We start from the raw sequence: 115,343 nt of genomic DNA, 5'->3' as shown, positions 1-115,343 counted from the left end.
TAATCGTAACATGGTTGATAATGTCTGTTTGTTATAATTAATTCAGCTGCTGTTCGACCCCTTCAGGGCCGCTCGTCCTTCGGTTATTCCGCATACCTCGGGTTGCACCCGGGGCTACTAACAGTTGACCCCTCCGGGGTCATTTTTTGCCGGGACGACTATTCGTTATTTCACCACTCATTACTCACTACTCACTTTTTTCAAAAACACCCAACCTTCACCCGGCGCTGTGCCTTCAATTCCTTCCTGGTATTTTTTCATCAGGTTGTTCCACTGGACCACTTTTGGGTTGTTCTCCGTTGTTTTGGGGTTCAATTGGTCGAGGCTTGCGCCTTTAGGTATGCTGATCACCAGCATCAACTGACGTCCATTTTTGTACACCAGCAATTGCTGAAAATCGGCGTTGCAAAAGCCCTTTGACAACTCGGGCCACTGCTCGAATTGCGTCGCATGGTAATCGAGATATTCCTTTTGCATTTTGGGATCGGCAACCAGGTTGGCGGTCAGCAAAACATGGCCCCACTCCCTCGCCGTACCGGTGTCACTGCAGCGCTGTCGGTTGAACTCATAAAAAGCATTGTCGTAAAGCTTTACCTGTGCGCCGGGAAAGGCTTTTGCCAGCCGCCCCTGCAACACGGCCGCGTCACTGACCTTGTTGAACAGCACCACGTGATGTTTCCATTGGTACAGGGCCGGTGATGCGATGCCATTTTCGGCAAGTACGCGTTTCAGGGTGTCAAGGTTTACCGGTTGCCCGGGCTTGTTGATCACCTCGACGATCACCGGTAATTCATGGTTGATGGCCTGCTTATTGTTGACGGCAACTTTCTCCTGCAGCAAGGAACGAAACGGCTCCTGTACACCGGCCTTTTGCCGGATGCTGTCGGCAACGGCGGGTCCGTTGTTCTCCCACACATTGCCCGGGCCGTTGGCATTCTGTAAAAACTTTTCTGATGGTGTCCAATTGTTTTTTACGGTGATGCCGGAAGAACCCTCATCGGTATAGAGATAAAACCAATGATGCGGCAGGTGGGCATACGGCGCTTTGTAGATGCTGTCGATATAATTTTCGGCGATCAGCGAGGCCGGTTGTGCACTCAGCGTGTATATGCCGGCCACATCGTACATCTGCCGTCCGTACCGGACGATCCGATTGCCAATGATCTTGTTGTTCTGCATGGCGTTGGCCGCATTTGTCCAGCCCCAGCCCAGTGAAATACCCGTATAGGGAAGTTCGGACAGATCGTTGTGTGCGATAGTGGTCTCTTTGACAAAGCCGGCGGCAATGCCCACACAGCCCCAGTCTTCATTGGCGGCATTGGTGATGACGTTGTTGCTAATGGTGATGCCTTCGGTGACCTCCCTTTTATCGGCCGGACTGTAAGGCAGGTGCGTTTCCATGGCTTCATCGGAGAACACACCGGCAACAAAAGCCGAACCCCCAATATCCTTGAAAACATTACCCCGAAAAAGAGCGTTCCTTACACCTTTTTCCGCATCAAGTGCCGTCGAGGCCAGGTGTTCAAAACGGCAGTTTTCAAACTGGATATTGGTTGCGTAACGCAGGTTCACGGCCGCTGCCGGACGTCCCACCCAGGCCTGGTTTTCCAGCGTTTTCTTTTCCGGTGTTCCCGGTACTTTCAATTTGTAGGCATCGAGCAGATACATGCCGGCCTGTAGCGCCACGTGTCCCTGTTGCGAAGGACGCATCCAGGTTGTATGTTGAAACGAGATGCCTTTAAAGTGGATGGAGGAAAGATTTCGTTCAGGTGTTCCTTCGGCCTTCACCAGGGTTTCCAATACCGGTGCCACCACGGTTGCGGTGTTCAGGTTTTCTCCGGCCCGCGGCCAGTAGTAAAGCCTGTGGGCTGTTTTGTCGAGGTACCACTCTCCCGGCTCGTCCAGGAACTCGAGGATATTACTGAGGTAAAAAGCGGAGTTCCCGGTTTCGGAAGAAATCCAGGGTGACGGCCAGGGATGCTCCGATTGGATACGACTTTCAGGCTGGTAAAAACTGAGGAGCGCACTGTCGCCTTTTACGTCAACAGACTTAACCCGCAACACGGCGATTGCCCACCACTGGTGAATAAAAAACTCCAGCCCGTTGATGCCGGAAAGAGGAACAGCCGGCTTGGGAATCCAGCACTGCCCTGTTTTTTTGTTCCAGGAAAGAATGCGGTGGAGGTGAGCCTCGTCCCTGTCCCTGGCCCTGACGGCTTTTGCATCGTTTACCCACAACTGCCGAAAGTCGAGCCATTGCCCGCTAACGGTTGGTGCATCGGTTACCCATACCTGTTGCTGCGCTTTTTTGGACAGTGCTTTTACAGGTGTGGTTAGTTTCTTCCATCCGCCGACATTGATGCCGCCGCTCAGCACAGGTTTAGCACCCGGCAGGGCTTCGATCGTGGTGACACCCGTTTCCGTTCCGGCATCTTCCGGCCGGATGAACAGCGGTTCGCTCAGGTGGTAAATGCCATTGGCAACGTAGATGTGAAGGCCGTTGGCCGCCGCAGGATCATGCAGCCGGCGCCACTCCCTTGCTTTGCGCAAAGCCATGGCAACAGATGCCACCGGGCTGGCCTGTGTGCCGGCATTGCTGTCCGCGCCGTTGGGTGCCACGTAGATTTGCGACCACGAAACGAATGGAAAAAAAAGCAGGAAGAGGATGCTCGACGGTTGCTTCATTACTTTATTGCCGGTTGCTGAAAAATAGATTTGACATAGGCGGCATTTGCACTAAAGTTCTTTTTTACGTTGAGCGGATCGTTGGCATCCCTTGACCGCTCAATCACCAGCCAGCCCCGCCAGCCCATTTTATCCAATGTCTTTTTTACCCCGCGCATCATCAGCCTTGTGTTGTTTTGCAGCCAAACGCCATCGTCGTCCGTGCAATGAATTTGTACGATCATGTCGCGGCCCAGTATCTCCAGTTCCTTGTTGAGGTCACGGCCGTTCTTTAATGCATTTGAAAAGTTGAAATAACTCCTGACCGCCGGCGAGCCAATCTCCTTCAGCAACTTCTTTTCACCTGCAGCATCCAGCGCCGTTTCAATGCCGATGACAACACCCGCCTGCTCCGCCATTGAGCCGGCCAGTCTCAGGCGGCGAACGACAGAATCACGCAGTTCGGGTCTCTGCACCAGGTCGCACTGAATACCCAGCGGGAGAAACGCAATTTTTACGTTCATGGCCTTCATGGTGCTGATGCAATCCTTTATCGACTGAACAAACTGTTCCCGCTGGCAAAACGACTGCGCATAATAACCGGTCATGCCCAGAGAAGGAATCTGCAGGTCGAGTTCAACCGCTTTCGACAAAAATTGATGCCTTACGGAGTCAACCAGTAACTTGTTGTCAAACGTCGGTCGGTTGCCCAGGCCACCCATGTCAACCTCCACACCATCGGCCCCAATTTCTTTGGTGAGCGGAAAGGCGCCCAGCTTCTGTCGTTTGAGGATCATGAGGTCCACCACAGCGACCTTGTACCGCTGCGATGAAAAATCATACGCGTCAGCGTTGGCGGTAGCCGCAACGGCATCAGTAAAAACTTTTGTTACGGCATCAAACCCTTTCACCGCAGTAGATGGCAGGTTCTCTCCTTTGTCACCAAACACTTTCAACGCATTTTCGTTTTCAATCGTAACACCTGATTCATCAAACTCACCTTGTGCATTTTTGATTTTACCGGCATTCAAACCAAATTGCTTGGCCAGGAATGCATACATCGCTTTGCGTTTGTTGATGCCGTAATCATGTTTGTCGGTAGCAAAGTGTGCATTTTGCACGGCCCCGGTTTTACCATAGAAACCGTAGATCCTTTGCAAAAAAGGAAATTCATTTTCGGGCACGTGTTGTGTCCAGTCGCCGCCATCCGACACGACCAGTTGCGGACGCGGTGCTGCCATAGAGGCGATTTCAGCGTTGTTGGTACCGCCACCGCACAAGTGAATACCCATGCCGCTTTCGCAGGGACAACCGCCACTGTGATAGGACGAAAGCATTGCCGCGGGCACACTCAGTGTGATCCTATCGTCCAGAGCGGTCATCAGCATCGTTTGACTGCCGCCGCCCGAAGCACCGGTAATGGCTACACGGGCCGGATCGGCCTCTTTCAGCGAAAGCAGGTAATCCAAAATGCGTTCGGCGCTCAGCACCTGGATACTCTGCACAAGGCTCCTCCTGTGGTCTTTCGGGTCGATCTGTAAAATGGATTCACCTTCCCAGCCAAAAAGATCATAGCTAAAAGCAAGTGCGCCCATCTTTGCCTGCATGGCACAACGGTACTGGCAGTCCTCCCGGTAACGACCCTTTGAAAAATGGCCATCAGGATTTAACACGACCGGTAACTTTCCTTTTTCGTTCAGTGGACGATAGAGCGACCCGCAGACATACACACCGGGAAGGGTTTCCAGCGCAATGTTTTGCACCGTGTAACCGGCAAATTTTCGTACAGCCGTAACGATCGGCTTCGATGCGGGCTTTTGTGGCAGATGCGTCAGCCGGAGTGCCGACCAAAAGCAACGACGCAGCGAATCCTTGCGGCGTTGCCAACTCTGCACGTCGTTGTATAATGAAGAGAGGAATGCCATTTGTGCCTTCCCTTCTTCCACTGTTTTTAAATGATATTGATAGGCCTGGAGCTTGTATTTTTTTTCGCCTTCTTTGGCGAAAGTGAGGTCTTGCGATGTCAGCACATTGAAAAGTGTTTGCTCAAGGTCGGGACGGTAGCGCCATTCGGCAAACGTGACCCATTTGTCCTTCACCAGGTCTTCGGGGTAGCGGATGGCCACACCGTACCTGTTGCTGATTTCCGTGATCACGGTTTTCAGCGGAAGCCGGAACTGATCATCCGATGTTTGCGCAAACGAATGGCTGACGCAGGCAAAAAGACAAAGCCATAACAAGACCTTTTTTGGGGAAAGAAAACTAATACGCAAGTGGAACAACAGCACTCTTTTCATGGCTACTCATTTGTGACAACGGCTCCTGATGGCGTTTGATACCCCTTCAGCGCAGGCCATTGCCCGTTTTCAATTTTGATACCCTTCAATTTCGCCGGGTCAATCTTCACGTACTTGATTTTTTTGCGGCGCCAGGTGTACACCACGTGCACCATCCCGTCCTTGCTTTGAATAATTGACGGATACGAATACTGGCTAATGGGTGAATCTTCCAGGATCAACGCAGCGTACCAGGTTGTTCCGTCTTTTGAATAGGCAATGTTCAACGGCGTTCGTGCGCCTTTGCCATTTTTGGCATCAGCAGGCGGCAGCACGTGGTTATAAACAATTAACTGCCGTCCGTCTTTTAATGTCACGGCGTCGGTTCCCGAATTGTTGTTGGGAAGGCACGTCGGTGTCAGGTCCGACCAGGTTTTGCCGTTGTCGGTACTCCAGGCCTGCACCACGGCCCTGTCCTTGCTTCTCGCCAGGATTTGCAGTTTCCCTTTTGGATAAAGTAGAACGGAAGGCTGAATGGCGTTGGTGGTTTTACCGTCGTTGATAGGACCGATCATCTGCCATGTCCTTCCCGAATCCGGCGATGCTTCAAAATGCACGGTCCAGCCTTTTCCTTCCTTGCTCGAGGGAGAGAGCAACACGCCGTTTGAGAGCATCACCGGTTTGTTTTTTACCGGGCCGATAAAGCCTTCGGGTAAGGCTTTGGCAGTGGACCAGGTGACGCCATTGTCTTTCGATGTTTTCATCCAGCCCTTCCAGGTGCCGGGGCTCGGACCAATCTTGTAAAACAAAAGCAGGTTTCCGTTTGGCACCTGGTACAAAACGGGGTTCCAGGTGGGATAGCGCAGCGAGTCTTTGACAATGCCGTTCGCCACAGAGATAGGTTTTGTCCAGTGATTGCCTTCTCTCCTGCTGATCCAAATTTCCACGTCGGGGTTCCGTTCTTTCGTACCGCCAAACCAGGCTGCAATCAAACCCTTTGGTGTCTCCGCAATGGTTGCAGCATGCGATTCGGGAAAGGAAGCGGTATCGAATATGAATTCATCGACCAGAATGCCCTTTTGCCATTTGCTCAGCTGCGCCTCCGACTGACTGCAAACAAACAGCAGAAAGAAGGCGATGATTGTAATTACTTTGTTCATTTTAGACTTGCTGCGTTGATTAGTTCGACTGCTTTTGTGCTTTCTCTTTTTTGACTTTGTCTACATAAGCCTTGAACAATGCATGCCAGTTGCGGCCGTTGCCGTTGAGGTATTGTTCGCATTTGGTTTTGTAGATCTCAAATATGGCGGAGATCTCTTTCATGCTTTTGTAGTCGATGGCCTGCTCCCGTGCCTGTTTCAGGTTGCCGAGAATCTTTGCTTCTTCTTCGGCAGTCAAATCAGGTACGATGGCTTTGTAACCTTTCAGCGTAAAGGCCACCTTGCCGATGGTGTATTTGTCGAGAATGGCGTCCACCTGCTCCGGCGATAACTCCGCTTTTAAAACCGTCATCAGCTCTTCGTGCACCATGTTGGGAATAGCTGAACTGGCAATAACCTGCCGGTCCAGTTCCGATAATTTGTTGCCGGTTGCCGGGTTGATGCCGGCAGGAACCGTAACCGCCGGGTGCTCGTTGTGCCAGTCGCGAACAGCTTTCAGATGCCTGGCAATAGCGGAAACAACCCGCTGTTCTTTGGCCGCGTCATTCAGGGTTAAACCAACAACCCATTCCGTTGCTTTTTTGTCTATCTCCGCATCAGACTTTGCCCTGGCATCTTCTGTCGTTTGTTTCACCGGAATGACTGCACCATTTCCGGTTTGTGCGTGAACTGTGGCCACACTCATAAAGAATGCCGCACCGAGAATGTACATGTATGGTTTCTTTCTCATCTAAAAAGGGTTTTTTGCTTGGGTTGTAAATGAATAATGACCGCTGCCGACTTGGAGCACGGCACATCCTTTTTCCATGCGCAAAAACTGAACACCGGCGGCTTTGGCCACTGCCTGGCCTCTTTCCTTCACATCGTCTGTAGATGTTGCCGGCACATAGACAATCGCCGTTGCATTTCCCGGAACGCTGATCTGCCATGACAGGTTTTCACCATCCCGCTTCCAATTGATTTTGATGGTGCCATAAGGCGATTGATACGAGGCATTGACAAAACTTAAATCAGCCACAAACGAAGGCTTCATGATGATCTTTTTGAAACCCACCTCTGTGGTGTCCGATTGGATGCCGCCAAGATTTTCATAAAGCCAGATCAGCAAGTCGCCGAGCAGCATCACGTGGTTTTGCGAGTTCATGGCCGGGTTGGCAGTGTTGCCGTTCCAGAGTTCCCAAATGGTTGTCGCGCCATTTTTTACCATGTAACCCCAACTCGGATAGGTTGTATTGCTGGCCAGTTGATAGGCGATGTCTGAACGACCAAACATTGTCAGCCAGCGCATGAGCCACTGCGTGCCAATGACGCCGGTGCTGATGTGTCCCCCGTTCTCCCGCATGATCTTATCAACGATATTCTGAAATACCTTCTGTGTGTCGCTGGCAGGTACCAAGCCAAATGCCAGCGGCAGCAAATTAGCCGTTACAGTATTGTTGCTGTAACGGGCCATGCTTTGCCGGTAAAACTTTTTATTGAAGGCTTCTTTTACCCGTTGCGCATCCGTCTCAAACAGTGTGATATCCTGCGTATTCCCTGTCAGCTTTGCAAAGCGTTGCATCACTCCGCAGAAATAGGAATAATAGGCTGTTGCGATCAGTTGCGGGTCGGTGTTGCGGGTGGAGTCCTTGCTGTGAATCAGTTCCGGCGCTTCCGGCGGCACACACCAGTCGCCGTAGCTGTCCTTGGTGACGATGCCTTCTTTCGTCATGTATTTCCCCTTCATGTACATCATCCATTTTTTCATGGCCGGATAATGTTTTTGTATGGGTTTTACATCGCCGTACTGCCGGTAGAGCATGTCGGAAATGGTCAGGAAGGCACCGGGCCAGGTCATGTTGTCTTTGTAATAGTACCAGAAGCTGGGCGCCACATCGGGAATGCTTCCTTCCAGTGTTTGCGCATCGGCAATGTCATCGAGCCACTTTGCATAGAGCCTGCCGTTGTCGAACAAAAAGCTTTCACCATAAGCGCCCATGGTCCGGTCGCCGAGCCAGGGCTGGCGTTCGTTGCGCTGGGGGCAGTCGATGGGCATGCCTTTATAATTGCTGCGAACGCCCCAAAATGCATTCCGGTGAATCTGGTTAATGATCTCGCTGGATGTTTCCAGTGTTCCGGTTGTTTTCAGGTCATCATACACGACTTCGCCAACAAAATCATTCGTCGTTGGAACACCCGGATAACCGGTGATCTCAGCATAACGGAAACCGTGAAAAACAAAGGTCGGACACCAGGTTTCCTCTCCGTCACCTTTTCGCGTGTACACATCGGTTACGATGGCGTCACGCAGATTGGCGGTATACAGTTCACCATTGGGCTGCAGGCTTTCGGCAAAGCGCAGGATGATCCTGTCGCCGCGTTTTCCCTTCGTCTTCAGTTTCAGCCATCCCGCCATATTCTGTCCCATGTCCAGGATGTATTTGTTATTCGAAAGCTGCTTGATGGAAACGGGTTTTATTGTCTCCATCACTTTCATCGGTGTATTCATTTGCGCCACCAACATTCCACCGGGTGCTTTGACAATTTCTGCTTTCAACCAATTGTGATCATCGTACCCAATTTTGTCCCATCCAGTCAATTCCTTCGTGGCATCGTATTCCTCGCCGTCGTATTCATTGTTGGTGCGGATCGGCCCGTCTGCTGTCGCTTTCCAGGTCCCATCGCTCATGACCACTTGCCTGGTGCCATCGCTGAATTCAACCTCCAGTTGCAACAGCAGTTTCGGGAAGCCGAAGGTGTGCCATTTCTTGGGCTTGTAATTCTGGCGCATGGTGAAAAAACGGCCGTTGCCCAACACTGTCGCCAGTGCGTTTTGGCCTTGTTTCAGTTGTGACGTCACATCAAAGGTGTTGTACAAAACCCGTTTGCCGTAATCGGTTGGCGGCGGAGCCAGCACCTGGTCGCCGATCTTTTGCCCATTGACGTAGAACTCATAAAGACCTAAACCCGCTATATAAACCGTTGCTTTTTTTACGATCTTGCTCAACTGCACTTCTTTCCGGAAATAGCGTGCCGACAGCCGCGCAAACTTGCTCATGCTGTCCCAGGGAAAGGCACGATCCAAACCGATCCATTTTGCATTCCAGTCGGAAGGCTTCAACAGGCCGATGCTGAATGAAGCGGGCTGGCTCCATCCCACTTCACCATCGTTTGTCCACACCTGCACTTTCCAGAAACAGTTCTGCCGGCTTTGCAGCGGCTTGCCAGCGTAGGCGACGAGGATGGACTGATCGGACGCCACTTTACCGGAATTCCACAAGTCGCCTTCGTTGCTCGCCAGTTTGCGCAACGAAGACGCAACAATGACCTGGTAAGCGGTCTGCTTCATGCCGCGGTCTTCGACGGATGCCTGCCAGCTAAATCGCGGTTGGGTTGCGTCAATACCTTTCGGGTTGTCCAGCATTTCGCACCGGAGATTTCCGACCCACAACCCATCGAAAGCAAATGCCTGTCCACAGCAAACGAACAGCAGCACAAACAAAACAATATGGCAAGCCCCTTTTTTCATGGTCTATGGCTGCTTTGCTTTTTCGGTTCTGAAATCAAAATATAGGGTGAGTTGCAGGGCCCGGGAAGGCTCCTTTTCGTAATCGTAAAAAATATTTTTCATCCCCATCGGCCCGGTCGTTTCGGCCCGCTGGGTTTTGGAACCGATGCTGGGAATGCCCTGCATGAACGAAATATCACCGGAAGGAAACAGCGGCTCATAGTTGTGCCATTGGTCTGTTTTATACGCCGGCGTGAACAGGCGCAGGAAAAGATCTTCGTTTTCGGTGTAAACCGTAAACGGCTGTGACGTGGTGATGAATTTGCACCAGTAGATCTTGGAATGATAACCTTTGAACTCCGGGTAGTTCCAGCTTTCGCCGGTCTCTGTATTGTTGTACTCTTTTTTCCAAACACCGAAGGTGGTCCCCTTCATCCGGTTCTTCCAAACACGATAAGGACCGCTGCCCATGTACTCAACAGCTTTGATCTCTTTTTCCGGAAATGAAAAATTCACCCCGTCAAACCAGGTGAAATATTCCGAAGGAAAATAGCGTACCTGCGTTTTGATAAGGCCGGACGGATAAATCTTCCATTGCAGCGTATTGTAGCTTTTTTTCCGGTCAAAGGCTGATTCGACAAGAAGCGTATCGCCGTCATAACGATGTGTGAAGCCGGCAAAATTGTTGGCGCCTTCCTGCACGACAGGGCCGTTCGTCAACGGGAAAGCACCCTGTTCGTTTCTTGCTTCGAGCAAGGTACCGGTGCGTTTGTTCAGCCGGATGCTGATACCGTTTACCGTAATAAAGTAGACCGAGTCCTGTTCCGCAATCGACACTTTGCCGGCTGCTTTTGTTTTTAAAACTGCCGCAGCGATTTCTGCCGGTTTCGTTAGGGGAAAACTCCACTTGTAAATCAACCTGCCATCCGGACCAAAGGCTGAAACATGCAACACATCGTACTCCCGCCATGTTTTGGGCAACACAACTTTCAGCACGCCTTTTTGTAAAGGCTTGATGTTGGGTGAAGGAATAACGCCTTTGGAATTATGCGCCGAAAGATCCTGCAGCTTCTTCAGTTGCCATTCAAAGCGGCACTGGGAAAGGTTGGTAAAATGGTAACGGTTTTCAACGGTGAAGGAGCCGTCAAACGCAGGTGTGATCTCCCGCTTTTCGAAATACACGGGGCTCCAGATTTCTTTGATGGCATAATAGCTGCCTTCCTTTTCGTGGAAGGGACCGACAATGCCGTCGGCACCGCGAAACTTGTCGGTATCAATGGAGTCATGCTTGTCTTTTCGAACAACGCCTTCGTCGGCAAAGTCCCACAGAAAGCCGCCGGCGCTGAGCGGGTTTTGCCACATCTTTTCCCAGTAATCTTCAAGCCCTGCACCGTGCCCGCCATCAAACTGTCCGTGCAAAAACTCGGTCGGCATTACGATCGCATGACCCGCTTCGTAGTTGCCGATGCCGTAGTTGTATTCGCGGTAGTGCTGCGTATCAAAGCCGCCAAACAGTTCCCAGGGATGAACAACGGGACGCTTTTGAAGATCGTCGGTTGTAAACAACGTATCCAGTTCCCGGTTATGACCACCTTCGTTGCCGTTTGACCAAATCACGATGGACGGATGATTGCCATCGTGTGCAATCATTTCCTTCAAGAGCTTTGTGCCGGTGGGTGTGTCGTAGTGCCCATGCCAACCGGCCAGTTCGTCCATCACGAAAAGTCCCAGCGAATCACAAACATCAAGAAAATGATCGTCGGGCGGATAGTGCGACATGCGAACGGCATTCATGTTCATGTCCTTCATCAGCTGCACGTCTTCGATGCTCAGCGCTTTGCTGATGGTTCGTCCGCTGGTAGGCCAGAACGAATGACGATTGACACCTTTCATTTTCACTTTCACGCCGTTAACGTAGAACCCGTCACGTTGCTTTACCTCAACGGTGCGAAAGCCAATCTTTTTGCTAACCGTATGAACGGGCTTGCCTTTTTTGTAAAGTGTAAAAACGGCTTTGTACAGGTTGGGAAATTCCGGCGACCACAATTTGGGCGAAAAAAACGTTGAGGTCAATAAAGCCTTGTTGGATGATACAGCCGTTGAAACCTTTTTGCCTAGCGCTTTTCCATTTGCGTTAAAAAGCTGGAGGGACAACCGGTCGCCTCCTTTGGTGGAAACCTCAGTGGTGAGCTTACCGTTTGCTTTTGCATCAACGGCTACCTGGGCAATGTGTTCCTGTGGCAAGGCTTCGAGGAAAACAGGACGAAATATGCCGCCAAAAATCCAGAAGTCAGCCCTGCGTTCCGCTTCATTCACCGAGGGATTGGCGGAGTGTTTGGCAACGGTGACCTCCAGCAGATTTGCTGCGTCGTATTTCAGCAATGAAGACACATCATATTTGAAGGCATAGAAAGCGCCCTGGTGAATGGCGCCTGCGGGCCGTCCGTTCACCTTTACCGCTGCATCGGTCATCACCCCTTCAAAACAAAGATTGATAACCTTGTTTTTCCATGCAGCCGGAACCGAGAAGCTGTATTTGTACAGGCCTTTTTCTTTCCCGCGAATGCTGTCTTTGGCAAAGCCGTAGTCGTATTTGCCAAAACCCTGGAGTTCCCAGCAGGAAGGCACAGGGATGGTTGTCCATTGGCCGGCGTTCATGCCACCGGTGCAATAGAATTGCCAGCTAACTGTGTGGTCGTTGCCGGTGCCGGAGAGGTATTTGATCTCTGTTGACTGCCCGAATGCCCGGTTGCAAAAAAGACCGATCAGGAACAAAACTCCATATCGTAAAAAGGCCCTCATTCTTGGTTATTCTTAACGGCCACAAGCAATGTGCTGATAAACTGAAGCGGATGATCGGTACGGAAGGGAACAGCCGGCAGTCCATCCTTGTTGAACAAATTCGCCTGGCCGGTTTCATTCCATTCAAACCGCACGGAAAGGGGATGTGGAACGTCTTTCGACGAGACAACGATTTTGTTTCCTTTGATCACTGCTTCCGCTGGCAAAAACTTTCCATCACTGCCAGCCACTTCAAAACCATTCAACGGCTTGCCATCTTTGCTTTGCAGCCCGCTGGCTGCATGCGAGAAAGACAACTCAATTTTGTGGCCTTCTGCTTTCATCCGCTGATACACCGGTCCGGAATATTCCAGAGCTTTACCGTAGGTCTTTGCCAGGGCCAGCAAGGCGAGCCGGCGACCGATCTCCCATTTGAATGGTGGGTGAAGTTGCGTGGCGGTATCAATCAGGTCTGTGGTGGTGATCATGCCGGTATGCGGAAGGTTCAGTGCCAGTCGTTGTGCCTCCCAGAATTTGGGCAGCGTCTCCTTCGTCAGCGGGTATTTGCCGACGCTTTGTGAATAGTAAAACGGGGCAATCTGCACATAGAAGAACGGAAGATTCTGTTCCTTCCACAACCGCCGCCAGCCTTCAATCAGGGCATGCATCTTGTACGTGTACTCAATGCTTTCGTTTTGGAAACAATTTGTTTCGCCCTGGTACCAAAGAAATCCTTTGATGGCATAGGGCGACAGCGGTGCAATCATGTCTGGATAAAACTTGCCGGGATGTTGCTCGTCCAGTTTTACCGGCGGATGATTTTCTGCCAGTTCTTTTTCGTTGGTGACGGCGCCAGGCAGCCAGGGCTCGATGGCACTGCCCGGTACTGCCGACGAAATAACACCGACTGGTACGTGTAATTGGCGGTTCAGCTCTTTGGCAAAAAAATAGGCGGCGGCAGAAAACGATCGAAGGGCAGAATCTTTGGCAATGCTCCAGCGGATGTGCAGGGTGTCGGGCTTGGGAAGTTGCTTCCTGTCTACCAAAAACAGGCGGATGTCCGGGTTGTTGGCAAAATCCAGTTCATCAACAGGGCCAAGGCCTTCTCCAACTCCTTTTCCCACCTTGCTGTTTTTACGCATGGTGTATTCCATGTTCGATTGCCCGGAGCAAAGCCAAACCTCACCGATCAGGATGTTCTTCAGTGTAATAAACGTGTTGCCTGTTATGGTCATTGTTTGCGGGGTTGCGGAAGCCGGAAGCGGATCCAGCACCACCTGCCAGTGGCCGTTTGCGGCCGTGATGGCCTGTTTTATTTGCCCGCTAAAACTGACCGTAACCTTCTCTCCCGGTGAGGCATAGCCCCAGATGGGCACCACTTTGTTTCGTTGCAAAACCATGTTGTTGCCGATGATCTGCGGCAGGACCATTTGCGCCGCCAGTTTCCCGGCTGCAAGCCATGCAAAAAAGAGCAAGATCAATTTGTATCGGTTCAACATAGCTTCCGGGTCCGTGCTTATTTGTTTTCGGTTTTAAATGCCGTGATGTAATACGTTGCTTTTTTGTCCTGCGAACCGGCGTTTGGCAAATCGAAATCCTGGTCAGTTGGCGTGTCGGCGTCAGGAAAGCGGCGCAAATGCCCGGTCCGAAATGCCACACGGTCGATGCTGGCCAACGGCGCAAAGAACAGTTGGGGTGACAGGGCTTTGCCGTTCACCATTACGTTGTAAAAACGGGTTGCCGTGTTGAGTTCAACCCTGATTTTATAGGTTTCGCCAGCGGCGTAGCTGAATAATTTCCGGTTGCGGTAACCGGCCTTGGTAATGACGTTACCCGTTGAATCAAAGGAAAGCCGTACACCCGGTGTGCCCTTGCTGTCCAGGAATTCAATGTCCAGCCAGCCGTTGTTTGATTGTCGCGGGATGATGGTAAATTCCGTCACGATCCGCTTTGATGAAGGCACCACTCGTTCAGCTTTGGCAAAATCGAAGGGGTCCCAATCCTGCAGAGTCAATGCCTTTGCACCGCTGCCTGTTTTTTCAATGGAAACCGGTGTCCAAAGGCCGCTGTTGTAATTCCATTGCGCCAGTTCTTTACCATCTGGCATGTCGTTGAAAACTTCATTGGCGTGTGCCGTCACGTTGTCCTGCACAGGGACGGGAATGGTCGCCACCCAAATGTCTTCCTTGTTCATGCTATACGTAACCCAAATGTTGCCGTCGGGCGGTGTGCCGTTGCCTTCTACGATGCCACGCACATATTGCGGGCCGTAGGATTTGTAGGCACCTCCATAACGCATGGAGGTGATCTCGCCGTTTACCAAAAGCAGGTTGTTGTAATGCAGGCCGTCGTTGCTTACAGAAAGTGCAAGCGGCCAGCGAAACTCGGAAGGATTGTAAATCGTCACGTATTTGCTGTCGCTGGTTCTTTGTCCCCAGATCTTGGCGTTGCTGTTGACAAACTGCGGGGCACGAAGCGGGTTGTAAAGCCAGGTTTTGCCTTCGTCTTTGCTGACGGAGGTTAGTGCATTTTTCCATAATCCCACCACTCTTCCATCCGGCAGGTGATAATAACTGAACGCTTTGTAATCCTTCTTCAACGGGATCAACGGATCGTCCCTGTCGGCTTCTTCCACCCATTGTTGCATCAGGAGCGGCGTGGCCAGCAGTTCATTGCAGGCATCCACAAAACCTTTGTCTTTGCTTTTCGTGTAAAAGGGATAGGCTGTGTTTTTTTCGTTCCAGCCTTTGTTATAGCGGATGAAATAAATGGGTCCAAAACTGCCATTTTTGTAAATCTCCCGCACAGAACGGCCCATGCCGCGACCGTCATTGGGATCATCGCCGGGACCAAGCACCACGCCGTAATAAGCCAGCGTCAGCAAACGATTTGTCTTTTTCGAAACATAAAACCCCATGCGCTGGTGATTCACCGAAAGCAAATCTTTGGCAACCTCGGTGCGCCCTTCTTTGGTGGTGCCATCGGGAATTTTCACCGGCGGAAAGACCACCACCGGCTTGCTCCACTGGTAACCGTCTTTCGAGGTGAGCAAAAACGTTTGTCCCGGCGGCACGTGTTCACCCACAGGATCGCTCAGGAAATGCAGGAAAAACTGATTGTTCCAATACACCAGCATAGGCTGATGATTGTACGTCCAGTTGATGCCGCCAGCCCACTCGGGATGCTCCCGGTTGGCCCGGAAGACCTGGATGTTGTGCACACCCACAGCCGGCGACAATTGCCCATGGTGATAATCGATATTGACCAGTGTATGGCCCATGTAGCGAACCGTGTCCTGCGCACAGACAGAAAAGGAACTGATCAAAAATGCTATGCTGAAAAATTTGTTCATACCTCACCCCCGTCCTTTCTCCTTTTGGAAGATGGGCCGGGTTGTTTATTATTTGGTTATTTTATATTTCTGTGTGCAACTCACCATTCACCATTCACCACCCATCACTCATCCCTTCACCGCTTCCAGCCAAGCATGGGCCATCAGGCGGGCCCCGGCCAGTGAAGGATGCACACCATCGTGTGTCCAGTAACCGCCGGGTGCCGATTGCTGCGCTTTATCGAACACAGCCTGGTAAGGAATAAAGACGGCGTCAAACGACTGCGCTATTTCGCGGGCCGCTGTGCGGTAGTCATTGAAAGCGGGATACCATTTTTCATCCACCGCTTTGATGGCTGTAACCGCAAAGGGTTCACCGATGATCAGTTTTACATCCGGCAAGGTTTGCTTTGTTCGGTTCAGCAGTGCCGTCAGGTCGTTGCGGTAGGTGTCAATCGTGCCCTTGTAATTGTTGACCAGCGTGTGCCAGAAATCGTTCACACCAATGAGGATGCTGAGCACATTGGGCTTCAGGTCCAGGCAGTCTTTCTGCCAGCGTTCTGCGAGCTGGTACACTTTGTTCCCGCTGATGCCGCGGTTGTAGACCTTCAGGTTTTTATCGGCATACCTGTACAGCAGCTCGGATGCCGCCGTCATGGCATAGCCACTGCCGAGCGCTGAAGCGGCGTTCGCATTGGCATCGTCTTTTTTGCGGCCGGCATCGGTGATCGAGTCGCCCTGGAAAAGAATAATATCTTCTTTCTGAAGTGAAATTCGTTTGCGTGCCGGCTCGGCTGCAAAAGCGGATGTCACCAGCGAGGGCAGGGAAAGGGCAGCCGTGGTGGCCAATGTCGTATTCCGGATAAAATGGCGGCGCGAAGCCTGGTTCTTTTCATTCATGGTTAAATCAGTTTTTACTCAGCAAAGGAACGCTCTTCTCCTTTTGCGTTTGCCGTAACAAGGATGTCAATACGTTTTTCTTCACCATGAAAATGGTTCCGTGCTTGTGGCCTTTGGGCAAACTGACTTCCTTCGTCACATCGGTGAACGTTTTAAAGTCTTTTGTTTTCATGGCACCGAAAATCTTTTCGCGGTACTGGTCGTAATAAATCAGGTAATCCTCTCCCACTTTCGCCACCGTTGGTCCTTCGGTAAACGAAGGCGAAAACGCTTCGGACGCTTTGGTATAGGGACCTAACGGACTGGTCGCAAACGCCACCTTGATGTTTCGTGCAGGTCTCGTGTTATCTTTCAACACCAGCACATAATCATTCTTCCCCCGCCTGACGATCTCGCAGTCGATCACGCTAAAGCCGGGATCGAGAAAGAGTTTTGTTGGCGAGAAGGTTTGAAAATCCTTCGTGGTGGTGTAATACATGCGGTGGTTGTTGGCCTCGTCTTCCTGTCCTTTGGGAAAACGGAAGGGGATCGTGGAAGCCCAGATGATGATGAACTGGTTTTGTTCGTCGTCGTAAAACAGTTCGGGTGCCCACACATTCACAGTGGTGGGCTCGTTCTGCATCACGGGAATGGTCCGTTGTGCACTCCAGTGGACGAGGTCTTTCGACCTGGCGTAGCCAAAGGTTTTGGTGCCTTTCCATGCGGAGGTGAACACCAGGTGATAGGTGCCATCCGGCCCTTGCGCAATGGACGGGTCACGCATCACGTTGCTGTCGACAGCTGGTTTTAGAAACGTTGTATCAAGATCAGTCCAGTGGTAGCCATCCCGGCTGTAGGCCAGCCGCAGGCCATCCGTTGCCGGTTCGTGGAAGGTGGAGAAAAGGTAGACCTTCCGGTTACAGGCCGTCAGCAAAATCAGTGCAAGGCACCAGCCGTATGCAGAAAAGGATCTCACGTTGTTTTGAATTTTCAGTTTAAACTTTCCAGGATCAGTACCCAGTCATTGCCTTCTTTTTCCCCGCCCGGCGGATCAAAGGACCGGATGCCTTTGTTGGCGAAACGGCCAATGCTTTTTTTGTTGCCGTTTGTAGGATTGTACCAGCTCGCCAGGACGTTTGCCCCTTCAATTTTTCCCATGACGACTTCAAACTTTCTCCCGGTGTAATCGTAAAGAAAAGCGTAACGCTTTCCCCTGGTGGCAGCGATGTAGTTGTACTTGTCGCCTTGCCCGCCGGCCACCAGCGATTGATCGGGAACCCGTTCAAAAAAGGGCTTGGAAAGGACCAAGTTTTTCAAGTAAATCATTTGCCGTGCACCACTGTCGTTGAGTGCATCGTACCAATATTTTTTTGAGCCGTAGGCAGTTTCTTTGTCCGATGGCTTGTGCATTTGCATCACGCTGTTGTGCCCATAGGTGTGACCGGCCCCACCGGCAAACACGGACCACCAGGCATAGCGACGCACATCGGCCGCCTGCCAGTAGGGTTTTGTGGTATCGTGCAAGCCATGAGGAATGAGCTCGTACGAAGGTTCGCCATCAAACGATGGCTTCGTGGGTGCCAGGTTGTAATCAACCTGTAAAAACCGGTAATTGTCCGGGCCGTAGCGATGCTCTTTCGCAGATGTATCCAGGTCGTAACTGCGGTGTCCCGATTGAAACATGTTGAAATCCATCCAGGGCTCCTGCGGAAAATATTCACTCGAAGAAGTGCGGCCAAAGGGATGAAAACTTACCAGGTGCGCCGGGTCGGCTGCTTTCAACGTGCTGCCCAACACCTTCCAGGTTGCCGCCGAATCGGTCCCACGAATATCGCCGCCGTTCAGCCAGACAATGTTCCAGCGGCTTTTGTACCTGTTCGCCAGCCATTTTGCATAAATGCCTGCCTGTTCGGTGGAAACAAAGCCTGCCTTTACATTGCTTCCCCACACCGGCACCAGGGCCATGTACATCCCTTTTTTTGCCGCCAGGTCAATGATGTAATCCACATGGTCCCAGTAGTCGTATTGCATTGCATTTGCGGAAGCCTTTCCGGCCGTAGTCAGCGGCGTGGCGACATTTTTATTGACGAGTGCAGAATCGCCGTACACGTTCACGGCCGCTACGGTGTGCAGCACCATTGCCTGGATCACGTTGAAACCTTTTTTCCGGCGGTCTTCCAAATAGGTTTCTGCCTCATCTCTTGTCAGCTTTGAAAACAAGAGCCAGCCGGTGTCGCCCAGCCAAAAAAACGGAGCGCCTTTTTCGTCAGTGAAAAAACGGTGGTTGGGTGAGATCAGCAACCGCTTCCCTCCCTGCGCCGATGCACACAAGCCAAAGGCAAGGAAGAAAAACAGGAAGAGAAAAAATTTATTTCTGAATACTTGTTGCATGTTGTACCGTTTTTTGATTCGCACTCACCCACAGGACCACTGCACCGGGCTGCGGGCTTTTCAACTCGACGGATTGACCACCGCTTATACTTGATTCGTCCGCCGTCACTGCACCACTTTTCGGATTGATGTAGCGAACCGCATAACTGCCGGATGGCAGGTTCAACTGGACAGGCGAGGTACCATCAGAATACACCACCCAGCTATTGTGACCGTTCAGCACCCACTGACCATTCGATACAGTAGTTGTAACTGGCTTCATAGCTGATACCTCGGTCAAAAAACGTTTGTCCAGCTCCGGAAGCACCGGCAGGGACCCGCCGGCCATCAGCACCGCCCAGCCAAACTGGTCGTAGCTGTCACCGGAATACACCACGGCCTTTGCCGGGAACTTCTTCCTGTATTCACTTACGGCACGGTACACCTGTTCAAACGAGGTGCGCTTTGGCTTCAGCAGACGTGCATGTTGCCGTGGCGCCAGGTTTTGCCCGCCTTTTGGTTCATACGCTTTTCCGTCCTGCTGGTAGTGCCAGTAACGGATATCGATCAGGTCTACGACCGCCGCCCGTGCAGGATCGGCAAGGATGGCGTCCTGTACGTCTTTGGTCGTGCTTAAACCAATGATCTCTTTTTTGCCGGTCTCTTTTTCCCATTGCCTGATCGCATCCAGCCAGAACTGTACGAAATGCAGGGGACCTGTGAATTCGGCGCCGATCAGCTGAATAACACCGCTGTTGTTTTTAAAATTGTCGAGGCACTGGCGGATATAGGCCGTGTGCAGTTTGCGGCGGGCCGCATCCGTCACATCGTAAAACTGCTCCGCCATGAAAATGCGCTTGTCACCAGCGTAGGGCACCGGCTCGGGAAAGCCTGTGTGGTTGATGTTGTTGGCCGTGCGCCAGGGAAAATCGGCGTAGTGGGCACCGGCTTCAATGATGTTGTGCTGGAAATAATTCTGGTGAACGAGCACCAGTGATTTCTGGTCGGCCAAGTCGGCAAACTTTTTCAACCGGCTCCAGTACCAGTTGTTGTATTTGGTGAGATCGTATTTGCTCAACCCGTCCCAGGCCGAATCTTTGCCACTGCGGGCAAAGGGCAACTCGTAAAACGGCGGCCACACCTCACCGTCCATGCGGCGGATGCGTTCGTGGTCATCTCGGCGACGCTCATACCACAAGCCATAATTGTGCTCGATGGCCACTGTTCCGGATCGCTGCATCCAGTCTGTTAAACTATCCAGGTCATCTGTTAGTCCCGTACCAGTTCTGCCCGGAACAAAACGGGTGATGTGGGGCTTCATTTTCGGGAGGTCTTTCGGTTGAACGCTGCCGTTCCACCAGGGCACTTCACTCCTTTTGCCGGTCACGATCGCGTCACCTCTCACCAGCCATCCGTTGCTAACGTGCATAGCAGGAGCCGATTTAATAACGACTGCTTTCCTGATGCCAATTTGATCAATTGATTTTGCGCCGTTCGAAAGGAGTGAAATGGGATTTTGCTTTGCAACCGAATCGATCCAGTCGAACAGACGCGGCGCCGGCGTAAACGCCTTTTTTGTCAGTGCTATCGCCACATCGGCGGGCGGACTGCTGGATGCTTCCGTTTCCAACGGAAGAATAAAGGCTCTTTTGCTGGCATCAGCACCCAGCCGCTGCGCCAGTTGCGCATAATACAAACTGCGGGGCTGAATTTGCTCGTTGGAACTTTCCCAGTAGCCATCGCCGTGAAACTGTGCCCAGGAGCCAAAGGAATAGTTGTTGGCGGTTGGCGGCTTTTCACAATCGATGCGTGAAGCAGAACACTGCCAGAAGACAGAATTGGCCGCACTCCAGCCGGCGCCCTGCCCGTCCTGTCCACGATTGCCAAAACGGAGCGCATTTCCATCGACGTTCACGATGTCGAATAAAACACCGGAGGCCCAGCTGTCTATGGTGCCGCTGAAACTGTAAGGACGATCGGACTGGCATTGCACAAAGGCATTGGGACCCGGCGCACAAAAGCCAACCGCAAAATCATGATAGCCGTTCTCAGCATAGCACCGTTGAACCAGTGTTTGCTGCCCGGCGGTAAAATAAGTATAGCGGCGCTGTCCGCCGATTTCCGAAACGGGCGCCAATGATTTACAGTCTTCCACGGTCACCTTTTTTGCTGACGCCAAAACAGCCACCGCAGAACCGGCGAAATGCTGAAAGATCACCCGGCGCACCCAGGCATCGGCAACGTTTTCCATCGTGATAGCTATCCAGCGGTGTGCTTCGTCCTTGGGATTGCTCTTATCATATTCCGACTGTAGCCATAAATTTTCAACACCTACATTTTCGATGCGACCCGGCCAGGAAAATTTCGCCACCGTTCCACCACCATAGGTTGTATCGATGGCTGTGGTCAAGGGTACATCCAACGTTAGTGTGTTCCTGTCGATGCCAACGATCTTCCGTTCAAAGAAAATGTCTCTTTCACCGGGCTTCCATCCCAGCGCGGAAATACCGCCGCCAAAGGTTGCAGTGCCCAGCGTTGCGATCCAGTTTGCGGTAGACGGACGCTGCACAATGATGTTGTCGCCAACGTGAAAAGAAGAAGCGTCTGCGACAGTGAATTTTGTTGCATTCACCGGAACGTATGCATCGGTGATCCCCACCTCACTGCCGGTTTTCTTATCGTCCTTGCCAAAAATGCGGATCAATGTTTCGCGGTCCTTGCCGGCACCGATCAGCAATGTTCCGTTGGTGCCCATGCCGCTTCCGCGCAGCACGACACCTGATGTCGTCATCTTCAGCTGTCCGGCTACGGTATACGAACCTTTCTGTAGCAGCACCGCACCGCGAAAACCATTTTTGTCTAACGGCAGCAAAGCCACGTAATCCAGCGCTGATTGTATGCGCAGTGTCGCATCCCCTTTTGCCACCGGCACCACCACTTTTACCGGAACATCCGGAATGACTTCGTTAGAGGCTGCATAACCGCAATACGAAAAATCAGGAATGCGATTTCCCTGCGAATCAGGAGCATACGTAAGGCCGCCTTTTCCTGCTTCCAACGGGCTCCACGCTTTTTTTCCTTTTTGCGCAAGGCAAATCAAAGGAGAAAAAAACAACATGAGTGATCCCATCAGGAGCAGGAAAGGACGCAGATGCGTCCCCATTCCTTTTCGATTACTGCTATGTATGAATAAGTAAGATAAATTCACGTCCGGAAAAATTGGATTCGCACTGTTGATTACTTGCGGGCTGTCTCACTCGTTCCGTGAATGGTCGTTGCCACCGGCACGACATTTTTCACGTTGACAAGGCTGTTCAGGTAGTCTTCAATATTGGTATACCCGTCTTTGTTTTTATCCTTCGCTGCATCAGATGCATCTTTTGGATTGAGACCATTCTTTGTTTCCCAGGCGTCGGGCATACCATCATTATCCAAGTCTTTGTAGGGCGTGCCTTTGTACTCCGGGTAGCCACCCACCTGCGAAGGGTCGGTGATAATACCGATCTTGTAGGAGTCAATTGGCAGGCGGCGGTGCTTGAACTGCGTTTCGGGGAGCTTTACATTGGCTGCATAACTGATCTTGCCCGTACGCACCTGCTCGGTAATGCGCTGGTCCACGGCATCACGTTTCGGCAAGGTAGCACCCACATTAGCCAATACGTAATCGTACGCTTCTTTTGCGGGGAGAATGGTCATCTGCGGCATGGGAAGGGGCTTGTTTACTTTCATGTAGTCGGTGTACTTGTCGGTGTTTGGAAATTCTTCCACCTGCACGCCGCCAGCCCAGTTGTCTTTGGTGATTTCAGGGTAGCCTTCCATGATGTTGCCGTTCACATAACAACGGCCGAAGACCAGGTATTTCAGCTTGCTTCTGCCGGCCTCTGGTTTTAGGATACGGTGACCCACCGGTGAATTTTTCGGTGTGGCCGGCCCCGGCTTGAAGTAGTTGTTGATGATATTGAACTGCGCCCTGTAGTCGCCGCCGTCCATGGAACGGTGCACCCAGTTGAACACAACGTTGTTGGCAAAATTAAAGATGCCGTTCCAGCCGACGGATGGGTTACGGCCCGTGTTGTCAGCCCAGAGGTTGCGCATGAACGAGCAGTTTTCGCCACCCAAAGTAGAACCAAAGGCATGGTTCCAGGTATCGAGTGACTCGGAGAAGATGGAATTCTGAATGGTGATGTTGACTGTTCCGAATTTGTCTTCGATCTTGCCGGTGCTGTCGTTGTACATATGCCGGTACATGCTCATGTTCTCGTCCAGTCCCCAGCTTGCCGACACATGGTCGATGATGATGTTGCCGATTGGATTTCCACCGATGGCATCATCCCTCCTTCCCACATTGGTCTCGCCCCTGCGGAAACGCATGTAGCGGATCACGACGTCATGCGTATTGACCCAAACCGTTTCACCGGCCACGCAGACGCCGTCGCCGGGTGCCGACTGACCGGCAATCGTAATGTACGGCGCACGGATGATCAGCGGTGATTTCAGGCGGATGATGCCGGCCACGTTGAACACAACCGTCCGGGCACCTCCCTGCTCGCAGGCCCAGCGAAGACTGCCGGGACCATCATCGTTCAGATTGGTAACGACGATCACACGGCCACCACGACCGCCAAAACTGTACTTGCCGCCGCCTTCCGCGCCGGGAAAGGCGGCAATGTCGGCCTGCGGCAGATCCGTTGGACGGGAGGCCCAGGGAATAAAGGGCTTGCCGGCTTTTGCATCGGCATCAATGATGGGCCAGGCTTTGTCCCAGGCTTCATCGGAATGTTTTTGCGCCGCTTTCATAATCGAGTCGGCCCAGGCTTTATTGGCGGCGGGCACATCCGGGTATTGCGCCGCTGCTTTTTCTGCTGTTCCCAGGATGGTTGCGATGGCGGTGATGATCAAGGCATTCTTCATACGTGAAATAAGATTAGGACGATGATGTAAAAAGTAAGCGGAGACAGGCTCCGCTCGTGTTATTTAAGCGGATCGAAAGAACCTCCCCAGTTGTTGTTCTGCTGCAGGTTCGGATTGTTGGTGATCGCTGCATACGGAATGGGGAAGAAATAATAGGTCGACAAAAAGTTGATCGGGTTCGTATCCAGTTTTGTCGTGGAATTGCTGGCATCGTGATTATTGTTCCGGATCACGGTAAAATATTTGGTCATCATTGTATCCAGGTTTTGCACGTCGCGGAAACTCGGGTTGGTCGGGTCTTTCAACGCTGCCGCCGAGGGAATGCCGGAACCTGTTTTCAACAAAATGCGCAAACGGTTTCTTGTCCAGCCCTGCAGATCAGACATTCTTTTCCAGCGATACAAATCCCAGAACCGCTTTCCTTCGAAGGCAAACTCGATCTTCCTTTCAAAGAGAATGGCGTTGAACAATTCCGAGCGACTCATGCCGGCAGTTAAGCCATAGAGGTTGTTGCTGCCTGCGGTGATACCGGCCCGTTGCCGTATAGCGATCAAACCTTTGTATCCTTCTTCGCCGGAACCTGTTTTGCCAATACCCACGGCACTTTCAGCCAGGTTCAGCAAAACTTCAGCATAACGGATTTCCATCCAATCGGTGCCGCTGTACTGTGGGTCGCCAAATGTAAAGGTACCTTCGGCCACTGCCTTCCGGCAATAAAAACCGGTATTGGAGGCATTGGCCTCGGTTGACTTGGTTGACGTTTCATAATAGGTCCACAACCGGTAGGCCGCATTTCCGTCCAACGGCCATACGCAACCGTTATAAGCGATAGTGGCATCAAAACGGGGATCCCTGTTTTTGTAATAAAGCGTGTCGGAGTAAGGAAATGTGCTGGAGGCGTCGCCGGGCATTTTCCCGTCTTTCATCGGGTAAGAGCGAACAAATTCCCAGGTTGGCGTGTTCGACCCGCTGCCGTTCAGGTACTGCGGCCGGCAGGATTTATCCCAGCCGTTGTTCTTTTTCTGCTGGTCACCCGTAGCTGTATTGTAGCTGGTTACCATCACGGCTTCCGGGTTGTTGACTTCACTAAACCACATATTCTTATAACTGGCGTTGAGCCCAAATCCATTTGCATCCAGGATGGTTTTTGCCTGCAGGTTGGCATCGTAAGCCGCCTGCCACCTGGCCACATCGTCATTTGGATTGAACAACGGGCTTGCCCAGTACAACAATACCCTTCCTTTCATGGCAGCAGCAGCGCCGCTGGTAATCCGGCCCCAGTTGGACGAGCCGGACCATTTGCCGGGCAGGTTAGCAGCAGCATAATCCAGGTCTTCTACAATTTGCTTGATGCACTCGGAGGTGGAATTTCTCGGCAGCAGGGCGGCGTCTCTTGCTTCGTTGCCCACGCCATCCAGCGGGGTTAACACGAGGGGCACACCGCCGTAGATCCGCACCAGGTCCCAGTAACGAAAGGCCCTGAAGAATTTTGCCTGCGCAATAAACTTACGCTTGGTGTAATCGGGCAAGGGGCTTTGGTTCATCGATACGATAAAGGTATTCAGCTGTCGTATTTTACCCCAATTGGTATTGGGTTGCGTATTGTTGGTGTTCAGCGAGGTACCGTAATCCTTCGGTTCGTCGGTACCGTAGCTCATGCTCCCTTCCATAAACTTGTTGCCGGAGGCCTGTCCTTCGTCGGACAACTGCGGCTGAACCCCGCTCAGTACACTGCTGGTGTTCTGTCCGCCCCACAACGGGAGATTGACATCATAGATATTATCCATGTTCAACTGCACCAGCGTGGAGTCGTTAAAGACCAGTTCGGGAGTCAGTTTTGAAAGATCGGTTTTATCGAGAACCTTGGTGCAGGCAGTTAATCCCAAAAGTCCGGCACAGAATGTATAGAGCTTGAAATTTTTCATTGTTCGAATGTTTGAATTAGAGGTTCACATTTAATCCGAAGTTGAAGGTTCTCAGTTGCGGGAACACATCGTACGATCCGTTGATATTGTCCTTGTAGTCGTAGGGATTGAAGAAGTTGACCGGGTTGGTGCCGTTCAGGAACAGGCGCACATTGTTCAATCCGGCCCTTCTTGTCAAATCGCGGGGCAATGTATACGAAAGGTTAAACGTGGTTACTCTGAATGTAAAAGAACTTCTCCACCAGAAATCAGAAGCAACATCATAGGTGCTGGTATAATAAGGCGAAGGATAGGCTGCATTGATATTATCAGGAGTCCAGTGGTCGGACCAGAAGGAAGGACGGTTGGAATAAGCCGTTCCGACTTTCCGTGCAGCCGATTCAACAGAGCTAATGCCGCCCCAGCTCATGCCCATCACCACGTTCAGACTTACCGTTTTGTACGAAACACCCCAGTTGATGCCAAGGCCGTAGTGATTGTCCTGTTTTGCTTTCAGAAAGTCCTGGTCGTTAACGTCAATTACACCGTCCGGACCATCATATTTGCCGGTGGTGGCATTTTGTTTTCCCCTGACGTCGGCAAAAGCCAGCATGCCCGGCCTGATCGGGTTATTGGTACCCGGTTTATAACCCAACATGTCTGTGATATTGTATTGTGCAACGTAGGCGTCCACTTCTGCCTGTGTTCTGAGAATACCCAGTGAATGATAGCCATAAAAGCCCATGTCGTTCGATTTGCCGTTCTGGTCCTTGAAGGTTCCGATGTCACCTTTCGGCACATCTGCAACAAGAACCCGGTTATCATTCCAGTTAAAGTTGGTGGTCACGTTGTAGCTCCAGTTCTTTCCAATGTTGTCTCTCCAGTTTGCCGACAGCTCGTAGCCAAACACGTTGGCCTTTCCAAAGTTTTCTGTTGGCAGGGCCGTTCCGATCAGGATCGATGGTGAAGAAGTGAGGCTGGACAGCATGTTGTACGACTTGTTGATGTACCAGTCTGTTGAAATCGATAAGCGGTTGCGCAGGAAGCGGGCATCCAAACCAATGTCGTACTTGTCTTGGTTGTCCCAATGCACAGCCCTGTTGGCTAAGTCAATGTTCATGACAGTTGCAAGACCGCGGTCGCTGTTGCCGCCAAACACGGCAGCCTTGCCGGTTTGAATGGCGTAGCTCCGCAGCCACTGGTAAGATTTGGTATTGTCGATTCCCATGAAACCAACCGAACCTCTGATCTTTAAATAATTCACTGTTTTTGTCAGATTGTCGAAGAAGTTTTCATCAGATACGACCCAGCCGGCGGAAAGAGAAGGAAAATAACCCCACCTGTTCTCAGGAGCAAAGTTCTGGCTGGCATCAGCCCGCAGGTTGGCTTCAAAGAGGTATTTGTTCGCGAAGCTATAGTTGAGGCGACCGATGTAGGCCATGCGACCGGCTTCGGAGATCGTTTCGTTTGACGATCCATCGGGGTTTGTTGACGTACCAACCGCAAAATTCTGGTTGTCCAAACCGCCAACAACCACACCATCCACCTGGCCGGCTACGCCGTCGGAAAACGCTTCAGCTTGTTCATACACAAACAGGGCCCCGATCTGGTGTTTGCCAAATGTCCTGTCGTAATTCACGGTTGTGTTCAACTGGTAAGTCTTCGTGATGGTCGGGTTGAGACGCACCCGGTCACCGTTCGACCATGTGTAGGTCTTGATCACTGAATCGCCAAGGATGTGACCATTTGATCCCAGCTTGTTGAAGTCATATACCGTGTATTTTGTACCGTATTGTTTGCCCCAGGAGTTGGCGATGTTCTTGTTGTAGTTGACAGCCGCTTTTAAGCCTTTGATAAAGGGAATTTCGTATGACAACTGGCCCTGGAAGTTCAGTCCTGTATTATAAGAGCTTGTGTAGTTGTTCAGTTCGTGAACTGCAAAGTAGTGGTAGGTATTGATGTTGGAGCTTGTGCCTGCACCCGGAATTAAAATCGGCAGGCCATTGATGTAGGGTGTATAGCCCTGGTTTTCGCCGATCAGTGTTTTCCAGTCGTTGTCGAGGCTTTCATTTCCCTGCTTGTTGAACGTGTTTTTCCTGTCCGACAAATTACCGCTCAATGCCAGGCCAAGTTTTAAGCCCGCGGCGAGTTTGATATCGCTGCTCGAGCGGAAGGAATAACGTTTGTAGCCCAACCCGTCGAAATTGCTGTTTTCGGAGCTGTAGGTAAAGCCGGCAAAATAGGTGGCCCTGTCCGAACCGCCGGACACGTTCAGTGCATGACGCGTATTGTACGCTTTCTGCCAGGCGTTTTTCAGCCAGTCGTAGTTGTGCGTTTTGAAATAGTCCACCTCGTCCTGTGTGTAGATGCCCGAAAGCTGCGCAACTGCCGCCTGGTCCCAGTTTTTGGAACCATTCAGGTAATCGTTCATATAAAGAGCTTGCTGGTAGCCGGTCATCATCTTTGGCATTGACGTGGCGTCGGATATCCCGGCGGAAGCCGTATAACTAATGACGGGAGCCCCGGCCCTACCCCGCTTTGTCCTCACGACGATCACACCATTGGAACCCATGATTCCGTAAATGGCGGCCGATGCATCTTTCAGCACGGAAATGTTCTCGATCTCCGTGGCGTCGAGAAGATCAAAATCAGCCTTGGTCCTGATAATGTCGTCGATCACGTACAAAGGGTCTTTCGGTGCATCCTTCGAAAAAGAAATTGGATTGCGGATGCTGATGGTGGCAGCTTCACCGGGACGGGAATAACCACCCGATACACTCACACCAACCACCTGTCCCTTCAGTGCCTGGGAAAGGTTGCCCCCGGGGAAATCTTCGATCCGCTTTACATCAACCGTTCCGACCGATCCTGTCAGGTGCGTTTTTCGTTGTGTGCCGTAGCCGATCACGACCACTTCGTCCATTTGCTTGACATCCTTGGCCAGTGAAATGGAAACCGAATTTTGCCCACCGACGGTGATTTCTTTGTAGAGATAACCGACACTGGAAATTTTCAGTACCGACTCATTGCCGGACACCAGGATGGAAAACTGGCCCTTTTCGTTCGTTGACGTCACGCGGTCTGTACCCTTTACGGAAATCGAAACGCCGGAAAGCGGTTCTTTTGATTCGTCGTTGGTGACCACACCCGTGATCGTGCGTTGCTGCGCAAACACTACGGAACATGCCAGTAACATGCCGAGAAGAAAAATAAAGCGCTGTAGATCTTTTTGCATATAGCAGTTTTAAATAAATAACGGAGATGGTTCTCTATCCTTTGTTGACACGTTTGTGTAAATGCTTACGTCTGAAAGAAAATGAATCGTTAGTGTGTTCCCTTTTGCTTTTCTTCTGCCAATCGTTTCTGCCACGCCTCGCCTTCTTTTTTCATGTCATAGCCTGCAGCCGATAAATAATTGTTGATGCGGCCCTTGTACTTTCCAAACCAGCCATGCTTTTTCTCCGATGATTCAGCATCCATCGCATTTTCCCGGGCTTCCACGAGCCACTGCCAGATCTGTTCTTTCTGTGCAGCGGTAAGATTGGGCAGCATGCTCAGGTAACCATCATAAGTTACATGAAGCACATTGTAGGTCATGCCATCCTTAATTGCATCAACCTGGTCGGGATTTAGTTCTTTTGCAAGGTCTTGCAGGTATTTTGCGTGCAGGGCTCTCGTGGCTTTTGTGGTTTCTTCGTCGATGGACTTTAACCGGGCTGCCAATGCTTCTTTGTCACTGCCCAGGTCTTGCTTTGCTTTCTTTACCTGTTCGTCGCGAAATGTATAAACGGTATTCAGGTTGCGGTACTGGCCGGCGACCAACCCTGTCAACTTCGCTGTTTTTTTGGTATCGGTTAGCTGCAAGGCAGCAACAATTTTTTCGGCTCTTGTGGTAATGGTTCGGGTATAGGCCGCCTCTTTCTCTGCCGGGGTGGCATTGTCCTGGGCCTGTAGTGCGGATGAAGATAACAGCACAGAAAAAAGAAAAAAGGCAAATTTCATATAGCAAGTATTAATGCTGTGGTCAATGAAAGAATGGTAGCAACCCCGATCTCCTCCTGTACTATTCTTTTAAATTCTACTCCATGCTAAAACCGCTACTTCCTTAATGATCCTAAAGGTAGATTGACAGAGAAGGGAGAACAATGGCATCTTTTTTTAAAATGATGGACAATTTTACTATTTTCTCCTTATTTCAGACCGCATAAAAAACGCAATCGATTGCGGAACTTTCCGCTGTTGTGCTAACGGGAAATTGCCTGCCTAAATTCGCAGGAAAAACAGTCCAAAAATTGAACCCAAGAATTTGTTGGCTAAAAGACCTGCAATTGAATTGAAGAGGAAACAAGTCCATCAGCCTTTGCCTGCAGCATAATTGTTCCCTTTTTTCCGTTGGTACCGACAATGGCCAGGCAAAGCCCGTTGTAGGCTTTGCGGAAAGGTGTTTTAAATGATTCGGTGCCTGTTTGCAGTCCGTTGTCAACACCGGCAAGGTAACCGGGTCCTGTTAGTGTAAATTGAATGAGGTTCGCTGCATCTGGCACCAGGTTTCCCTCCGCATCCACCACTTTTACCGTGACGAATGAAAGGTCATCTGCCGCCCTGAGCTTGCTGCGGTCGGCCAGCAATTGAATCCTGGCGGGCCTGCCGGCTGTTTTTATTTCTTTGGTGAGAACGACTTTGCCGTTTTTTCTTGATACGGCTTTCAGCGTTCCGGGCTGGTAGGGCACCCGCCATTGCACGTGCAGCCGGCCACTGCTTTTCTTTTGCACGCCAAGCGACCGCCCATTAAGGAACAATTCCACTTCATCGGCGGCATTATAATAAGCCCACACATCAACCTCCTCTCCAACCTTCCAGTTCCAGTGCGGAAACAGGTGCAGCACCGGCTTTTGGGTCCACTCACTCTGGTACAGGTAGTAAACATCTTTGGGGAAACCAGCCAGGTCAACAACGCCGTAATACGAGCTCCGCGCCGGCCACTGGTAAGGCACCGGCTCACCAAGGAAATCAAAGCCCGACCACACAAAAAGCCCGGACATGAATTGCCGCTGCTTCACAGCCTTCCAGCTTTCTTCATGCGTGGCGCCCCAATAGGCAAACGTGTTGTCGTATGCGGAAACCGTGTGATCCTGATTTCCATGATTTTTGGATTTGGAATCCGGCGGCCAGATGCGGCTGCTGTCGGCAGGCTGGTCGTAGTACCCCCTCGTAGACAGTGCCGACGCTGTTTCCGTGGCAATAAATTTTTGGCCGGGAAAGCGGTGCGGCAGCGAATCGTAATCCGCATGCTTGTAATTAAAGCCCAGCACATCCAATGCACCGGACCGGTAAATGAAATTCTTCCCGGGCAGGTTCTCTGTCAGCGCCGACGTGACCGGTCGTGTGGAGTCCAGGTTTTTCACGATTGACGCCAATTCTGTTGCAAGGATTGTCCCGGAGCTGTCGAACTGCTCCCTGATCTCGTTTCCAATGCTCCAGACAAATACGGAGGGATGATTGCGGTCGCGTTTCACCTGGTCTTCCAAATCAACTTTGTGCCAGTCAGCAAATTCAACATGATAGTCAAATTTGTTCTTGCGCTTTTTCCACATATCAAACGCTTCGTCCATGACAAGAAAACCCATGCGGTCGCAGAGGTCGAGTAGCTCAGGCGCCGGCGGGTTGTGGGCGGTGCGGATGGCGTTGCAACCCATCGCCTTCAAAATTTCCAGTTGGCGTTCGATGGCTCTTTTGTTCACGGCGGCACCCAGGGCACCAAGGTCATGGTGATTGCAAACGCCCAGAATTTTCAGTGGCTTTCCGTTGAGAAAAAAACCTTTCCGCGCATCGAAGTTGAACGACCGGATGCCAAAGCCTGTTTCATACCGGTCGATCACTCTCCCCTCTTTCATCACTTTTGTAACAGCCTTGTACAGGTATGGCCTGTCGACCGACCACAATGCAGGATTTTTGACAGTCATCGCTAGTGTATGGGAAGTCCCGGTTTTGCCAACCAGGTATTTACCGGTGAGGTTGTCCGATGTCACGAGGCGACCTCTTTCATCAAAAATTTCGTACAGCAGTTCTATCCACTGTGGCTTACCCGATGTGTTGGTAAAGGTTGTCTTGATCTGGACCAATGCTTCGGATGGGTTTACCTGCGGTGTGGTCACAAAACTTCCCCACTGATCAACCGCAACGGCATTCGTCGCTTCCAGCCACACCTTGCGGTAAATGCCGGACCCGGTGTACCACCGCGAACTGGGTTGCGCCTCATTGTCGACCCGCACGGCCACGACATCTTTTGCTTTGCCGAAATGCAGAAAAGGTGTCAGGTCGTAGCGAAAGGAGATGTAGCCATTGGGACGCTTTCCCAGAAAATGGCCATTGATCCACACTTCGCTGTTGCGATAAACGCCGTCGAAATTGATGTACACCCGTTTTGCCTTCAGGTTCTCCGGCAGGCTGAATGTTTTCCTGTACCAGCCAATGCCGGCCGGCAGGGCACCCTGGTTGAACGTGGTCGGGTGCTTTTCACTGAACTCACCTTCAATACTCCAGTCGTGCGGCAGGTCCAGGGTTCGCCATTGGCTGTCATCAAACACTGCCTGCTTCGCCTTTTCATCATCGCCCAAAGAAAACTTCCAGTCTTTGTTGAAGCCGATCACCTGCCGTGGCTGGGCAGGCAGCGCGGCGGAAACAAGTGAAAAAAGAAAAAGAAAAATGAGTTTGTTCACGGTAAACGTTCTTGTCGTAATGATTCGATTAGGGTATTTCGACAGCGGCCTGTTTTACTGGCACAAAACTGAGCCTGCTTTTGCCCAGGTCTTTCGAGGTGGCCACTGCAATTCCGCGCTGCTCTTTTTTGTTGACGGCATTGTAGAAATGATACACTACACCCTTCTGTTTTACCACGCAGGATTTGTGTGCATAGAGGTCATCAAACGGCTCGGAAGACTCGATAAGATTCTCACCCGTCCAGTCCGTCCAGTTGACCAAATCGTAGGAACAGGCAAAACGGTTGAAAGCGCCTTTCCTGTCCTGCCAGAACGCACCGAAATAAAACATTACCCACAGGTCGCCGATTTTCTGCAGGTAAGGATCACCTGTAATGCCCACTGGGTGGTGCACGACCGGGCTGGTTTGGAAACGCTTCCAGCTGACCATGTCGTTGGAGACAGCCATGCCGATCCGCTCGAACCACCTTGTTTTCTTGTTGTCCTTTGCCGTATCGCCGTTGGCATTGTAGTACATCACAAACGGGTAACCGGTCAATTTAGCCTTGTCCCTGATTACGGTGCTCTTGAATTCTTTTTTATTCTCCCACCAGCGGACATCCGCATCGTGCGAAGTCAGAACGGGGTGGTCGAGCCGCAGCCAGCCATGGGCGGTGGTGGCGTCTTTGCCTGTATAAGCCATCCCGATGGAGAGCAGCCCGGTTTCATAGCCTCTTTCCTTACCGCCGATATAGCTTACCCAATAGTTTTTATTGAACTTCTGCAGGGAATAATCGCCGCCCCATTTCGTATTCACGAGGGAGAGGTAACCCGCCTTTTGCGAGGCGTCCCATTGCGTGGTATCGCTGCTGTGAGCCAGGATGCGTCCCAGGGTTTGCCAGTTCAGCAGGTCCCTGCTTTTCGCCAGCCAGGTTTCGTAGCCGCGTCCGTCAAAAACAATGTACGACATGTACCACATCTTTCCCTTGCGAAAGACCGTTGGGCAATCCACTTTTTGCGAATCATTTTTAGGCACCACCACCAATCCATATTTGAAAGGTGTTTTGATTTCCTGGTAGATCGCCTGCATCTGCTGATCCGGAACGGTGCTTTTGCCTGTCTGTGAAAAACAGGTTGTCGCAAAAAAGAACAGGAGAACATGCACAATGATGAACCTACGTTTCATAGCTTTATTTTGACAGCACCAATTCTTTGGCGTCTTTTTCCAGTACAGTAAATTGATAACGGCCCGATCCTACTTTGATCTTTGCCTTGCCGTTGGCAAATCCCAAAAACCGCACATCTTTCCGGCCTTTCAGTTCACGGTCACCTTCACGGATTTTTGATGCGGCAGTTGCCGGCAACAGGATGGTGGCCGTCGTGTTGACCGGGATTTGCACGTCCAGTGTAAAACCGTTTTGTGCTTTTTTCCACCCGGACCGGATCAACCCGTAGGGGCATTCATAGGACGTGCTGACAAAGCGCAGATCACCTACCGGCTGCGGATTGATCTCAATGGACTTGTATCCCACCGAGCCGGCCGCCTGGCCAATGCCACCCAGGCCGCTGTAAAACCACTCCATCAAATGCCCCAGCATCAGGTGATTGTTGGACACAACCGGCGACGCCACCCAGGATTCCGTCAGCGCCGTCGCGCCTTTGGCCAACTGGTAGCCATAACCGGGAACGTCGGACCTACAATTGATGTCGTAGATCACGTCCGAGCGGCCTTCGTTCTGAAGCGCCTGCAGCAGGTAGCGAAAACCAATATCCCCGGACGTAATGCTGTTGTTCCGGCTCCTGATGTCCTTTACCAGGTTGTCGAGAATGCGGGATTTGTATTGTTCCGGCACAAGGCCTATGTACAGAGCCATTGCGTTGGCCGTTTGGCTGCCTGTGCCGTATTGTACCGCCTTCGCGTCAAAGAATTTTTTATTGAAGGCCAGCTTAATTTTTTCCGCCAAAGCCCGGTAGGTCGTCGCGTCGTTTGTTTTACCCAGCAGCGCAGCAACTTTGCTTAAGATCTTCGCATCGTAAAAATAAGTGGCCGTGGCGGTAAGTCCCATTGGCGTTAGCTGGGCAAGGCCCTGCCGCTCAGGACCCAGGTCATACCAGTCGCTCAAACCATGCGAAAGAATATTGTCTTTTGCCCTATTCCCGAGGTAAGCGAAATACCGCTGCATCACCGAAAAATTCTCCTCCAGCACCTCCCGGTTGCCGTACCACTGGTAGAGGTACCAGGGCAGGATGATGCTGGCGCTTCCCCATTCGGGTGATTCCAGGAAGATGCCGTCCATGAACGACATCTTCACGTATTCCGGCGCATATTCGGGAAGGGAGCCGCTGTCGGATTGCGCCGTGCGCATATCGGCCAGCACTTTCTGAAACAGCCGCTCCATATCGTAGTTGTAATGAATGGAATTGCCCATCAGGTGCAGTTGCTCCAGCCAGCCCAGTTTTTCACGGTGCGGACAATCGGTAAGGATGCTCTGCATGTTGCTGCGCACCGCCCAGTCGATCAGGTCTTTTGTCTGGTTGAATAAGGGGCTCGACGAAGAAAAACTCCCGACTGTTCTAGCGGCATTTCGTGTGTGCAAACTTTTCACGGCAACGATTTCGGGGAAGAGCGTCGTGTCTTTGCTTTCTTTCGACAGTTTTTTTTCGACCTGCAGATACCGAAAACCGGTGTATGAAAACCGGGGCTGCCAGTTCTCTTTGCCCTTACCGTTTAAGATATACGTAAAGTAAACAGGACTCCCCGTGGCTTTCTGCGAAACAGAGCCATCGTCTTTCAACAATTCCCCCGGAATCAAACGAACGGAATCACCCTTTTGTCCACGCACGGAAAGAAATGGAATGCCCGAAGCGTTTTGCCCCATGTCGTAGACAATCACATTGTCCCTGATCACGGTGATTTTCGTTGGCAAAAGCGTATCCATGATTTTCACCGGATCTTGTTTTTGCGACTGCAAGACAGGCGGCCCGTCAACAAGAACGGCCTGCTTCCAGGAAGCGTCATTGAAGGCATTTGTGTTCCAGCCTTTCTGTTCCAGTGTGGCGTCGTAGTCTTCTCCGCCGTATATGCTTGAAAACGTCACCGGGCTTGCCGACGTCTTCCAGGACTGATCACTAACCACATCATCGGCAGAACCGTCCCTGTATTGCAGGTGAATGCGGCAAATGAGTTTGGGAAAGCCAAAGGCGCCGGTGTGCTTGCGGTAGCGCTGGCGGGGCATGAAATAAAAACCGTTCCCCAATTGCACACCCACCGAATTGTTTCCCTGCTGCAGGTTTTTTGTGATGTCGAAGGTGACATACTGGGCTTCTTTGTCATACATCGTCCAGCCGGGATCCAAAAAATGATCACCGATCTTCCTGCCGTTCACACTCATTTCAAAATGCCCCAGGCCGGAAATGAAAACCGTTGCTTTTTCCAGTGGCTTTTGCAACGGAAGGGTTTTCCGGAAAAGCGGTAAAACCTCCTTAACGTTGGCGCCTTTGCCGCTGCCTTTTCCATGTTCGGCCGGTATCGTCAACAGTGAATCGGGCATTTTTTCATAAGCGATCCATTGCGCTCCCTTCCAGTCTTCTTTTACAGGCAGTCCCATTTGCCAGGAGGAAACAGCGCTCCAGGCAGACGGTCTTTTTTGCTGGTCCCACACCTGTACTTTCCAGTAGTAGGTTTTTGCCGGCACCAGCTTTTTACCGGCATACGAAACATGCAGCGACTGGCCCGAAACCACCCGGTGCGAATCCCAAATGTTGCCTTCGTTCTTCTTCAGCAGCGCAGGGTCTTCCGCCACCAGGATGCGGTAAGCGGATTGCAACACGCCCCTGCCTGGTGAGCTAAGTTGCCAGCCCAGCGATGGCGTTGGTTTCTCCACACCCAATGGCGCTTCTGCGCTTTCACAGAAAAGCTTTGTAACAGCAATGGTCTGCGAAAAGGCAGTTTGCGAAAAAAAGAACAGAAGTACCAGCCAGTGTCGTTTCATTTTTCCTGCGGTTTACAGTTCTACAGTGGCCTTGATGACTCCTGTTTCGGGTTTGAGCCAGCTTTCAAATTGCTCTTTTACCTTGTCGAACGGTACGCGGTGTGTGATATAGGTTGCCGGTTTCACCCGGCCTTTTTTCATGCTTTCCATCACGTGTTCAAAATCCTGCCGCGTGGCATTGCGGCTGCTCATGAGCGTTGCCTCCCGCTTGTGAAATTCGGGATGCGAAAAGCAGATCTCTCCTTTTTGCAAACCCACCAAAACATACCGGGCACCGTGCGCCATGTAGTGAAAGGCGTTGTTGATCGCTTTTAAATTGCCGGTCGCATCGATCACCACCGTTGGCATGTCGCCGTTGGTGATTTGCTTCAGCCGTTCCAACGCATCTTCCCGCAGCGGGTTGATGGTTTCGTGAACAGCCAGCTTTTCTTTGCAAAAGGCGAGGCGGTTGTCGTTGATGTCCGTGACAATCACATTGCCGCCGGCAATCCTCGCAAATTCAGCCACGCCCATGCCAATGGGTCCGGCACCCACCACCAGTACAAATTCTCCTTCCCTTACACCGGCCCGGCGCACACCGTGTGCACCAATTGCCAGCGGCTCTACCAGGCTCAACTCATCGTAGCTCAGACCCTCGCCGTGCAGGAGTGAAGACGACGGAACGGAGAGGTATTCGACAAAGCCGCCGTTTACATGCACGCCACAGACCTTGATGTTGACGCAACAGTTTGGCAATCCCGAACGGCAAGCGATACAGGTCCCGCAATTGAAATAGGGAATGAACGAAACACGTTCACCAACCTGGAATCCCGGTGCGTCGTCAAACGCCACCAGTTCTCCCGCCAGTTCGTGCCCCAGGATCCGCGGGTATTCAAAGAAAGGCTGCGTGCCTTCAAACGCATGCAGGTCGGTGCCGCAAATGCCGATGCGTTTTATTTTGATGATGGCCTGCCCTTTTTGCAGAACAGGCTTCTCCCGTTCCTCGTAGGCAAATTCTCCCGGTTTGGTGCATACCAATGTTTTCATTTGTTTCTTCTTTTATTGCACATCAAGCGCATTTATGGACAATCCCTTTGCGTCACCGGCCGTGAACACAACTTTGTACTTGCCGGCGTTGATCATGCTGCCTGTGGTGGTATTGATGTAATTCGATTTTCCCTGTCTTGTTGGTGTCAATTCAACGGCTTCTTGTTTCATTTGCGTACCGTCGGCGGCAACCAGTTGCAATTGTCCCCGGAGCGTTTGCGACGTTGGGTTGTTATACGAGATCGTGAGGGAATAGGTGTCCCCCACCCCAACAGCGATCTGCCATTCCACGCTGTTCTGCGGTGACGCCGCTTCGAAAATAACGCGGTCCTTTCCATCGACTTTTCCCTTGCTCAGACCGGGACCGTTCAACACGGCGTTAACGGCTTTATAGCTTGCCACCGGCTTCAGGTCGTAGGCCGGTTCCATGGAGGTAGCCGGCAACGCCATGACGAAATAATTCCCTTCGTCCAGTACCAGACGTTCACCTTTTGCCATCCTTTTTTTGTAGACCCAATAGGTCGAGCCGTCGTCAAGTTGCATCAGTGCCTTTGTTGCGTTGAACGATTGCAGCCACGCCGGTGTGCTTTTCCCTGTTGTATCTTTCACGATCAGCACATCGGCAGTGTCGGTTACCAACAGGCTTTTGCCCGCCAGGTTTTCAGCCCTCCTTTTCTTCAGCCATTGGGCTCCGTACAATTCTGGCGCAAGATTGCTGAAACGGACACTGTCTGCCACAAACGCAGCATCACCCGTCGTCAGCCAGTCACGGATTTCAAGCGGCTGTTTTGTTGTTCCGCCTTCCATTGCCAACAGCGACGGTGGTGGCGGAGCGGGTCTTGCTTTTTGATTTTTTGTCGCGATGGCGATCGCAGAGATCACCGCCTGGCCCGAAGCCACATGCGGAAACGTAATGGACAGCAGCCCGCCTTTTACCGTCACCTGCACTGTTTTTTTCAGCGCAGCGGCCTGCCCGCTTTCGTGCCAAATGTCGATATCTTTTAAAACCGTCTTTCCGTTCACGGCCACATCAAACAAGCGCCAGCCGGTTGCATCCAGACCACCACCTGTCCCCCACCAGGGTTCTGTAAAATAAAATTCCACGCGGTAGTCGCCGTCCTGTACCGGGAAGTCGTAACGCAGTTTCTCGCGGCCATAGCGAAAGCTTTGAAACAGCTGGTCATCTTTTGTGCCGCTCACCGGATCGGCCGTGGTGCGCTGGCTGGCAAAGTAGGGCGCCAATCCTTCAAAGGCGGCCGTCCACGAGACGGATCCCCAGGTGCCCTTGCTTTTTCGCTCCCTGTCGGCCAGCCACGTGTTGCCGTTGCCATCGACATAATCCGGTCCGCCACAATTAACGCGGTAGAGATAGTTGTAACCGCCTTGCGGAGCGGTACTATTTTTTGCATCGTTATCAAAGGCTCCGGCATGCGGCGCCTGCGGCAGGTGATGAAGCATGATGTAATCCTTTGCCACTTCTTTGCCGTTGACATAGCCAACCGCGTAAAGCACGTTGTACCGAATGTCGACACTGTCCCACTGGAAATGTGTTCCAACACCTCTCCTTTTTTTTCGTCCCAACGATTGCGACCGTAGGTCATTGAAAAGCTCTACTTCATCGCAATTGGAATAAACCACGATGCCGTCTTTTTTCCCGGGCTTTGTCCATCGGTCGGGCCAGGTGTGAGAAACGATGTAAACCATCGGCTCCGTTTCTTTCGGTGCGTAATTGGATCGGAACATATAAAACACATCCAGCGGTTCTTCCCAGGGTGTGAGCAATCCTTTGTAATTCACAGGACCAATGCGATCGAGTTCGCGATAGCCTTCGCCGCCCTGCACCCGGCCCGGGTTGTCGTGCGACGTGAGCAGCCACATAAAATGCCCGGCTGCACTGTCTTTGGCCGCTTCGGCAAGACGCAGTTTCTGCTCCATCAACTGTGTCATGCGGTCTTCGCTGTATGAACCATTTTGCACAAAAGCGCCTTCGGTGTGCAGGTCCAGCGTGCGCCAGGCACCGTATTCGCCAACGAGGACCTGCCGCTTCAGATCGTCGCCGTAGGTTGCCGGGTTGCCGCCGTAGGTGCCCGTCCAGTTTTGCGGCACATCCCAATCGGTGCCTTCGCCGCCGTTGCAGGTCGTGACCAGCCGCTGCGACGACGTGGTCGGGTCCAGCTGGCGGATGATGGCGGCGCACTCTTCGGCAAAGTCTTTGGGCAGCTTGCTTTCATTTTGCAATCCCCACAACACCAGCGATGGCGAGTTGCGCCGTTCCTTCACCCATTCCTTCAACAGGGTTTTGAAATTGTCGCGGAAGGCTTTGGTGTCGTACCAGTCGTGGGCACTGAGCTGCGTCCACCACAGGAGACCAAGGCTGTCCCAGTAGTTTTGATAGCGAAGATTGTGCGGCTGGTGCGCATCGCGAAACGCATTGAAGCCGGCTGCTTTTACCTGCATCACCCGTGTGCGGATCTGCTCCGCACTGAAGGCATGACTGCCACCGAGCAGGTGTTCATACTCGGCGATGCCGTTGATGAAAACAGGTTTGCCGTTCAAAAAAAATTGCCCTGACGAATTCTTGCCGATCGGCCACCTGATGGTTCGGATACCGTAAGGTGTAAGAAGGTTGTCGAGCTGTTTTCCTTCGTCAACGATCGTTGTGCTGACCTGGTATAAATAAGGATTCTCCAATGACCAAAGTGTTGGATTGGATACAAACGGCAATTGCTGCCGGATGATAGCCGATGAGCCTTTTGCCAATTTCCTTAGTGATGTAACCGACGTTATCGTTGCGCCGCCCTTGCTGAGCAACTGTGTAAGGACTGTCAATTTCCGCGTCCTGTTGCTGTAGTTCCTGATTTCGGTTTCCGTGAACAGTTGTGCACCCTTCTCTGATGTTGTGCTGTCGTTCCAAACGTGGACACCGAACGGTTCTACCCGAACATCATTGGTGATCACCAGGTGCACCGGACGGAAAATTCCCATCGGCTGCGAGCCTTCCGAAAAGCCCCGGTCGTCGGAACAACCGCCGCACACCCAGGGCAGGTCCTGGATGTTGGCCGGGTGATCGGCGCGAACAGCCAGCAAATTGCCTGCGTTGTATTTTACCGCGTTGGTAATGTCAATCGTAAACGTTGTTCGTCCCCCTGCGTGGTAACCCACCTGTTGGCCGTTCAGCCACACGGTGGCATACGAACCCACGCCTTCAAAAAACAGGAAAATGCGCTTGCCTTTTGGCTGCTGTTTTAGCGTAAATGTTTTCCGGTACCAGGCATAGCCGTGGCGGTTGCCGTGGCGAAGGCGACGGTACCCTTCATACTGGTCCCAGTTGTGCGGAACAGCAACAATTTTCCATTTTGCATCATTGAAGGAAGCCGTTTTGAAATCATCAAACGCATGCTTGTCGCTGTCGTCAGCGACCGTCTTCCAGCTCTTGTCCAATAAAACATCAGTGCGGAGATTTTGTGCGGAAACATTGAACCACAGGGACACAAAGGCACAGAGCAACACAGAGGCTCTCCGTGTCCCTGTGTCTCCGTGGTTCAAAAACCTGCTGCATAGACTTACCGAACGCACAAGCGTGCGACGCAACAGGCGCCTTATCGAAGTCCAAAAGCCGGCCCCATGAAATATATTTTTTTGATTTTGTTTTTTCATTTCATCGCCAGCAACTCGCTGTTAAACCTGTACGTTTTTCCCTTTACTGTTTTGAAAGAAATGGTTTTCCCGTTGCACCGCAGCAAACAATTGTTGCCCGCCAGGGACAGCACCTCCACCGACTGCAATCGGCCATTGCGCCACCTCATATTCAGCTCAAAACCGCCCCTGGCACGAATGCCTTTGACCTCGCCATCTGCAAGGGCGTCGGGCAGGGCCGGCAAAAGATCAATGTATAGCGTGTGGCTTTGCACCAACAGCTCGCCGATGCCGGCGGCACCGCCAAAGTTGCCATCGATCTGGAAGGGCGGATGCGCATCGAACAGATTGTGATACGAACCGGCACCACCTTTTTCCGCAGGGCTAATCAGCATCTGCAACAGCTTCCAGGCATGGTTGCCCTCCTTGAAACGGGCCCACAGGTTCAGTTTCCATCCCAGGCTCCAGCCTGTGGCCGCGTCGCCGCGGTAGAGCAGCGACTGGCGTGCTGCTTTCATCAGGCTGGCCGTGCTGTCCCAGTTGATCTCGTTGCCGGGATAAACGGCCCACAGGTGCGACACGTGCCGGTGCTTGTTGGCCGTATCGTTCACGTCCTGCATCCACTCCTGCAACTGGCCGTATTTTCCGACCTGGTTGGGAGCAATCCTTGGCAGCTTTTGTTGCAGGCTGTCGCGGAAAGCCTGGTCGGTATTCAAAATTTTACCGGCTGCAACAACATCGCGAAACAGTGCCCGAATGATTTGATGATCCATGGATGGACCGGCCACCAACCCGCCCTGCTCGGGTGAGTTGGACGGTGTGCTGACCTGCCAGCCTGTCTGAGGATCGCTGATCAAAAAATGGTTGTAGAAGCGGGCCGCCTCTTTCATGATGGGATACGCTTTGTTGCGTAAAAACTCCTTGTCCTGCGTGAACAGGTAATGCTCCCACAAATGCGTGCATAACCACCCGCTTCCACTGACCCAAATGCCGTGATTGGACGCGTTGATCGGGGCCGTTCCCCGCCAGAGGTCCGTGTTGTGGTGCAGCACCCAGCCCGGTGCATTGTAATATTCTTTTGCTGTTTCGGCGCCGGTTTTCGACAGCTCTTCAATCATCGAAAACAGCGGCTGATGCAGCGGCGAAAGGTTCAGGCTTTCGGCCGGCCAGTAGTTCATCTCCAAGTTGATATTGGTGGTGTACTTGCTGCCCCAGGGCGGGGATAACAGGTCGTTCCAGATGCCCTGCAGATTGGCCGGCTGTGTGCCCGGCCGCGAACTCGAGATCAGCAGGTAGCGGCCATACTGTGCGTAGAGCGCCACGAAGGAAGGGTCGTTGGAGGTGGCAAATTTTTCAATGCGTTCGTCCGTGGGCAGCTTTTCATTGGCGTCGTTTCCAAAACGGAGCGAGAAGGTTTTGAAATAACGTTGGTATTCGGCAATATGGGCGGTCCTAACCTGGCTGTAGGTCTTTCCTTTCAGGTTTTGCATGACACGATTGCAACGTTCAGCAGCATTGGCAGAAATATCATTGTAGCTTTTGAAGTTGGTGGCAGCGGTTAAATAAAGCGTTGCTTCATCTGCACCTTTCACCACGATCTTATCATCCTCGATACTGACCGAACCCTTTTGGATTTGTACCTGCAGGTGGCTTTCACCGGCCAGTGCGCCGTTTCGAACTCGCACCGAAAGACCGAGTGTTTTGTCATTGATCTTTTTGATGACATAGGCTTTGTGCGGACTGCTCAACGCTGCGGCAAAGCTGATGCTCCCGGGCTTTGTTGCCGTTAAGTGAACTACGATCGCCTGCGCTGGCTGGGATGAAAAATAATCTCTTGTATACGTAACGTCTTTAAGTGTATAGGTGGTTCGGGCAATGGCGGTATTCAGATCCAGTTCCCGCCTGTAGTTCGTTGCACTCGTCGCATTGGCAAATTGCAGCCACAGGTCACCAAAGGGTTGGTAGTCGGCCTGGTAATGCGGCACGGCCGGCGGGTTGTCGTTCTGGATGAAAAACTTCCATTTCTTGTTGAGCGACAGTTTGCTTTTTTCTTCAGCCTCCGGGTAAACGCCAATGTGCCGCGTGGTGTCTTTGTACCCGGCAATGCCGCCCTTGTCGGAAAAATTTAGCACCTGGATGGCAATGGTATTTTTTCCCTTTACCAGCGCTTCTTTCGGAACAATGTATTTGCGTGGCTCGTTGCTTTCGGTACGGCCAACCAGCTTGCCGTTCACATAGGTAAAATCAGCGTCGCGAATACGGTTCAGGTCCAGCACGAGGTTTTTGGCTTCCCAATCTGGTGGCAATTCAAAGCTGGTGCGGAACCAAACAGCACCATCCAGCCCTTCGTAGCCCACCGCCTCCCAGCCGTCGAAAGAAGGCACAACCATTTCTTTCCACTGGCCGTCATCATAACCTGCCGAAGAAGGATCGCCCTTCACGCCTTTCAGTGATCGCATATCCGCTACCCAATCGCTTCTTTTTCCTTCGTTGCTTTTCAAACCCATGAATTGCGCTTCGGCCAGCGCCTCTGCTTCTTTCTGTTTGCCGTCGAACAACAGTTGCCTGATCTGTGAAAGATATTGATAGGCGCCTTTCCTGTTGTAGTCTCTTGGCTCGCCGGTCCACAGGGTTTCCTCGTTGAATTGCAGCCGGTCGTTTTCGATACCACCAAAAAGCATGGCGCCCAACCGGCCGTTGCCGATGGGCAGCGCATCGGTCCATTTGGCTGCCGGCTGCCGGTACCAGAGTTTCAGGTCCTGTGCCGGGGCGGCAAGCACCAGAAGAAAACAAAAAATGAAAAGACTGCTTTTTTTCACATGAATATTTTTATGTACCAAGCGATAGTACTATTATTTGGCTGCCGTTGCGTCGCACTCTTGGACGTTCGGTAAGTCTATGCAGCAGGTTTTTGAACCACGGAGACACAGGGACACGGAGGAACACCGTGTTACTCTGTGTCCCTGTGGTTCTCCTGTATTCCAATTTGTGCTGCATACAACTACGTTGTTGATTAATTCACTGCGATGGTTTCCGCCACGCTGCCTTCCTGCACCACCGGTTTTACCGCACCGGCAAAATTGTTGCCTTTCAGCACAATGCCCTTCGACCGCTCTCCCCTCACCTGCAAAAACACGGGAGTTTCCTTTACCGGGTTGCAGTTGTAGAGAAACACGTTCTGCACATTGTTCAGGTCAATGGTTGGCTTGCCGGCAAGCGGCTGCAGGGTTTTCACGCCATCGATGGTCAGGTCACTTACATTTTCTGCCGCCAGCGAAGCGCCTTCGTTGGTCGTGATGCGCACATTGTGAAACTCGATGTTCGTTGCTTCCTTGATGACAACGCCGGTTTGTGCCTCAAACTGGATATCGCTGAAGCTGATGTCCTCCACCGGCATTTCTGCCAGCCCGTTGATGTAAATGGCCTGTGCCGTCTTCGCCGTGATGCCGCTCAGGTGGATGTTGCGAAACCGAGGCGTCCGCTCCGATACGGGCTCCGGTGCCGTTTTGGCGTATTGCATGTCCAGCACAATGGCCTGTTGCCGGATGTTTTTCATCACGATATTGCTCACTCGGATGTCTTCCACCACACCGCCTCGGCCCCTTGCCGTTTTGATGCGGATCCCCCTGTCGGTGCCGTCAAACACACAGTTGGAGATGGTGATCTTTTTCACATCGCCGCTCATTTCGCTGCCGATCACCACGCCGCCGTGCCCCGACAGCATCGTGCAGTTGGTGATGGTGTAATTCTCGGCCGGCGCCGCCTTTGTCCGACCCGGAAGATCCTTGCCCGACTTGATCGTAATGCAATCATCGCCCACGCTGATGTGACAGTTGGTAATGTGCACATACTTGCAGCTTTCCGGGTTGATCCCATCCGTGTTCGGCGAATGCGGGTTGTTGATGGTAACGCCTTCCACCGTGACATTTTCACAGAACTCGGGGTTCACGGTCCAGAACGGCGAGTTGACAATCGTGATGCCCTGCACCAGGACGTTTTTGCAAAACATCGGTTGAATGAAGGGCGGCCGAAGAAATCCTTTTTTGATCTGTCCCAGGTCATCGGGCTGGATCATGTCCTTGTTGGCCGCTTCAAAGGCAAGCTGCCATTTTGTTTTAGGCTGGTCTTCCTTGTAGCCTTCCGCTACATCCCACCATTTTTTACCGTGGCCATTGATCAGTCCACGGCCAATGATGGAAATGTTTTCGGCCTTGTACGCATAAAAAAGCGGTGAAAAACTTTTGACATCCACCCCTTCAAACCGGCTTTCCACAAAGGGCATGTAGTGATCAAAATTGTCGCTGAAGTGCAGTTCCGCACCGGCGTCGATATAAATGGTGATGTTGCTTTTCAGGTGAATGGGGCCCGTGAGATATTTTCCCGCGGGAAAATAAACCGTGCCGCCGCCTTTTTTTGCCGCGGCATTGATAGCGGCCGCAATGGCGGTGGTGGACAGTTTGCTGCTGTCATTTTTGGCGCCGTAGGAAAGCACGTTGTACCATGACTGCGCCTCCAGGGAGTGAAAGAACAAGCACAAAAAAAAGATGATGACTGATCGTTTCATAACTCTTGATTGCTTTAAAAAAGCGCCAGCTACATTTTTATTTTTACCGGCTTCAGCTCCTTTCCCCTGTACAACAGCTTCCCATCTGCCAGGACAGCCAGCCCGCTTCCCTTGCCGTACTTCCGGCCATTTTTATCCCAGCGTATCGTCAGCATTTTGTGGTGATAAAAAACGTTCTCCAGGCAAAACCAGTCCCACTTGCCTTTTGGAATCAGCGGTTCAAGTTCGAGCACATTGTCTTCCCGGGGTTTTAGTCCCATAAGATCGTTTATGATCAGGTCAGCAAAAGTGGAATGATTGTAATAACTGCTGCGGGGGTTGTCGCCTTTCAGCCACTCACCGTTTTTTTCGTCCTGGTATTCACCCAGGTAAGGCAGCCCTCTTTTCTGGTGCGACCAGGCATATTTGTGCAGCTCGTTGTAAAAAACGGATGCGTTCATCTTTGCGTGGTGCGGATAGTTCGTTAACAAATGAGACAATCCTTTCAGCGTTTGCGCTGTAGCATAGGGCCAAACTGCCCCATCCCATTCGCAGCCATGACCCGAGCCATGCGTCCGGAAAAGCGGGTGGCGCCGTTCGGCCGTGGTAATGCCCCAGGGCGCCTGGAAACCGGCTTTGTCCAGCAATTCATTCCACTGCGCCGCATACTTTTCGTTTTTGTAAGGCAGGTTAAAATACCAAGGAATGTATCCCAGTTCTTCACGGGCATCGTCCAGCTGGCCGGTTGGATGCAGCACTTTGAAAAACTGTTCCCGGTTGTCCCAAAGGCTGTCGTGCACCAGTTTCCGGAGCGTCTCCGCTTTTACCGCATATTTTTTTTGCAGGCTGTCGATGCGCAGCAGTTTTGCCATGGCAGACAGCGCCACGGCATTGCCGTACATGTAGCTGTTGATCGTTGGCCGGCGGTTTTGTTCTTTGCGGCCACCGCTGATCGATTCTTCCATTGCATCCCGCACATCGAACTGCCAGTACAAACCTGAAGGCAACAACTTTTCAGCCTCCCATGCTTTGTAATCCGAATCCATCGCCCTGATGTTCTTCTTCAAAAAATCTTTGTCCAGGTTGACGAGATAGCGATTGTACACGGCATTCTGCAGCCAGCTGCTGAAAGCGTGCAGGTGCGGCTTGGGTGTTTGCGGATCGACATGCAGCCAGAAGTTGATGTAGTCATCCAGGTATTGCTGATCGTGCAGCCAGCGAAGCTCGTAGATGTGATGTCCCAGAGCGCTGCTGATGGTGTTGTGCTTCCCGGCATGTTTCATGGGTGTGATGAATTCGGTAAACACAAACCCGTCGGGAGTTTGCTTTAAATGCTTGCGAACCGCCCACCACCGGTAATAGTAAATTTTTTCCAGCGTGGTATCGGGGCATTCAAAGAGTGGAATGTTCTTCGACAGCCAGTCGACGGCCTTGTCGTTGGGAACATAATTAACGGCGTATTCCGAATCAATTGCATCAAAATAATTTACATACAGCCTGAGCTTATCCGTTAGGTGCGAATTGACTTTGTTCTGCGCAGAGCAAACTGTCGCGGCGGCGAGCATCGCCACCAGCAAACAAAGCGTTCTATAAAACAAATCATTTTTCATGTCTGATCATTCAAATAACCAATCGAGTTCTTTTTTCACGCCACCCGAAATGAGTCCCGCATCCCGCACCGGGAAGGGCTGCGCATCGTCCACAAAACCCAGCACCAGCGCCATTCCTTTTGCCAGCCGCAGGGTATTTTCTCCCGCCTTGAAGGAATAAGTATGAACATTGACAGGTGGCAAGCCGGAGATGATCACCGCGTTGCGGAGCTTTGCTTCCGCCTGGCCGTAATCGTTGGCACTGGCATCTGTTTCCAGCTGCGGCGGTTGCAGGTAACGACTGTCTTTCGAATTGAAATAACCCACGAGGACCTTCACCGGTTTTGCATTGGAAAATCGAATCGTGGTGCCCTCCTTTACCTGTTGCGTGGTGGAAAGCTTCAGGCCTTGCAGCTTCGCCAGTTCTTCCGCAAAATCCTTGATGTAGGTGGCCGTATCGGCAAACAATTCCTTGCCGGTCGCTATTTCATACGTAGAAATTGGTTGCGTGAGCAGGGTGACAGCGGCCGGTTGAAACCGGATTTTTTCCACCGCACGGGCAGTCTTCACGGGAGATTTCAGCGAGTCAATGTTCCGCAGAAGATTAGCCAGTTCCTGTTGGTAAAACGGCAGCAACTCTTCCCATGTTTTGTTCCTGCCATCGTTGCCGCCAATCGGAATTTTCCGTTGCTGCGTTTGCATGCTGTTGGCATACAGGTAAGAATTCTTTGTCAGGCTCACCAGCGTTTCAAATGACCGCAGGCTTTTTTCGAGGTGCGCCCTACCTTTTTCGAGGTCATTGATGTCGTTCGAATACTTGTAGCGTAAAACCGCCAGCGCTGCTTCCGCTTTTTCAGCGAAATTGTTGGCCAGTGCTTCGTAGATGTGCATATCATTGCGCAGGCGATCAAATTCTTCCTGGTTGGCCTTTACGCCTGCTGAAGCGTTTTCGATGGCCTGCACCGCTTTCTTCCCGTGGGCTTTTACTTCATTGATGATTTGAACAGGCGTTTCACCAACATGCTTTTCACCTTTCCATTCCTTCTCCGCATAATCAGTCAGCATCTCTCCTTCCGGTCCTTCCGAATTGTACAGCAGTGTAAACAGTCCGTAGCGGTACGGATTGATCAATTGCGTCATGAACATGCCGAGCGTCAGCGTTTGGCGGTTGCCGTCGGTGATGCCAAAACGGCGCAGGAGCTTGGGCGCAATTTCACCGGCTTCTTCGTAAGCGGTGCGAATGTTTTTTGCCGCCGTTTGCGTGGCGCCGAATTTTTGAGCAAGTAGATTATCCCAGTAAGCCGTTTCCGTTTCCCTGCTGTGGTTCGCTTTCCAGGCATAGCGGCTCCAGGCTTTGTACCAGATCCAATCCCGGTCAATTTGCAGCAAGCGTTTCGGCGCTTTATCGGCCGTGTAGGGCCAATCCCAGTACGACGCCTGCGGGTACAAATGCAGCCCGTTGCCATGGTGTACCGTATGCATGGCCTGTACGGACTTTTGAATAAAATCGGGTGAGCCATACCGGAAGGGTTCCAGGTTGGCAAGGATGTGTACGTTCTCGATCTGCACCGAACCCAGGCTGCTCAGTTTGCGGTGCAAATCAGCCCAGGGACCGCGGGGGGTGTACGTCGTAAGTGCTTCGCCGTTGTATTTTGCTTCGGTGTATAAATTTTTATATAGTGGCAGCGCCGCTTCCATCACGCCGGGTGCATCCGTGTCGTGGGCCCGCAAAACAATCGGCGGCTCTTCTGTTTTTCCCATGGCCTTCAACCCGTCTTTCACACCGGGAATGATGGTTTTGGTAAACCAGTCGATGTCGTCCTGCCCCACGCCTTCCATGGCTTCGCCCAGCGCCACCATCAGCCCGACATTCGGGTATTTTTCCACGAAAGCGGCAATGGACTTGCGGGTGTAATCGGCGATCAGCGGAATGATGGGCCGGTTGCGATCCTGCGTGGCGATGCCGTGCTTTTCCGCAAAGGGTTTGGAGACGATGATGTTGTAAAACATCTGGATGACCCAGATCCCTCTTTTGTCCGCCTCTTTTGTGAGGAAGCTGAACACCTCTTCGTTTTTTTTGAAGGTGGCGTCGTCCACTTCCACCGCGTAAGGATACTCTTTCAGTCGCACCAGCGAAGCAAAAGGATGACCGTTCCAGAGGTACAGGGAGTTCATGCGGTTCTGCACCATCGAATCCAGCACCCGGAGCCACAGGGCCTTATCGTAAAACCAGGGAAAGGTTTCCGGCGTGTAGGGATATTCATAAACATGCCGGCCGGGCAGGTAGGCGGGCTTTTGCAGGCCGATGCATTCGCCGCGAAGCACCATTTCCGGCGCATCGGAATAGGTCAGGTTTGCCGGCAGCTTTTTTTGCGCTTCCACTCTTTCGGCCAGTTCCAAACAGCCGTACAGCGCACCAGAGGCGTCGTTGCCGGCAACCAGTATCGCGTTGTTTTTTGTTGAGATCAAAAAGCCTTCTTTTGCACTCCTGCCTGCCGTATCCGGTTGAAATTGTGACTGCGCCCTTGCCAGCAGCGGATCGTTCTTTACAGCGACAATAAGAAGGGGCTTACTATTCTTTTTCAACTCGTCACCCGTTTCCGTTTTAACCAGATAACCGGCTTTTTTCAGGGCTGCCGTTAACCTGTCCGCACCAAATAAGACTCTCGCCGGCGCCTGCCGTGAGACAAGAAGCGTCACTTGTTTTTGTGTTGATTTCTGTGCTTCCACGGTTGTAAAGCCATAAACGGAAACCAGAAGGAAAAAGAGATATAGCGTCAATCGTTTCATGTATAGCTATTCATATACTGCAATTAAGAAATCGTTCCTGCCCCTACTGCCTCGCCACAAAGTGGATGGCAACCATTTCCATCACGGGCAAGGGACTTTCATATGAATAAAGATGATTGTCCCCACCTTTCCCAAACAAGTCTAAACAGATATTCAGGGATAACATGAGGATTGAAGCGCTTTTTTTATGCAATCGTTACCGATATCGTTTGCAGGTGTACTGAAGACATACTAAAAAAGACGGTTTGAAAAAGAAATGCTGTTCGGAATTGGTGATTGAAAGAAGCCGGCATTTGCACGTTTTGCGCCTGCGCATCAGGAATGACTTTCATTTATTCCACCCGTTCATATGCATACTAAATTGTCGAATGACAGGTGTTTTTGCGGCTTTTATTTTTCCAGCCCGATTTTCCTCAGCAGTGCATTGAACCGCGGATCAGGCCGCAGGGAATCCCATTTGCTGTCGATCCTGATACTGCACAGGGACTCCTCGTGATTGGTAAAGCTTTCTTCCAGCCACCGAAACGCTTGTTCTGAATCCTCTAAGGCTGCATAGACCAGTGCCATACCCCGGCAGTCGTTTGCACTTAACGCCTTTCCCGCTTCTACGTCGTCCAGGATTTGTTTTGCTTCTTCTTGACGGCCCGACATCGCGTAAATTTCGGCCAGCGCAATCGCCGTTTTCACAGCATTACCGGTGCGTTCACCCCAGTGCTCATTTTGCGCAATGGCTTCGTCAAACATTTGCATGCCTGCATAGGCAAGCGATAAAAGGCGGTAGGCAGGCACAAAACCGGCATCCAGTTCCAGTGCCATCATCCCCATTTGTAGGGCCTGGTCGTACCGGCCGAGGTAATAATAAAAAATGCCTTTGTCCTTTACAATTCCCGGGGAAGCCGGCTCCAGTTCCAGCGCCATGCCTATTTCGCGAAAGGCGCCTTCCGAGTCACCGGTAAACAACAGCCATTCGCCGTACCAATGATGTCCCGTCGCATAGTTTGGATTGAGTTCCAAGCCAAGCTGGAATTCTTTCTGCGAAGCCTTCCAGTCCCACTCATTAAGCATCAGCGAGATCGCCAGGGAGATATGGGCTTCGCCAAGACGGTTATCGAGATCCAGCGCCTTGTTGACGGCGGCCATCTGTTTTGGAAACAATACCCGGCGTGAAATGTTGGTGTACTCGCCAATAAGGCTGTAGGTATCAGCGAGACCGGCCCACGCCAATGCATAACCGGGATCTTTTTCCAGTGCCTTTTCAAAATGGACAATTGCGGCGTTCAGGCTTTCCTCGTTTCTTTTTTTCCAGAAAGAACGTCCCTTCAGGTACAGTTCATAAGCCGCCGTGTTTTCGGTGTAACGTTTTTCCAGCACCAACTGCTCTTCCCTTGTAAGCTGTATCCGCAACGCTTCAACAATTTTTTCCGACACCTGCTCCTGGATATTGAAAATGTCTTCCATCGTGCCGCGGTAATTTTCGGCCCACAGGTGAATATCCTCCCGGGCATCGATGAATTGTGCCGTAATCCGGAGGTTGTTGCTGAACTTCCTGACACTTCCTTCCAGGATGTAACTCACACCGGTTTCGCGGCCGATGGTTTTGCTGTCTTTGTTGGTGTTCTTGTATTGCATGGAAGTGGTCCGGGAAATCACCCGTAGGTTTTTGAGCCGCGACAAGCCGGAGATGATTTCCTCCGTGAGCCCGTCGCTGAAGTACTCCTGTTCCTGGTCGTTGCTCATGTTGACAAAGGGCAACACGATGACCGATCTTTCCAGGCGTTTTTTTGACGGCAGTTTTTCGCCCTTTCCTTCCAGCGAATTTTTATCCGGCAGGATCACACCCGGATTGCTGACAGCGAATATCTCGACGGCGTCTTTTACATTCTTGAGCAGGAATTTTCCAAGCGAGATGGCCTGGATGTCCTTCTGGTTTTTGATGTCATCATAAACTTTGCCGGAAAGGAGAATGCTGCCCGGAATGGCAAAGGTCTCGAGGCGGGAAGCCAGGTTGACACCGTCGCCGTAAACGGTGTTGCCGTCCGCCACCACGTCGCCGGCATGCAGGCCGATGCGCAGCGGCACCCTGGGATCGGACAGCATTGCCAGTTGCAGGGAAAGGGCCGCTCTTACGGCCTCGATGGTGCTCCAAAAACTGCACATGGCGCCATCACCCCTGAAATCCAGCAGGCGGCCGTTGTGCAGGGATACTTCTTCTTCCAGCCGTTGTTGAAATTTGTTTCGCAGTTGCAGCGTCTGCGCCTCATCTTCCTGCATCATGGCAGTGTAGCCGGCAATGTCGGCAAACAGAATCGCTGCAAGTTGACGCACGGCCATAGACAAAAATGTATATGAACTGAAGATAATAAAAAAGAGAAGGCTGGATTTTCATCATCCTCCACTCACGTCTGGTCTCTACTCTTGCATGCATGCTAATCCTGTCCACTTGGCGTCTTCACCGGTAGCCTTGCGCCCTACCTTTATGGTGAGACCCCGGCAACGTTCATTCGTCATTTTTTCAACTGCGCAATGATCTCCTGGAAACTGCCCAATGCACGCTCCAGGTTCTTTGCTATTTTTTCGGCCGGCACATCCGGGTCGGGTAAATTATCCAGGTCAGCAAGGCTCTTGTCCTTCAGCCAGGTAATATCCAGCGAAGTCCTGTCTCTTGGTATGATCTCTTCCTTACTGAACTTCCGCCAGCGTCCTTCGGATTTGTCCCTTGCATGATACGTGTCTATCCGTTTGTGCCGGTTGGCGGGGGCCTGTAATTTGTTCTGGCTCCTGGTAAAAATCCGGCCCAGGATGCTTTTGCTCCTGCACAGCATTCGCAGCATACTGGAATAGTGGCCTTTTAGCTCCGCATCCCGGATGGCCGTAAGGCTTTGCCAGTTGTATCCGGCCGGGATAGGCAGCTTACGGTTGTACGGTGTCCGGGTTGAGGTATACCGATTTTTTTTTACAGGAGAAGCTGTACGTAGTTGAAAAGAGAGGTAGTGTGTTCTATCTTTCCGAAGAAGATCACCATTTCAGAATCAAAAAGTCGAACACCACGGATCGGCATGGCCTGTCTGCCGGTAGCCGCTGACAAGGGTTTGGGGAAAATAAAAAAGGACAACTCCCCAAAAATGTGGTGTTGTCCAAGCAGGCGGACTTAACCAGCAAAAAGTCGAACCAGATATGGAATTTATTAAGCAGAATCGTTTCTTTAAAGCCCATTATTGGGTAAAAATTATCTTCACAGCCAATCCCTAGAAGAAAGACTGATCTGGTGAAGATTAAAAGATAGCTATCTAAAAAGTAAAGTTCAAGTAAAGTTGTGGCGCAAAGCACCCATCAACTAGTCGGGAAAACAGGTCAATTTTCGAACTTGATAATCAATGATTTAGAGGCAATAAAGAATTTTTTGGAAAAAAAACAGGAATTTATTGGAACTTATTGAAGAACTATTTTAACCGGTTGATATTTAAATAAGTCCTCCTTATGTGGATTTAACCGACAAAGAGTAGAACCAGATTTGAGAGTTATTTAAAATAATCTACACTTTAAGCGGTTTTTTCCAAATACGGGAATACTCTAGAAATTAATTCAGCGAACCTCGATATTCATTCGGTGTACTGCCAAACTGCTGTTTGAAGAAACGAGTGAAATGTTGCGGATATTTAAAGCCCAGTTCGTACGCCACTTCACTAACTGACTTGGTTGGGTTGAATATCTTTTCCTTTGCTACGTCAACCAACTTTGCATGAATGTATTCCTGTGCTGTTTTGCCGGTTTCTTTTTTCACCAAGTCACCGAAGTAGTTGGAGGAAAGGTGAAGCTGGGCGGCAAAATATGCAACCGTAGGAATGCCGGTTTCTTGCGGCTTATCAGAACGGAAATATTCATTCAATAAACTTTCGAAGCTCTCAATCACACCAGCATTGGCATGGTCACGGGTAATAAACTGCCGGTCGTAAAAACGAACACAGTAGTTTAAAAACAATTCAAGGTTGGAAACAATCAACTTCTTGCTGTGCTTGTCAATGGAATGGTTTAGTTCAAACGCTATCTTCCGAAAACACTCCAATACTACTTCCCGTTCCTGTTCGGAAACATGCAAGGCTTCGTTCACATCGTAAGAGAAGAATGAATACTCGTGGATATGCCTTCCCAATGAATTGCCTTTAATCAAATCAGGATGAAACAGCAAGGCCCACCCTTTGGCTTCAAAGGTGGTCACCTTTGGCTGCACACCCAGCACTTGTCCAGGCGCAATAAAGACCAATGTGCCTTCCTGGTAATCGTATTGAGCCCGCCCATACTTCAGTTCGCCACATTTCAGTTCTTTCAGGTACACCGCATACAGCCCAAAATTGAACGTTTTGGCAGGCATCGGCTTTGCTTTGGAAAGGTCAATAATCGTAATCAGCGGGTGCAGGGTAGAAACACCACGCATGTTATTGTATTCCGTCACACTGTCGAGTTTTACAATCTCTTCCATTACTTATTGTATTTATTCGTCAAAATTAGACAATCCCTTACCTTGATTATAACCTTGCCATTCAAATCAGTAAAACTGGTAAGTAAATCCGTAATTAGGGTAGTGGCTAGCCAAATAGCCCTGGGTAGCTTTGTGTTCTTAAAAACAATGGGCGCGGAAAATCGAAGATCGGTTTGCTTCCCATGTCTGACTAAGAACACAAAGTAAAAATGAAACCTATTCTGACTATCGCCCTGTCAATGTAAAACCTTGCTTCTTACGCTCAAAACAATCAGAAAAATACGAGTGACATGGTAAATAAGGACGAGACACAAATTCTATCGGTCATCCGGCAGCTGGCGAAAGGAATGATTGAAAGAGATATTACAGGCATGAACCGCATTCTTGATAAGGAGTATACGCTTACACACATGACAGGCTATGTGCAGCCGAAAGCAGAATGGTTCAATGAAGTCATCAAGGAGAGCATGAAATATTACTCGGCAAGCGAAGTGTTCCATACTGTAACAGTCAATGGCAATAAAGCAACCGCAACGATGCAAAATTTAGTGGATGCCCGAATTTGGGGTAGCCGGAACACCTGGCGTTTGCAGCAAGTCATGCGATTGGAAAAACGAGACGGGCAATGGATTATTCTCAACTCTGTTGCTTCAGTTTTTTAATAATCAAGAAAAATCTAGAGCAGAAAAATAAAATGAAAAATTATGAGTGCGCTTAAAAAGGATGTTGTTGTGCTGACCGGAGCCGGTCAATTGGGAATGGCCATCGTACGTAGAATGAGTTACGGAAACAAGATTTTCGTTGCCGATTGGAGACTTGAAAACGCCGAAGCCATCACCAAAACACTGAAAGAAGCAGGTTTTGATGCTGTGCCAGTTAGAGTGGATATTTCTGACAAAACCTCGGTTCTTCGGCTCATTGAAGCGGCACAAAATGAAGGCGAAATCTCCATGTTTATAAATGCGGCAGGCGTGTCGCCCAGCCAGGCACCGATTGAACAAATTTTGAAGGTTGATTTGTATGGAACTGCCTTATTGCTGGAAGAATTTGGTAGAGTAATTAAACAGGGCGGAACCGGTATTGCCATCTCCAGCCAGTCAGGGCATCGAATGCCGGCCCTTACAGCGGAAGAAGACCGGCTACTGGCAACTACTCCAACAGAAGAATTGCTGGGGCTGGAAATGCTGAAGCCTGAAAACATCAAAGACACCCTACATGCTTACCAAATGGCAAAACGTTGCAACGTGAAGCGGGTAATGGCCGAAGCGGTGAAATGGGGCGAAAGAGGAGCCCGAATAAATTCAATTTCTCCTGGCATTATTATCACGCCTTTGGCACTTGATGAAATTTACGGGCCGAGGGGAGACTTCTACAAAAACATGTTTGCCAAATCACCCGCTGGTCGTCCGGGTACGGCCGACGAAGTAGCAAACGTTGCAGAATTGCTCCTATCGGAGAGAGGAGCTTTCATAACCGGTGCTGACTTTTTAATAGATGGCGGCGCTACGGCATCTTATTTCTACGGTCCGCTTCAACCAACTGCTTGAGCAATAAACAATGATTTCACAACACAAAAAGATAAATAATGGAAAAGAGAACATTAGGTAAAAGTGGTTTGGAAGTTTCCGCACTTGGTTTGGGTTGTATGGGCTTAACCTTTGGTTATGGGCCTGCGACGAACGAAGGTGACGCCATTGCACTTATTCAAAAAGCGGTAGAATTAGGCGTTACTTTTTTTGATACAGCAGAAGCCTATACGCAGGGTGCTAACGAAGAATTGGTAGGCAAAGCATTAAAACCCTACAAAAACAAAGTCGTCATTGCCACCAAGTTTGGTTTCCAAAACGGCAATTCACATGAGGGTCTTGACAGCAGTCCCAAAAGAATAAGAGCTGTCGCAGAAAGGTCGTTGAAACTGCTGCAAGTAGATGCGATTGATTTATTTTATCAGCACCGGGTTGACCCCAACGTGCCGATGGAAGACGTAGCCGGTACAGTAAGAGATTTGATTGCAGAAGGCAAAGTGAAACACTTTGGGCTTTCGGAAGCCGGTGTGCAAAGCATCCGGAAAGCACACGCCGTTCTGCCGGTAACAGCCCTTCAAAGCGAATACTCTTTGTGGTGGCGGGAACCCGAAAAAGAAATTCTTCCTACACTTGAAGAATTGGGTATCGGCTTCGTTTCTTTTAGTCCTCTTGGCAAAGGTTTTCTGACAGGCGCTATCAATGAAAACACCCAGTTTGACAAAACCGATTTTCGCAACGTGGTTCCCCGCTTTTCAGAAGAAAACAGGAAAGCCAATCAAAAGCTGGTTGATTTGCTTGGTGAAATTGCAAAGCAAAAACAGGCGACACCCGCACAAATAGCCCTCGCTTGGTTGCTAGCGCAAAAGCCCTGGATTGCACCGATACCTGGAACAACAAAAATCCACCGCCTGGAAGAAAACGTTGGCGCTGCCAGTATTGTGCTTACGCCAAAAGACATCAGAGAAATAGATGCTGCTTTTTCTGCCATTCCTGTACAGGGAGACCGTTACCCGGCACAGCTTCAAAACAGAGTAGGTAAGTAAATCTATAATCTAATGAAACGTTTGACCCTTACTCTTCTTCTTATTGCTTCCGGTATGTTGAACAGTTGTTCAAATGCACAATCAATGTCACCAAAAAAGATATTGATTGTGTATTTGTCCCGCACTGGCAATACAAAAGCTGTAGCGGAAATCATTCAAGCAAATGCCGGAGGCAACCTAGTAGAACTCCAACTGGAAAAGCCTTATCCAGCCGATTACCAAACCACGGTGCAACAAGTTGTCGAAGAAAATGAAAGCGGCTATTTGCCACCGCTGAAAACGAAGATTGACAGCATCGAAAACTATGATGTGGTGTTTGTGGGCTTTCCAACCTGGGGCATGAAGTTGCCGCCGCCAATGAAAAGTTTTCTAAAGCAGTATGATTTGAGCGGCAAAACAATCATCCCATTTAACACCAATGCTGGCTACGGGATTGGCAGCAGTTTCCAGACCGTAAAAGAGCTATGCCCGAATAGTAAAGTATTGGAAGGATTCGAGATGAAGGGAGGTGTAGAAAGAGATGGGCAACTACTCGTTATCAATGATGCAAAGCGAAAGGAAGCAGAAATGAAGGTGAAAAAGTGGTTACAAAAGATAAAAATGGTCAAGCAAGAATGAATGGATTGAGCAAGACCATTCTTATTAAAAACAAATTAATACAATGTAAAAACTTACTTATGTCAAATGCGAATGAAACGAACCGCCGCAGCTTTTTGAAGACTGGAGCAATGCTTGGGGCGGGGTTAATTGGTGCACCGGCATTGAACACTGTTCAAGCAAGTCAGGCATCAGCAAAAACTTCATTAACCAATAAGGCTGTAAAGACACGCACGTTGGGCACAGGCAAGCACAGCATACAGGTTGCTCATGGGATTGGGCTGGGCTGTATGGGCATGAGCTATCACCGCAGCTTTATCCCGGATAAAAAAATCTCTATAAGACTTATCCGGAAGGCTTATGACATGGGCGTGAACTTCTTTGACACGGCCGAAGCTTATGGCCCGCTGACTAATGAAGAGTTGGTGGGGGAAGCTATAGCTCCCTTTCGAAAGAAGATCATCCTAGTAACAAAATTTGGGTTTAAAGAAGGTAAACCGAGCCTGGGCCTTTACAGCCGGCCGGAAAGGATCAGAAAGGTGGTGGAACACTCTCTCAAAAGCCTGAAAACAGATTATATCGACTTGTTGTATCAGCATCGAGTTGATCCGGCTGTTCCGATGGTAGATGTGGCGGGAACGGTGAAAGACCTGATCGTGGAAGGAAAGGTGAAACATTTCGGAATGAGTGAAGCTGGTGCCATTTCCATTCGCCAGGCGCATGCCGTGCAACCGCTGACAGCGCTGCAAAGCGAATACTCACTAATGACCAGGGGACCAGAGCAGGAGGTTCTAAAAACATGCGAGGAACTCGGGATTGGCTTTGTTCCTTACAGCCCGCTGAGCAGGGGTTTTCTTTCCGGCATGATCAATGAGCGAACAAAATACAATCCGGCCAACGACAACCGGCCCACGCTGCCCCGTTATCAGCCAGATGCTATTAGAACCAATTGGGCTATGATTGATGCCTTGTATGAATTTGGCAATCCAAGAGGATTAACGCCGGCGCAGGTGGCACTTGCCTGGCTATTGGCGCAGAAGTCTTGGATTGTTCCTATACCTGGTACGACCAAGCTGGCGCACCTGCAGGAAAATCTTGGCGCAGCCGATTTTGAGTTTTCCACAGAAGAACTGAAAAACTTTACTGAAGCAGTATCAAGAATTAAAATAGTTGGTGACCGTTATACCGGAGTACAGGCGCAACAAACAAATAAACAATGATAAAAGATAAATTATGAGCAACAATATTGAAGGTAAAGTAATCGTGATTACTGGAGCAAGCAGCGGGCTTGGTGAAGCAGCAGCAAGAAATTTATCAGAACAAGGAGCAATTGTTGTCCTGGGTGCCAGACGTGTAGAACGCATACAAGCATTGGCAGATGAGCTAAACAAAAATGGTGGAAAAGCTCTTGCGGTTGCAACAGATGTAATACAAGTGGAACAGGTAAAGACTTTGGTTGATGCAGCTGTAAACACCTATGGTCGTATCGATGTTCTCATTAACAATGCCGGCTTAATGCCTCATTCACCTTTAGAGCGTTTGAAAATAGATGAATGGAACCAAATGATTGATGTAAATATTAAGGGTGTATTATATGGTATTGCAGCAGCATTGCCTTACATGAAACAACAAAAGTTTGGGCATGTAATTAATGTTTCATCCGTTGCCGGCCATAAGGTTCGCCCCAATGGAGTGATATACTCTGCCACAAAACATGCAGTACGTGTTATTTCGGAAGGACTTCGCCAGGAAGTAAAACCTTATAACATTCGGACAACAATCATTTCTCCAGGTGCAGTAGCAACAGAATTGCCTAATAGCATCAGTGAGCAGGATATTGCAGCAGACATTAAAGACTTTTACGAGAATTTTGCTATTCCTGCAAGTGCATTTGCACGGGCTGTTGCCTTTGCCATTAGCCAGCCGGAAGACGTAGACATCAATGAAATCCTATTTCGTCCTACAAGCCAGCAATTGTAACAATTAAGAAAGAGGCAAAAAAATGAAGAAAATAATCATCATAGGTGCAAGCGGAAGCCTGGCTAAATACGTGACTGAAGAATTGCAAAATCAAACAGATGCTCAGCTAACCTTGTTCTTGCGGAACAAGAGCCGATTGAACAACCGCAATCTTTCAAATACCAAAATTGTTGAAGGCGATGTTATGGATTACCCGAAACTCAAAGATGCTATCAACGGTCAGGACATTGTTTACGTTAATCTCGCCGGCAATCTCGAAGCAATGGCAAAGAACATTGTGAAAGCAATGCAGGAAATAGGGGTGGAAAGAATTATAGCCATTAGCTCAATAGGCATTTATGAAACACCATTGAGATCAGTTTTAAAACCTTATAGAAAATTAGCCGATGTGATAGAATCATCTGGTCTTGATTATACTATTTTAAGACCTGATTGGTTTACAAATGGCAATGAAATCGTTTACCAGCTTACTCCCAAAGGCCAGCCAGAGAAAGGAAGATCTATATTCCGTAAAAGCATTGCATCATTTATAGGAAAGTTGGTGGTTAACCCTGAAATCTACGTTGGAGAAAGTCTGAATATCTCCAGGCCCAATTGATACTGAATAGCACTCTGGATAAAAAAAGATTCGAACGTTTTGTTGAGTTAATGAGAAAAAGCCTTGTAAATCAAGGCTTTTTCTGTCTTTGGACTCGACCAGTAAAAAGTCGAACCAAATATGGGATTTACTGAGAAGAATCCACACTTTAAAGCCTATTATCGGACAAACATTCCCTTCAAGACCTACCCGTAAAAGAAAGGCTAATTTTGGAATCGAAGATCAAAAGGCAATGAAAACAAGTAAAACCTCAACAGTGCCAGCAGTATCAAAGCGTCGGTCAAATTTATTCGAAAGAAATAGACAGTGTTCCCGAACCCTTTTCAGGAGTTGGAGAAGTAAATTGGCAGCTTCTAGTTTTATTATGCGCAACCTCTTTCTAAGTGAGTGACCAAAAGTTTTTTCAAGAATGGGTAGGATGGTAACTTAATAGATGCGGAAACAAAAGTCGGCAACGGAATTTGGCTTTGATCGTTACGTCAAAGGCCGGCTACAGAAGGTGATCGCTCAGGTGAAGGGCAAAAGGACCTATATCCGTCTACGGGCTGTCCAGATGGTGGTAGAAGGACAGTTGATAAGCGATGTTGCGCAACTCTGGGACATAACTATCCGTGTACTGTACAACTGGATAAAGACCTATTTAACCAACCACCAGCCTCAATCCTTATTTGACAAACCCAGGGCAGGCCGCCCTCGTGTGGCTATGCAGCTTACAGACAATAGGATCGCAAAGGAACTTAAACGTAGCCCCATGCGTCTTGGCTACTTTGTTAACACCTGGACGGTAGCTACGCTGGCCGATCACCTGAATAAGCGTTATGGCTGCGCCATCACTCCCCGCACGCTTTACCGAAGGATGAAAGCCATGGGGCTGGAATGTAAACGGCCGAAATACTTCTACGAGGAGAAAGACCCCAACAGGACGCAAAAAAAGGGGCGATCGTCCGAAAGCTAAGTGGAATGCCTTCTTCAGCCATGCTTCTTTTTGAAGATGAAACCATCATCCCGCTTTTTCCAGGGTTGCGGCGAGGTTGGTCACGGAAGGGAGAACAGGCCCTGGTGCCCATTAGTGGAAAAAATGCCCGCCGGGTGCTCTTTGGCGCAATTGATATGAGAACAGAACATCGCATCGTGGCCCCGTACCGCAACATGGGCCAAGTGAGTTTTCAGCAGTTTCTACGCCTGTTGCGGCAGCGCTACAGAGCCAGGGCCACCTGGATGCTTCTGGATGGGGCAGGATGCCATAAAACGCCCACAAGTTTGCAGGTGGCGCAAGAACTGCAAATCACCCTAATTACCCTGCCCAAACAGTGTCCGGAATTGAATGCGATGGATCACTTGTGGCGGGCTTTAAAAGCAGATGTGTCCGCAAACTTTCAATATCCAAACATTGACCAGCATGCAATGGCAGCAGAAAAATATATCCTGGCCCTCTCCAACAAAGAAGCACTCACAAAAGCCAGCATCCTCTCCGGAAACTTCTGGCTGAAAACTTTTCTGAAATGACTTTTGGCAACTCACTTAGGTACCATTTAGCGCAGGTCGAAACAGCCTTTTTCATGGAAATATTCGTGCTGGTAACTTTCCGCAATAACAACATTGCTTGGCAGCATAGCGAGCATTTACGAGAAATCCCGGGTAAACTCGAGAAGCGCTTGCCTTCACCGCCAAATGCACCGTGAAGTCTTCCAAAAATGTAATTCAGTATTATCGAGTTTATTTCTGGTGAAATCACGGAAATCCACGATGGTTGTTTATGAAAATTGCATTTCTGCAGGCATTCACCCACCCTCCTTGCATGTTACATTTAAATGTAACGCGGCAAACAACTAGGACATCAAGTGGCAGTTCGCAAGCTGGTACGCACCAGTACTAACGGTGCGCAAGGCGGAATAAAGCCTGCCATACTGTGCGCAGGCATGCTACGGTGGGTTTCTGCCATTTCACGGGATTACCTGTGTTTTCCGGCGGCTGCACGGCGCAATGCCAATGAAGCTACTGCTCCTTACCTGTTTTCTGCGTGGCCTTTTAAAAGCGGACCGACTTTCAGTGCTGGGCCGGTGCCGACAAACCGAATGAGCGCCGGGTGTTTTCAGCGCCGCAGACAAAACAACGCGGCTGCACCGGCACTGCGGCGCGTCCAATCTCGTGATTTCTCGAGCTTACACGCGGTTGCCCAGTCCTGCGCGGATAGTCGCGACTAAAATCGAGACCATTCCTTGTCCGCTGCACCGGTTGCAGCCATGGTTGCGCCACCGCTTTTCAACAACTGCATTTTGCCATTTGCACGGTTTGCTCTGGCGCGGTCAGATACGCGGCTGCGCCGGCTATTGAGCGCCGCATCCATTGACCACTTTGGCAGGCGCACAGCTTTTGTGTACAAAACAAATCATGTGCGCAAAGGAACTGTTCCCTACCACTGCGCAGAATCACTAGCTGCAGTGTCTCACCAACCACCTACCGGCCACAATGGGTGGTCCTTGCAAGGGTATCAAACCTTTCCTCGCAACATGTAGCAGCGGCTGTTAAATTAACCCATTACCATTAGCATGGATCAAACGGTGGGCGTTGCATTTAAATAGAACGCGCACCAAAAAGACCATAACTGTGGATTGAAAGATTTTTTGTGGAAAACAACCAAATGAGTGAACCTACATCGGGTGCGAATAGCCCGGGATTCTCCAGACATTGACCCAGCACATCTTGATAGGGTCAGGTGTGCTGTTTACTTTTCCTGCATGGAAACTGTCGTGCAAGAACTACAACGAAAAATAAAGATTATTCAACGAGCAGCGGATCGCAGCAAAGGAGGGCAAAAAGAACTGTTTGAACGCTGCCTGCAAAATGCCCGTCAGACCATGGCCAACTATTTGGAAGTGGAGCGTATCCTGCAACAGAGCAGGCGGTGAGCAATGCGCCTAACACACATCTTGCAGCTTTCGTAAGATGAAGGAAGAACACAACTTTTCAGCTGCCCTGGTGCTGTGCTGCGGGGCAACTTTGGCTCCACTGTTAAAGTGGGTTTGACATTTAAAAATACTATGAAAACGACTGGTTGCCGGAGCTTAGATTGGCAAGAAATCAAACTTTGGCCCTTTTTTGTTCAACTATCTATCAAAGTCAATGATTGCAATGGAAATTCTGTTAAAGGGCGTTTACACAAGCAAAAAGCCTCCCTTGTTGGGAGGCCTCGTGTCAGCTTAAGTTATCAAGTGCCGTCATTCTTTAGGAGTTTGTTTTAACTGTATTTGTGTCAAAAAGGCTTTTTGCTTTTGCCGTTGAAGGGCTAAATAAATTATCGCCGTACCGCAAACGGCAAGGCTGACCAGCTGCAGCTTCTGAGCACGCAAGGATTTGTTTAGGGCAAGGCCATGACCTTGCAGTTTGCTTAGATAAGGATGGTTGTTATAGTACATATTCTTCGTGTTTGATGGTAAAGGTTCCATTGGGTTGCTGGTCCAATCGGTGGTGAAGAAAAAAGAATGTCAGCAGCCCGTTTTCTTCTGTGTAAGTGACGTTTTTATCCAACTGCACTCCGGCATGGTTTAGCTGGTCAATTGTGACAGTATGTTCAAAAGTGTTTAATAGTTTTTCAATTGCTTGGAACTGCTGCTTGTGCAGGGCCACATACTTTCGGTACTGCTCTTCGGTGATTCTTCGCCGGTCTGCGTTTTTGTCGTCTTTGCAGCTAACGACATTACCGTTGTCGTCAACATAGGTTCGGCAATGGTTTCGGAGCTTGTGCTCCTGGTCAGGAATGGGTTTGTCGCAATTTTCGCAATGCCGGTCATCGTAATAAGTGAGTTCAGAATTCATGAGGATTAGATTTGGTTATGAAAAAAATGATTGTTGTTTGTTCATTTACTTGTTTCGAATGCGCTTACTTTTAAATAGCGATAGAACACCGTTATCATCTGTGCTGATTTCTGCCTGGGTGAGTTTCCGGTGGTCTTTCAGCCAGTTATCAAGTTCGTCCTGAATAAAATAAAGGACTTTGCCAGGCTTATGGTGTGGGATAAGCCGTTGGGAGGTGTAGCGGTACAGTGTCGCCACAGACGTGTTCAAATAGGCCGCCGCTTCCTTGATGGTCAGTGGGCCAGCTTTAGCAGTGGCGGGCCTACAGGCCTGTTCATTGAGCACGGCCCGAACGGCTTCTTCAAGGAGGAGCCTTAGCTGTTCTCTGGGTATAATGATCAAAGGGTCCATGATTACGTGTTATTGGACCAAAAGTAGAGCGCAAAAGATCGTTCGGGGGGAAAGTTCGGGGGACCCGACCTTACTCGTTTAAGGGTATATCCTTAGAGACTACTGAGGAGATATCATGTAAACCAAGCCTCTCGAACAAGTTGCGGACAAAGATCAAATCTTGCTGGAATCCGCCCTTGGTTCGATCTTTTAACGGGTTGCTAAGGCGTTTATAGATGTCAGTGTTCTTAATGTCCTTAGCCAAAAGCTGCAATCCAGTTATACCCTGCACGACCCGTGCTCTTTCCAAAACGGATGAATTGTTGTTCGCACCAAGTGTTTCAAAGAGATAATGCAAAAACAGGATTTTTCTGTTGTTGGTAAATCCATCTCCGACAGTGCTTTCCTGCAAGGCTTCCACGGTACTCTCCTCCGCTTTTTGTTTCGTAAGCGAACTGATAAACTCTCCAATTTCATCTTTGCGTACCTCTGTATATAATTGGGGATACTTTTTTCCACAATTTGATATGAACTCACTCAAGGCTTCACTGTCATCGCCAAAGGTGTAAACAAAATGATAATTCAAAAAGGCATGCGTTTCCAAAACGTCGGTAAAGAACAGCTGTAATGAAAAAAACAGGGGGAAAAACGGGTCTTCAAGTGCGAGTACACAGGCTGCATCAAAGTCCACGAACTCTGTCTGCCCGTTGTTGTTAATGGTGTGAAAACCAACCAAGGGAAATGCGTCCTTGTAATCTTTAATAAACTTCGACTCAGCATTAAATCGTTCGCTCAGACGCTGCACTTCTTTTTCCCGATTTTCAACAGGCAAGCTGTCTGTATGAAAAACTTTCTTTTGAGCAAGGGTAGTCACAAAAGCTTCTTCAATATCTTTTTGCAAAAAGCTCCTGTCCAATTGCTGCCAATTGTCTAGTAAACAGGAATAAACGTGTCCTGTGTTGATTGTATAATCATTGTTTTTGTCACTATAAAAGTTCTGTGTGTTCATAGTCATTAGTTCAGAATTTTCACAATAAACCTTTGCTGATTTCATCCAAGATTTTGCTTTCAAAGCTGTCGAGGTAAACCTGCGTGGTTTTCTCCGAGTCATGACCAAGCATTTCACTGATGAGGGAGGTGTTCACGCCTTGTCGCTTTAAAATAGTGGCAAAACTGTGTCTTGCCACATAAGTGGTTAGCTCGGCATCAATGCCACAAAAAAGAGCGATTGCTTTTAGGTCTTGATTGATTTTGCGCAGCATCTTTACTTTGCGATTGTAAATGGCAGTGGGTGTCTTATGCCTTTCACGTAAAATGGGAAAGATGTAAGCACTCTTTTCCACCTGGTTCTTTTCTTTGTAGTGAGCGAGAATATCATGTGCAGGCTCAAGCAGTCCCAATGAAAAACGTTCTTTTGTTTTTTGCCGCACGTAAGTGAGCCGTCCGTTTTGAATGTCACTCCATTTAAGAAAAGCAATGTCGGTAAAGTTCATGCCCCTGCAGTAGTAGCTGAAAAGAAAGATGTGCTTTGCATCCACAAGTTCTGGATGGGTGGTAAGGTCCAACACCTTAATTTTTTCAATGTCGTCTTTGGTGATGGCCCGTTTTGCCGTTTTGATCTTACTGTACTTGCCCAAGGAAAAGTTCTTGAAGCCATAATATTTTGCGGGACACACCTCTTCTTTAATGGCGCGATTGATCAGCGCCCGAAGTGTGCGTAAGTAAATGTAGGTGGTGTTGGCACCCTTGCCTGCTTTTTTTAGGTATTCTTCAAGTGCAATCAGAAATGCTGTGTTCACTTCAGAAAAATGCTTGTCCATACCATTTGTGAAGCGCTCCACATTGTTTTTGGTATCCTTATACACACTGGCTGTTTTTACCTGCCCGGTGGCTTTCAGCCGTTGGATGACATTGTCAAAAAAGCGAAAGAGGGTAACTGAAGGTTTACGGGATTTTTGTAGCCTGCTTTTAATTTCTTGTGCCGACAAGTTTTTATCGTCCTGCTCTAATTCCAACACCAGTTTGGAGGCTTCCAGCTTCTTTTTTTGAATGAGCAGCACCGAATCTTTGTACAGTGGGTGCTTTCGTTTGGGCAGTTCTTCTTTTTCGTCCCACAGATGTTTGGGACAGGAAAACCCAACAGAAATATACTTTGGCTTACGATCTTTAATGAGGCGGAGCAACACGGGATGCTCGCCGTTGGACAATGTTTTGGAGGTAAACAGGACCACTTTGACAGACGTATGCATAGAGCAGCGGTTTAAATTAGGTTTAAACAAACCTACGTAAAATTGCGAAAAAAGAAAAACCGTCGACAAGAATTAAAACTAAATACTTCTGATATACAACAATTTGCAAAACAACGATAAACATCGATAAAATTATTCCTTCTGCCTTACAAGCAGAGGGTCCGCGGTTCGAACCCGTGTGCTCCCACACAAAAAAGACCTCTATCATACTTTTAAAAAGTGTTTTAGAGGTCTTTTTGTTTTTAGCCTGCCTTCTTGCCAATTATCTCCAACCGACATTTGCCTGTACATATTTTAAACTTCATTGTGTTTCAATTCCAAAGCGCAGAGAAAGAACATTCGCCCTCATTGTTGCCTACTAACTCTCTAAACAAAAGCTGCATTATCTGTAAGAATTAGCCGTCAACTGTATGACTGCTATGAAGTGGTTTCCCAAGTTTTCAAAATTTAGTAAATGAATACAAAGACCAGCTGCAAAAGAGTTACCCGGAAATCAGAACCACTCATTCAAAAGAAAGGGTCCCATTCATCAAGTTGAAGGTGCAGGGTTGTTTCCTCTTTCAGGCAAATTCGGTAATGCCGGAAGAAGTAACCAAGCCGGCATTCACCTATTGCGCCGATTTGGTATTTTTTGTTTACGGCAATTCCAAAAACTTTCCGGGTCCCAGTGTCTACTCGGATCGCAGGCTTTTTACCGGGTTCAGAAAAGCTGTTCGCAAAGACTGGTAGCTAAGCGTTAACACCGCAATCAGCATGACGACGATGCCGGCAATAGCAAACAACCACGGACTGATTGTGATGTGATAGGCATATCCCCGCAGCCAGTTGTTCATAGCCCACCACGCAAGCGGAAAGGCAATAAGAATGGCCAATAAAACCAGGCGTACAAAATCCTTCGACAGCATCAGCATGATATTTTGCACCGATGCACCCAACACTTTGCGGATACCAATTTCTTTTGTGCGAACTTCTGCATTGAAAGCCGCAAGGCCAAACAGGCCGAGGCAACAAATAAGGATGGCAAGGACGGCAAAGCAACGGGAAAGAACGGAGACCCGTTGCTCCGATACATATTGTGCACGGTAGGCATCGTCCACAAATGCGTAGTTAAAAACAAAACCGGGATTGTAGCTTTTGTAAAACGCCGCAAGGTTGCGCAGGGTTTGGGTTTCTTTACCCCGCTCTATCCGCGCCATGATTGCGGAGGTGTTTTTAGGACGATAGAAAAATACCATCGGTGCAATGGCTTCGTGCAGCGATGTTACATGAAAATCTTTTACCACGCCAACGATGGTTTTGTCTTCTCCCCACATTTTCACCTTCGTACCAACAGGATTTTTTAGCCCCATCACCTTAATGGCCGCTTCATTGAAAATGAGTCGTGTGTCTTCCGCACCATATGCAGGTGAAAAGCTCCTGCCCTCCGTCATTTGTATGCCCAGGGTTTCCAGCAGGTCATAATCCACGGCCCTAACCGTAAAGTCGATAAGGTCTTTGTCGGTCTTGCCGGGCCATTCGATTCCGTAGGTAGAGCCGCCCGAAGTACCCGATTGAACGATTCCCTGTTGAATGGCGGAGGCTTTCACGATACCGGGCTGTTTACGCAATTCGGCAAGAAATGCATCGGTGTTTTGAACGGCCACACCTTCCTTGTCAAAAGCAATGACATTGTCCTTGTCGTATCCCAGGTTTTTTGATTGCACATAATCGACCTGCTGGTGGATCACCAATACCGCTATGATAAGGACAAGGGAAACGACAAACTGGAAAACGACCAATCCCTTGCGGGCCATCAATTCACCGAATGAACCCCTTATCTGCCCCTTTAAAACCGTAATGGGACTGAAGTGCGACAGGTAAAAGGCAGGATAGCTGCCGGCCAAAAGGCCGGTTACCAGCGTTGCTCCCAGGAGCAGGGAAATGAGTCCAGGAGAGAGCCGAATGTCAAATTCTTTTCCCGTTACCTCCCTGAACAAAGGCAGAAAAGCGGCAACCAGGAAGCAGGCAATAAGCGAGGAAAGAAAGGTAATCAAAACCGCTTCGCTCAAAAATTGGACGATGAGCGCTTTCCGGGTTGAGCCAACGACTTTTTTCACACCCACCTCTTTCAACCGCCGCGATGCCCGTGCCGTTGAAAGGTTCATAAAGTTGATGCAGGCGATGACGAGGATAAAAAGCGCCACAAGCGAAAACAGCCGTACATAGTCGATTCGTCCGCCAGCCAGTTTCCCGTTCTCGTAGTGGTTATACAGGTAGGCACTCGAAAAAGGTCGTACAAAAAGCGTAAAAATGGATCCTTTAAAATAGGTGTTGATGTAGGGGGCGACTTTCGCATTGAAATGCCGGACATTGGTTCCGGGCTTTAATACAAGATACGTTTCCGGCCCTTCGTTCCACCATTTCTGAAAATTGGGAACCACATCGGCCATCAAAAGATCATATGCCAGGGCAAAATCGAATTGCAGCGAACTGTTGGCCGGCAATTTTGCAAACACACCTGTTACTGCACTATTCTTTTTTATCCCCATTACCTCCCACTCAATCGTCTTGCCGACGGCGTTTTCGGGAGAACCAAACAGACTTTTGGCAAGTTCTTCGGAAATGACAATCGCATTTTTATCGTTGAGTACCTGTGTGTTGTTGCCCTGCAGCAAGGGAAACGTGAAGGCTTTGAAGAAATCTTTTCCTGCAAACAGGCCGGTGTTCCGCACCACTTTGTCGGCGTTCCTGAGCTGGAGATAGATGCCTTCTTTTTGCAGGGAAAAAACCGGTACAGCCATTTGCACTTCCGGGAGATCCTTCAGCATGGCAGCGGCCAATGGACCCTGGGTTTCCTCATGAATAATCATATTCCCGTTTTCCTTACTGCTTTCCATCACCTGGAAAAGTTGTTGATCGTTGCGGTGAAATTTATCGAAGCTTCTTTCATCCTGCACCCACAAGAAAATAAAGATGACACAGGCGAGGCCGGTAGACAGGCCAAACAGGTTGATGAGAAAAGAACCCTTGTGTCGTTGCAGATTCCGGATGGCAATCCGGAGGTGGTGTTGAATCATGTCTGCCGGTTTTGAATGCAAGATCGTACCAAGAAGATGCCGGGATGCTACCGGGCTGTTTGTCAGGCATTTTTGAAATTGAAACGATCAACACTGTTCGATTTTGATACAAAAACTGTCCGGATGCAAACCCGGTAGCGATTGTGTAAACTGCAAGGTTTCCGTAGAAACCTTTCATCGAAACGCGTTGACCATTTTAGCATGTAAGTCAATTCTACGCATCAACATTTTTCCAACACATGGTTCATGCGGTATTTAACAAATGGTTTTTTTTGGTAATTTCAAAAGCCCCAGCTAAATACAACGCCCCATGCAATACGACAAAGCGCAGTCTTATCTCATGTCCAAACTGGAGAAAAACCTGCCTGCGAACCTTAGCTATCACAATGCCCGTCATACAAAAGAAGTAATCCGGGTAGCGCAACAACTGGCAGTGGCCGAAAAGCTTTCCGGACATGAAACTGAAATCCTCCGGACAGCCGCCCTTTTTCACGACGCCGGCTTCCTGGAAGGCTACGACAATCACGAGGATCTTTCCTGTAAACTTGCCCGGGAAATCCTGCCGCAGTTTGGCTATAAGCCTGAAGAAATCGAAGACATCTGCAAATTGATACAAGCCACACGCTTTGCGCAGAAACCAGTCAACAAACTTGAAGAAATTCTCTGCGATGCGGACCTTTCTTACCTGGGAACTGACAACTACTTTACCGTCTCGGAATCCCTGTTCATTGAGTTACAACAGGCAGGAAAGCTAAAGTCCTGGGAAGAATGGCAAAAGATGCAGATCAGGTTCCTGGAAACCCACCAGTATTACAGCCATACAGCCGCCAAAATGTACACAGGAAAAAAATCGCATAACCTGCTCCTTTTTAAATCAGGCGTGCGGAAAACCGAAAACATTCACAGCAAACGCATTCGCGTTTTGAAAGACGTGGCACTGATTGTCCTGGGCGTGTTGGCCGCTGCATTCGGGCTGAAAAGTTTTCTTGTTCCGGAGCATTTTTTCGACGGCGGCGTTACCGGTATCGCTTTGATCCTCTACAGGGCCTTTGGCTTCAACCTTTCGCTGACGACGTTTGTTTTAAATCTTCCATTTGTTATCGCCGGTTATTTTGTCGTCAGCCGATCATTCGCTGCCAAAGCGTTGATTGGTGTCAGCTTGCTGGCACTTTGCCTGCTGATCGTGCCCAATCAAAGCATTACGCATGACCGTTTACTGATTGCTTTTTTTGGCGGCTTCTTTATTGGTGTGGGCAGCGGCCTGGCCATCCGGGCCGGGGCCGTATTGGACGGAACGGAGGTCCTTGCCCTGTACACATTGCGCCTGACCAATTTTACAATTGCGGAAATTATCCTTGCCATCAATATCGTCATCTTCAGCATGGCTGCCCTTGTCGAAAACGTGGAATCGGCCTTTTACTCCATCCTAACCTATATCGTTGCTTCCAAAACCATCAACTATGTCGTTGAAGGCGTTGAAGCCTATACCGGCGTGACCATCATTTCGGGACAGAGCGAGATGTTGAAAAGCCGCCTTGTCAATGAGCTGCGGAGGAGCATTACCGTGTACAAAGGAGAACGGGGTTACCTCCCCGGCAATCTTACAAACACAGCCGACTGCGATATTATCTTCACGGTGATCTCCCGCCTGGAGTTGCGCAAATTGAAAAACCTGGTGTACCAGTCCGATCCGAATGCCTTTGTATTTGCCAGTACCATTAGTGAAGCGTCGGGCGGGATTTTAAAAAACAACCGTTTTCATTAAACGGTCGTTGGCCCTTGTGTAATTACACGGCAAGAGCAATCAATTTTTATCACTGCTTTTTCTCCCGTTTTTGAAGAATGTATTCATAAACAGGAGCTGGTACTGAACGGAATTGCTCCAGTACGCCCAGTTGTGCGCCCCGGGACGGGTTATAAAATCGTGTGGAATGTTGCGGTAAAGCAGTTGTTCATGCAGGTTTTTATTTACCTGGAAGAAGAAGTCCTCTGTGCCGCAATCAATGAGGAGGGCCAGTGAATTGGGTGTCAATAAGTGGAGCAGGTTGATCACGGTATTCCGTTCCCAATTTTCCGGTTGTGCGGCATAGCTGCCTAACCGTTTCGCCATATCCCAGTTGTTCGGAAAGGGCCTGATGTCGACTCCCCCGCTCATGCTTCCGGCGGCACCAAAGACATCCTGGTGTTTGATGGCAAGATAAAGTGCACCATGTCCACCCATGCTAAGGCCAGTAATGGCCCTGCTTTTCCGGTCCCTGGCGGTTTTGTAATGGCTGTCGATCCAGCCTACCAGCTCTTTTGTGACATATGTTTCATACTTGTAGGCGTTGTCGACAGGACTATCCCAGTACCAACTACCATAGGCGCCATCCGGACAAACAATAATCAACTGGTATAAATCAGCCGCATTTTCGAACCCTTTGGCTTTTGTGACCCAATCACTGTAGTTGCCACTGTATCCATGGAGTAAATACACGACCGGTAATTCCGTTAACCTGGCATAATTGTCCGGTGTGACAACCACAGCTTTGATGTTCTTTTTCATGGACGGACTATAGGTTTCAACCGTGTCGATACGAGCAGCGTGGAGGACATGCACTTGCGTAAAAAACAGGAGGCTAACCAAAACAGTTTTAAGGATTGTTTTCATATGAACTCAAAGCTAGGGCCGTGAATTCATTTTTTTTCCAATTCAGGCAATTTTCAGGGTACAATCCGGCAAGTCTTGTTTATGACGGAAAGTGGAACAAATTTCCGCAAGCGAAATCAGTAAAGAAAAATTGAAGCAGGCTGATAATTGAGTATATTTATTACGCTACCCCTTGTTTACGGCCCGCCCCTTTATTCTTCACTCTTAAAACATTTCAATTATGACGCTTTTTTCAATGCGCATGCTTGCTGTATTGGCGGCAACGCAGCTTTTCCTGCTTGCCTGTACCAGCAATGATCAAAACAAGCCTTCTTCCGCAACAACCAGCGACACTGCCGGAAAAGAGACGAGCACCACGCCGGCAACAACGACTCCCACAAGCACGATCGTTACATCGCCGCAGGCCATGTTGATTGTTCGGCACAAGGTCAAAGATTTTACAGCCTGGAAAATGGCTTATGACGGACACGATTCTGCAAGAATGTCCAGCGGCCTGCACAATTATGTGATCGGTCGTGGTGCAACTGATTCAAGTACGGTTCTGGTAGCCCTGAAAGCCGACGACATGGCGAAAGCAAAAGCCTTTGCCAAAAGTTCCGGCCTGAAACAAGCCATGCAGAAAGGTGGCGTTATGGGCACACCCACTGTCCAGTTTATAACCATGACCTTCCAGGATACCGCCAGGATAGGCGCCACCCTCCGGTCCGAAACAACGTTTAAGGTCAAAGGTTGGACTGCCTGGGAAAAATCGTTTAAGGAAGGAGAACAGGAACGGATAGACAATGGAATCGTTGTCAGAGCATATGGCCACGACGCGGACGATAGCAACCAGGTACGATTGGTTACGGCGCTTACCGATACAGCAAAAGCCTATGCTTACTGGAAGTCAGATCAATTAAAGAAAAGACGGGCAGCATCGGGAGTGCTTACCACACCGGAGCGATTTGTGTTTCGCATTGTGCAACGGTATTAGTGCTTACAAAAGAGTAATGCAAAAAAAGCCGTAATTCTTTTGCGGCTTTTTTTGTTCGAATACGAAGGCGATGAAAGCCAATTGGCGTACGACAATCCAACTTCTGACAAAGGGGTGTCGGTATTTAACAGCAATAGTGAGTCGGGGTAAAATTCTCTTTCATCAGGTTATTCGCATCCTTCCAGCGATACGATAACACCTTCGTTTCCTGCCAACGTAAACCCAAATTCAAAAGGCTGTCCTTCATTTTCCGCCTGTATCGAAAGAATGATTTTCCCTTTTCGCCTCTCCTCTTTCGGCTCATAAACAACCGCGTCGCCGGTCAAATTCAAAACGACAAGGAAAGAGATGCTGCCAGGTTCTTTTCTGATAAAAGCCAGCAGCTTTCCGTTAGTAACGACCGGGTAATAATCACCGCTATAAAGTGACGGTTCTTTTTGGCGTAGGGCAATCAGCCGCCGGTAAAAATGAAGCAGTGAGGATGGATCATTCCTCTGTGTTTCCACATTATTTTCTTTGAAATTTTCGTCCAGCCGCAGCCAGGGCTTGCCCGTAGTAAAACCGCTGTTCTCTGTCGCATCCCATTGCATAGGGGTTCGGATCGGATCGCGGCTCAGGTTCTTATCCGGCATCAGTAAGCCTTGCGGATCCTGGATTTCGTTTTTGGGAATGGTAACGTTTTGCATGCCGATTTCGTCACCGTAATACATTGTTGGCGTACCACGAAGGGTGAGCAGTAAAAGCGCTGCTACCTTCGTTTGCGCTTCGCCGATCCGGCTGATCAGGCGGGGCCTGTCGTGGTTTCCGATGTTCCAGTTTGGCCATGCCTTGTCCGGAAGTGCTGCTTCGTACTGGTCGATCGCGATGCCAATATCTTCGGCTTTCCAGGGCAGAAAAAGCAGTTGAAAATTTCCTGGCATCTGGGCGCCGCGTTGTTCCTCTCCATAATACCGGATGGTCTTGTCCATCGACAGGTACAACTCCCCCATCAGCACTTTGTCTTCGTATTCGTCAAGCAGGTCGCGAAACCGACGTACGATCGCATGCACTTCCGGCTGGTCGCATGAAAAAACCTGGAGTAGTTGATCGCAGTCGGGCATCGACGATTTAAAGTTGGGATTACGGGGATTGTCGCGCCATTTTTCGTCTTTTGCCAGATGCCACATCACGTCTACCCGGAATCCGTCCACCCCTTTGTTCAGCCAAAAACGCATGACGTCGAGTATGGCTTCCTGCACGTCGGGATTGCGGAGGTTTAAGTCGGGTTGTTCTTTTAAGAATGCATGATAGTAATATTGGCCGCTTTGTTCATCCCGTTCCCAGGCGCTTCCGCCTAATACACCGAGCCAGTTATTTGGTGGCCGGCCATCGCTTTTGGCGTCCTTCCAATAATACCAGTCGCGTTTGGGATTGTCGATGGAACTGCGGGATTCCTTGAACCAGGGATGCTGGTCTGAGGTGTGATTGGGAACAAAATCGACAACGAGCTTCATGCCTCGCTGATGCACCGCAGCAACCAACTCCTCAAAATCTTCCATGGTTCCAAACAACGGGTGAACCGCCGTGTAGTCCGAAATATCGTAACCAAAATCTTTCATCGGCGATGGATAGAACGGTGTCAGCCAGATAGCCGTGACGCCAAGCCATTCCAGGTAGTCAAGTTGTTGCAAGACACCGCGCAAATCACCGATGCCGTCGCCGCTGCTGTCTTTGAAAGACCGGAGATAGACTTCATAGAAAATGCCGGTTTGCCACCAGGACGTTGCTTCCGGCGTTGAATGTTTTTCCAGCTTATGCATAAAACGACATTTTAAAAGATTGTACCACGATCTTCATTGATTCAAAGGCAGGTCACACTTTTTTATTCGGCGGAAATGTGGGAACTTTTGCAGCAAATGCCGGGCGGTGATGCGGCCTTTCAACAGCCGGCCCATCGATGGCAGTCTTACCTTTGCGATATGACAGAAAAAGAACTTTCGTCACATTTTCCCAGCCTGGAAAAAGAACTGATCGAAGAGATTGTCAGGGTAGCCGACATCAAATCGCTAAAAGAAGATGAAATCCTGATGCGGACCGGCCAGAATATTCGTTCGGCCTTGCTCGTGCTGGACGGGCTGATCAAGATTTACCGGGAAGACAACCAGGGTAATGAGTTTTTTATGTACTACCTGGATGCCGGCAAGGCATGCGCCATTTCGCTTGTTTGCGCATTGGGCCAGGAAACCAGCGGTCTGATGGCAAAAGCCGTTGTGCCGTCTACGGTCCTGGGTATTCCCGTGCAATATGTTGATGCGTGGATGGGTAAATACAAAAGCTGGGCGCAGTTTGCCGTTGGTTCTTATCGGGAACGCTTTGACGAATTGCTGCAAACGATTGACCATATTGCTTTCCGGAACATGGACGAACGATTGGTTTTTTACCTGAAGCGTCACCAGGAGACCTTTCATACCAACATCATTGATGTGTCGTTCACAGAAATTGCACAGGATCTTAATTCATCCCGAGAAGTCATTTCCCGCCTCATGAAAAAGCTGGCCGAAAGAGGCCTTGTAAAAACGAACGGCAACCATGTGGAATTGCTGAATTTGGAAAAAGCGCTGTCGTGACCAACATCACGAAAGATGAATTTCGTTTGTCGCAGCTTTGCATGAAAACAAGCAGCATACATGGAAACTATCGGATACATTGCATCTCTCCTTATCGGGATCTCACTTGGCCTTATTGGTGGCGGCGGGTCTATCTTAACCGTTCCAGTGATGGTCTATTTGTTTGGCCTCCAGCCGCTGCTTGCAACGTCCTACTCTCTCTTTGTTGTCGGTTCCACCAGCCTGGTTGGTGCTTTTAACAACCTTCGAAGGGGTTTGGTGAATATGAAAGCAGCTCTTTTGTTCGGTGCTTCTTCTATCGTGACTGTTTTTCTTACCCGTAAGTTTCTCGTGCCGGCAATCCCGAAAACCATTGTGACGATTGGCGGTGTGCCTGTCACCGAATCCCTGCTGACCATGGTGCTTTTCGCCCTGTTGATGCTGATTGCTTCCATCAGCATGATCCGCAACAAAAATGTGCAGGCCGAAGATGAAGAAAGCAAGAACAGCATCCGGTTTGACAAGCTGGTTGTTTATGGCGTAGCGATCGGACTGGTAACCGGTTTGCTTGGTGCCGGTGGCGGTTTTTTGCTGATCCCGGCCCTCGTTTTACTGCTCAAACTTCCCATGAAACGGGCAATCGGCACATCGCTGATGATCATCGCTTTGAATTCTCTCATTGGCTTTACCGGCGACCTGGGCCATTTTTCGATGGATTGGTTCTTCTTACTGAAAGTAACGCTCATTGCCATTACGGGAATTTTCATTGGCGGCGCTCTGGGCAAAAAGATCCAGGGCGAGAGGCTGAAGAAAGGATTTGGTTGGTTTGTGCTGGTGATGGGTGTTTATATTATTTTAAAGGAAACGATCTTAAAATAAACCTGGTGATAACTGTGATCGCAGTCACGTTCAATATCGTCCGACAGGGCGAAATTTATATTTCAAACATCAATACACAACAATGAAGATAGAACAGATTTATACAGGCTGTCTTGCACAGGGAGCCTATTATATAGAGAGCGAAGGCGAAGCCGTTGTGATCGATCCGTTGCGGGAAGTAGATCCATACATACAAAAAGCAAAAAACAATAAGGCAAGAATCAAATATGTTTTTGAGACCCACTTCCATGCTGATTTTGTATCCGGTCATCTCGATCTTTCAAAGCAAACGGGTGCGCCGATAGTCTATGGCCCTAACGCCAATCCTTCCTTTGACGCAATCATTGCAAAAGATGGCGAGGAGTTTCAAATTGGAAAAGTCAGGTTTAAAGTTCTGCACACTCCCGGCCATACAATGGAAAGTTCCAGTTACCTGCTGAAAGACGAGGCGGGAAAAGACGTGGCACTGTTTTCCGGTGACACATTGTTTATCGGCGATGTAGGCCGGCCAGACCTTGCACAAAAGGCAGCCCACATGACGCAGCAAGAACTGGCCGGTACGCTTTACGATTCGCTCCGAAACAAGATCATGCCCCTGGCCGATGACATTATTGTTTACCCGGCCCACGGCGCCGGAAGCGCTTGCGGCAAAAACATGAGCAAAGAAACGTCCGATACACTTGGTCACCAGAAGCAAACGAACTACGCCCTGCGGGCCAATATGACCAAAGAAGAATTTGTCAAAGAGGTCACCGCAGGGTTGGCTGTACCTCCCGCTTATTTTCCCCTCAACGTAATGCTGAACAAACAGGGTTACGAAAGCATAACAGACGTTATGCGGCGCGGAAATCATGCACTTTCGCCTGCGGCATTTGAAACGGCGGCCAACGAAACTGGTGCCATTATTCTTGACACAAGAGACCCGCAAACCTTTGCCAGTGGCTTTATTCCCAATTCGATCAATATTGGAATCGATGGAAGTTTCGCTCCCTGGGTTGGCGCTTTAATTCCGGATATCAGGCAACAAATATTACTGGTAACCGACAAAGGGCGGGAAGAGGAAGTCATTACCCGGTTGGCACGAGTCGGTTACGACTATACGATCGGGTTCCTGGAAGGCGGATTTGCTGCATGGAAAAATGCAGGCAAAGAAGTGGATCATATTCCATCCGTTACTGCAGAAGAATTTGCAGATAAAAGGGAGAAAGGAACGATACAGGTTCTCGATGTCCGCAAGCCCGGTGAATTTACCAGCGAGCATGTAGAAGGTGCGTCCAGCACACCGCTTGACAACATCAACGATCATTTGCCGGCGCTGGATAAAGGCCAGACGTATTATGTGCACTGTGCCGGTGGATACCGTTCCATGATCTTTAACTCCATCCTTCGGGCAAGGGGGTATCACAACCTGGTTGACGTGAAAGGCGGATTCAAAGCCATCAAGGAAACAGGTACTGTGCCAGTCACGGCATACGTCTGTCCATCAACATTGGTAAAAAAATAAAAAGCAAAATGTCGGGAGCAAACTATTTTATCCAGTCATCGTATGGCAAGCCGTACAAGCAGTATATAAACTGGGTGGCCGATGATGCGTTGGCCTATTGAAAATTGCCAGTCAGGGTAAATGCAGTCAACATTTTTGCAAACCATTTTTTATGCAATCCAGAAGAAATTTCCTGCAATTTTCGACACTAGCGGGTCTGAGTTTGACCATTAACCCCCTTTCGTCCTTGTTGCCGGTCGAAAACAGTCCTACTGCAACAGCAGAACCAGGGTTCAAACCGGGGAAAGGCCAGCAGGTTCTCACCTTGCTGCAAACAACCGATGTGCATTGCCAGTTGCACCCGCACGATGAATTGTTTTGGGAAAACGACAAAATGGCTTTCCGCCAGACTGGCGGCTATGCGCACATCGCAACGTATTTTAAGAAGGTTCGCCAACAAAATCCGGCTACGTTTATCATCGATACCGGCGACATGTTCCAGGGCAGTATGCTAAGTGTGGAAACGACCGGCAAAGCCCTTCAACCGGTTTTAAATGCAATGGACTACAATCTTTACCTGCCGGGCAACTGGGAAGTTGTGTATTATAAGAAAGGCATGCAGAAGCTATTAGGTGGGTTGGATGCGCCGAAGATCTGCGCCAATATGTACCACGATCTTGGCGGTGGTCAAAAAGGAGAACTGATCTTTCCTCCCTATACAACCTGGAGTGCTGCCGGTGTGAAAATTGGTTTTATCGGTTACACGGATCCGCTGGTACCTATCCGCCAGTCACCTGCGTACAGCAAAGGCATTGTGTATACCCGGCCGGAAGAGAACCTTCCTTATTATATCAATGTCCTCCGTGAGCAGGAGCAATGTCAATTGGTGATCATCCTTTCGCATTTGGGATTATCGCAGCAAATTGCACTTGCGAACAGAGAAGAATGCAGGGGCGTCGATTATATTTTTGGTGGCGACACACATGAACGGGTGCGCAAACCCATTCAATGCACGTATGCAAAAGTGGTGGAACCCGGTGCGTTCGGCTCTTTTGTTGGGCGCCTCGACTTGCTTGTGGAAAACGGTAAGATTGTCAACGAACAATATTCTTTGCTCGAAGTGGATCCGTCGAAATTCCAGCCCGACGAGGAACTCGTTCGGATCATTAAAGAAGCCGAGCAACCGTTCCGGCAATCGATGGATAACGTAATTGGCTATAGCAAAGTGCCGTTGTACCGCTATTTTGTCGTGGAAAACTCGATTGATACCTTGATTATCGATGCATTGAAATGGAAGGTGGGGACAGATATTGTTCTTTCAAATGGATTTCGCTTTTGCCCGCCGCGCAGCAAAAAAGACAGCACCGGGAACATCCCGATCACAGAGGCTTTTTTGTACGACATGCTGCCCGTTGATTCCCGTGTTCGAACAGGTAAAATCTCAGGGCGACAATTGAAAGCCTGGCTTGAAACCGAATTAAACAATGTTTTCGCAAAGGAAGCATCCCAGCGGCTAGGTGGCTGGATCGTCAAGTTCAAGGGGATGAAGGTTCGCTTTAGGGCGTTCGATGAAAGGCGAAGGCGCATTCAATCCATGACCATTGATGACAAACCGGTCGCAGACGAGCAACTGTACACGATTTGTGCCTGTGAACGGGAGGGTGATCCCCCGAATATGCTGTGCCGGCTGGTAAATGTTGCCGAACCGGAAAACACGCCCTATCATTTACACGAGGTGGTAAAGGAATATCTTTCCATTCATTCGCCAGTGGCCCCTTTACCGGAAAAAAATGCGATAGTACTCGATGCACCACAAAACCTGTTAACCCAGGTAACCGGTGTGGATTACACTTTTCACTAAATAAATTACGTTTACTCTCGTTGGCGTGATTTAGGTCACGTGATAAGAAAAGAATAGATTTCAATTTTACCCATAAAAAATCGACAGACAATGCTTGAACTCTTACGACAACCCTGGTCCTGGTATGTGGCCGGAGCACTCATCGGCCTCACCGTACCGGCGTTGCTCTTGCTGGGAAACAAATCGTTTGGCATTTCAGCCAACCTTCGTCATGCTTGTGCCGCCTGTTTTCCCGCCAACATCAAGTTTTTCCAATACGATTGGAAAAAAGAAGCCTGGAATTTGTTTTTCGTGGGTGGCATCCTCGTCGGCGCTATCATCGCGACCCAGTTTTTATCAACACCAGAACCGGTAAAGGTCTCTCCTGCCCTCCTGTCGGAACTGAAAACCTATGGTATCCAGGATCACGATAAACTCCTGCCCCGTGAAATCTTCAGTTTCCCGGCCCTGTTTACATTAAGGGGATTCGTCATGCTGGTGGTGGGTGGCTTTTTGGTAGGTTTTGGTACACGATATGCCGGCGGCTGTACCAGCGGTCATGCCATCATGGGCATCAGTAACCTGCAGGTTCCATCCATGATCGCAACGGCTTCGTTTATGGTGGGCGGTTTTATCATGGCCAACCTTATTCTCCCCTTCATTTTAAAATTGTAAAGCAAAAACATGGGTGTTTTAAATAAATTTCAATCTGCACCGGTAAAAGAAGTGTCACTTCCCGACACCGACTACGAAGTCAGAACGCTGGATACCATCTGCGTAAACGAATCAGCGGTACAACACAAATGGTACGATAACCTGAAATATGCGTTTGTTGGGATCATTTTTGGAATTGCCTTTACAAAAGCCGAAGTCATTTCGTGGTTTCGCATCCAGGAGATGTTCCGCCTGCAAAGTTTTCACATGTACGGGGTTATCGGTACGGCTATCGCGGTTGCCATGATTTCTGTCTGGCTGATCAAGCGCTACAAGCTCAAGACCATCGATGGTGAGCCAGTCCGGTTTCATCCCAAAAAATTCAATAAAGGACAGATTATCGGTGGATTGATCTTCGGATTTGGCTGGGCCATGACCGGCGCCTGTCCCGGTCCTCTTTTTGCGCAGATCGGCGCCGGCTTTTTCGTGGTTGCTGTTGTACTTGCCAGTGCAATTGCCGGCACCTGGGTTTACGGCTATTTGAGAGAGAAACTGCCGCATTAGTTTTTGCCTGCCGCATGAAAGATTTCTCCAAAAGGGGAATGAACTCGCTCATTCGTACAGAATTCCGTCAGGAGCAGTGCATACATAACATAAAAATGTTTAAGCCAGCAGGAAGGTCCCACCTATAAAAATCATTTTACCCAAAATAAAAGCAGGCTCTCGATCGAGGGCCTGCCGTCATTAAACCAAACCACGCATCAGTATATTATCCAATCCTGGTAATTCAAATTCTTCTCGGTGCTTTCGTCAACGTCCTGCTCTTTAAATCCAACGCCAGTCAATTATATTGGCGATATACTACATGCTGTTCATTAAAAAATATAAAAGGTTAACCGGCGTAACCGTGACAACTGTCACACAAAGAAGCCCCCTGTAGAAACAAGGGGCGCAACCAAAACTAACTGCTTGTATGTAAGCGAGTTTGTCGTATGATTTATTCACTCATCACGACCGGTGCCTTCGTTCATCGAAAACTGCATTCCCAATCTTTCTATCCCGGCTCCTCTTTTGTCGAACATGTCGATTGCACCCGGTTTTCACTGCCATCTGCAACCTGTGTGCAAGATGATATTAATTTTCTTTACAAAGCGTGACTAAAATCACGCTCGGGCAACAGACTGCTTTCGTTTCGGAGTACCCTCTATTGAAGTCCTAGTGAATGATCGAAAATTTTGTCCGGTCACGTTTTTGCGTGGTCGTTCAATTGACTGATCGGTAAAAGTTCTGCATTTTCAAACGTCATGCGCCGATTAGCGGTAAATTCAGTGGAGAATTTCGTTTTTGGGCAATGAGAAAATTTGAATTCGTGTCGAAAGAACCCACGTAAATAACAAAAAATAGGGCTAAGGTAGAAACCTCAGCCCGTTTTTAATCCGTACCCTATGAAAACTGCTTATAAGTTAGCAAGAATCGTACCCGGAAATTTAGCCTTAGAAAAAATATTTTAGGTGACAAATAACCCCAATTCGGTAAATGACTCCACGCTTATTTGTTGCATTGTGCTTTGGTTTTGTATTTACCACCACAAGTTGCAACGTATTGAAAGATTCTCCCAAATATGGATTTTCAGAAGGCTATTACCAAAGCCGTATTTTTCATAAAAAAAAGAAGAAAGTCTACGTGGTGCCCCAAGACGACTCGGTGAAAGTGTATACTGCAAAGAGCCTGCAAAAACAATTTGTGGATACCACCTCCTCGCTAAAAATCGCCTTTCCACCCAATCAAAAACCGCTTCAGTTTGAGGACTATTTCTTTCGAAAAGCAACGTTTGACATCGACGTCCTTACGATCCCGTTCAAATACCGCCCAGCTGTAGCCCGTTTTCCCAGGCAGTTGAATGCCACGTTTAACGGCGCTCTTTATGCCGGCTTCCGTTCCGATCTGTATCGTCTCTCCTATTCCCAAACACCGTTGCGGTTGTTTAAAAGAAGAATTACCCATTTTGGATATAGCTTCGGCGCCATTGGCGGCATTGGTACCAGCAGGATCGACGAATATGTGACCAACAATAACATTTCGATCCAGTACGACGGTACGGTTGCTTTTGCCGGACTAAACCTCCTGGTCGGTGTAGAAACTATCAGCATTGGCCTGGCGGTTGGCGCCGATCACTTGCTCGATCCCAACCGGAAGTACTGGGTGAATCAGGGTAAACCCTGGTTTGGTGTCAGCTTTGGCCTTAACCTTAATTAGTGTTTTATCGCGGCCAATGCCATGCCTGTTGTGAAGTTTTCTTTTTCGAGGGAACCCATTCAGTTAATCCTTTAATTTGTTTGAACGGCCTGGTTTATCTTCAACCCGTATGATCACCGTGCTTCAGATCCTTTTTGTTCTTTTTCTCATTGTGCTGATCATCCGGCTGGTTTTCCAATCCAGGCGGCCGGAAGCCTTGGTATTGCCGGAAAACACAGAGGAGATTCTGGCAGATTATGTTATCTTTTATGCTGGTCTTGATGAAGATGGACGAGCGATTTTCCTGGATAAGATGAAACGGTTTTTGTCAGCGGTAAAAATCACCGGCGCCAATGCGGAAGTCGAAGACCTGGACCGAATCCTGATTGGCGCAGCCGCGGTCATGCCGGTTTTTTATATACCGGACTGGGAGTACATCAACCTGCGGGAAATCCTTTTGTATCCCGGCAACTTCAATACGGATTACGAACAACAGGGGAACGAAAGGCTGGTATCCGGGATGGTAGGAACAGGCAGCCTGGAAAATATCATGATCCTGTCCAAATGGGAATTGCGCCAGGGATTTATCAACCGCAAGAATAACCGGAATATGGCCCTGCACGAGTTCGTTCACCTGATCGACAAGATGGACGGCTCACTGGATGGGGTGCCTGAAATTTTGCTGCAGCGAAAATTTGTACCGCAATGGAAGCAACTTCTCGAGCAGGAAATGGAAAACGTTCGCCGCGGCCAGTCTGATATTGATTTGTATGCCGCCACCAGCCCGGTTGAATGCTTTGCCGTTGTGTCGGAGTATTTTTTTGAACAACCGGAAATCTTCAGCGAACAACATCCCGATCTTCACGCCCTTCTGCAGCAGATTTTTATCCGGAAATAGCGCCATTCAAATTCCCCAGATTCAGAAAACCTTCGCCTTTTGCTATTGGTAAACGGCCAGATCACTATGCGACTTTATTTAATATTGTCCGTTACTTGCGGGCGGCGTTACAGCGTTTCCGTTGGTTTCCGAATGTGTGCCGGTGTCTTTCGTTACGACTGTTGAATCATGTTTTGTTTCCGTTGTCGTCGTGCTGTTTGTACAGCTGATTCCGACGGCACTGGCTATGAACAAGAAGACAAATAGTTTTTGCATGGCTTTCTGTTTTTATTTCCACAGCAAGTTAGTTTTTCTGGAAACAATTTGGGTCTATACTGCCATTGAAATGTATAGCTGATTCTGAATCGGTTGAGAATTCGTGGTCGCAGGCAGGAATGGAGAAGGTTCCAGGATGTTTATTTTTTACTCTTATCCTTGTGTTCGTCGTCGTTTTTTTCTTCCTCCCTGATGCGTAGAGGTTTGCGCAGCTTTTTCAGGTAGACGCGGGAATCCATATCCGAGTCTTTCGCCTTGACTTTTATAAAATCGCTCCACTCGTATTTATTCGAACCGGAACCGCCATTCACTTCGAAGCGAATGGGATTGTGTAAATCCTTCGCGGCTACAAACAAATCGTCTCCATCCAGGCCAAGAAGCGTAATCTTCTTCGTTTCCGAAGTGTAGAACGTGCGCTGGTAGTAGATTTTATCTTCTTTCTGTTTGCCACGGACGGTCACGGTCACACTGTCGCTGTTCCCGGTCAATTCAAACCGTTCTGCCTTGTCTGTGCCGTAAACCGTCACTTCCTTTGCGAGAAAACGGTAATAGCGCAGGACGTCCTCGGGCAGTGTTTTTTTGCGGAGGAGTAATTTGTTGGTAATGGCCTCCCCATGAATAGCGTATTCCTGGGCGGGCATACGCTTCACGGCTTCCCTGATCAGGTCATCGGTCAAGTTCTGTTGAAAGGTGTTGGCGATCCGAACCCATTCCGATTTTGGCAACTCGTTTAATAACAGGCGGTCAAGACTCCAGGCAACACCGTTAAGATTCACAATGTTGGATGTTTCTTCCGTTAAACCAATGGTATATTTCATGGTAAACAGGCGAATCAGTTTCAACAGCCATCCGTTCGAAGAAAAATAAGCCTGGTCCCGGTCTTTGGGAATCGCCACGTAGGTGGTTTTCCCGCTGCTGTCAAACGCCGCCCATTTCCATTGATCGTAGTGCCTGTCCCAGTCTGCAATCTGCATGTCGAGCAGGCGGGCATTCAGGTAGGCTGCCTGGTCAAGCTGACTGTGATGGTCTTCAAAAAGCTGTTGGAGCATCTTTTCCGTATTGCGTAATTCGACGCCCTGGAGAAGGTCGCGTTTTTCCAGGAGGCAAACCTTTCCTGCAAAAAGTTCCCTGTAGGGGGGTCCAAGTGCCGTATCATCTGGCACGAAGTAAAAAGATGGCTGACCGGCTTGCACGCCTGTGGCAGTTGCAAGCGGCGGAATGGTTAGCGGGGCAAACGGGTGCGCCGCCGACACCATGTCCTGTACGATTGAAACGGTAAAGCCGTTCCGGATAATTTTCGGGATGGCTGGCCGCACATCTTTGTCAACTGTCCGCAAGGCCCATTCAACACTGTCCCGGTCCAAAAGCCGCAACGATTTTGTTTGCTTTCCGCCACCAAGTTCTTTTACGGTCAGGCCAAGGCTAGCCATATCGAAAATGGGCAGTGCAACGGGAGTTTCCCATTCTTTCCTGTAATTGCTGCCCATAAAAAGCCTGCGAATTAGCGAAGGCTGGCTGTAGGTCTGGCTTGCAGCAACCGCTACCGAATCATGCGTTGATACACGGATCGGCAAAACAGATTGGGCCGTTAAACTACCGTTCAAGACAACCAACGGCAAAGCAGACCAAAAAAAACGGATCGCATTTATTTGTCTTCGATACATGACAGGCACGCTTAAGGGTAAACCGTAGATGCGCCGGAAAATCTTTCTAACAGGTGACATGACAGGGCATTCTACCGGACTTATCGCTATTTCCTCACTTACTAATTTTATGCCCGGCAAAAGGAACTGGATAGCCGATACACAATATAGCAGAAAGTGTTTTTAAATCGAAAACCCTGTCACATGTGTGTATTTTCCAGTGATGGTTGCTGGCGAAAATGCAGGAAAAAGAGTAAATTGAAATGCAGATTTTTTTTAAATGACCACCATCAGCAAGCCCAAAGTCGAAATCGACAGCGAGTTATTTGCGTTTCTGCAAACAGAAGAAAAACGCACAACGGTTGTTCATTGCAAGATCTATGCGCCTTTCCCCACTTTGGCCAGGATCTGGGACACGACTTATCTTTTGGAAGAAGGAGGAAACAAAGTTCTGCTGATCAAAGCATTTAATATTTCGGTTGCTCCCAATTGGACCTGGTTTATTCCCGAAAATGAGTTTTTCCATTTTACCCTCCTGTTTGAAGGCTTGAGCCGAACATGTTCCACTTTCCGGTTGGTGGAAGACATCAGGGAGCCAGGCGGATTTTTTTCTGGACGTATCCAGCGAAACAAGTCCGATGTTTACCAGGTCGAACTTTCCTATTAATTGTTCATTTTTTTCCGAATTCCGGCAAACCGGATATTTCTTATGCGACAAAACCGCCTGCAAAGCTGGGCTTCGTAAAAACGGAACAGAGCCGCAATGGGCAGCTCTGTTCCGGGTATTAAATCGTGAAAACTTGTATTAGGCAACTACAGCTTCTTCTACCTTGGCTGTTTTAACCGTTTTGATGATACGGGCAGCCACCTTGTAAGGATCCGCAGCACTGTTAGGGCGACGGTCTTCCAGCCAGCCTTTCCAGCCTCTTTCGACTGTACCGATCGGAATGCGGATTGAAGCGCCTCTGTCCGATACACCATATTTGAACTCGTGGATGGCAGCAGTTTCGTGCTTGCCGGTCAGACGGAGATGGTTGTCGGCACCATAAACTTCGATGTGTTCCTTTACAACTGGACGGAAAGCTTCGCAAATTTGCTCATATATTTCGCGGCTTCCGCAGGTTCTTAAAACGGTGTTGGAGAAATTGGCGTGCATGCCACTTCCGTTCCAATCCAAGTTACCCAACGGCTTGCAATGCCAGTTGATTGCAATATTGTATTTTTCGCCGATACGTTCCAAAAGATAGCGGGCAATCCAGATCTGGTCGCCGGCAGCTTTGGCGCCTTTGGCAAAAATCTGAAACTCCCACTGTCCGGCAGCCACTTCGGCATTAATACCTTCAACGTTCAGACCGGCTTCAAGGCATACATCAAGATGTTCCTCAACAATATGGCGACCATGCGCATTGCGGGCGCCTACGGAACAGTAATAAGGACCTTGTGGAGCGGGGTAGCCACCTTCCGGAAAGCCGATCGGCTTCTCTGTATCCGGATTCCACAGGAAATATTCCTGCTCAAAGCCAAACCAAAAATCATTGTCATCATCCTCGATCGTTGCACGGCCATTGCTGATATGCGCTGTGCCATCGGGATTTAAAACTTCGCACATCACCAGGAAGCCATTTTTACGCTGTGGGTCTTTCACAATGTAAACGGGTTTCAGCAGACAGTCGGAAGAGCCACCAGGTGCCTGCTCGGTTGAAGAACCGTCAAAACACCACATTGGGCAATCTTCCAGTTTTCCTGAAAAATCGTGTTCAATTTTTGTTTTGCTACGGAGGCTCTGGATGGGCTTGTAACCGTCGAGCCAGATGTACTCAAGTTTTGCGACTGACATAATCTTTTTTTGTTTTATGTTATTTTCGTTTGAATTGAGAAAAATCCATTTTTACTTCCGATGATTTCTACGAATTAGAAAAATTCAGGTAATCCTCTTTTTCGTAAATCGATCATCGTCTCGTCATGACAGCAGGCAATCGTTGAATAATAGGGCTAAAATAAATGAATTGAGTTATAAAATCACATATATTTATAAATAATGTGTATTATACTGCGACAATTTTGAGAATTTTGATGTTTATCAACGTTAAAACTTACCTTATTGCAGACCATTTGCCCTATAAACCGACACCTTCCGGTCAAAATTAAATTTATTTTTCCTCTAGTCTCAATGGTGTAACTATCCTATTTTATATTTTATATAATGTACATGATTATTTTAATATCAATACTTTAGGGATAATTAGTAATAAACTGTATCAGGTAAATAGGAAGACGTTTACAATTGAAAACGCCTGCGTGAAATCAATTCACGCAGGCGCTTGCTACAGTTTCCTATTCTTATGATATTTTATTTTAATGTAAAAGATGCGTCCTTTACGTTGTCTGAATTTGTTCCAATATAGATTTTGAAATCACCCGGTTCAGCAACCCATTTCAACTCTGAATTAAAAAACTTCAACTCTTCGATTGAAATAGGAAAACTTACTTCCCGGCTCTCTCCTTTCCGCAAGAAAATCTTTTGAAAGCCCTTCAGCTTTTTAACCGGCTGAGTTACCGAAGCTACCTGGTCGTAAATATACAATTGAACAACTTCCTCACCGTCGTAATTGCCTGTATTGGTTACGGTTACAGAAGCCTTGATGGTTTGGCCGGGTGTCATCGATGTGTTGCTAAGACGGATGCCGCTATAACTAAAGGTGGTATAACTCAAACCGTAACCAAAGGGGAACAATGGTTTATTCGACACATCCAGGTAATTTGAACGGAATTTTTGCGTTGGTGCATTTTCGGCCTGGGGACGACCTGTTCTTTTATAATTGTAATAAATAGGAATTTGCCCGACATTCCTGGGAAAGCTCATGCTTAGTTTCCCCGATGGGTTATAGTTTCCGAACAGCACGTCTGCGATGGCGTTGCCGGTTTCATGGCCACCGAACCAGGCCTGCAGGAAAGCCGTGGCCTGCTCGGTTTCCTTTTGAATCGTAAGTGGACGGCCGCTCATCATCACGACAACTACCGGTTTACCCGTTTTGCTTAAAGCATCAAGCAGGTTGCGCTGGCTCTCCGGAAGGCTGATATCTGAACGGCTGGCCGACTCTCCTGTAAACTCCGACGCTTCTCCCAGGATGGCTACGACTACGTCCGATCGCCGGGCAGCTTCAACCGCCTCGTCGATTAGTTGTTGAGGATTCCGGGAATCGAGGGAAATTTTTTCACCGAAGACATTTCCCATTTTTACCAGCGCAGAGTCGTCGGTGATATTGGCTCCTTTGGCATACAAAATCTGAACACCATTACCGGCAATGTTTTTAATGCCATCTATCACAGGAACAGAAAGCTGGGCATCGCCGCTGACGGCCCAGGTGCCAAGCATGTTGCTTTTATTGTTGGCCAGTGGCCCAACCAAAGCGATCGTTCCCGATTTTTTCAGGGGAAGAATATCGTTGTTGTTTTTCAGCAAAACCATGGAATGGGCTGCAAAACGGCGGGCTGCCTCACGTTTGTCGGTGCTGAGGACCTCTTTTGTCGCCCGGTCGGTGCTGATGTAGCGGTAGGGATCATCAAACAATCCCAACTTATACTTGGCCTCCAAAATCCGGCGGCACGCAATGTCAATGTCGCTTTGTGTAATCTTTTTTTCCTGGAGCGACTTTTTCAGCGTATTCAAAAAGCCTTCGCCCACCATGTCCATGTCCACACCAGCCTTCAAGGCCAGGGCCGAAACGGTCTGCAAATTACCAAGACCATGGTCGATCATTTCGTTCACAGCCGTATAATCGGTGACAACAAACCCCTTGAAACCCCACTGCTTCCGCAAAAGGTCTGTCATCAGCCAGCGGTTTGCCGTTGCCGGAATCCCGTCGATTTCATTAAACGACGACATCACACTTCCCACACCGGCGTCGATCGCCGCCTTATACGGCGGAAGGTAATATTCGTACATCCGGAGGCGACTCATATCGGTCGTGTTGTAATCGCGTCCACCTTCCGCCGCGCCATACAGCGCAAAGTGTTTGACGCAGGCCATGATGGTATTGTTGGCTTTCAGGTCGTTGCCCTGGTAGCCCTTCACCATGGCTTTGGCAATCTGGCTCCCGAGGTAAGGGTCCTCGCCTGCCCCTTCGGCAACCCGTCCCCACCGTGGGTCACGGGCAATGTCGACCATCGGCGAAAACGTCCAGCACAAACCGTCGGCCGACGCTTCCACCGCCGACAGGCGTGCCACCTGTTCTATCATACTCATGTCCCAGCTACAGGAAAGAGCCAGCGGAATAGGATAGGTTGTTTTGTAGCCATGGATAATGTCGGAACCAAAAAGCAGTGGAATTTTGAGGCGACTTTGGGTAGCCGCCAGTTCCTGCGCCTGTTTAATTTTGTCGACACCGATGATTCCAAATAGTCCGCCGACTTTGCCGGATTTAATTTTTGCCTCAACATCGGGATTTACAACCGAGCCCGTAAGGATTCCCCCGCCGGGTGTCAGTAAATTCAATTGACCAATCTTTTCATCCAGCGTCATTTTCTTCATCAGGTTCGTGATGAAGCTGTTCATCTTTGTGTCGTTTTGCTGCGCCCCGGCCGCAAGTGAAAGCGAGAGTGCTGCACCGACGATCATTTTTCTAAGCATAATCTTGAATGTTAGTGTATTGAATGCAGTTCTTGTTTTGTATTTATCGGATTCAATTTACCTGTTTTACCGCCGTCCGCTTCGACACACCATTTTCGTTGACCGCTTCGATCTGGAAATAATAGGATTTCTGGCTATCCATGCTTTTCATCCAGTATTCGTTATTGGAATGGACCATGATGCAGGTGTACAGTTTATCCGGTGCCGGGCCATAATAAATATTGTAGGCAAACGCGTCGTCTGAAGGGCGCCATTTCAGAAACGCACTTCTCTTGTCTTTCTCTGTGCGGAGTACTACAAAATCCTGGACCTCCGCCGGTTTGGCGCCGTTGCCATTGCCAAAAATCCGGAAACCACTGATAGCGAATTTGCCCGTTGGCATGTGTACATTTTCGAGACGAACAAAACGGGCCTGCACAGGCCTGTCCAGTTCCACATAGTCATGCGGAACATCTTTCTGGTTTTTACGTTTATCCACGAGGACATTCCACTTTTTTCCATCGATGGAATACCATAAAATATATTGATGGTATTGCCCGTTCACCTTTCCGAGGTGATCATCTGCCACGTCCTGGTCGGCATAGTTGACCTGCACGGCATTCACGGTTGAAACGGTACCGAGATCGGATTGGATCCATTCACCTGCATTTCCAGACTTTGCACTCCAGTAGGTTTTGGCCAATTCGTCCACGGCAAGATTGGGCAGGTAGCCGCCCAGCGTAGAGGAAACCTGCACCGCCTTGTTGTAGTTCAACAGCATCCAGCCGGTAAAATAGCGGGAAGGCGAATAGCCGGCGGGCTTCGATTTGCCGACGGACCCGGGTAAATAATGCGGATAATCCCCGAAGCTGGTATTGCACCACATCACGTCGTCTTTATCAAAACCTGCGGGCCAAATGCCTATTCTCCGCTCAAACGTATTCTTGACCGAAATAACGGTTGTTGCCACATGCCACCAGGCCTTGTCGTTGTCCTGGAAAGTGGCGCCGTGTCCTGCGCCCCGCACAAAGCCACCCAATTTGATACTAAGCGGGTCGGATTGCGGCGTAAAAGGACCAAGAGGAGATTCGCCCACAACGACTCCATCAGCATAGCCACTGAATTCCGTTCCCGGTGCGCCGTACTGGAGGTAATATTTGTTGTTGTGTTTTGTCATCCAGGCGCCTTCCATAAAGGGATCGAGAAAGGTATTGTCCATGTGCTCGCCAAAGCGTTGCCAGCCGTAACGCCAGTCTTCCAGAAAGTACATTTCTTTGCGTGTGCCAACCGGCTTTGCCGTTTGCCGGTTCAACTCAATTCCATACAATGGATACCGGTTGCTGCTGCCGTTGTACATGTACAATTTTCCATTGTCGTCGGTAAAGAAGGCCGGGTCCCATCCCCCGATCTCAAATGAATCAACCAAAGGTTTCCATTCGTTTGCTTTTGGGTTGGTGCTCATCCAGATCGAGAAGTTCTTGGTATAGGTCGAACCAAAAACAAGCATCGTATCACCCATAATGCCTACAGCGGGTGCACACAATTCATCATATACCTTGCGGCCGTCGAGCACTTCATTCCAGGGACGAAGGAATTTTTTTGAAACGAAATTCCAGTTCAGCAGGTCCGGGCTCCACCAATAACCCCACTGGTTGGTAGAAAACAGGTAATAATCGCCCTTGTAATTGACAATCACCGGGTCGGCAGTGGCACGATGGCGCCCCCAATTACTGAAGTTGGGAATTGGCGTGTACCCATAATCGATATTGATAGGGTTGCAATAGGTTTTTTGCTGGCCGTTTGCAACCGCCACAAAAAGCAAAAATGCAAGCGGGAACAATACCTTTCTAACACATTTTTTCATCGGTTCATTATCATTTAATAGTAAAGCACGAGGGGCTCGAACTCTTTCCGAAAAAAAGATTGCCCGCCTTGCAGGCTCTACTTTTTCCTTTCGTTTACCAACTCTTTGCGGTTTGCGTTCTGGCTTAAGGCTTTTGACTGATCACAGGAGACGAAAAGCCCAGCTTTCTCAGGCCATTTTGGATTTCCGGGATGCGCATGAACAGTTTCCACAACAAACCTGTCCGGTAGTTTTCCGTCATCACGACAATCGGTCCCTGGTCAATTGCCAGGTGGCTTTTGGCAAACCAGTTGTGCTGAAGACTAAAGCCGTCCACAAATCCATATTTACTCCAGATCCTGTCACCGAGGCTGTAATAAAAATAACGCAGTGCAGCCATGCTTTCTTTCGGTGTATACGGCAGGGAGGAAATTGCCGCAGTTGGTTGAATAACCCCCAGGTCCACTTCAGGACAATGTGCCACGTAACCTTTGTAGCTATCACCGGCCGTCAGCCCCCAACAGTTTTCACCATAGCCTTTAAAGCCTTTGGGATTTTCGATGCAGTAGGCACGGTTGATCAGCGTATGGTTTTTCCCCTGTTCAAAATAATCATTGCCCAGCGAATCTTTTAATTGCCGCGGATCGATTCCCATAAACGTGTATTGCACAAAAAAGAGCGGGCCACCTTTATCATAATTGCCAAGCGGCAGGCGTAATCCGTAATAGGTTTTCCCATTTTTAAACCCATCGCTGCCCACCCATGACCCGTCGTAAACCGCTTTAGAAATGGAATGGCGCGGAGAAGAAGCCGCCATAATGTAGGTAATCAGGCATTCGTTCCAGCCCCAGATCGGGAAGTTCATGTCAAAGCCATTGTTCGGGCTCCAGTGCCAGTACAACTTGTTCTGTCCGTTGGTATGCCAGTTCCAGTTGGCTGCATTCCACATTTGCCCGATGCGTTTGCGCAAATACACTTCTCTCGGAACGGTGCGGTTGAAATATTCTTTGGCGCAGAGAAATCCCATCAACAGGTACGATGTTTCCACCAGGTCGGCCGCATCGTCCAGCCGGTCGAACTTGATGGTCTTGCCCGTCCGGCCGTTCATAAAATGCGGGTAAATGCCGTGAAAGCAATCGGCATTGACCAGGAAGTCGGCGATCTTGATCAAACGGCGAACCGCAGTATCGCGACCAATCCAACCCCGTTCAACGGCCACAATGGTACCCATGATTCCAAAACCTGTTCCGCCAATAGCGCCGGCGTCGGGGCCAAAAGGCGTTTTGCTGAAATTGGGCTCGTCCCACGCTTCATTGATATAGTCCCAATAATGTTCCGCCCGTACCGTGTTGCTTCGTTCCAGCGCAAGCCCGCTTACGGGGTGGGCGCCATGCCAGAAGAAACGGAATGTCTGTTTTTGCACTGTTTCCAGCAACTGCTCATCCGAAAGCCCCTTTACGATTCCAGCCGGCGCTATGCTGTCCGGCCCATCGCCGTACCGCCCGTTCGGGTGCTGTGCATACAGAGCCGCTGGAAGCAAACAGGCCAGGAAAAAGGCGATCGTACTTTTCATCCACATGATCGGTTGGTGATTCTATTTTTTCAGCCAGGGACTTCGGAAGCCCAATTTTTTTAAACCGCTTTGCACCTCCGGGCAGCTCATAAACAATCGCCACAACAAGCCGCTGCGGTAGTTTTCCATCATTACCACTTCGGGACCCTGGTCGATTGCCAGGTATCGTTTGGGATACCAGTTGTATTGCTGACTGAAGCCATCGTAAAAACCAAATGGTCCGTAGATACTGTCACGCAGGTTGCCATACCAATTACGCAACGCTTTGAGTGATTCATCCGGCGTGTAGGGCATGGATGAAAGAGCCGCCGTTGGAGAGATCACTCCCAGGTCTTCCTTGCCGGGTGCATGCGCGGCATAACCACGAACTGAATAACTCGCCGTCAGACCCCAGTTATCGGGGCCGTACCCTTTGTAGCCCTTCGGATTGCTTACACACCAGTCGTAGTTGATAAGGGACTGGTTGCGGTTGTTTTCCCAGTAATCGGCATATTGGTCTTTTAGCCCTCTCGGGTCCAGCCCGAGGTAAGAATAATGTGCCCAGAAGAGCGGTCCGCCGTATTGGGGTTTGCCCTGGTGAAACAAGGTCAATTTGTGTCCAAAAGCCGACAGGGTGTCTTTGATTTTTCCATTCATGGCCCAGCCTTCATGATACACGTCTGCCGGCACGCTGTGGGTTGGCGAAGAGGCCGCAAGGATGTACATGATCAGGCATTCGTTGTACCCGTGCACCGGGAAATTCATTTCCCAGGCATAGGTCGGGCTCCAGTGCCAGTACAAAACATTTTTCCCGTTACGGTACCAGTCGAACTCCACTTCTTTCCACAGCTTGTCGATGCGGGCTGCAAGGTCTTTTTCTCTTGCATTTCCGTTGCTGAAATACTGGCGTACGCAAAGCAATCCCTGGGTCAGGAACGAAGTCTCCACCAGGTCGCCGCCATTGTCTTTTCTGCCAAAAGGTTTTACCCTGCCCGTTTCGCCATTCCACCAATGCGGCCAGGCACCATGAAAGCGGTCCGCGGTTTCGAGAAAGCGGACAATTTTTTCCATTCGTTCCAGTCCCTGTGTCCGGGTGATAAAGCGACGTTCAATTCCGACGAGAATAGCCATTATGCCAAAACCACTTCCCCCGCTTGTCACAACCATTTTGTCGTTTTCCGGGTAAATATTGTCCGCATGATAGCGTTCCCTGGCCATTCCGCTGTTTGGCTCGGCGCCGTCCCAGAAATAATTGAACGTGCGGTGCTGTACGTCGGTCAGCATTGCTTCGTCTTCCGGGGTAAGCGATACATTTTGTGCAAGCTTTTTGGCCGGTCGACAGCCCAGTAAGAGCACAAGAACAAGCAGTGAAAGTGTTCGTTTTTTCATTCGTCAATCAATCTTTAAATATGTGGGCTGCTAAAACCCAGGTTGCGCAATCCGGTTTTTACTTCGGGGCTGCTCATGAACAAATCCCAGAGCAAACCGCTGCGGTAATTTTCAATCATGATGATGATCGGCCCCTGGTCGATGGCCAGAAATGAATCGGCAAACCAGGGAACATTCAAAGAAAACGCATCAACAAAGCCATACTCTTTCCAGATTTTATCGCCCAGTACGTAATAGAAAAATTTCAATGCTTTCATCGATTCGGTCGGTGTATAGGGAAAAGAAGACAGGGCCGCTGTTGGTGAAATCACCCCCACATCATTGGTGGGTGAGGAAGCCGTGTACCCATTTGGAATATCGCTGGCTGCCAGCCCCCAGGTAGAATCGCCGTAACCGTAAAATCCCTTTGGGTTTTCGATTGCATACTGGTGGTTGATCTGTGAATGCGCCTTGTTTTGCAGGAAATATGAAGTCGCATATGTATCGGAAAGATCAGTTGGATTGATACCCAAAAAAGAATAATGGGCAAAAAACAGGGGCCCTCCAAAATCGGGTCCAAGCGGAAGCGTAATGCCGTAAAAACTTTTTCCATTCCTGATGCCGCCGTTGAGTGCCCAGCCATTGTCATATACAGTTTTCGGAACGCCAAATGTTGGCGAAGAGGCTGCCAGCACATAGGTGATCAGCGCTTCGTTCCAACCTCTGACCGGCATGTTCATCGCCCAGTTGTTCGATGGGCTCCAGTGCCAATAAAGAACATCCTCCCCTCCTTTTCGAAACCAGTTCCAGTCGACGCCTTTCCAGATCGTGTTGATGTCAGCCCGCAAAGAAGTTTCATCGGTGCCGGCATCGTTGAAAAACTGCCTTGCCGTCAGCAGGCCTTGCATCAGGTAAGAGGTTTCTACCAGGTCGGCTCCATTATCCAAACTACTGAAAGGAACCACATCGCCGGTCGCACCGTTTAGCCAATGCGGATAGGCACCGTGGAAAGTTTGGGCTTTGTTCTTTAAAAAACCGACAATCGTTTTCATCCGGTTCAGCCCTTCCGCCCGGGTTATAAAGCCGCGGTGGATAGCCGTAACGATGGCCATGATTCCAAAACCCGATCCTCCGGATGTAACAATATCACCCGAGGTGTTCCGTTCTCTTGCCAGGCCACTTACCGGGTGCCCGAAGTCCCAGAAGTAGCGAAAGGTTTGTTTTTGCACCAGCGTCAATAATTCATCATCGGTGATCGGGGGGAATTTTCGCGTAGAGTCAAGTGTCGTGACAAAACTAAAGCTGGTACCGGACGTCAGCACAACCCCGGTCGTTGCTTTTAAGGTGTTACCTAAAGAAAAAGTGTACCTGGTAATGGCCGCCAATGGTGCCGCAGGTTGGATAATAAGAACACTGTCTCCTTTCGAATAAGACGTTGTCAAACTCACGCCGCCACTCCCACCGGTCAGGCTGATCGCCGACGATGTCACCGACGAACGGTCCACTTTACCGTCGAAGCGTAGTTGCACCGAAGGCGTCACCGGCACATTGTAAAGAGTGGCTGTAACCGGCTTGCCGTTTAACTGAAAGCCGGTGAGAGTGAAATTTGGCGGCGGTGGCGGCGGCTCCGGGCTGGCCGACTCCTTTTTGCATCCTGCCAGGAGTAAAAAGATCGTTGCGCTGAAAAAAAGAAAAAAGAATCGCATGGGATCATTTATAGTTTATTCCGTTTTACGGTTGCCTGAGTGAATAAAAGTCAAGTGGCCCGTTGTTCTTTGCCAGCACCAGGACGCTCTTTCCATCAGCACCTTTCAGCCATTTGACATCCCTCATTTCCCCGCTTTCAGCAGGGAGGTTTGACCGGTAAACAAACTGTTTTTTCTGCCTGTCAAAGGAAAAAACCGTTGGCTGCAACGCATCGTAACGGCCTTCGTAGGGTATTGTTCCGTAAAAGTTTCCAACAGCCAGAAACATCGATTCGTTTCCCTGCTGAAAAGACGTAAACTTCATGATTGGCGCCAGTTGAAGTTCGTCCGGCAAATCAACACGTGTAAAGTTACCTTTTCCGTCGCTCAGGAAAGCCGATGAACCCAATACTTCTGCCGTCGACTCCGTATAATCTTTGAACAAATCGTAGAAAATATAATCCACCGTTTTACCGGCCACTTCGCTGTAATTGAGATAGGCTTTTTTCAATACCGGCAGGGCTCTTTCCAATTCGTCTTTGGCCAAAAACGGGTACTGCTTTCCATCAATCGTGTAACACATCACCTGGTCGTACGAACCGTTGTTGTCAAAATCTTTCACATACAGTTTGCAAGGGCCGTTTTTACCCGCCCACAGTTTTGTATTGTGGCCCCAGTTACCCGCCAGGATATCCGGCTGGCCGTCACCGTTTACATCGGTTGTATATACGGTTTGCCATAGGCCGGACGAATTGGCAAGGCTTGTTTTTTTAAACGTCCCCTTGTTGTTCAAATAAACCGTAACGGGCATCCACTCGCCTGCCGCAACGAGGTCAGGCCAGCCATCCCGGTTCAGATCGGCGAACGATGCAGAAGTGACCATACCTAAATTCAATAAGTCAATTACAGTTTTGGGGGCAATCGAAAACTTTCCGCTGCCATCATTCAGGTACAGGTAAGAACTCTGCGGGATGCCATACCGGCGGGGATCACAAAGAAATCCGACAAATACATCCTGGTCGCCATCTTTATCGATATCGGCAACGGTGACGCATGATTTGTTTTCGTACAACTGCGGAATGGCCTTTGGTGAAAAGGTAAAATGGCCCTTGCCGTCGTTCAGAAAAAGCCGGTCGGCACTGGCAATGTCGTTCGAGGGCATCTCGTTGCCGCCGCTGACCACCCACAAATCCTGGTGACCGTCACCGTTGGCGTCGAAGAAAACTGCATCCACATCTTCACACACCATAAACCGGTTGAAAAGCGCCGTGTCGGAGGCGAGAAAGGTTCCGTTTTTCTGCCGGACCATCATTGCTCCAGGCTGGCCTTTCGCCCCGCAGAGGTACATGTCTTCAAGGCCATCTCCATTGACATCACCTATTGCCACCTTTGGTCCCCGCGTACTCTCCTGGTGCGGAATCAGGTACTGTACATTAAAATCAAAAAAATCATTTTCCCTGTGCGACCAAGGAAGTGCCATTTTTGCCGTCACGTCATCAAACTGATTTTGCTTAGCGGGGAAAAACTGCTTGTAGTCGAATTTCCCGGTTGCATTTTTCTGTGAAACAGAAAGGGCTTTGTTTGAAGGAATATTCTTAACGACCTGGAATTTCTGGTCGGGCCAAACGATCACCAGGCTATCGATTATGGCAAGCGAATCAAGTCCAAAATGAAGCCGTGGTTCGGAGGAAGATTGAAATCCTCTTGTGGTCATCATTTGCTGGTACTGGATTCCTTTTTTCGAAAAAAGGTAGGCTTTTGCTCCTAAGCCGAACCGGTTGGTGCTGTCTCCTACGAACGAGAGGGAAAGCTGGTTTTTTGGAGGCGCATTGTTTTTCAAAACCAGAGCAGGCGAATTCAGGCAGTTGACCACGAGGTCAAGCTTTCCATCATTGTCAAGGTCGGCATAGGATGCGCCGTTATAATAACCTTTCATGTTACCGGTGCCCCAGGCTATACTCAGGTCCTGGAATCCGGTACCATCGCCTTTATAAAAAAACGGGTGTGACGCACCGTCCGGCATGGCCTTGATGGCTTCGTCATCGAAAGCGTCCGTCCGGTCCATACCCTTCATCTTCAGGTCGGAAGCAAAACGAATATAGTCAAGGTCAACGGGCCGTTTGACGATCCCGCTGGAAATGAACAAATCCTTTTTTCCATCGTTGTCGAAGTCGGCAAAAAGCGGGCTCCAACTCCAGTCCGTGGCCGCCACGCCGCTGATCAATCCAACATCGCTAAAACTGCTTCCATCGCCGTTGTTTCGCTGCAGGCAGTTTCGTGAATACTGGTATTGGTAGCCATTCATTTCCAGCTTCAGCTTGTAGATCTCCGGGTTTTCATCACTGCCATAAGTTTTGACTGTTTTTTCATCACCGGGCAGCATGTCTACCGTCACAACATCCAACTGCCCGTCGTTGTTGTAATCCGCGATATCATTGCCCATGCTAAACCGGCTATAGTGGCGGAAATGGTTGGCACCGCTTTCGGTAAAACTTCCATTTCCATTGTTGATATAGTAGTAGTCATTCTCGTGGAAATCGTTGCCAATATAAAGATCGTCCCATCCATCGTTGTTCAAATCTCCCACGGCAATGCCAAGACCGTAGCCAAGATTGCTTTGATAAATTCCTGCCTCTTTGGAAACATCGGTAAACTTTCCTGTTGTCTTTAGATCGTTCCGGTAAAAGCGGTCACCCGACAACGAATCGTACTTTCGGCGGTTCGACGTATCGACAATGTTGGCGTGGGGATGGTGCGATTGATTCAAAATGTAACAATCGAGGTCGCCATCGTGGTCGTAATCAAAAAAAGCGGTTTGCGTGGTAAAACCGGAAAAGTCGAGACCCATTTCCCCGGCTTTTTCCGAAAAGGTGTTGTTGCCGTTGTTGATGAACAGTTCATTGCGGCCCTTGAGTCCATATTTGTTGGCAACGGCACTGACGTAAATGTCCAAAAGCCCGTCCCCGTTCACATCTGCCATCGTCACACCCGTGCACCAGTCGGACGTGCCGGCCACGCCGGCTTTCGCCGTAATGTCCTCAAACTGGAAATTGCCCTTGTTTAAATAGAGCTTGTTGTGGCCTTTGCTGTTCGCTGTAAAATAGATATCGGGAAGTCCGTCGTTGTTCACATCGCCGGTGGCCACTCCTCCACCGTTGTAATAATAGAGATAGTAAAGTATGCTGAATAACTTTTTCTTTTCAGGTGTATTGGTGAACGAAATTCCTGTTTTTGCTGCAGGCAAACTCTCAAACAGCGTTTGTTTTTGCTTGCAGGAAAGAAGGGAAAAAACAAGAAGGGAAATCATCAAAAATCTTGTTTCCAAAAATATGGGCCTGGCGGTTTTCATGTTTCACTGTGCGTTATTGGTGACTGGCTTTCGATTGATTTAAAAATTTTTTTGTTTCTTCTGCGTAAACCTTGATGTAGTGGGTACGGAGAAAAGCCACGGTTGGTGCATCTTTTCCCTGCAAATAAACGGCGATTGCGTGGGAAGGTTGTTTGGGCATGTGGCAATCGATACAGTTTTGCCTGATCGATTCCCCGATCGTTGCGGTCAACTTACAGGTTTTTCCATGTGATTCGCTGTGACAGTTCATACACCGTTGCGAGAAAATTTGGAGCCTGTCTTTTTCATTTTCATGCGTATTGTGGCAGTTCAGACAGGTCAAATTACTGCTGGTGAAACACTTGCTCAGGTAAAGCAATCCCGCCTGGTTTCCGTGCACGTCGATATTGTCGGCATTCATCATTGCCGCCTGTAGCGAGAAAAAGTTGGAAAGCGTATCGCCGGCCTGGAATTGAAATGAGGGTTTTGTTTTGGACAGCGCTCCGCCGTGACACAGAAAACACAGGTCCAGTTGGCGCTCACGGGGCAGTTTGGCAGGATTGACAATGTACTTTGCTTCTTTGCTGTTGTTCTTTTGGTGATAGGCGACATGCATGGCCGCAGGGCCATGGCATTTTTCGCATTCGATGCCGAGGATGATCCGGTTGCGGTCGAAACTTTCGAGTCGTTGTGATGTATCGTTTAACTTTTCAACAAAGGTGCTGTGGCATTCCAGGCACCGCGACGTTATCGGCCGGTCGAACATCGGCTTTCGCGGCGAGTAGCCGGGACTGTTCGACCATTGATCCATCGCCGTAAACCAGGTCATCGGAAGTTGTACCAACTTGTTGTTTCGCCAGGAAAGATAGCTTTGTCCTTTCCGTCCCGATCCTACAACAATGTCGAATTTTTCTTTTCGCACCTCTTTACCGGCGCTATACTCGACCTGGTAAAAATCGTCTCCCCTTTTTTCCATTGCCACGCTGGTAAGAGGATCAAATTCAAAACTGTTATTTCCGGCACCAAAACGTCCCAGGATCGTTGTTGCCGTAGCTGGCGACGTAGACAGGTGGTGTTCCGTGCGGAGATGTTTTTCATAAATGTCTTTATGGCAACCGGCACAGGTCCCCGACCCTGCAAATTGTTTGTAAGCGTCGTCTTTCGGCTGGGCATTCTTCATTTTGCCATCGTTCACGCATTGAGTCAGTAAAAGAACTGAGGCAATCAGGAACGTAATGGCAACCGGCAATTTCTTCTGGGAAAATAAACATTTTGTTTTCACATGAAAAGTATAAAGGCTGACACAGAGTGTTCAGCCTTTATGATTTGATTAGAAAAAGCGGAACCGTGCTTTTATAACTTGCTGTTGTATAAGTTGGCAACTTCCGCAGCACTCAGGGCCTTGTTGTACAGCCTGAACTGGTCCAGCCCGCCATTGAAAGGTTTCCCCCAGTCGGTTGTTTTTCCACCAAGATAAAAGCCCGACACTTTTGTGTAATCGAACTTAATCGGACCATGACCTGCCCACGATAAAACTTTGTAAAGAACGCCATCTCTGTAGACGCTCATGTTGGACGTCGTTTCATCATAAGCAAAAGCCAGGTGATGCCATTGATTGTCCAGGATGTTGGGCATCCGGTTGTTTCCTGTTAGTTCAAACCAATGGTCGCCGTTTCCGACTTCGGCAACCATCAATTTAATCACGGCAGAATCCAACGTCGTTCCGGCGCCTTTGTTATCGACAATCAGCAACATGGCTGAATTGCTCCAGTGTCCCTGCGTAGAAGGAACACTCATCACGAACTCGGCATCGCCGCCGGTCACGCCATTGTGCTTTTCCCAAAATGCAACCGTAAAACTAGTCGACTTCATAAAGTCATTGGCGTTTACATACGACAGGCTCTTGTTGCCGTTGCCGATATAAGCGGTGCCATGAACGCCGGGACCATATTTTAAAGATGCATCCGGAAAGAAACTTGGATAACCGGAAACGCTGTCTTTAAACCGTTTGTTGATCTGCTGGTCTTCAGCGGATGTTGAATCAAAGCTGACGAAAAACCGGAGCGCCGTTGTTGGCGTAACAAGATTGTCCTTTTGGTAATCACCCAACGCAGGTTTGTCCATTTTCTGGCAGGATGCAAATCCTGCGACCGCAATGACTGCAGCCAGTATTTTGAATGAAATTTTATTTCTTTTCATACTATTTGTTTTTTAAGTCGAGATTATTGCCATTCCGGATTTTGCGTCAGCACACCGCCGGAAAGGTCAATTGCTTTTTGCGGGATTGGGTAATACCGGGCACGGTTGCTGTAGCCCAGTGGTCCCAGTTCAGTTTGCGCATCGCCCCATCTTACGAGGTCGTAGAAACGGTAGCCTTCCATGGCAAACTCCCAGCGTCTTTCATCTTTGATGGCTTTGCGCATCTGGGCCTGATCCTGGAAAACAACCGGAGGCAATATAGTATTGTTTCCACCTCTAGCCCTTGCCCTCACCAGTTCGAGTGTGGAAGCAGCCGTCGCCCCATCGTTCAGTTCATTCGCCGCCTCCGCTTTCATCAAAAGAACATCAGCATATCGCAAAATCCGGTGATTGATCCAGCGGGCATCGTGCAGATGGCCCGTCAACTGGCGGACAGCAGGATCGGAATAAACTTTCTTGTTCCAATAGGGCTGCTCGAGCTTGGAACCCGGTACGTAGGGCGGCAACGTTCCACCAAATCCGGCGCTGTCAGGACCGCCGTCAAACCGGCCGGAGTAAAGGATCGTAGCCGACTTTCTTGGGTCGGAGGAAGGCCACTGGGTTTGCAGTTTTTCCGTTGGCGTATTCCAGCCCCATCCCAGGTTCCAGGTTTGGTCGGAGAAACCTGGAGCCGTCCTTACATTTTGCGAAGTACCAAAATCAACACCATAATCTGTACCTGGTGCTACATAGGCCTGCATTTCCAGAATGGACTCTGGTCCATTTTTGCCTAAACCATTGGGACCCTCGCGCCAAACGTCGGTAAATTTTGGTGCAAGTGAATATTGGTTGGAGGCAATGACCTGGTTGCATAAACCCAATACCATCGCCCAGTTTTGTCTGAATAAATAGGTTTTTGCCCAAAGCGTATTGGCAGCGCCACTAGTCAAACGGCCGGGAAACGGATTTTGGCCTGTTGTACTATTGAACCAAGTGAGAGGTAGATATTGGGCAGCGGCTTGCAGATCTTTGTCGATTAAGGCATAAATTTCTGCAACGGTTGATTTTGGTCGAACGCCTTTTGATGCCTCTGTATAAAAAAAATCAATTTTCGGTACCTCTCCATATGCTTTAACCAATTCGAAATAAGAATAGGCCCTGAAAAAATGTGCTTCGCCAATATTTCTCAGCGATCCAGGGTCGTTTAACTTCAGCGAATCCGCAGTAAACAATAACTGGTTCGCCTTATTGATCAGGTAGTAATGATCGTTCCAGTAGGTGTTTGTTGCCCAATCATCCTTAGTGTATTGAAACGTTTCAAACTCGGCATTGATTTCGGCGCCATCTGTCGCGCTGCTACCCTTTTGTGCATCGTCATCGCGAATACTGTTGAAATCCAGCCAGGGCAATGTGTTGTATCCCGCATAGGTATTAAAGACTGAATACATGCCAATCGCCTGACCATCCACAGCACTACCATAATCAGTCAATGTCGCAGACAGAGGCTTTCTGTCAAGGAATTTTTTGCAACCGGTAATTGAAAAACTGGCTGCAGTTAGGAGAAGTAATCCGAGTAAAACCTTAGTATTTTTTTTCATTTCCGAAATTTCTGTAGTTAACGAATTAGAACGTCGCATTCAAACCGAACGTGATCACTCTTGGCAAAGCACCACCGGCTTCATCAAATCCAAACGCGGTTGCACTGCCACCATATTCTGCGGTATAGCCAAAATTGTGTTTCCATGTCTTCAGGTTCTGCACGTTTCCATAGATCCGCAGATTCTTAATTCTTGCTTTCGACAGCATGCCCGGGTTGAAATCATAACCAACCTGCAGGTTCCGGATTCGGAAATAGCTGCCATCTTCGATGTTGTAGGTCGAACCGTTGTAGTTGAAACGGTCACCCTGGCTGATGATCGGCTCCCAGTTGGAAGTACCTGGACCATGCCACCTGTCGACTTTAAAAGCGGCATAGTTCACACGTTGGAACGGTGATTCCAGTGAGCCCCATACCCGGAAGATTTCGTTACCGTAGACACCACCAAAATCAGCACTGATGTTTAGGCGCTTGTAGGTCAGTCCGATATTGCCACCGTAGATAAAATCAGGCGTAGGATTGCCGATAATGGTGCGGTCCTTCGCGTCGATCACGCCGTCTCCATTTACATCCTTGAATTTAAAATCGCCGGGACGGTAGGAGCCAAGTGAACTTGCCGGGGGAGATTTCAGGATGTCCAACTGGCTTTGGTAAATACCTTCAACCACATAACCAAAGAAAGAACCAATCGGGTAACCAGGCATTGTACGTGCTTCCGCACTACCATTATTGGCTCTCGCATCAATAATGATACCTCCGGGCAGTGAAGAGGCAACACTAACCACTTTATTTTTCATGAACGTAATATTGCCGCCAACTGTAATACGAAAGTCACGGTTGATATTTTGATTCCAAGTCGCCATCAACTCCTCTCCCCAGTTCTTAATTTCACCACCATTTTCCAATTGATTGTCCAACCCCAATGAACCAAGGCTAACGTAAGTCATCATATTTTTGGTCTTCTTGGTATAGTAGTTAGCTTCAAAATGCAAACGATTTCTAAAGGCATTTAATTCAAAGCCAACTTCTGATGCATTTACAGTTTCCCAGCGTAGATCCGGATTTACGCGGTATTCAGGCAACGCTCCACTGGCGAGAATCATACCGAATGGTACTACTGTGCCACCCGACTGCAAGCCTGGATACGAAGGATAGTCACCGCTGCGTCCGTATGTACTTTGATTGCCTAACACGCCGGTTGATCCTTTCAACTTCAGGAAATTGATGGCGCTGAGGCTTTGCATGAAATCTTCTTTGCTAAGCTCCCATGCCGCACCCACAGACCAAAACTGCTGGTGGCGGTTTTTCTCCGGAATCCGGGAAGAAGCATCGTCACGGAAAGATGCGTTCAGATAGTACTTATTCTTATAATTGTAAAGCCCACGGGCCAGGTACGAAACGGTTGTGTATTCACTCTGATTGGAACCGGCACCGTTTTGAGCAATTATACCGAAACCATTATTCAGGTACCACAAACGAGGATTGTTGGGAATCGGAAGAGCTGATGGTCCAGTTTGCTGGCTCGACGTACCGTATAGCTGGGATGTTCCAAAGAAATAGGTTGTAAAACCACCTGTCAAACCCAGGTTGTGAGCGCCAAATTGTTTTTTATAATTCAGAATATAGTCCTGCTGGAATTTCTTCCAGGTCTGGTTGCTTTGATAAACGCTTGTCCGCTGGTTTTGCAAAAAAGCTGTGTTGTCGGATGGAGCGTATGCATAATAAAGCGGCGTGTACTTCCGGTATTCAACCGTGCTGATATCAGCATACCAGGTTGGCCTGAAATTGAAGTTCTTTAAGAACATGATATCGGTGTACACATTCCCGACATAACGGTTTTCGTAGCTGATCGTCTTGTCCCATTCGTTTTCCAGAACCAGCAGGGGGTTCACTACGCCGGAACCCTGGAGAGCCAGCCCGGAATACAAGTTGGCCATTATGCTGTCCGAACCGTACGGGTTTTTAACCAGGAAGGGTTTGGCTTCGGCCGAAACCTGCGGCTGGATTTTCCGTGCGGCATCCAGCACCCAGGTCGCGTCGTAGGGGTTGTGCTGCCTGGAAGTATTAAAGATGACACCAATTTTCACTGCATTGCTCAGTTTCACCTCGTCGTTCAGGGAAAGCAGCATCCGGCTCAATTGTTCATGCTTGATTATGCCTTCGTCATAGATATAACCAAGACCCAGTCCAAACCTGTTCTTGTCCGTACTGGTTGAAATATTCAGGCCCGTGTTGCTGAAATGGCCCGTTCTGGTAACAGCATCGATCCAGTCGGTGTTGCTGGTGAACTTGGAATAATCAGGCGTCGCAACGTTGTTGTTCGCATTTTCTTCCGCAAAAAGGGTAGCAAATTCGCTGGCATTCGCCATTTTGATTTTGTCCACCAGTTGCTTGAAACCATACGACGTATTAAAGTTGATGACCGTCTGACCGGCTCTTGCCTTCTTCGTTGTGATGGCAATGGCACCAGTTGCGCCACGAACACCAAAGATGGCCAGCGACGAAGGGTCTTTTAAGATCTCGATGGATTCAATGTCTGTTGGGTTGATGTAATTAATATTATCCTGTAAAATTCCATCCACCACGTAAAGTGGGTGTACCTGTCCGATACTCACCGTACCACGGATGCGGATGTCCGGTTCCTGTCCGGGTGTACCGCTGTTCACGATATACAGACCCGGTACCTTGCCTTGTAATGAAGCAACCGGGTTTGTGTTGGGTTTGTCGGCCACCTCTTTCCCGGCAACTTTGGTAATGGAACCGGTCAAATCCCGCCGCGAGGCGGTACCGTAACCAATCACCACAACCTCGTTCAGGTTTGCAGAAGCGGAGGGGGCCAGGCTCACATTGAAGGTCGTGTTCGAACCGACTGTGATGTCCTGGGAGGTATAACCAACATAGCTAATTACCAGCACGCTGTTGCTTCCCGGAACAGAAATCGAAAAATTACCTCCCGCATCGGTCGTTGTACCATTGCTGGTACCCCTGACAACGACAGAAACGCCTTGCAGCGGTTTCTGAGCTTCGTCAGTCACTTTTCCCGACACGCGGGTTTGCGCCGTTACCTGTAAACTTGCCAACAGGAAAATGGCGACAATGGCCATCATTCTCGCGAATAACAGCCGTCTCACGTTGAATTTAGTAGCAGTCATCATTTTTTAATTATAATCTAAATGGGTAAAAACATTGCTGTGGGATCAGGGCGCAGTCTTTAAAGACCGGACATCTTTCAGGAAGAATTATTCCTCATAGGTTTGCTGCGTTTTGTTAGGTTTTCGTCTTTGAACAACTGAAAGAAGGTGTCAGATCGTACGGCATGAAAAAATGATGCGTTTCCCGGGTTGATTTTTCGAAAAGGCAAACACACCCTATGCTCAACACTGCTATTTAGGTTTACGAAGAGGTTGTTTTCATATACTCCACCAGTCAATCGTCCATCGCTTTAGAAATTCGGTGTAAAGTAAAAGTTTAAACAACAATTTTTAAAATGATTTTTCTCACATTAATAGAATAAAAAGTTACAGAAAATGCTGCATGGAAAAAACCTTTTTTTGCAAAGCATGAATACGGCCGCCTGTACTGCCACTGTTGGCTGGTTCAAATTTTTTGCCGGTGAAAAGTGATCGTCGAAAAAATTAGCTGCGAGGCAAAATCTGCACCGACGGCCTCTTTTAGTAATTTCGATTTTGATTGATCACTGTTACAGCTTACACAAATGAAAATACGCAGACTCATCCCCCTATTTATTTTATTGTTCCTTTCCTCGTTTTTATTGAATGCTGGTTGCAAGAAAGACGGCACAGTTTCACTGTCACCGGGCAACCCGGCAGATTTGGGCAGCGTTGATGTGTGGCTGACGTCGAGCGACAAGGTTCGGCTTTTGCAAAAGCAAACACCGCTGCAGTTTGGAAAAGAAGTCGGCTTAAACCCAATTATCGATGTGGATACAACACAAACCTATCAGACGGTGGATGGTTTTGGCTATACGCTGACAGGAGGAAGCGCTGTCCTGATCAACCGGCTGCCGGCTGATCAAAAAGCGAGCCTTCTGCGGGAACTTTTTGGTAAAGATGAAAACTCCATTCGGGTGAGTTACCTGCGGATCAGCATCGGCGCCTCTGACCTCGACAGCGCGGTCTTTAGTTATGACGACCTGGCCGCCGGACAAACCGATCCGACCCTCGCGCATTTTTCACTTGAACCGGACAAGAAAAATTTAATCCCTGTTTTGAAGGACATCATCGCCATAAATCCTGCAATCAGGATTCTGGGTTCGCCATGGTCGCCGCCAACCTGGATGAAGGATAATGACGCGTCGAAGGGTGGCAGCCTGAAACCGGAATACTACGGTGTTTATGCCAACTATTTTGTCCGTTACATCCAGGCTATGAAGGCTGAAGGCATCACCATCGACGCCATTACGCCGCAGAACGAGCCACTGCATCCCGGCAACAATCCCAGCCTTTATATGACCGCGGCCCAGGAAGCCGATTTCATCAAAAATCACCTCGGTCCTGCTTTTAGGTCGGCAGGCATCCAAACTAAAATCATCGTATACGATCATAATGCCGACAGGCCGGACTACCCTATTTCCATTTTAAACGATGCGGCAGCTAAAGTCTTCGTCGACGGGTCCGCCTTCCACCTCTATGCCGGCGATGTGAGTGCACTCTCGCAGGTGCACACTGCGCATCCGGACAAAAATGTTTATTTCACCGAACAATGGACGGGATCGACCGGGACATTTAGCGGCGACCTGCAATGGCATGTGAAAAACATTATCATCGGCACCATGCGAAACTGGAGCCGGACAGCATTGGAATGGAACCTGGCCAATGATCCGGATTTTGGTCCGCACACGCCGGGCGGCTGCACGCAATGCAAAGGAGCGATAACAATTGGCAACTCCATCGAACGCAATGTGAGCTATTATATCATTGCCCATGCCTCCAAATTTGTTCCGGCAGGCTCTGTTCGCATTGGCAGTACGCAGGCTGGCAGCATTCAGAATGTTGCTTTCAAAACACCTGAAAACAAATTTGTACTCATCGCGGTCAATGACGGCGCCAACGTCGCTTCATTCAATATCCGGTTTGCAGGAAAGGTTGTGCCGGCAACACTTCCTGGTGGAGCAGCAGCAACCTATGTCTGGCAATAATTTGTATTTCGCAAATTCACAGTTATGAATAAAATTTTCTTATTCGGAGTCCTGGCTGTTTTGCTGGCGGCCTTTGACCCAAAGCCGACAGGCACGGATGCAGCACACAATCGCATGAACCGTACTGATACGGTGCCTGTGCTAAACAAAAAAATTACCGTTTACAGCACTGTCGCCGGTACGGACAAGCGGCTTTCGCAGGAGGTCAGTCTTGCTTTTTCAGCTATGGGACAGCCGCTGGAAACGCAGCCTTGCGTGTTTATCGACCCGTCGAAAAGTTTCCAGACCTTCCTGGGCATTGGCGGTGCACTGACGGATGCCTCGGCAGAAACCTTTGCCAAACTGCCCAAAGAGCAGCAGGAGGAATTTCTTACTGCCTACTACAACAAGGACAAGGGTATAGGTTATACGCTGGCCCGTACAAACATTCACAGTTGCGACTTTTCGAGTGGCAGCTATACGTACGTGAAGGACGGCGATCAAAGCCTCGCCTCTTTTTCCATAGACCATGACCGAACGTACCGCATCCCGTTTATCAGGCGAGCCATCGCAGCAGCCGGCGGAAAACTACAGTTGTTTGCCAGCCCCTGGAGCCCGCCAGCCTGGATGAAGACCAACAACGACATGCTGCATGGTGGAAAACTGAAGAAAGAGTATTACCAGCCATGGGCAAATTATTTTGTCCGTTTTGTAAAAGCGTACGAGAAAGAAGGCATTCCGGTTTGGGGTTTGACAATCCAAAATGAACCAATGGCTACCCAAACCTGGGAGTCCTGTGTCTTTTCTGCCGAAGATGAAACGAAGTTTTTAAAAAATAACCTCGGTCCGACCCTGCAAAAGCAGGGACTTGGTGATAAGAAGATCATCGTATGGGATCATAACCGCGACCTCATCTACCAGCGGGCCAGCACATTGCTGAACGACAAAGAGGCGTCGAAATATGCCTGGGGTGTAGGCTTTCATTGGTACGAAGACTGGAGCGGCGGCGACCAGGTTTTTGAGAACGTGCGAAAGGTAAAAGAAAGCTACCCCGACAAAAACCTCCTTTTCACTGAAGGCTGCAACGGCCCGTTCAATATGGACAGTATCCAAAACTGGAGCCTGGGAGAACGCTACGGCCGTTCCATGATCAATGATTTCAACAATGGCACTGTTGGCTGGACCGACTGGAACGTCTTGTTAGACGAACAGGGCGGTCCCAATCACGTCAAAAATTTCTGCTTCTCCCCGATCCATGCAGATACCCGTAGCGGCAAATTAATTTATACCAATGCCTATTATTATATCGGTCATTTTTCAAAATTCATCAAGCCCGGCGCCCGGCGCATTGAATCTGCATCGAGCCGCAGCCCGCTGATCACGACCGCCTTTAAAAACCCCGACGGAAAAATTGTTGTCATCGTCATGAACAGTACGAACAAGGAATTGCCTTTTGCGCTCTGGCTGGAGGGCAAAGCAGCCCAGACCACCAGCAAAGCCCACTCAATCATGACGTTTGTTATTTAGGAAGCCCCGGTCTTTTTCCTGGCACGGCTGTACCTGCGAAATAGGTGCAGCCGTTCTTTTATTAACCAGTTCTGACTGCCGGAGATTTTAGCAGGAAATAAACGGTTTCGCCGCGGGCGGGGACAAAAATTAGCTTAACTTGTCGCTTTGATCGAACGGGCTGAAAAGGTGTCGACGACCATTTCCTCGGCCTGTCCAATTAGACGCTTCGATTGCTTTCTTGCCAAACGGTTGCTTGCTTTGTGAACATCTGACGCTTTAAAAAAAACGGTTACTTTTTGCGGGAAACCGTATTAAGCAAAAGAGTGATTTCTTCAGTAGAAATCGCTGAAGCCCGGCCAAAGCCTCCTACAGGAGGCTGACGTAAAATACAAACCATATGTCCAAACGCTCAAACGATATATTATTCCAGTTGATCCGTTCGTTGGAGAAGGCGGAAAAGCGGCATTTTAAATTGTTCATCAAACGGAATTCTTCCAACGAAGATCTGAAGATTGTACAGCTATTCGATGCACTCGATAAGATGGAAGAATACGACGATACCAGGATCCTCAAAAAAATTCCTTCCATTCAAAAATCACAGCTTTCCAACCTGAAAGCACACCTGTACAAGCAGGTGATGGCAAGCCTGCGCCTGCTGAAAAGTGCCGACAGCATCGACCTGCAGCTCAACGAGCAATTCGACTATGCCCATATACTTTATAAAAAAGGGCTTTTCCTGCAAAGCCTGAAGATCCTCGAAAAGGCAAAGGAAACGGCCAAGGCTCACCAAAAGATCAATTTCATGGTCATGGCCCTTTCGCTGGAAAAACGAATCGAATCGCTCCACATTACACGAAGCATGCAGGACCGCGCCGAAAGCCTGGGACAGGAAGCGATAGAGGCGGTCAAGCACATTGAGATGGTCACCAGGTTGTCCAACCTGTCCATTCAGCTATACAGCTATTACATCAAACACGGGCATACACGAACGGAAGAAGACGAGCAACGCATCAAGGATTTTATGCAAAAGCATCTTCCGCCCGATGCATGGTACGAAACCGGTTTTTACGAACGCCTTTACCTTTTTCAAAGCTTTTGTTGGTATGCATTTATCCGGCAGGATTTTTTGCAGTACTACCGGTACGCGGTGAAATGGGTTGACCTGTATGAAGACCAGCCGATGATGAAACGGGTAGAAACAGGGCACTATATCAAAGGCCTTCATAACCTGTTGAACTCGCTTTTCGACCTTCGCATCCACGATAAATTCGACGAGGTGCTGAAACGGTTTGAAGACTTTGCCGAAACAGAACGGGTGCAACACAACGAGAACTTCCGCACCCAGTCTTTTCTTTACATCGCCCAGGCAAAAATCAATCGCCACTTTTTGAGCGGCACGTTCAAGCAGGGCTTAAAACTGGTTCCGGGAATCGAGGAAAAGCTGAATGAATATGCGCTGTTTATAGACCCGCACCGCGCCATGGTGCTCACTTATAAGATCGCGGTGATGTATTTTGGCAGCGGCGATTACGATACCTGCATCGATTACCTGCAAAAAATCATTAACGACAACGTTGGCCTGCGCTACGACCTGCAATGCTACGCAAGACTGTTGCACATGCTAGCCCACTACGAATTAGGGAATTTTGAATTGGTAGAATACCTATCCCGGTCTGTGTATCGTTTTATGGCGAAAATGCAAAACCTCACCGAACTGGAGGAAGAGATCCTGAAATTCCTTCGCCGTTCCTTCCATGTGTCGCCGGACAAATCAAAGGCGGAGCTGGAAAAGTTCCTGCAACGAATTAAGAAATTTGAAAAGAACCGCCTGCAAACGAGAGTCTTTGTTTACATCGATATGATCTCGTGGGTGGAAAGCAAGGTTCACCGGAAAGAGCTCAGTACCATCATCGCAGAAAAATACCGGAAAAAAGAGCCGCAGTTGCAGAAGGCTACCGACATTTAGCTGTTCGCCATTTCGTTTTGATCCAGCAAAAGGCGAAGGGCTTTAGCCGAATTTTCTTCGGTGCTCACCAGGTCGTGAAGTGTCACCCTGTCGAGCAACTGGTCCACTGTGTGCTGGATCATTTGCCAAAGCGAACGCGATGAACAGTCTACGGAGTTGGTGCAGAACTTCATGGCGCCGGAATGCGAACCGCAAAAGGCCTGGTCGAAAAGGGAGCCGCCCAGCGCTTTCAGCACTTTATTAATGACGATCTCTTTCGCCGGCATGGAAAGCACATAGCCACCTTTATAACCCGGCGTGCTGTTGATGAAGCCACCCAATCGCAGGATACGGGCCAGCTTGGCGACGTAATGCGGACTGATACCCTCCGCTTCGCTCAATTGGGGAATGCTCATCCCTTCTGCATCTTTGCAGGACGCGATGCGAATCAGGAGACGCAAACCATATTCTTCCTGTGCGGTTATTTTCATGAACTGTCTTGTTGTTTCGTTTAGAAGTCAATCGTTCGGACGCAAAATCTTGCTTTCTTTTTCTGACGATGATGCAGTATCGGAGGTTACATCCATCCCAATTCCAGTTGGGCCACTTCCGACATCATGCTCTTGTCCCACGGCGGATCCCAGGTTACAGCAACGTGGACATCGTTCACGCCTTCAATCAGCCGTACTTTCTGGTCCACTTCCACCGGCAACGATTGTGCCGCCGGGCAACTGGGTGCTGTCAGCGTCATCGTGATCTGCACGTTGTTGATCGGCAGGATATCGATCCGGTAGATCAGTCCCAACTCGTAAATGCTCACCGGGATTTCCGGGTCATAGATCGTCTGCAATACTTCGACGACTTTTTCTCTTAATACATCCGGTTCCATAGCAAAACTCAATTTGATAATTCCACAATGTGATAATTTGATAATGTGAACAGTTTCTTCGAAACCTCCTTAGCGCATTGGCTAATTACCACATTCAATTTTTCTCCGCAGCTTCTTTTACTTTATATGCCAGTGCGTAATTTTTCATTTGTTTCACCATAGCCAAAAGGCCATTGGAACGTGTTTGGGCCAGGTGACTTGTCATCCCGATCTGGTTGATGAAATCCAGTTTGGCCGCGATAATCGCATCCGGCGTTTGCCCCGACAAGACGCGGATCAGCATGCTGATCAGGCCTTTCACGATTACAGCATCACTGTCGGCCTTGAAAAATACCTTTCCGTCCCTAAATTCTGCGCCCAGCCAAACGGTCGACTGGCAACCCCGCACTTTGTTTTCATCTACTTTGTAGCGATCTTCCAGCAGCGGCAGCTTTTTACCCAGGTCAATGATGTACTCGTATTTATCATCCCAACTGTCGAAAAGCGAAAACTCTTCGACTATCTCCTGCTCTATTTCTTCAATCGTCGTTTTTTCCTGCATGGCTTATACCAATAATTTAACCGCTTTCTGAAGACCTGCCAAAAGAGAGTCCACTTCTTCTTTCGTATTGTACATAGCAAAGGAAGCCCTCGTGGTACCCGGAATACGGTAGCAATCCATCAGGGGTTGTGCGCAATGATGGCCGGTGCGAACCGCCACCCCTCTGTTGTCGAGCAAAATACCCAAATCCTGCGGATGCACTTTGTCGATTACGAAAGAAATCACACTGATCTTGTTTTTAGCCGTTCCAATAATGCGTAACCCGGGAATCTGCAACAGGCCTTCCGTTGCGTAGGATAAAAGATCATTTTCGTGCCGGCGGATTGCTTCCTTGCCGATTTCTTTGGTGAATTCGATAGCCGCTTTTAAGGCAATCGTATCTGCAATGTTCGGCGTACCGGCTTCGAATTTATAGGGAAGATCGTTGTAGGTGATCTTGTCAAATGCGACGTCCTTAATCATCTCACCGCCGCCCTGATAAGGAGGCATTTCTTCGAGCAGGTGCTTCTTGCCATACAGAACACCCACACCAGTCGGTCCGTAGACCTTATGCGATGAGAAAACAAAAAAATCAGTGTCCAGGTCCTGTACGTCTACATCCAGGTGCACGGTCGACTGGGCCCCGTCCAGCAAAACAACCGCACCGGCTTTGTGTGCCTTTTCTACGATGGTTTTTACCGGGTTGATGGTACCAAGGGCGTTGGAAACATGCACGACCGAAACGAGCCTGGTTTTTTCCGTGAGCAGTTCGTCAAACCTCTCCATGAGAAGCTCGCCATTTTCGTCGATCGGGATCACTTTCAGAACGGCACCTTTTTCCTGGCAAATGAGGTACCAGGGAACAATGTTGGAGTGATGCTCCATGTTCGAGACAATCACCTCATCACCGGCTTTCAGGTTGGCACGGCCCCAGGTCTGCGCCACGAGGTTGATCCCTTCGGTACAGCCACTTGTAAAAATGATTTCCTCCCGGGAAGGGGCATTGATGAAATCTTTTACCGCGTCGCGGGTCGCTTCAAAAGCTGCCGTTGCTTCCTCGGCCAGGGTGTGAATACCACGGTGGATGTTCGCATTGTAATGGCTGTAGTAATTGACCAATGCATCGATGACCACCTGCGGCTTTTGCGTGGTGGCTGCGTTGTCAAAATACACCAGCGGTTTTCCTTTTACGTCACGGTTCAATGCCGGAAATTCCCGGCGAATTGCCCCGACGTCGTACGCGGCTTTTATGGTTAAGGTCTCTGTCATTCGAAATTAAATTCCAGTCTTTCGGAAATCAGTTGATCAACGTATTGACGGATCGGTTCCGGTTTGATGTG

78 protein-coding genes (2 of these 78 running past the window's edge) are annotated in these 115,343 nt (G+C 49.3%); 24 read left to right on the top strand and 54 right to left on the bottom strand.

Annotation, left to right across the window (positions count from 1 at the left end):
• The 29 genes from D6024_RS18355 to D6024_RS18210 form a co-directional block, all read right to left on the bottom strand.
• Window positions 1-12 carry the 5' portion of a Gfo/Idh/MocA family protein gene (locus D6024_RS18355; RefSeq protein WP_121356208.1) on the bottom strand. 1,095 nt of this gene lie to the left of the window's left edge, so the window shows 12 of its 1,107 coding nt (coding positions 1-12); the start codon lies at window positions 10-12; its stop codon lies beyond the left edge, outside the window.
• Window positions 13-180: 168 nt separating this feature from the next.
• A complete protein-coding gene (locus tag D6024_RS18350; RefSeq protein WP_121356207.1) occupies window positions 181-2,685 on the bottom strand; it encodes an L-rhamnose mutarotase in 2,505 nt (834 codons plus the stop codon).
• Window positions 2,685-4,961: a TIM barrel protein gene (locus D6024_RS27310; RefSeq protein ID WP_240410080.1), complete on the bottom strand. Its 2,277-nt coding sequence runs from the start codon at window positions 4,959-4,961 to the stop codon at window positions 2,685-2,687. The genes D6024_RS18350 and D6024_RS27310 overlap by 1 nt, the downstream gene beginning before the upstream one ends.
• 2 nt (window positions 4,962-4,963) lie before the next feature.
• Entirely contained in the window at window positions 4,964-6,100 is a 1,137-nt protein-coding gene (locus tag D6024_RS18335; protein WP_121356206.1) for a sialidase family protein, read from the bottom strand.
• 19 nt (window positions 6,101-6,119) lie between these two features.
• Window positions 6,120-6,830, bottom strand: a complete 711-nt coding sequence (locus tag D6024_RS18330; protein WP_121356205.1) for a DUF3826 domain-containing protein — start codon at window positions 6,828-6,830, stop codon at window positions 6,120-6,122.
• Window positions 6,831-9,608, bottom strand: a complete 2,778-nt coding sequence (locus D6024_RS18325; protein WP_121356204.1) for an alpha-L-rhamnosidase — start codon at window positions 9,606-9,608, stop codon at window positions 6,831-6,833.
• A gap of 3 nt (window positions 9,609-9,611) precedes the next feature.
• The gene (locus tag D6024_RS18320; protein WP_121356203.1) at window positions 9,612-12,389 is read right to left on the bottom strand and encodes a glycoside hydrolase family 2 protein; all 2,778 of its coding nucleotides are present in this window, start codon (window positions 12,387-12,389) and stop codon (window positions 9,612-9,614) included.
• Entirely contained in the window at window positions 12,386-13,849 is a 1,464-nt protein-coding gene (locus tag D6024_RS18315; RefSeq protein ID WP_240410079.1) for a sialate O-acetylesterase, read from the bottom strand. The genes D6024_RS18320 and D6024_RS18315 overlap by 4 nt, the downstream gene beginning before the upstream one ends.
• Before the next feature lie 35 nt (window positions 13,850-13,884).
• Window positions 13,885-15,720, bottom strand: a complete 1,836-nt coding sequence (locus D6024_RS18310; protein ID WP_121356202.1) for an exo-alpha-sialidase — start codon at window positions 15,718-15,720, stop codon at window positions 13,885-13,887.
• A gap of 108 nt (window positions 15,721-15,828) precedes the next feature.
• A complete protein-coding gene (locus D6024_RS18305) occupies window positions 15,829-16,599 on the bottom strand; it encodes an SGNH/GDSL hydrolase family protein (RefSeq protein WP_121356201.1) in 771 nt (256 codons plus the stop codon).
• 7 nt (window positions 16,600-16,606) lie between these two features.
• Complete coding sequence (locus D6024_RS18300) at window positions 16,607-17,554, bottom strand: glycoside hydrolase family 43 protein (protein ID WP_240410078.1); 948 nt, start codon at window positions 17,552-17,554, stop codon at window positions 16,607-16,609.
• Between the two features lie 14 nt (window positions 17,555-17,568).
• Window positions 17,569-18,969: a glycoside hydrolase family 140 protein gene (locus tag D6024_RS18295; protein ID WP_121356200.1), complete on the bottom strand. Its 1,401-nt coding sequence runs from the start codon at window positions 18,967-18,969 to the stop codon at window positions 17,569-17,571.
• Window positions 18,947-22,111, bottom strand: coding sequence for a DUF6298 domain-containing protein (locus D6024_RS18290; RefSeq protein WP_121356199.1), 3,165 nt, complete (start codon window positions 22,109-22,111; stop codon window positions 18,947-18,949). The genes D6024_RS18295 and D6024_RS18290 overlap by 23 nt, the downstream gene beginning before the upstream one ends.
• A gap of 74 nt (window positions 22,112-22,185) precedes the next feature.
• On the bottom strand, window positions 22,186-23,859 hold the full coding sequence (locus D6024_RS18285) for a pectate lyase family protein (protein WP_121356198.1): 1,674 nt from the start codon (window positions 23,857-23,859) through the stop codon (window positions 22,186-22,188).
• 59 nt (window positions 23,860-23,918) lie between these two features.
• Window positions 23,919-25,784: a RagB/SusD family nutrient uptake outer membrane protein gene (locus tag D6024_RS18280; protein ID WP_121356197.1), complete on the bottom strand. Its 1,866-nt coding sequence runs from the start codon at window positions 25,782-25,784 to the stop codon at window positions 23,919-23,921.
• A 16-nt stretch (window positions 25,785-25,800) separates the two neighbouring features.
• Window positions 25,801-28,998 carry a SusC/RagA family TonB-linked outer membrane protein gene (locus tag D6024_RS18275; protein ID WP_121356196.1) on the bottom strand — a complete coding sequence of 1,066 codons (3,198 nt, stop codon included), beginning with the start codon at window positions 28,996-28,998 and terminating at the stop codon, window positions 25,801-25,803.
• 89 nt (window positions 28,999-29,087) lie between these two features.
• Window positions 29,088-29,765 (bottom strand): DUF3826 domain-containing protein, encoded by a 678-nt coding sequence (locus D6024_RS18270; RefSeq protein WP_121356195.1) that lies wholly within the window; start codon window positions 29,763-29,765, stop codon window positions 29,088-29,090.
• 311 nt (window positions 29,766-30,076) lie between these two features.
• On the bottom strand, window positions 30,077-32,482 hold the full coding sequence (gene galB / locus D6024_RS18265; protein ID WP_121356194.1) for a beta-galactosidase GalB: 2,406 nt from the start codon (window positions 32,480-32,482) through the stop codon (window positions 30,077-30,079).
• Window positions 32,483-32,510: 28 nt separating this feature from the next.
• On the bottom strand, window positions 32,511-33,647 hold the full coding sequence (locus D6024_RS18260) for a glycoside hydrolase family protein (RefSeq protein ID WP_121356193.1): 1,137 nt from the start codon (window positions 33,645-33,647) through the stop codon (window positions 32,511-32,513).
• 4 nt (window positions 33,648-33,651) lie between these two features.
• Window positions 33,652-36,453 (bottom strand): family 78 glycoside hydrolase catalytic domain, encoded by a 2,802-nt coding sequence (locus tag D6024_RS18255; protein ID WP_121356192.1) that lies wholly within the window; start codon window positions 36,451-36,453, stop codon window positions 33,652-33,654.
• A gap of 12 nt (window positions 36,454-36,465) precedes the next feature.
• The gene (locus D6024_RS18250; protein ID WP_121356191.1) at window positions 36,466-37,479 is read right to left on the bottom strand and encodes a zinc-binding alcohol dehydrogenase family protein; all 1,014 of its coding nucleotides are present in this window, start codon (window positions 37,477-37,479) and stop codon (window positions 36,466-36,468) included.
• 12 nt (window positions 37,480-37,491) lie between these two features.
• Complete coding sequence (locus D6024_RS18245) at window positions 37,492-41,025, bottom strand: malectin domain-containing carbohydrate-binding protein (protein ID WP_240410077.1); 3,534 nt, start codon at window positions 41,023-41,025, stop codon at window positions 37,492-37,494.
• 107 nt (window positions 41,026-41,132) lie between these two features.
• Window positions 41,133-43,934, bottom strand: coding sequence for a glycoside hydrolase family 95 protein (locus D6024_RS18240; protein ID WP_121356189.1), 2,802 nt, complete (start codon window positions 43,932-43,934; stop codon window positions 41,133-41,135).
• A gap of 194 nt (window positions 43,935-44,128) precedes the next feature.
• A complete protein-coding gene (locus D6024_RS18235; protein WP_121356188.1) occupies window positions 44,129-45,679 on the bottom strand; it encodes a glycoside hydrolase family 28 protein in 1,551 nt (516 codons plus the stop codon).
• A 29-nt stretch (window positions 45,680-45,708) separates the two neighbouring features.
• Window positions 45,709-47,268 (bottom strand): MGH1-like glycoside hydrolase domain-containing protein, encoded by a 1,560-nt coding sequence (locus tag D6024_RS18230; RefSeq protein ID WP_205573311.1) that lies wholly within the window; start codon window positions 47,266-47,268, stop codon window positions 45,709-45,711.
• Between the two features lie 6 nt (window positions 47,269-47,274).
• A complete protein-coding gene (locus D6024_RS18225; RefSeq protein WP_121356187.1) occupies window positions 47,275-50,037 on the bottom strand; it encodes an alpha-d-galacturonidase in 2,763 nt (920 codons plus the stop codon).
• Between the two features lie 390 nt (window positions 50,038-50,427).
• Window positions 50,428-52,368 carry an adenylate/guanylate cyclase domain-containing protein gene (locus D6024_RS18220; protein ID WP_121356186.1) on the bottom strand — a complete coding sequence of 647 codons (1,941 nt, stop codon included), beginning with the start codon at window positions 52,366-52,368 and terminating at the stop codon, window positions 50,428-50,430.
• 173 nt (window positions 52,369-52,541) lie between these two features.
• Window positions 52,542-52,868, bottom strand: coding sequence for a hypothetical protein (locus tag D6024_RS18215; RefSeq protein ID WP_205573318.1), 327 nt, complete (start codon window positions 52,866-52,868; stop codon window positions 52,542-52,544).
• A 746-nt stretch (window positions 52,869-53,614) separates the two neighbouring features.
• The gene (locus D6024_RS18210) at window positions 53,615-54,514 is read right to left on the bottom strand and encodes a helix-turn-helix domain-containing protein (RefSeq protein ID WP_121356185.1); all 900 of its coding nucleotides are present in this window, start codon (window positions 54,512-54,514) and stop codon (window positions 53,615-53,617) included.
• A 290-nt stretch (window positions 54,515-54,804) separates the two neighbouring features.
• On the opposite strand from D6024_RS18210, the gene D6024_RS18205 reads away from it, so the two are divergent.
• The 10 genes from D6024_RS18205 (at window position 54,805) to D6024_RS26840 (ending at window position 63,167) form a co-directional block, all read left to right on the top strand.
• On the top strand, window positions 54,805-55,176 hold the full coding sequence (locus D6024_RS18205; RefSeq protein ID WP_121356184.1) for a nuclear transport factor 2 family protein: 372 nt from the start codon (window positions 54,805-54,807) through the stop codon (window positions 55,174-55,176).
• 42 nt (window positions 55,177-55,218) lie between these two features.
• On the top strand, window positions 55,219-56,061 hold the full coding sequence (locus D6024_RS18200) for an SDR family oxidoreductase (RefSeq protein ID WP_121356183.1): 843 nt from the start codon (window positions 55,219-55,221) through the stop codon (window positions 56,059-56,061).
• A 38-nt stretch (window positions 56,062-56,099) separates the two neighbouring features.
• A complete protein-coding gene (locus tag D6024_RS18195; protein ID WP_121356182.1) occupies window positions 56,100-57,083 on the top strand; it encodes an aldo/keto reductase in 984 nt (327 codons plus the stop codon).
• Between the two features lie 12 nt (window positions 57,084-57,095).
• Window positions 57,096-57,701, top strand: coding sequence for a flavodoxin (locus D6024_RS18190; RefSeq protein ID WP_121356181.1), 606 nt, complete (start codon window positions 57,096-57,098; stop codon window positions 57,699-57,701).
• Window positions 57,665-58,900: an aldo/keto reductase gene (locus D6024_RS18185; protein ID WP_240410076.1), complete on the top strand. Its 1,236-nt coding sequence runs from the start codon at window positions 57,665-57,667 to the stop codon at window positions 58,898-58,900. Before D6024_RS18190 ends, D6024_RS18185 begins: the two co-directional genes overlap by 37 nt.
• A gap of 13 nt (window positions 58,901-58,913) precedes the next feature.
• Entirely contained in the window at window positions 58,914-59,660 is a 747-nt protein-coding gene (locus D6024_RS18180; protein ID WP_121356179.1) for an SDR family oxidoreductase, read from the top strand.
• 22 nt (window positions 59,661-59,682) lie between these two features.
• Window positions 59,683-60,258 (top strand): NAD(P)H-binding protein, encoded by a 576-nt coding sequence (locus D6024_RS18175; RefSeq protein ID WP_121356178.1) that lies wholly within the window; start codon window positions 59,683-59,685, stop codon window positions 60,256-60,258.
• Window positions 60,259-60,691: 433 nt separating this feature from the next.
• Complete coding sequence (locus tag D6024_RS18170) at window positions 60,692-61,213, top strand: helix-turn-helix domain-containing protein (protein ID WP_121356177.1); 522 nt, start codon at window positions 60,692-60,694, stop codon at window positions 61,211-61,213.
• Between the two features lie 5 nt (window positions 61,214-61,218).
• On the top strand, window positions 61,219-61,764 hold the full coding sequence (locus D6024_RS18165; protein WP_121356176.1) for a transposase: 546 nt from the start codon (window positions 61,219-61,221) through the stop codon (window positions 61,762-61,764).
• 1,232 nt (window positions 61,765-62,996) lie between these two features.
• The gene (locus D6024_RS26840; RefSeq protein ID WP_162944867.1) at window positions 62,997-63,167 is read left to right on the top strand and encodes a hypothetical protein; all 171 of its coding nucleotides are present in this window, start codon (window positions 62,997-62,999) and stop codon (window positions 63,165-63,167) included.
• Between the two features lie 309 nt (window positions 63,168-63,476).
• Here the strand turns inward: D6024_RS26840 and D6024_RS18155 are convergent, their stop codons facing one another.
• From D6024_RS18155 to D6024_RS18125, 6 genes are all read right to left on the bottom strand, one after another.
• Window positions 63,477-63,674: a hypothetical protein gene (locus D6024_RS18155; protein WP_121356174.1), complete on the bottom strand. Its 198-nt coding sequence runs from the start codon at window positions 63,672-63,674 to the stop codon at window positions 63,477-63,479.
• Window positions 63,664-64,074 (bottom strand): hypothetical protein, encoded by a 411-nt coding sequence (locus D6024_RS18150; RefSeq protein WP_121356173.1) that lies wholly within the window; start codon window positions 64,072-64,074, stop codon window positions 63,664-63,666. The genes D6024_RS18155 and D6024_RS18150 overlap by 11 nt, the downstream gene beginning before the upstream one ends.
• A gap of 45 nt (window positions 64,075-64,119) precedes the next feature.
• On the bottom strand, window positions 64,120-64,464 hold the full coding sequence (locus D6024_RS18145) for a helix-turn-helix domain-containing protein (RefSeq protein WP_121356172.1): 345 nt from the start codon (window positions 64,462-64,464) through the stop codon (window positions 64,120-64,122).
• Between the two features lie 70 nt (window positions 64,465-64,534).
• Window positions 64,535-65,452 (bottom strand): hypothetical protein, encoded by a 918-nt coding sequence (locus D6024_RS18140; protein ID WP_121356171.1) that lies wholly within the window; start codon window positions 65,450-65,452, stop codon window positions 64,535-64,537.
• Window positions 65,453-65,471: 19 nt separating this feature from the next.
• A complete protein-coding gene (locus D6024_RS18135) occupies window positions 65,472-66,692 on the bottom strand; it encodes a site-specific integrase (protein ID WP_121356170.1) in 1,221 nt (406 codons plus the stop codon).
• A 671-nt stretch (window positions 66,693-67,363) separates the two neighbouring features.
• Window positions 67,364-69,748, bottom strand: coding sequence for an ABC transporter permease (locus D6024_RS18125; RefSeq protein WP_121356168.1), 2,385 nt, complete (start codon window positions 69,746-69,748; stop codon window positions 67,364-67,366).
• A gap of 310 nt (window positions 69,749-70,058) precedes the next feature.
• On the opposite strand from D6024_RS18125, the gene D6024_RS18120 reads away from it, so the two are divergent.
• Entirely contained in the window at window positions 70,059-71,513 is a 1,455-nt protein-coding gene (locus D6024_RS18120) for a YitT family protein (RefSeq protein WP_121356167.1), read from the top strand.
• A 39-nt stretch (window positions 71,514-71,552) separates the two neighbouring features.
• Here the strand turns inward: D6024_RS18120 and D6024_RS18115 are convergent, their stop codons facing one another.
• Window positions 71,553-72,398, bottom strand: coding sequence for an alpha/beta hydrolase (locus D6024_RS18115; RefSeq protein ID WP_121356166.1), 846 nt, complete (start codon window positions 72,396-72,398; stop codon window positions 71,553-71,555).
• Window positions 72,399-72,618: 220 nt separating this feature from the next.
• On the opposite strand from D6024_RS18115, the gene D6024_RS18110 reads away from it, so the two are divergent.
• The gene (locus D6024_RS18110) at window positions 72,619-73,371 is read left to right on the top strand and encodes a hypothetical protein (protein WP_121356165.1); all 753 of its coding nucleotides are present in this window, start codon (window positions 72,619-72,621) and stop codon (window positions 73,369-73,371) included.
• Between the two features lie 167 nt (window positions 73,372-73,538).
• Here the strand turns inward: D6024_RS18110 and D6024_RS18105 are convergent, their stop codons facing one another.
• Window positions 73,539-75,170 (bottom strand): alpha-amylase family glycosyl hydrolase, encoded by a 1,632-nt coding sequence (locus D6024_RS18105; protein ID WP_121356164.1) that lies wholly within the window; start codon window positions 75,168-75,170, stop codon window positions 73,539-73,541.
• A 75-nt stretch (window positions 75,171-75,245) separates the two neighbouring features.
• On the opposite strand from D6024_RS18105, the gene D6024_RS18100 reads away from it, so the two are divergent.
• The 8 genes from D6024_RS18100 (at window position 75,246) to D6024_RS18065 (ending at window position 83,945) form a co-directional block, all read left to right on the top strand.
• Window positions 75,246-75,977 carry a Crp/Fnr family transcriptional regulator gene (locus tag D6024_RS18100; protein WP_240410075.1) on the top strand — a complete coding sequence of 244 codons (732 nt, stop codon included), beginning with the start codon at window positions 75,246-75,248 and terminating at the stop codon, window positions 75,975-75,977.
• Window positions 75,978-76,037: 60 nt separating this feature from the next.
• A complete protein-coding gene (locus tag D6024_RS18095; RefSeq protein ID WP_121356163.1) occupies window positions 76,038-76,835 on the top strand; it encodes a sulfite exporter TauE/SafE family protein in 798 nt (265 codons plus the stop codon).
• Window positions 76,836-76,917: 82 nt separating this feature from the next.
• Window positions 76,918-78,339 carry an MBL fold metallo-hydrolase gene (locus tag D6024_RS18090; RefSeq protein ID WP_121356162.1) on the top strand — a complete coding sequence of 474 codons (1,422 nt, stop codon included), beginning with the start codon at window positions 76,918-76,920 and terminating at the stop codon, window positions 78,337-78,339.
• A gap of 151 nt (window positions 78,340-78,490) precedes the next feature.
• A complete protein-coding gene (locus D6024_RS18085; RefSeq protein WP_121356161.1) occupies window positions 78,491-80,179 on the top strand; it encodes a bifunctional metallophosphatase/5'-nucleotidase in 1,689 nt (562 codons plus the stop codon).
• Between the two features lie 90 nt (window positions 80,180-80,269).
• Window positions 80,270-80,833 carry a YeeE/YedE family protein gene (locus D6024_RS18080; protein WP_121356160.1) on the top strand — a complete coding sequence of 188 codons (564 nt, stop codon included), beginning with the start codon at window positions 80,270-80,272 and terminating at the stop codon, window positions 80,831-80,833.
• A gap of 9 nt (window positions 80,834-80,842) precedes the next feature.
• A complete protein-coding gene (locus D6024_RS18075) occupies window positions 80,843-81,376 on the top strand; it encodes a YeeE/YedE family protein (RefSeq protein WP_121356159.1) in 534 nt (177 codons plus the stop codon).
• A gap of 972 nt (window positions 81,377-82,348) precedes the next feature.
• Entirely contained in the window at window positions 82,349-83,068 is a 720-nt protein-coding gene (locus tag D6024_RS18070) for a hypothetical protein (RefSeq protein WP_121356158.1), read from the top strand.
• A 109-nt stretch (window positions 83,069-83,177) separates the two neighbouring features.
• Window positions 83,178-83,945 carry a M90 family metallopeptidase gene (locus D6024_RS18065; protein WP_121356157.1) on the top strand — a complete coding sequence of 256 codons (768 nt, stop codon included), beginning with the start codon at window positions 83,178-83,180 and terminating at the stop codon, window positions 83,943-83,945.
• 395 nt (window positions 83,946-84,340) lie between these two features.
• On the opposite strand, the gene D6024_RS18060 is transcribed toward D6024_RS18065, so the two are convergent.
• Window positions 84,341-85,864 (bottom strand): hypothetical protein, encoded by a 1,524-nt coding sequence (locus D6024_RS18060; RefSeq protein WP_162944866.1) that lies wholly within the window; start codon window positions 85,862-85,864, stop codon window positions 84,341-84,343.
• 259 nt (window positions 85,865-86,123) lie between these two features.
• Here D6024_RS18060 and D6024_RS18055 point away from each other — a divergent pair, with 259 nt between their 5' ends.
• Entirely contained in the window at window positions 86,124-86,510 is a 387-nt protein-coding gene (locus D6024_RS18055; RefSeq protein WP_121356155.1) for a hypothetical protein, read from the top strand.
• A 138-nt stretch (window positions 86,511-86,648) separates the two neighbouring features.
• On the opposite strand, the gene D6024_RS18050 is transcribed toward D6024_RS18055, so the two are convergent.
• The 11 genes from D6024_RS18050 to D6024_RS18000 all read right to left on the bottom strand — a co-directional run bounded on the left by D6024_RS18050 (window position 86,649) and on the right by D6024_RS18000 (window position 107,110).
• Window positions 86,649-87,680, bottom strand: coding sequence for a glutamine synthetase beta-grasp domain-containing protein (locus D6024_RS18050; RefSeq protein ID WP_121356154.1), 1,032 nt, complete (start codon window positions 87,678-87,680; stop codon window positions 86,649-86,651).
• A gap of 513 nt (window positions 87,681-88,193) precedes the next feature.
• A complete protein-coding gene (bglX, locus tag D6024_RS18045; protein WP_121356153.1) occupies window positions 88,194-90,473 on the bottom strand; it encodes a beta-glucosidase BglX in 2,280 nt (759 codons plus the stop codon).
• A gap of 52 nt (window positions 90,474-90,525) precedes the next feature.
• Window positions 90,526-92,316: a family 43 glycosylhydrolase gene (locus tag D6024_RS18040; RefSeq protein WP_121356152.1), complete on the bottom strand. Its 1,791-nt coding sequence runs from the start codon at window positions 92,314-92,316 to the stop codon at window positions 90,526-90,528.
• A gap of 124 nt (window positions 92,317-92,440) precedes the next feature.
• Window positions 92,441-93,868, bottom strand: coding sequence for a glucoamylase family protein (locus D6024_RS18035; protein WP_121356223.1), 1,428 nt, complete (start codon window positions 93,866-93,868; stop codon window positions 92,441-92,443).
• Between the two features lie 21 nt (window positions 93,869-93,889).
• Window positions 93,890-95,236, bottom strand: coding sequence for a glucoamylase family protein (locus D6024_RS18030; protein WP_121356151.1), 1,347 nt, complete (start codon window positions 95,234-95,236; stop codon window positions 93,890-93,892).
• A gap of 14 nt (window positions 95,237-95,250) precedes the next feature.
• Complete coding sequence (locus D6024_RS18025) at window positions 95,251-96,921, bottom strand: glucoamylase family protein (RefSeq protein ID WP_121356150.1); 1,671 nt, start codon at window positions 96,919-96,921, stop codon at window positions 95,251-95,253.
• Between the two features lie 25 nt (window positions 96,922-96,946).
• The gene (locus D6024_RS18020; protein WP_162944865.1) at window positions 96,947-100,207 is read right to left on the bottom strand and encodes a VCBS repeat-containing protein; all 3,261 of its coding nucleotides are present in this window, start codon (window positions 100,205-100,207) and stop codon (window positions 96,947-96,949) included.
• A gap of 55 nt (window positions 100,208-100,262) precedes the next feature.
• Window positions 100,263-101,510 carry a multiheme c-type cytochrome gene (locus D6024_RS18015; RefSeq protein WP_162944864.1) on the bottom strand — a complete coding sequence of 416 codons (1,248 nt, stop codon included), beginning with the start codon at window positions 101,508-101,510 and terminating at the stop codon, window positions 100,263-100,265.
• Between the two features lie 71 nt (window positions 101,511-101,581).
• On the bottom strand, window positions 101,582-102,427 hold the full coding sequence (locus tag D6024_RS18010; RefSeq protein ID WP_121356147.1) for a LamG domain-containing protein: 846 nt from the start codon (window positions 102,425-102,427) through the stop codon (window positions 101,582-101,584).
• A gap of 23 nt (window positions 102,428-102,450) precedes the next feature.
• Window positions 102,451-104,004, bottom strand: coding sequence for a RagB/SusD family nutrient uptake outer membrane protein (locus D6024_RS18005; RefSeq protein WP_162944863.1), 1,554 nt, complete (start codon window positions 104,002-104,004; stop codon window positions 102,451-102,453).
• A gap of 25 nt (window positions 104,005-104,029) precedes the next feature.
• Window positions 104,030-107,110: a SusC/RagA family TonB-linked outer membrane protein gene (locus D6024_RS18000; RefSeq protein ID WP_162944862.1), complete on the bottom strand. Its 3,081-nt coding sequence runs from the start codon at window positions 107,108-107,110 to the stop codon at window positions 104,030-104,032.
• Window positions 107,111-107,718: 608 nt separating this feature from the next.
• Here D6024_RS18000 and D6024_RS17995 point away from each other — a divergent pair.
• From D6024_RS17995 to D6024_RS17985, 3 genes are all read left to right on the top strand, one after another.
• Complete coding sequence (locus tag D6024_RS17995; RefSeq protein WP_121356144.1) at window positions 107,719-109,161, top strand: glycoside hydrolase family 30 protein; 1,443 nt, start codon at window positions 107,719-107,721, stop codon at window positions 109,159-109,161.
• Window positions 109,162-109,185: 24 nt separating this feature from the next.
• Window positions 109,186-110,667, top strand: a complete 1,482-nt coding sequence (locus tag D6024_RS17990) for a glycoside hydrolase family 30 protein (RefSeq protein WP_121356143.1) — start codon at window positions 109,186-109,188, stop codon at window positions 110,665-110,667.
• A 379-nt stretch (window positions 110,668-111,046) separates the two neighbouring features.
• Window positions 111,047-112,615: a hypothetical protein gene (locus D6024_RS17985; protein ID WP_121356142.1), complete on the top strand. Its 1,569-nt coding sequence runs from the start codon at window positions 111,047-111,049 to the stop codon at window positions 112,613-112,615.
• On the opposite strand, the gene D6024_RS17980 is transcribed toward D6024_RS17985, so the two are convergent.
• The 5 genes from D6024_RS17980 to sufD all read right to left on the bottom strand — a co-directional run.
• Window positions 112,612-113,085, bottom strand: a complete 474-nt coding sequence (locus tag D6024_RS17980) for an RrF2 family transcriptional regulator (protein ID WP_121356141.1) — start codon at window positions 113,083-113,085, stop codon at window positions 112,612-112,614. The two genes, D6024_RS17985 and D6024_RS17980, sit on opposite strands and share 4 nt — an antisense overlap.
• An 86-nt stretch (window positions 113,086-113,171) precedes the next feature.
• On the bottom strand, window positions 113,172-113,483 hold the full coding sequence (locus tag D6024_RS17975; protein WP_121356140.1) for an iron-sulfur cluster assembly protein: 312 nt from the start codon (window positions 113,481-113,483) through the stop codon (window positions 113,172-113,174).
• Between the two features lie 94 nt (window positions 113,484-113,577).
• Window positions 113,578-114,024 (bottom strand): SufE family protein, encoded by a 447-nt coding sequence (locus tag D6024_RS17970; RefSeq protein WP_121356139.1) that lies wholly within the window; start codon window positions 114,022-114,024, stop codon window positions 113,578-113,580.
• Window positions 114,025-114,027: 3 nt separating this feature from the next.
• The gene (locus D6024_RS17965) at window positions 114,028-115,272 is read right to left on the bottom strand and encodes a cysteine desulfurase (RefSeq protein WP_121356138.1); all 1,245 of its coding nucleotides are present in this window, start codon (window positions 115,270-115,272) and stop codon (window positions 114,028-114,030) included.
• Window positions 115,269-115,343, bottom strand: partial view of a Fe-S cluster assembly protein SufD gene (gene sufD / locus D6024_RS17960; RefSeq protein ID WP_121356137.1) — the end only. Its footprint extends 1,236 nt past the window's final position; 75 of the gene's 1,311 nt are visible here — the last part of the coding sequence; its start codon lies off the right edge, out of view — the gene reads right to left on this strand; the stop codon is at window positions 115,269-115,271. Before sufD ends, D6024_RS17965 begins: the two co-directional genes overlap by 4 nt.

The organism is Flavisolibacter nicotianae (genome assembly GCF_003628535.1).
Lineage (GTDB): Bacteria > Bacteroidota > Bacteroidia > Chitinophagales > Chitinophagaceae > Flavisolibacter > Flavisolibacter nicotianae.
This window is presented reverse-complemented; position numbering and strand designations above follow the sequence as displayed.

Coding starts and splice junctions, on each gene's coding strand:
- D6024_RS18350 (WP_121356207.1), bottom strand. CDS start 2,685: ATGAAGCAACCGTCGAGCATCCTCTTCCTGCTTTTTTTTCCATTCGTT.
- D6024_RS27310 (WP_240410080.1), bottom strand. CDS start 4,961: ATGAAAAGAGTGCTGTTGTTCCACTTGCGTATTAGTTTTCTTTCCCCA.
- D6024_RS18335 (WP_121356206.1), bottom strand. CDS start 6,100: ATGAACAAAGTAATTACAATCATCGCCTTCTTTCTGCTGTTTGTTTGC.
- D6024_RS18330 (WP_121356205.1), bottom strand. CDS start 6,830: ATGAGAAAGAAACCATACATGTACATTCTCGGTGCGGCATTCTTTATG.
- D6024_RS18325 (WP_121356204.1), bottom strand. CDS start 9,608: ATGAAAAAAGGGGCTTGCCATATTGTTTTGTTTGTGCTGCTGTTCGTT.
- D6024_RS18320 (WP_121356203.1), bottom strand. CDS start 12,389: ATGAGGGCCTTTTTACGATATGGAGTTTTGTTCCTGATCGGTCTTTTT.
- D6024_RS18310 (WP_121356202.1), bottom strand. CDS start 15,720: ATGAACAAATTTTTCAGCATAGCATTTTTGATCAGTTCCTTTTCTGTC.
- D6024_RS18305 (WP_121356201.1), bottom strand. CDS start 16,599: ATGAATGAAAAGAACCAGGCTTCGCGCCGCCATTTTATCCGGAATACG.
- D6024_RS18295 (WP_121356200.1), bottom strand. CDS start 18,969: ATGCAACAAGTATTCAGAAATAAATTTTTTCTCTTCCTGTTTTTCTTC.
- D6024_RS18290 (WP_121356199.1), bottom strand. CDS start 22,111: ATGGGGACGCATCTGCGTCCTTTCCTGCTCCTGATGGGATCACTCATG.
- D6024_RS18285 (WP_121356198.1), bottom strand. CDS start 23,859: ATGAAGAATGCCTTGATCATCACCGCCATCGCAACCATCCTGGGAACA.
- D6024_RS18280 (WP_121356197.1), bottom strand. CDS start 25,784: ATGAAAAATTTCAAGCTCTATACATTCTGTGCCGGACTTTTGGGATTA.
- D6024_RS18275 (WP_121356196.1), bottom strand. CDS start 28,998: ATGCAAAAAGATCTACAGCGCTTTATTTTTCTTCTCGGCATGTTACTG.
- D6024_RS18270 (WP_121356195.1), bottom strand. CDS start 29,765: ATGAAATTTGCCTTTTTTCTTTTTTCTGTGCTGTTATCTTCATCCGCA.
- D6024_RS18260 (WP_121356193.1), bottom strand. CDS start 33,647: ATGAAACGTAGGTTCATCATTGTGCATGTTCTCCTGTTCTTTTTTGCG.
- D6024_RS18255 (WP_121356192.1), bottom strand. CDS start 36,453: ATGAAACGACACTGGCTGGTACTTCTGTTCTTTTTTTCGCAAACTGCC.
- D6024_RS18250 (WP_121356191.1), bottom strand. CDS start 37,479: ATGAAAACATTGGTATGCACCAAACCGGGAGAATTTGCCTACGAGGAA.
- D6024_RS18235 (WP_121356188.1), bottom strand. CDS start 45,679: ATGAAACGATCAGTCATCATCTTTTTTTTGTGCTTGTTCTTTCACTCC.
- D6024_RS18230 (WP_205573311.1), bottom strand. CDS start 47,268: ATGAAAAATGATTTGTTTTATAGAACGCTTTGTTTGCTGGTGGCGATG.
- D6024_RS18225 (WP_121356187.1), bottom strand. CDS start 50,037: ATGAAACGATTGACGCTATATCTCTTTTTCCTTCTGGTTTCCGTTTAT.
- D6024_RS18220 (WP_121356186.1), bottom strand. CDS start 52,368: ATGGCCGTGCGTCAACTTGCAGCGATTCTGTTTGCCGACATTGCCGGC.
- D6024_RS18215 (WP_205573318.1), bottom strand. CDS start 52,868: ATGCTGCGAATGCTGTGCAGGAGCAAAAGCATCCTGGGCCGGATTTTT.
- D6024_RS18210 (WP_121356185.1), bottom strand. CDS start 54,514: ATGGAAGAGATTGTAAAACTCGACAGTGTGACGGAATACAATAACATG.
- D6024_RS18205 (WP_121356184.1), top strand. CDS start 54,805: ATGGTAAATAAGGACGAGACACAAATTCTATCGGTCATCCGGCAGCTG.
- D6024_RS18200 (WP_121356183.1), top strand. CDS start 55,219: ATGAGTGCGCTTAAAAAGGATGTTGTTGTGCTGACCGGAGCCGGTCAA.
- D6024_RS18195 (WP_121356182.1), top strand. CDS start 56,100: ATGGAAAAGAGAACATTAGGTAAAAGTGGTTTGGAAGTTTCCGCACTT.
- D6024_RS18190 (WP_121356181.1), top strand. CDS start 57,096: ATGAAACGTTTGACCCTTACTCTTCTTCTTATTGCTTCCGGTATGTTG.
- D6024_RS18180 (WP_121356179.1), top strand. CDS start 58,914: ATGAGCAACAATATTGAAGGTAAAGTAATCGTGATTACTGGAGCAAGC.
- D6024_RS18175 (WP_121356178.1), top strand. CDS start 59,683: ATGAAGAAAATAATCATCATAGGTGCAAGCGGAAGCCTGGCTAAATAC.
- D6024_RS18170 (WP_121356177.1), top strand. CDS start 60,692: ATGCGGAAACAAAAGTCGGCAACGGAATTTGGCTTTGATCGTTACGTC.
- D6024_RS18165 (WP_121356176.1), top strand. CDS start 61,219: ATGCCTTCTTCAGCCATGCTTCTTTTTGAAGATGAAACCATCATCCCG.
- D6024_RS26840 (WP_162944867.1), top strand. CDS start 62,997: ATGGAAACTGTCGTGCAAGAACTACAACGAAAAATAAAGATTATTCAA.
- D6024_RS18155 (WP_121356174.1), bottom strand. CDS start 63,674: ATGTACTATAACAACCATCCTTATCTAAGCAAACTGCAAGGTCATGGC.
- D6024_RS18150 (WP_121356173.1), bottom strand. CDS start 64,074: ATGAATTCTGAACTCACTTATTACGATGACCGGCATTGCGAAAATTGC.
- D6024_RS18145 (WP_121356172.1), bottom strand. CDS start 64,464: ATGGACCCTTTGATCATTATACCCAGAGAACAGCTAAGGCTCCTCCTT.
- D6024_RS18140 (WP_121356171.1), bottom strand. CDS start 65,452: ATGAACACACAGAACTTTTATAGTGACAAAAACAATGATTATACAATC.
- D6024_RS18135 (WP_121356170.1), bottom strand. CDS start 66,692: ATGCATACGTCTGTCAAAGTGGTCCTGTTTACCTCCAAAACATTGTCC.
- D6024_RS18125 (WP_121356168.1), bottom strand. CDS start 69,748: ATGATTCAACACCACCTCCGGATTGCCATCCGGAATCTGCAACGACAC.
- D6024_RS18120 (WP_121356167.1), top strand. CDS start 70,059: ATGCAATACGACAAAGCGCAGTCTTATCTCATGTCCAAACTGGAGAAA.
- D6024_RS18115 (WP_121356166.1), bottom strand. CDS start 72,398: ATGAAAACAATCCTTAAAACTGTTTTGGTTAGCCTCCTGTTTTTTACG.
- D6024_RS18110 (WP_121356165.1), top strand. CDS start 72,619: ATGACGCTTTTTTCAATGCGCATGCTTGCTGTATTGGCGGCAACGCAG.
- D6024_RS18105 (WP_121356164.1), bottom strand. CDS start 75,170: ATGCATAAGCTGGAAAAACATTCAACGCCGGAAGCAACGTCCTGGTGG.
- D6024_RS18100 (WP_240410075.1), top strand. CDS start 75,246: ATGTGGGAACTTTTGCAGCAAATGCCGGGCGGTGATGCGGCCTTTCAA.
- D6024_RS18095 (WP_121356163.1), top strand. CDS start 76,038: ATGGAAACTATCGGATACATTGCATCTCTCCTTATCGGGATCTCACTT.
- D6024_RS18090 (WP_121356162.1), top strand. CDS start 76,918: ATGAAGATAGAACAGATTTATACAGGCTGTCTTGCACAGGGAGCCTAT.
- D6024_RS18085 (WP_121356161.1), top strand. CDS start 78,491: ATGCAATCCAGAAGAAATTTCCTGCAATTTTCGACACTAGCGGGTCTG.
- D6024_RS18080 (WP_121356160.1), top strand. CDS start 80,270: ATGCTTGAACTCTTACGACAACCCTGGTCCTGGTATGTGGCCGGAGCA.
- D6024_RS18075 (WP_121356159.1), top strand. CDS start 80,843: ATGGGTGTTTTAAATAAATTTCAATCTGCACCGGTAAAAGAAGTGTCA.
- D6024_RS18070 (WP_121356158.1), top strand. CDS start 82,349: ATGACTCCACGCTTATTTGTTGCATTGTGCTTTGGTTTTGTATTTACC.
- D6024_RS18065 (WP_121356157.1), top strand. CDS start 83,178: ATGATCACCGTGCTTCAGATCCTTTTTGTTCTTTTTCTCATTGTGCTG.
- D6024_RS18060 (WP_162944866.1), bottom strand. CDS start 85,864: ATGTATCGAAGACAAATAAATGCGATCCGTTTTTTTTGGTCTGCTTTG.
- D6024_RS18055 (WP_121356155.1), top strand. CDS start 86,124: ATGACCACCATCAGCAAGCCCAAAGTCGAAATCGACAGCGAGTTATTT.
- D6024_RS18050 (WP_121356154.1), bottom strand. CDS start 87,680: ATGTCAGTCGCAAAACTTGAGTACATCTGGCTCGACGGTTACAAGCCC.
- bglX (WP_121356153.1), bottom strand. CDS start 90,473: ATGCTTAGAAAAATGATCGTCGGTGCAGCACTCTCGCTTTCACTTGCG.
- D6024_RS18040 (WP_121356152.1), bottom strand. CDS start 92,316: ATGAAAAAATGTGTTAGAAAGGTATTGTTCCCGCTTGCATTTTTGCTT.
- D6024_RS18035 (WP_121356223.1), bottom strand. CDS start 93,868: ATGAAAAGTACGATCGCCTTTTTCCTGGCCTGTTTGCTTCCAGCGGCT.
- D6024_RS18030 (WP_121356151.1), bottom strand. CDS start 95,236: ATGAAAAAACGAACACTTTCACTGCTTGTTCTTGTGCTCTTACTGGGC.
- D6024_RS18025 (WP_121356150.1), bottom strand. CDS start 96,921: ATGCGATTCTTTTTTCTTTTTTTCAGCGCAACGATCTTTTTACTCCTG.
- D6024_RS18020 (WP_162944865.1), bottom strand. CDS start 100,207: ATGATTTCCCTTCTTGTTTTTTCCCTTCTTTCCTGCAAGCAAAAACAA.
- D6024_RS18010 (WP_121356147.1), bottom strand. CDS start 102,427: ATGAAAAGAAATAAAATTTCATTCAAAATACTGGCTGCAGTCATTGCG.
- D6024_RS18005 (WP_162944863.1), bottom strand. CDS start 104,004: ATGAAAAAAAATACTAAGGTTTTACTCGGATTACTTCTCCTAACTGCA.
- D6024_RS18000 (WP_162944862.1), bottom strand. CDS start 107,110: ATGATGGCCATTGTCGCCATTTTCCTGTTGGCAAGTTTACAGGTAACG.
- D6024_RS17995 (WP_121356144.1), top strand. CDS start 107,719: ATGAAAATACGCAGACTCATCCCCCTATTTATTTTATTGTTCCTTTCC.
- D6024_RS17990 (WP_121356143.1), top strand. CDS start 109,186: ATGAATAAAATTTTCTTATTCGGAGTCCTGGCTGTTTTGCTGGCGGCC.
- D6024_RS17985 (WP_121356142.1), top strand. CDS start 111,047: ATGTCCAAACGCTCAAACGATATATTATTCCAGTTGATCCGTTCGTTG.
- D6024_RS17980 (WP_121356141.1), bottom strand. CDS start 113,085: ATGAAAATAACCGCACAGGAAGAATATGGTTTGCGTCTCCTGATTCGC.
- D6024_RS17975 (WP_121356140.1), bottom strand. CDS start 113,483: ATGGAACCGGATGTATTAAGAGAAAAAGTCGTCGAAGTATTGCAGACG.
- D6024_RS17970 (WP_121356139.1), bottom strand. CDS start 114,024: ATGCAGGAAAAAACGACGATTGAAGAAATAGAGCAGGAGATAGTCGAA.
- D6024_RS17965 (WP_121356138.1), bottom strand. CDS start 115,272: ATGACAGAGACCTTAACCATAAAAGCCGCGTACGACGTCGGGGCAATT.